The 107,558-nt window shown below is 63.9% G+C and carries 128 protein-coding genes and 3 pseudogenes (2 of these 131 cut by a window edge); 54 read left to right on the forward strand and 77 right to left on the reverse strand.

Annotated features, from left to right (window positions below; translation table 11 throughout):
• A protein-coding gene (locus RFM98_RS08455) for an RNA degradosome polyphosphate kinase (RefSeq protein ID WP_320308438.1) crosses the window boundary here: on the reverse strand, positions 1-313 show its 5' end (the start). 1,883 nt of this gene lie to the left of the window's left edge; 313 of the gene's 2,196 nt are visible here — the first part of the coding sequence; the start codon lies at positions 311-313; its stop codon lies off the left edge, out of view.
• A 251-nt stretch (positions 314-564) separates the two neighbouring features.
• Between RFM98_RS08455 and RFM98_RS08460 the strand changes: the two genes are divergently transcribed.
• The 4 genes from RFM98_RS08460 (at position 565) to RFM98_RS08475 (ending at position 2,737) form a co-directional block, all read left to right on the forward strand.
• Complete coding sequence (locus tag RFM98_RS08460) at positions 565-810, forward strand: zinc-finger domain-containing protein (protein ID WP_112097842.1); 246 nt, start codon at positions 565-567, stop codon at positions 808-810.
• A gap of 29 nt (positions 811-839) precedes the next feature.
• Entirely contained in the window at positions 840-2,072 is a 1,233-nt protein-coding gene (locus RFM98_RS08465; RefSeq protein ID WP_320308439.1) for an FAD-dependent monooxygenase, read from the forward strand.
• 64 nt (positions 2,073-2,136) lie between these two features.
• A complete protein-coding gene (locus RFM98_RS08470) occupies positions 2,137-2,436 on the forward strand; it encodes a BrnT family toxin (protein ID WP_320308440.1) in 300 nt (99 codons plus the stop codon).
• Positions 2,414-2,737 carry a BrnA antitoxin family protein gene (locus RFM98_RS08475; RefSeq protein WP_320308441.1) on the forward strand — a complete coding sequence of 108 codons (324 nt, stop codon included), beginning with the start codon at positions 2,414-2,416 and terminating at the stop codon, positions 2,735-2,737. The genes RFM98_RS08470 and RFM98_RS08475 overlap by 23 nt, the downstream gene beginning before the upstream one ends.
• Here the strand turns inward: RFM98_RS08475 and RFM98_RS08480 are convergent.
• The 5 genes from RFM98_RS08480 to RFM98_RS08500 all read right to left on the reverse strand — a co-directional run bounded on the left by RFM98_RS08480 (position 2,734) and on the right by RFM98_RS08500 (position 8,066).
• The gene (locus tag RFM98_RS08480) at positions 2,734-3,399 is read right to left on the reverse strand and encodes a TIGR02117 family protein (RefSeq protein ID WP_320308442.1); all 666 of its coding nucleotides are present in this window, start codon (positions 3,397-3,399) and stop codon (positions 2,734-2,736) included. The two genes, RFM98_RS08475 and RFM98_RS08480, sit on opposite strands and share 4 nt — an antisense overlap.
• A 348-nt stretch (positions 3,400-3,747) precedes the next feature.
• Entirely contained in the window at positions 3,748-4,497 is a 750-nt protein-coding gene (locus tag RFM98_RS08485) for an amino acid ABC transporter ATP-binding protein (protein ID WP_176477089.1), read from the reverse strand.
• A 128-nt stretch (positions 4,498-4,625) separates the two neighbouring features.
• Positions 4,626-5,783 carry an amino acid ABC transporter permease gene (locus tag RFM98_RS08490; RefSeq protein ID WP_320308443.1) on the reverse strand — a complete coding sequence of 386 codons (1,158 nt, stop codon included), beginning with the start codon at positions 5,781-5,783 and terminating at the stop codon, positions 4,626-4,628.
• Positions 5,784-5,787: 4 nt separating this feature from the next.
• Positions 5,788-6,975: an amino acid ABC transporter permease gene (locus RFM98_RS08495; protein WP_320308444.1), complete on the reverse strand. Its 1,188-nt coding sequence runs from the start codon at positions 6,973-6,975 to the stop codon at positions 5,788-5,790.
• Between the two features lie 62 nt (positions 6,976-7,037).
• On the reverse strand, positions 7,038-8,066 hold the full coding sequence (locus tag RFM98_RS08500; protein WP_320217267.1) for an amino acid ABC transporter substrate-binding protein: 1,029 nt from the start codon (positions 8,064-8,066) through the stop codon (positions 7,038-7,040).
• Between the two features lie 485 nt (positions 8,067-8,551).
• On the opposite strand from RFM98_RS08500, the gene RFM98_RS08505 reads away from it, so the two are divergent.
• The 4 genes from RFM98_RS08505 (at position 8,552) to RFM98_RS08520 (ending at position 11,495) form a co-directional block, all read left to right on the forward strand.
• Positions 8,552-9,724, forward strand: coding sequence for a cystathionine beta-lyase (locus RFM98_RS08505; protein ID WP_320308445.1), 1,173 nt, complete (start codon positions 8,552-8,554; stop codon positions 9,722-9,724).
• Positions 9,725-9,859: 135 nt separating this feature from the next.
• Entirely contained in the window at positions 9,860-10,558 is a 699-nt protein-coding gene (locus RFM98_RS08510) for an RNA polymerase sigma factor (RefSeq protein ID WP_320308446.1), read from the forward strand.
• Between the two features lie 107 nt (positions 10,559-10,665).
• Positions 10,666-11,190, forward strand: a complete 525-nt coding sequence (locus RFM98_RS08515) for a DUF4142 domain-containing protein (protein ID WP_320308447.1) — start codon at positions 10,666-10,668, stop codon at positions 11,188-11,190.
• Positions 11,187-11,495 carry a cupredoxin domain-containing protein gene (locus RFM98_RS08520; protein WP_320308448.1) on the forward strand — a complete coding sequence of 103 codons (309 nt, stop codon included), beginning with the start codon at positions 11,187-11,189 and terminating at the stop codon, positions 11,493-11,495. Before RFM98_RS08515 ends, RFM98_RS08520 begins: the two co-directional genes overlap by 4 nt.
• A gap of 48 nt (positions 11,496-11,543) precedes the next feature.
• On the opposite strand, the pseudogene RFM98_RS08525 reads toward RFM98_RS08520, so the two are convergent.
• Positions 11,544-11,633: pseudogene (locus RFM98_RS08525) on the reverse strand (CGNR zinc finger domain-containing protein); the annotation flags it as partial.
• Positions 11,634-11,792: 159 nt separating this feature from the next.
• Here RFM98_RS08525 and RFM98_RS08530 point away from each other — a divergent pair.
• On the forward strand, positions 11,793-12,878 hold the full coding sequence (locus RFM98_RS08530) for an HPP family protein (protein ID WP_320308449.1): 1,086 nt from the start codon (positions 11,793-11,795) through the stop codon (positions 12,876-12,878).
• Between the two features lie 247 nt (positions 12,879-13,125).
• Complete coding sequence (locus RFM98_RS08535) at positions 13,126-13,764, forward strand: TetR/AcrR family transcriptional regulator (RefSeq protein WP_320308450.1); 639 nt, start codon at positions 13,126-13,128, stop codon at positions 13,762-13,764.
• A 116-nt stretch (positions 13,765-13,880) separates the two neighbouring features.
• Here the strand turns inward: RFM98_RS08535 and RFM98_RS08540 are convergent, their stop codons facing one another.
• From RFM98_RS08540 to RFM98_RS08560, 5 genes are all read right to left on the reverse strand, one after another.
• Positions 13,881-14,867: a substrate-binding domain-containing protein gene (locus tag RFM98_RS08540; protein WP_320308451.1), complete on the reverse strand. Its 987-nt coding sequence runs from the start codon at positions 14,865-14,867 to the stop codon at positions 13,881-13,883.
• A 72-nt stretch (positions 14,868-14,939) separates the two neighbouring features.
• Complete coding sequence (locus RFM98_RS08545; RefSeq protein ID WP_320216177.1) at positions 14,940-16,010, reverse strand: ABC transporter permease; 1,071 nt, start codon at positions 16,008-16,010, stop codon at positions 14,940-14,942.
• Positions 16,010-17,527, reverse strand: coding sequence for a sugar ABC transporter ATP-binding protein (locus RFM98_RS08550; protein ID WP_320308452.1), 1,518 nt, complete (start codon positions 17,525-17,527; stop codon positions 16,010-16,012). Before RFM98_RS08550 ends, RFM98_RS08545 begins: the two co-directional genes overlap by 1 nt.
• Entirely contained in the window at positions 17,524-18,537 is a 1,014-nt protein-coding gene (locus RFM98_RS08555; RefSeq protein ID WP_320308453.1) for a LacI family DNA-binding transcriptional regulator, read from the reverse strand. Before RFM98_RS08555 ends, RFM98_RS08550 begins: the two co-directional genes overlap by 4 nt.
• 159 nt (positions 18,538-18,696) lie before the next feature.
• Positions 18,697-19,923, reverse strand: a complete 1,227-nt coding sequence (locus RFM98_RS08560) for an anion transporter (RefSeq protein ID WP_320308454.1) — start codon at positions 19,921-19,923, stop codon at positions 18,697-18,699.
• A gap of 634 nt (positions 19,924-20,557) precedes the next feature.
• Here RFM98_RS08560 and RFM98_RS08565 point away from each other — a divergent pair.
• Positions 20,558-22,423 carry a CHASE3 domain-containing protein gene (locus tag RFM98_RS08565; RefSeq protein WP_320308455.1) on the forward strand — a complete coding sequence of 622 codons (1,866 nt, stop codon included), beginning with the start codon at positions 20,558-20,560 and terminating at the stop codon, positions 22,421-22,423.
• A 23-nt stretch (positions 22,424-22,446) separates the two neighbouring features.
• Here the strand turns inward: RFM98_RS08565 and RFM98_RS08570 are convergent, their stop codons facing one another.
• Entirely contained in the window at positions 22,447-22,611 is a 165-nt protein-coding gene (locus RFM98_RS08570) for a DUF3309 family protein (protein ID WP_320216182.1), read from the reverse strand.
• A gap of 201 nt (positions 22,612-22,812) precedes the next feature.
• On the opposite strand from RFM98_RS08570, the gene RFM98_RS08575 reads away from it, so the two are divergent.
• From RFM98_RS08575 to RFM98_RS08590, 4 genes are all read left to right on the forward strand, one after another.
• Positions 22,813-22,980 carry a Thivi_2564 family membrane protein gene (locus RFM98_RS08575; protein WP_320216183.1) on the forward strand — a complete coding sequence of 56 codons (168 nt, stop codon included), beginning with the start codon at positions 22,813-22,815 and terminating at the stop codon, positions 22,978-22,980.
• A gap of 45 nt (positions 22,981-23,025) precedes the next feature.
• Entirely contained in the window at positions 23,026-23,316 is a 291-nt protein-coding gene (locus RFM98_RS08580; RefSeq protein ID WP_320308456.1) for a hypothetical protein, read from the forward strand.
• A 164-nt stretch (positions 23,317-23,480) separates the two neighbouring features.
• A complete protein-coding gene (locus RFM98_RS08585; RefSeq protein ID WP_320308457.1) occupies positions 23,481-23,924 on the forward strand; it encodes a GFA family protein in 444 nt (147 codons plus the stop codon).
• 573 nt (positions 23,925-24,497) lie between these two features.
• Positions 24,498-25,007 carry a hypothetical protein gene (locus RFM98_RS08590; RefSeq protein ID WP_320308458.1) on the forward strand — a complete coding sequence of 170 codons (510 nt, stop codon included), beginning with the start codon at positions 24,498-24,500 and terminating at the stop codon, positions 25,005-25,007.
• Between the two features lie 26 nt (positions 25,008-25,033).
• Here the strand turns inward: RFM98_RS08590 and RFM98_RS08595 are convergent, their stop codons facing one another.
• Positions 25,034-25,375, reverse strand: coding sequence for a hypothetical protein (locus RFM98_RS08595; RefSeq protein WP_320308459.1), 342 nt, complete (start codon positions 25,373-25,375; stop codon positions 25,034-25,036).
• Positions 25,376-25,463: 88 nt separating this feature from the next.
• Between RFM98_RS08595 and RFM98_RS08600 the strand changes: the two genes are divergently transcribed.
• Positions 25,464-25,658, forward strand: coding sequence for a hypothetical protein (locus RFM98_RS08600; protein ID WP_320216188.1), 195 nt, complete (start codon positions 25,464-25,466; stop codon positions 25,656-25,658).
• 305 nt (positions 25,659-25,963) lie between these two features.
• On the opposite strand, the gene msrA is transcribed toward RFM98_RS08600, so the two are convergent.
• The 5 genes from msrA to RFM98_RS08625 form a co-directional block, all read right to left on the reverse strand.
• Positions 25,964-26,485 carry a peptide-methionine (S)-S-oxide reductase MsrA gene (gene msrA, locus RFM98_RS08605; RefSeq protein WP_320308460.1) on the reverse strand — a complete coding sequence of 174 codons (522 nt, stop codon included), beginning with the start codon at positions 26,483-26,485 and terminating at the stop codon, positions 25,964-25,966.
• A 428-nt stretch (positions 26,486-26,913) separates the two neighbouring features.
• Positions 26,914-27,267: a hypothetical protein gene (locus RFM98_RS08610; RefSeq protein ID WP_320308461.1), complete on the reverse strand. Its 354-nt coding sequence runs from the start codon at positions 27,265-27,267 to the stop codon at positions 26,914-26,916.
• A 289-nt stretch (positions 27,268-27,556) separates the two neighbouring features.
• Entirely contained in the window at positions 27,557-28,243 is a 687-nt protein-coding gene (locus RFM98_RS08615; protein WP_320308462.1) for a terminase large subunit domain-containing protein, read from the reverse strand.
• The gene (locus RFM98_RS08620; RefSeq protein ID WP_320308463.1) at positions 28,191-28,601 is read right to left on the reverse strand and encodes a hypothetical protein; all 411 of its coding nucleotides are present in this window, start codon (positions 28,599-28,601) and stop codon (positions 28,191-28,193) included. Before RFM98_RS08620 ends, RFM98_RS08615 begins: the two co-directional genes overlap by 53 nt.
• Positions 28,594-28,950, reverse strand: coding sequence for a hypothetical protein (locus RFM98_RS08625; RefSeq protein WP_320308464.1), 357 nt, complete (start codon positions 28,948-28,950; stop codon positions 28,594-28,596). The genes RFM98_RS08620 and RFM98_RS08625 overlap by 8 nt, the downstream gene beginning before the upstream one ends.
• Positions 28,951-29,214: 264 nt before the next feature.
• On the opposite strand from RFM98_RS08625, the gene RFM98_RS08630 reads away from it, so the two are divergent.
• The gene (locus RFM98_RS08630; RefSeq protein WP_320308465.1) at positions 29,215-30,177 is read left to right on the forward strand and encodes an IS1595 family transposase; all 963 of its coding nucleotides are present in this window, start codon (positions 29,215-29,217) and stop codon (positions 30,175-30,177) included.
• Between the two features lie 248 nt (positions 30,178-30,425).
• Here RFM98_RS08630 and RFM98_RS08635 read toward each other — a convergent pair whose 3' ends face one another.
• From RFM98_RS08635 to RFM98_RS08645, 3 genes are read right to left on the reverse strand one after another with little or no spacing between them, the layout of a single operon-like run.
• Positions 30,426-30,896: a hypothetical protein gene (locus RFM98_RS08635; RefSeq protein WP_320308466.1), complete on the reverse strand. Its 471-nt coding sequence runs from the start codon at positions 30,894-30,896 to the stop codon at positions 30,426-30,428.
• The gene (locus RFM98_RS08640) at positions 30,893-31,279 is read right to left on the reverse strand and encodes a hypothetical protein (protein WP_320308467.1); all 387 of its coding nucleotides are present in this window, start codon (positions 31,277-31,279) and stop codon (positions 30,893-30,895) included. The genes RFM98_RS08635 and RFM98_RS08640 overlap by 4 nt, the downstream gene beginning before the upstream one ends.
• 54 nt (positions 31,280-31,333) lie before the next feature.
• Positions 31,334-31,489 carry a hypothetical protein gene (locus RFM98_RS08645; protein ID WP_320308468.1) on the reverse strand — a complete coding sequence of 52 codons (156 nt, stop codon included), beginning with the start codon at positions 31,487-31,489 and terminating at the stop codon, positions 31,334-31,336.
• A 621-nt stretch (positions 31,490-32,110) separates the two neighbouring features.
• On the opposite strand from RFM98_RS08645, the gene RFM98_RS08650 reads away from it, so the two are divergent.
• The 4 genes from RFM98_RS08650 (at position 32,111) to RFM98_RS08665 (ending at position 33,967) form a co-directional block, all read left to right on the forward strand.
• Positions 32,111-32,428, forward strand: coding sequence for a hypothetical protein (locus RFM98_RS08650; protein WP_320308469.1), 318 nt, complete (start codon positions 32,111-32,113; stop codon positions 32,426-32,428).
• Positions 32,429-32,595: 167 nt separating this feature from the next.
• Complete coding sequence (locus RFM98_RS08655) at positions 32,596-33,081, forward strand: hypothetical protein (RefSeq protein ID WP_320308470.1); 486 nt, start codon at positions 32,596-32,598, stop codon at positions 33,079-33,081.
• A gap of 251 nt (positions 33,082-33,332) precedes the next feature.
• Positions 33,333-33,587, forward strand: a complete 255-nt coding sequence (locus RFM98_RS08660) for a hypothetical protein (RefSeq protein WP_320308471.1) — start codon at positions 33,333-33,335, stop codon at positions 33,585-33,587.
• Positions 33,588-33,661: 74 nt separating this feature from the next.
• Positions 33,662-33,967, forward strand: coding sequence for a hypothetical protein (locus RFM98_RS08665; protein ID WP_320216197.1), 306 nt, complete (start codon positions 33,662-33,664; stop codon positions 33,965-33,967).
• Between the two features lie 95 nt (positions 33,968-34,062).
• Here RFM98_RS08665 and RFM98_RS08670 read toward each other — a convergent pair whose 3' ends face one another.
• Together RFM98_RS08670 and RFM98_RS08675 are read right to left on the reverse strand one after the other, a co-directional pair.
• Positions 34,063-34,485 carry a DoxX family protein gene (locus tag RFM98_RS08670; RefSeq protein WP_320308585.1) on the reverse strand — a complete coding sequence of 141 codons (423 nt, stop codon included), beginning with the start codon at positions 34,483-34,485 and terminating at the stop codon, positions 34,063-34,065.
• 133 nt (positions 34,486-34,618) lie between these two features.
• Positions 34,619-35,374 (reverse strand): tryptophan 2,3-dioxygenase family protein, encoded by a 756-nt coding sequence (locus RFM98_RS08675; RefSeq protein WP_320308472.1) that lies wholly within the window; start codon positions 35,372-35,374, stop codon positions 34,619-34,621.
• Between the two features lie 143 nt (positions 35,375-35,517).
• Here RFM98_RS08675 and RFM98_RS08680 point away from each other — a divergent pair, with 143 nt between their 5' ends.
• Both RFM98_RS08680 and RFM98_RS31360 read left to right on the forward strand, forming a co-directional pair.
• A complete protein-coding gene (locus RFM98_RS08680) occupies positions 35,518-35,988 on the forward strand; it encodes an Lrp/AsnC family transcriptional regulator (protein WP_320308473.1) in 471 nt (156 codons plus the stop codon).
• On the forward strand, positions 35,972-36,076 hold the full coding sequence (locus tag RFM98_RS31360; RefSeq protein ID WP_430682272.1) for a BrnA antitoxin family protein: 105 nt from the start codon (positions 35,972-35,974) through the stop codon (positions 36,074-36,076). Before RFM98_RS08680 ends, RFM98_RS31360 begins: the two co-directional genes overlap by 17 nt.
• Before the next feature lie 7 nt (positions 36,077-36,083).
• On the opposite strand, the gene RFM98_RS08685 is transcribed toward RFM98_RS31360, so the two are convergent.
• From RFM98_RS08685 to RFM98_RS08700, 4 genes are all read right to left on the reverse strand, one after another.
• Entirely contained in the window at positions 36,084-36,257 is a 174-nt protein-coding gene (locus RFM98_RS08685; protein ID WP_320308474.1) for a hypothetical protein, read from the reverse strand.
• 145 nt (positions 36,258-36,402) lie between these two features.
• On the reverse strand, positions 36,403-36,762 hold the full coding sequence (locus tag RFM98_RS08690; RefSeq protein WP_320308475.1) for an SPW repeat protein: 360 nt from the start codon (positions 36,760-36,762) through the stop codon (positions 36,403-36,405).
• A 124-nt stretch (positions 36,763-36,886) separates the two neighbouring features.
• Positions 36,887-37,960, reverse strand: coding sequence for a sensor histidine kinase (locus RFM98_RS08695; RefSeq protein WP_320308476.1), 1,074 nt, complete (start codon positions 37,958-37,960; stop codon positions 36,887-36,889).
• Positions 37,961-38,020: 60 nt separating this feature from the next.
• Entirely contained in the window at positions 38,021-38,266 is a 246-nt protein-coding gene (locus RFM98_RS08700; protein ID WP_320308477.1) for a hypothetical protein, read from the reverse strand.
• A 270-nt stretch (positions 38,267-38,536) separates the two neighbouring features.
• On the opposite strand from RFM98_RS08700, the gene RFM98_RS08705 reads away from it, so the two are divergent.
• Positions 38,537-38,869, forward strand: coding sequence for a hypothetical protein (locus tag RFM98_RS08705; protein WP_320308478.1), 333 nt, complete (start codon positions 38,537-38,539; stop codon positions 38,867-38,869).
• A 23-nt stretch (positions 38,870-38,892) separates the two neighbouring features.
• Here RFM98_RS08705 and RFM98_RS08710 read toward each other — a convergent pair whose 3' ends face one another.
• Positions 38,893-39,336: an HD domain-containing protein gene (locus RFM98_RS08710; protein ID WP_320308479.1), complete on the reverse strand. Its 444-nt coding sequence runs from the start codon at positions 39,334-39,336 to the stop codon at positions 38,893-38,895.
• Between the two features lie 640 nt (positions 39,337-39,976).
• Between RFM98_RS08710 and RFM98_RS08715 the strand changes: the two genes are divergently transcribed.
• Positions 39,977-40,180 carry a CsbD family protein gene (locus RFM98_RS08715; RefSeq protein WP_140835913.1) on the forward strand — a complete coding sequence of 68 codons (204 nt, stop codon included), beginning with the start codon at positions 39,977-39,979 and terminating at the stop codon, positions 40,178-40,180.
• Between the two features lie 59 nt (positions 40,181-40,239).
• On the opposite strand, the gene RFM98_RS08720 is transcribed toward RFM98_RS08715, so the two are convergent.
• The 4 genes from RFM98_RS08720 to RFM98_RS08735 form a co-directional block, all read right to left on the reverse strand.
• Complete coding sequence (locus RFM98_RS08720; RefSeq protein ID WP_320308480.1) at positions 40,240-41,490, reverse strand: trimethylamine methyltransferase family protein; 1,251 nt, start codon at positions 41,488-41,490, stop codon at positions 40,240-40,242.
• Between the two features lie 1,322 nt (positions 41,491-42,812).
• Complete coding sequence (locus tag RFM98_RS08725) at positions 42,813-43,007, reverse strand: hypothetical protein (RefSeq protein ID WP_320216212.1); 195 nt, start codon at positions 43,005-43,007, stop codon at positions 42,813-42,815.
• 107 nt (positions 43,008-43,114) lie between these two features.
• Positions 43,115-43,324, reverse strand: a complete 210-nt coding sequence (locus tag RFM98_RS08730) for a cold-shock protein (protein WP_320216213.1) — start codon at positions 43,322-43,324, stop codon at positions 43,115-43,117.
• A gap of 730 nt (positions 43,325-44,054) precedes the next feature.
• Entirely contained in the window at positions 44,055-44,348 is a 294-nt protein-coding gene (locus RFM98_RS08735) for a hypothetical protein (RefSeq protein WP_320308481.1), read from the reverse strand.
• A 192-nt stretch (positions 44,349-44,540) separates the two neighbouring features.
• On the opposite strand from RFM98_RS08735, the gene RFM98_RS08740 reads away from it, so the two are divergent.
• The 6 genes from RFM98_RS08740 (at position 44,541) to RFM98_RS08765 (ending at position 47,797) form a co-directional block, all read left to right on the forward strand.
• Positions 44,541-45,080: an inorganic diphosphatase gene (locus RFM98_RS08740; RefSeq protein ID WP_320308482.1), complete on the forward strand. Its 540-nt coding sequence runs from the start codon at positions 44,541-44,543 to the stop codon at positions 45,078-45,080.
• Positions 45,081-45,090: 10 nt separating this feature from the next.
• Positions 45,091-45,681, forward strand: coding sequence for a cysteine hydrolase family protein (locus tag RFM98_RS08745; protein WP_320308483.1), 591 nt, complete (start codon positions 45,091-45,093; stop codon positions 45,679-45,681).
• Between the two features lie 137 nt (positions 45,682-45,818).
• Complete coding sequence (locus RFM98_RS08750) at positions 45,819-46,331, forward strand: YciE/YciF ferroxidase family protein (protein WP_320308484.1); 513 nt, start codon at positions 45,819-45,821, stop codon at positions 46,329-46,331.
• 102 nt (positions 46,332-46,433) lie between these two features.
• Positions 46,434-46,799, forward strand: a complete 366-nt coding sequence (locus RFM98_RS08755; protein ID WP_320308485.1) for a low affinity iron permease family protein — start codon at positions 46,434-46,436, stop codon at positions 46,797-46,799.
• An 87-nt stretch (positions 46,800-46,886) separates the two neighbouring features.
• Positions 46,887-47,096 carry a hypothetical protein gene (locus RFM98_RS08760; protein ID WP_320216218.1) on the forward strand — a complete coding sequence of 70 codons (210 nt, stop codon included), beginning with the start codon at positions 46,887-46,889 and terminating at the stop codon, positions 47,094-47,096.
• A gap of 506 nt (positions 47,097-47,602) precedes the next feature.
• Positions 47,603-47,797, forward strand: a complete 195-nt coding sequence (locus RFM98_RS08765; protein WP_320308486.1) for a hypothetical protein — start codon at positions 47,603-47,605, stop codon at positions 47,795-47,797.
• A 99-nt stretch (positions 47,798-47,896) separates the two neighbouring features.
• Here RFM98_RS08765 and RFM98_RS08770 read toward each other — a convergent pair whose 3' ends face one another.
• The 5 genes from RFM98_RS08770 to RFM98_RS08790 form a co-directional block, all read right to left on the reverse strand.
• Entirely contained in the window at positions 47,897-48,805 is a 909-nt protein-coding gene (locus RFM98_RS08770; protein ID WP_320308487.1) for a hypothetical protein, read from the reverse strand.
• Positions 48,806-49,035: 230 nt separating this feature from the next.
• On the reverse strand, positions 49,036-50,097 hold the full coding sequence (locus tag RFM98_RS08775; protein ID WP_320308488.1) for a YihY/virulence factor BrkB family protein: 1,062 nt from the start codon (positions 50,095-50,097) through the stop codon (positions 49,036-49,038).
• 11 nt (positions 50,098-50,108) lie between these two features.
• The gene (locus tag RFM98_RS08780) at positions 50,109-50,339 is read right to left on the reverse strand and encodes a hypothetical protein (RefSeq protein ID WP_320308489.1); all 231 of its coding nucleotides are present in this window, start codon (positions 50,337-50,339) and stop codon (positions 50,109-50,111) included.
• A 323-nt stretch (positions 50,340-50,662) separates the two neighbouring features.
• Complete coding sequence (locus RFM98_RS08785; RefSeq protein WP_320308490.1) at positions 50,663-50,962, reverse strand: hypothetical protein; 300 nt, start codon at positions 50,960-50,962, stop codon at positions 50,663-50,665.
• Between the two features lie 17 nt (positions 50,963-50,979).
• Positions 50,980-51,999, reverse strand: a complete 1,020-nt coding sequence (locus RFM98_RS08790; protein ID WP_320308491.1) for an SDR family oxidoreductase — start codon at positions 51,997-51,999, stop codon at positions 50,980-50,982.
• A gap of 176 nt (positions 52,000-52,175) precedes the next feature.
• On the opposite strand from RFM98_RS08790, the gene RFM98_RS08795 reads away from it, so the two are divergent.
• Both RFM98_RS08795 and RFM98_RS08800 read left to right on the forward strand, forming a co-directional pair.
• The gene (locus tag RFM98_RS08795) at positions 52,176-52,352 is read left to right on the forward strand and encodes a hypothetical protein (RefSeq protein WP_320216225.1); all 177 of its coding nucleotides are present in this window, start codon (positions 52,176-52,178) and stop codon (positions 52,350-52,352) included.
• A 205-nt stretch (positions 52,353-52,557) separates the two neighbouring features.
• Positions 52,558-52,857: a DUF982 domain-containing protein gene (locus RFM98_RS08800; protein WP_320308492.1), complete on the forward strand. Its 300-nt coding sequence runs from the start codon at positions 52,558-52,560 to the stop codon at positions 52,855-52,857.
• Between the two features lie 131 nt (positions 52,858-52,988).
• Here RFM98_RS08800 and RFM98_RS08805 read toward each other — a convergent pair whose 3' ends face one another.
• The gene (locus RFM98_RS08805) at positions 52,989-53,708 is read right to left on the reverse strand and encodes a Crp/Fnr family transcriptional regulator (protein WP_320308493.1); all 720 of its coding nucleotides are present in this window, start codon (positions 53,706-53,708) and stop codon (positions 52,989-52,991) included.
• Positions 53,709-53,871: 163 nt separating this feature from the next.
• Here RFM98_RS08805 and RFM98_RS08810 point away from each other — a divergent pair, with 163 nt between their 5' ends.
• Positions 53,872-54,105 (forward strand): DUF6894 family protein, encoded by a 234-nt coding sequence (locus RFM98_RS08810; RefSeq protein ID WP_320308494.1) that lies wholly within the window; start codon positions 53,872-53,874, stop codon positions 54,103-54,105.
• A 31-nt stretch (positions 54,106-54,136) separates the two neighbouring features.
• The gene (locus RFM98_RS08815; protein ID WP_320308495.1) at positions 54,137-55,030 is read left to right on the forward strand and encodes an alpha/beta fold hydrolase; all 894 of its coding nucleotides are present in this window, start codon (positions 54,137-54,139) and stop codon (positions 55,028-55,030) included.
• A gap of 34 nt (positions 55,031-55,064) precedes the next feature.
• On the opposite strand, the gene RFM98_RS08820 is transcribed toward RFM98_RS08815, so the two are convergent.
• Complete coding sequence (locus tag RFM98_RS08820; protein WP_320308496.1) at positions 55,065-55,289, reverse strand: hypothetical protein; 225 nt, start codon at positions 55,287-55,289, stop codon at positions 55,065-55,067.
• Between the two features lie 381 nt (positions 55,290-55,670).
• Here RFM98_RS08820 and RFM98_RS08825 point away from each other — a divergent pair, with 381 nt between their 5' ends.
• Genes RFM98_RS08825 through RFM98_RS08840 form a run of 4 tightly spaced genes read left to right on the forward strand, consistent with a single transcriptional unit; the run spans position 55,671 to position 57,009 of the window.
• The gene (locus tag RFM98_RS08825) at positions 55,671-56,165 is read left to right on the forward strand and encodes a hypothetical protein (protein WP_320308497.1); all 495 of its coding nucleotides are present in this window, start codon (positions 55,671-55,673) and stop codon (positions 56,163-56,165) included.
• 24 nt (positions 56,166-56,189) lie between these two features.
• On the forward strand, positions 56,190-56,408 hold the full coding sequence (locus RFM98_RS08830) for a hypothetical protein (protein WP_320308498.1): 219 nt from the start codon (positions 56,190-56,192) through the stop codon (positions 56,406-56,408).
• Between the two features lie 50 nt (positions 56,409-56,458).
• Positions 56,459-56,656: a hypothetical protein gene (locus RFM98_RS08835; protein ID WP_320308499.1), complete on the forward strand. Its 198-nt coding sequence runs from the start codon at positions 56,459-56,461 to the stop codon at positions 56,654-56,656.
• A gap of 35 nt (positions 56,657-56,691) precedes the next feature.
• The gene (locus RFM98_RS08840; RefSeq protein WP_320308500.1) at positions 56,692-57,009 is read left to right on the forward strand and encodes a plasmid stabilization protein; all 318 of its coding nucleotides are present in this window, start codon (positions 56,692-56,694) and stop codon (positions 57,007-57,009) included.
• A gap of 160 nt (positions 57,010-57,169) precedes the next feature.
• On the opposite strand, the gene RFM98_RS08845 is transcribed toward RFM98_RS08840, so the two are convergent.
• Positions 57,170-57,628: an Lrp/AsnC family transcriptional regulator gene (locus RFM98_RS08845; RefSeq protein ID WP_320308501.1), complete on the reverse strand. Its 459-nt coding sequence runs from the start codon at positions 57,626-57,628 to the stop codon at positions 57,170-57,172.
• A 169-nt stretch (positions 57,629-57,797) separates the two neighbouring features.
• On the opposite strand from RFM98_RS08845, the gene RFM98_RS08850 reads away from it, so the two are divergent.
• Both RFM98_RS08850 and RFM98_RS08855 read left to right on the forward strand, forming a co-directional pair.
• Complete coding sequence (locus tag RFM98_RS08850) at positions 57,798-58,541, forward strand: AzlC family ABC transporter permease (RefSeq protein WP_320308502.1); 744 nt, start codon at positions 57,798-57,800, stop codon at positions 58,539-58,541.
• On the forward strand, positions 58,538-58,837 hold the full coding sequence (locus tag RFM98_RS08855; RefSeq protein WP_320308503.1) for an AzlD family protein: 300 nt from the start codon (positions 58,538-58,540) through the stop codon (positions 58,835-58,837). The genes RFM98_RS08850 and RFM98_RS08855 overlap by 4 nt, the downstream gene beginning before the upstream one ends.
• Before the next feature lie 6 nt (positions 58,838-58,843).
• Here RFM98_RS08855 and RFM98_RS08860 read toward each other — a convergent pair whose 3' ends face one another.
• The 5 genes and pseudogenes from RFM98_RS08860 to RFM98_RS08880 all read right to left on the reverse strand — a co-directional run bounded on the left by RFM98_RS08860 (position 58,844) and on the right by RFM98_RS08880 (position 63,230).
• Positions 58,844-59,359 (reverse strand): hypothetical protein, encoded by a 516-nt coding sequence (locus RFM98_RS08860; RefSeq protein ID WP_320308504.1) that lies wholly within the window; start codon positions 59,357-59,359, stop codon positions 58,844-58,846.
• Between the two features lie 174 nt (positions 59,360-59,533).
• A complete protein-coding gene (locus RFM98_RS08865; protein ID WP_320308505.1) occupies positions 59,534-59,914 on the reverse strand; it encodes a hypothetical protein in 381 nt (126 codons plus the stop codon).
• 86 nt (positions 59,915-60,000) lie between these two features.
• Positions 60,001-62,118 (reverse strand): EAL domain-containing protein, encoded by a 2,118-nt coding sequence (locus RFM98_RS08870; RefSeq protein WP_320308506.1) that lies wholly within the window; start codon positions 62,116-62,118, stop codon positions 60,001-60,003.
• A 132-nt stretch (positions 62,119-62,250) separates the two neighbouring features.
• Positions 62,251-62,782, reverse strand: a pseudogene (locus RFM98_RS08875) (hypothetical protein).
• Between the two features lie 121 nt (positions 62,783-62,903).
• The gene (locus RFM98_RS08880) at positions 62,904-63,230 is read right to left on the reverse strand and encodes a DUF1330 domain-containing protein (protein ID WP_320216242.1); all 327 of its coding nucleotides are present in this window, start codon (positions 63,228-63,230) and stop codon (positions 62,904-62,906) included.
• Between the two features lie 176 nt (positions 63,231-63,406).
• Between RFM98_RS08880 and RFM98_RS08885 the strand changes: the two genes are divergently transcribed.
• On the forward strand, positions 63,407-64,099 hold the full coding sequence (locus RFM98_RS08885) for a winged helix-turn-helix transcriptional regulator (RefSeq protein ID WP_320308507.1): 693 nt from the start codon (positions 63,407-63,409) through the stop codon (positions 64,097-64,099).
• A 48-nt stretch (positions 64,100-64,147) separates the two neighbouring features.
• Here RFM98_RS08885 and RFM98_RS08890 read toward each other — a convergent pair whose 3' ends face one another.
• The 6 genes from RFM98_RS08890 to RFM98_RS08915 all read right to left on the reverse strand — a co-directional run bounded on the left by RFM98_RS08890 (position 64,148) and on the right by RFM98_RS08915 (position 69,710).
• Positions 64,148-65,125 (reverse strand): branched-chain amino acid ABC transporter permease, encoded by a 978-nt coding sequence (locus RFM98_RS08890; protein ID WP_320308508.1) that lies wholly within the window; start codon positions 65,123-65,125, stop codon positions 64,148-64,150.
• A 1-nt stretch (position 65,126) separates the two neighbouring features.
• Complete coding sequence (locus RFM98_RS08895) at positions 65,127-66,014, reverse strand: branched-chain amino acid ABC transporter permease (protein ID WP_320308509.1); 888 nt, start codon at positions 66,012-66,014, stop codon at positions 65,127-65,129.
• A gap of 7 nt (positions 66,015-66,021) precedes the next feature.
• Positions 66,022-66,726, reverse strand: a complete 705-nt coding sequence (locus RFM98_RS08900) for an ABC transporter ATP-binding protein (protein WP_320308510.1) — start codon at positions 66,724-66,726, stop codon at positions 66,022-66,024.
• Positions 66,723-67,487, reverse strand: a complete 765-nt coding sequence (locus tag RFM98_RS08905; protein ID WP_320308586.1) for an ABC transporter ATP-binding protein — start codon at positions 67,485-67,487, stop codon at positions 66,723-66,725. The genes RFM98_RS08900 and RFM98_RS08905 overlap by 4 nt, the downstream gene beginning before the upstream one ends.
• Before the next feature lie 44 nt (positions 67,488-67,531).
• Positions 67,532-68,740, reverse strand: a complete 1,209-nt coding sequence (locus tag RFM98_RS08910; protein ID WP_320308511.1) for an ABC transporter substrate-binding protein — start codon at positions 68,738-68,740, stop codon at positions 67,532-67,534.
• A gap of 262 nt (positions 68,741-69,002) precedes the next feature.
• Positions 69,003-69,710, reverse strand: coding sequence for an SDR family NAD(P)-dependent oxidoreductase (locus tag RFM98_RS08915; RefSeq protein WP_320308512.1), 708 nt, complete (start codon positions 69,708-69,710; stop codon positions 69,003-69,005).
• A gap of 287 nt (positions 69,711-69,997) precedes the next feature.
• Between RFM98_RS08915 and RFM98_RS08920 the strand changes: the two genes are divergently transcribed.
• Positions 69,998-70,315 (forward strand): hypothetical protein, encoded by a 318-nt coding sequence (locus tag RFM98_RS08920; protein WP_320308513.1) that lies wholly within the window; start codon positions 69,998-70,000, stop codon positions 70,313-70,315.
• A 179-nt stretch (positions 70,316-70,494) separates the two neighbouring features.
• On the opposite strand, the gene RFM98_RS08925 is transcribed toward RFM98_RS08920, so the two are convergent.
• Positions 70,495-71,091 carry a YdeI/OmpD-associated family protein gene (locus tag RFM98_RS08925; protein WP_320308514.1) on the reverse strand — a complete coding sequence of 199 codons (597 nt, stop codon included), beginning with the start codon at positions 71,089-71,091 and terminating at the stop codon, positions 70,495-70,497.
• 459 nt (positions 71,092-71,550) lie between these two features.
• Between RFM98_RS08925 and RFM98_RS08930 the strand changes: the two genes are divergently transcribed.
• Entirely contained in the window at positions 71,551-72,279 is a 729-nt protein-coding gene (locus RFM98_RS08930; protein WP_320308515.1) for an SDR family oxidoreductase, read from the forward strand.
• Here RFM98_RS08930 and RFM98_RS08935 read toward each other — a convergent pair.
• On the reverse strand, positions 72,230-73,186 hold the full coding sequence (locus tag RFM98_RS08935; RefSeq protein ID WP_320308516.1) for a LysR family transcriptional regulator: 957 nt from the start codon (positions 73,184-73,186) through the stop codon (positions 72,230-72,232). The genes RFM98_RS08930 and RFM98_RS08935 overlap by 50 nt on opposite strands.
• Positions 73,187-73,199: 13 nt before the next feature.
• Positions 73,200-74,102 (reverse strand): S1C family serine protease, encoded by a 903-nt coding sequence (locus tag RFM98_RS08940; protein ID WP_320308517.1) that lies wholly within the window; start codon positions 74,100-74,102, stop codon positions 73,200-73,202.
• Positions 74,103-74,445: 343 nt separating this feature from the next.
• Here RFM98_RS08940 and yghU point away from each other — a divergent pair, with 343 nt between their 5' ends.
• Entirely contained in the window at positions 74,446-75,315 is an 870-nt protein-coding gene (yghU, locus tag RFM98_RS08945) for a glutathione-dependent disulfide-bond oxidoreductase (RefSeq protein WP_320308518.1), read from the forward strand.
• Between the two features lie 272 nt (positions 75,316-75,587).
• On the opposite strand, the gene RFM98_RS08950 is transcribed toward yghU, so the two are convergent.
• Positions 75,588-76,127, reverse strand: coding sequence for a YbhB/YbcL family Raf kinase inhibitor-like protein (locus tag RFM98_RS08950; protein ID WP_320308519.1), 540 nt, complete (start codon positions 76,125-76,127; stop codon positions 75,588-75,590).
• A 321-nt stretch (positions 76,128-76,448) separates the two neighbouring features.
• Positions 76,449-77,621 (reverse strand): aminotransferase-like domain-containing protein, encoded by a 1,173-nt coding sequence (locus tag RFM98_RS08955; RefSeq protein ID WP_320308587.1) that lies wholly within the window; start codon positions 77,619-77,621, stop codon positions 76,449-76,451.
• 331 nt (positions 77,622-77,952) lie between these two features.
• Here RFM98_RS08955 and RFM98_RS08960 point away from each other — a divergent pair, with 331 nt between their 5' ends.
• The 3 genes from RFM98_RS08960 (at position 77,953) to RFM98_RS08970 (ending at position 79,553) form a co-directional block, all read left to right on the forward strand.
• Positions 77,953-78,693: a sulfotransferase family protein gene (locus RFM98_RS08960; protein WP_320308520.1), complete on the forward strand. Its 741-nt coding sequence runs from the start codon at positions 77,953-77,955 to the stop codon at positions 78,691-78,693.
• A gap of 236 nt (positions 78,694-78,929) precedes the next feature.
• Complete coding sequence (locus tag RFM98_RS08965; RefSeq protein ID WP_320234324.1) at positions 78,930-79,244, forward strand: GYD domain-containing protein; 315 nt, start codon at positions 78,930-78,932, stop codon at positions 79,242-79,244.
• A 12-nt stretch (positions 79,245-79,256) separates the two neighbouring features.
• Positions 79,257-79,553, forward strand: coding sequence for an NIPSNAP family protein (locus RFM98_RS08970; protein WP_320308521.1), 297 nt, complete (start codon positions 79,257-79,259; stop codon positions 79,551-79,553).
• A 110-nt stretch (positions 79,554-79,663) separates the two neighbouring features.
• On the opposite strand, the gene RFM98_RS08975 is transcribed toward RFM98_RS08970, so the two are convergent.
• From RFM98_RS08975 to RFM98_RS09000, 6 genes are all read right to left on the reverse strand, one after another.
• Positions 79,664-79,819: a DUF1127 domain-containing protein gene (locus tag RFM98_RS08975; RefSeq protein ID WP_320308522.1), complete on the reverse strand. Its 156-nt coding sequence runs from the start codon at positions 79,817-79,819 to the stop codon at positions 79,664-79,666.
• A gap of 190 nt (positions 79,820-80,009) precedes the next feature.
• Entirely contained in the window at positions 80,010-81,323 is a 1,314-nt protein-coding gene (locus RFM98_RS08980) for a mechanosensitive ion channel family protein (protein WP_320308523.1), read from the reverse strand.
• Positions 81,324-81,413: 90 nt separating this feature from the next.
• Positions 81,414-81,596, reverse strand: a complete 183-nt coding sequence (locus RFM98_RS08985; protein ID WP_320216258.1) for a DUF2934 domain-containing protein — start codon at positions 81,594-81,596, stop codon at positions 81,414-81,416.
• 102 nt (positions 81,597-81,698) lie between these two features.
• Positions 81,699-82,895 (reverse strand): amidohydrolase family protein, encoded by a 1,197-nt coding sequence (locus RFM98_RS08990; protein ID WP_320308524.1) that lies wholly within the window; start codon positions 82,893-82,895, stop codon positions 81,699-81,701.
• Positions 82,896-83,356: 461 nt separating this feature from the next.
• Complete coding sequence (locus RFM98_RS08995; protein ID WP_320308525.1) at positions 83,357-83,812, reverse strand: GFA family protein; 456 nt, start codon at positions 83,810-83,812, stop codon at positions 83,357-83,359.
• A gap of 181 nt (positions 83,813-83,993) precedes the next feature.
• The gene (locus RFM98_RS09000) at positions 83,994-84,545 is read right to left on the reverse strand and encodes an isochorismatase family protein (RefSeq protein ID WP_320308526.1); all 552 of its coding nucleotides are present in this window, start codon (positions 84,543-84,545) and stop codon (positions 83,994-83,996) included.
• Positions 84,546-84,729: 184 nt separating this feature from the next.
• Between RFM98_RS09000 and RFM98_RS09005 the strand changes: the two genes are divergently transcribed.
• Both RFM98_RS09005 and RFM98_RS09010 read left to right on the forward strand, forming a co-directional pair.
• The gene (locus RFM98_RS09005) at positions 84,730-85,095 is read left to right on the forward strand and encodes a hypothetical protein (protein WP_320308527.1); all 366 of its coding nucleotides are present in this window, start codon (positions 84,730-84,732) and stop codon (positions 85,093-85,095) included.
• Between the two features lie 12 nt (positions 85,096-85,107).
• On the forward strand, positions 85,108-85,446 hold the full coding sequence (locus tag RFM98_RS09010; RefSeq protein WP_320308528.1) for a hypothetical protein: 339 nt from the start codon (positions 85,108-85,110) through the stop codon (positions 85,444-85,446).
• A gap of 32 nt (positions 85,447-85,478) precedes the next feature.
• Here RFM98_RS09010 and RFM98_RS09015 read toward each other — a convergent pair whose 3' ends face one another.
• Positions 85,479-86,507, reverse strand: coding sequence for an IS110 family RNA-guided transposase (locus RFM98_RS09015; protein WP_320308529.1), 1,029 nt, complete (start codon positions 86,505-86,507; stop codon positions 85,479-85,481).
• 305 nt (positions 86,508-86,812) lie between these two features.
• A pseudogene (locus RFM98_RS09020) lies at positions 86,813-87,721 on the reverse strand (LysR family transcriptional regulator).
• Between the two features lie 96 nt (positions 87,722-87,817).
• On the opposite strand from RFM98_RS09020, the gene RFM98_RS09025 reads away from it, so the two are divergent.
• The gene (locus RFM98_RS09025) at positions 87,818-89,065 is read left to right on the forward strand and encodes an MFS transporter (RefSeq protein WP_320308530.1); all 1,248 of its coding nucleotides are present in this window, start codon (positions 87,818-87,820) and stop codon (positions 89,063-89,065) included.
• 9 nt (positions 89,066-89,074) lie between these two features.
• On the opposite strand, the gene RFM98_RS09030 is transcribed toward RFM98_RS09025, so the two are convergent.
• Together RFM98_RS09030 and RFM98_RS09035 are read right to left on the reverse strand one after the other, a co-directional pair.
• Positions 89,075-89,896 (reverse strand): hypothetical protein, encoded by an 822-nt coding sequence (locus RFM98_RS09030; protein ID WP_320308531.1) that lies wholly within the window; start codon positions 89,894-89,896, stop codon positions 89,075-89,077.
• A gap of 104 nt (positions 89,897-90,000) precedes the next feature.
• Complete coding sequence (locus RFM98_RS09035) at positions 90,001-92,004, reverse strand: amidase (protein ID WP_320308532.1); 2,004 nt, start codon at positions 92,002-92,004, stop codon at positions 90,001-90,003.
• A 347-nt stretch (positions 92,005-92,351) separates the two neighbouring features.
• Between RFM98_RS09035 and RFM98_RS09040 the strand changes: the two genes are divergently transcribed.
• Positions 92,352-92,444 (forward strand): putative RiPP precursor, encoded by a 93-nt coding sequence (locus RFM98_RS09040; RefSeq protein WP_320308533.1) that lies wholly within the window; start codon positions 92,352-92,354, stop codon positions 92,442-92,444.
• A 132-nt stretch (positions 92,445-92,576) separates the two neighbouring features.
• Here the strand turns inward: RFM98_RS09040 and RFM98_RS09045 are convergent, their stop codons facing one another.
• From RFM98_RS09045 to RFM98_RS09090, 10 genes are all read right to left on the reverse strand, one after another.
• Positions 92,577-93,767 carry a hypothetical protein gene (locus tag RFM98_RS09045; RefSeq protein ID WP_320308534.1) on the reverse strand — a complete coding sequence of 397 codons (1,191 nt, stop codon included), beginning with the start codon at positions 93,765-93,767 and terminating at the stop codon, positions 92,577-92,579.
• 352 nt (positions 93,768-94,119) lie between these two features.
• Positions 94,120-94,893, reverse strand: coding sequence for an exodeoxyribonuclease III (gene xth / locus RFM98_RS09050; protein ID WP_320308535.1), 774 nt, complete (start codon positions 94,891-94,893; stop codon positions 94,120-94,122).
• Between the two features lie 173 nt (positions 94,894-95,066).
• Complete coding sequence (locus RFM98_RS09055) at positions 95,067-95,714, reverse strand: alpha/beta hydrolase family protein (protein ID WP_320308536.1); 648 nt, start codon at positions 95,712-95,714, stop codon at positions 95,067-95,069.
• A 210-nt stretch (positions 95,715-95,924) separates the two neighbouring features.
• Complete coding sequence (locus RFM98_RS09060) at positions 95,925-97,028, reverse strand: tetratricopeptide repeat protein (RefSeq protein WP_320308537.1); 1,104 nt, start codon at positions 97,026-97,028, stop codon at positions 95,925-95,927.
• A 17-nt stretch (positions 97,029-97,045) separates the two neighbouring features.
• Positions 97,046-97,954 carry a non-homologous end joining protein Ku gene (gene ku / locus RFM98_RS09065; RefSeq protein WP_320217421.1) on the reverse strand — a complete coding sequence of 303 codons (909 nt, stop codon included), beginning with the start codon at positions 97,952-97,954 and terminating at the stop codon, positions 97,046-97,048.
• A 284-nt stretch (positions 97,955-98,238) separates the two neighbouring features.
• Positions 98,239-100,743, reverse strand: coding sequence for a DNA ligase D (gene ligD / locus RFM98_RS09070; protein WP_320308538.1), 2,505 nt, complete (start codon positions 100,741-100,743; stop codon positions 98,239-98,241).
• A 243-nt stretch (positions 100,744-100,986) separates the two neighbouring features.
• Positions 100,987-101,211 (reverse strand): hypothetical protein, encoded by a 225-nt coding sequence (locus RFM98_RS09075; protein ID WP_320308539.1) that lies wholly within the window; start codon positions 101,209-101,211, stop codon positions 100,987-100,989.
• A 95-nt stretch (positions 101,212-101,306) separates the two neighbouring features.
• Positions 101,307-102,536 carry a GNAT family N-acetyltransferase gene (locus tag RFM98_RS09080; RefSeq protein ID WP_320308540.1) on the reverse strand — a complete coding sequence of 410 codons (1,230 nt, stop codon included), beginning with the start codon at positions 102,534-102,536 and terminating at the stop codon, positions 101,307-101,309.
• A 9-nt stretch (positions 102,537-102,545) separates the two neighbouring features.
• Complete coding sequence (locus tag RFM98_RS09085; protein WP_320308541.1) at positions 102,546-103,853, reverse strand: polysaccharide biosynthesis protein; 1,308 nt, start codon at positions 103,851-103,853, stop codon at positions 102,546-102,548.
• Positions 103,850-105,049: a glycosyltransferase family 4 protein gene (locus RFM98_RS09090; RefSeq protein ID WP_320308542.1), complete on the reverse strand. Its 1,200-nt coding sequence runs from the start codon at positions 105,047-105,049 to the stop codon at positions 103,850-103,852. The genes RFM98_RS09085 and RFM98_RS09090 overlap by 4 nt, the downstream gene beginning before the upstream one ends.
• 341 nt (positions 105,050-105,390) lie before the next feature.
• Here RFM98_RS09090 and RFM98_RS09095 point away from each other — a divergent pair, with 341 nt between their 5' ends.
• Together RFM98_RS09095 and RFM98_RS09100 are read left to right on the forward strand one after the other, a co-directional pair.
• On the forward strand, positions 105,391-106,578 hold the full coding sequence (locus RFM98_RS09095) for a DUF1972 domain-containing protein (RefSeq protein WP_320308543.1): 1,188 nt from the start codon (positions 105,391-105,393) through the stop codon (positions 106,576-106,578).
• On the forward strand, positions 106,575-107,558 hold the 5' portion of the coding sequence (locus RFM98_RS09100; protein WP_320308544.1) for a glycoside hydrolase family 5 protein. 291 nt of this gene lie beyond the right edge of the window; the window shows 984 of its 1,275 coding nt (coding positions 1-984); it begins with the start codon at positions 106,575-106,577; its stop codon lies off the right edge, out of view. The genes RFM98_RS09095 and RFM98_RS09100 overlap by 4 nt, the downstream gene beginning before the upstream one ends.

The raw sequence follows: 107,558 nt of genomic DNA on the forward strand, positions 1-107,558 counted from the left end.
CGCGCAGCAATTGCTCGAGCTGCTGCTCGGGGGTGCGACCGTCCGGGCTTTTCAGCGCGATGCCCTCGCGCACCTGGCCGGCAAGGCCGGCGACGCGGACCATGAAGAATTCATCGAGATTGGCGGCCGAGATCGACAGGAAGCGGACGCGTTCGAGCAGCGGATGATGCTCGTTCAGCGATTCCTCCAGCACGCGGCGGTTGAATTGCAGCCAGGAGAACTCGCGGTTGACGAAACGGTCGGGATTGCCGCCGTCCGGGCTTGCCGCCTCGACGGTGATGAATTCGCTCTGCACCGGTCTCAGTTCGTTCATGGTTTCCCGCTTTTGCCGCAACCGTTCGTAGGGAGCGCCGCATATTACCGTTCAACGACGCTCTAGCATTTGTTTGTGACGCATGATCGTCACGGAATCGCTCCGTGCCCAGCCTCTTGCGCTTAACCGGCTCAACTTATCCTCTGCCAGCCTTTTGCGACAGTTTGATTTCATCGATCTTGCAAACTGGCCTGTTATGCTCCAGATGCAGACTGGTCACACCCACTGGCCGAACCCAATTGGAGACGACGATGGCAGGCGGTAGCATCCCCCATTTCCAGAACGACGCGGGCCATCCGGTCATCGAGATCGGCGTCAGGGAATTCATGTGCACCGGCGCCAACCCGCCTTTCGACCATCCGCATGTGTTCCTCGACATGGGCGACGACAATGAAAAGGTCTGCCCCTACTGCTCGACGCTCTACCGTTATTCGCCGTCGCTGAAGGCGACGGAAACGCAGCCGGCCGGCTGCCTCTATGTCGATCAGGCCGCCTGACCCCGCATATCATGAATGACTGCTAGATCATGACTGAACAACGGTCCCGGCAAATCGTCATCGCCGGGGCTGGCATCGCCGGGCTGACGGCAGCGCTTGCGTTTTCGGCGCGCGGCTACCCGGTAAAACTGTTCGAGCAGGCAAAACAGCTCGAAGCGGCCGGCGCCGGCCTCCAGCTTTCACCCAACGCCACCCGCATCCTGCGCCGGCTCGGCGCGCTGGACCACCTGCTGCCCAATGCGATCGGGCCGGAAGCGGTGGTGCTGAAGGACGCGAGAAGCCTGCGCGAGCTCGCGCACGTGCCGCTTGGGATAGCTGGTGAAACTCGCTGGGGGGCACCCTATCTGGTCGCGCATCGCGCCGACCTGCAGGCGGCACTGATGGCCGCGGCGGCGCAACGCCCCGATATCGAGCTTATCACCGGCGCGCGGGTCACCGGCATCGCCGTCGACCCGCAAAGTGTTGCCGTGACGGTCGAGACCGATGGCAAGACCGCGGAGGTCGCAGGCGGCCTGCTGGTCGGAGCGGACGGTGTGTGGTCCTCGGTTCGAGCCGAGCTTGCCCGGACGGCCGGGTTTGCGACAAGCCGCTTCTCGGGCGAGCTGGCCTGGCGCGCGACGATTGCGGCCGACAGCGCGGCCGGCCAGGTTTTCAAGCAAATCGCCGCCGCCGACCGCGTCACCACCTTCCTGCATGCCGGCTTCCACATGGTCACCTATCCGGTGAGCAAGGGCAGCGCCTTCAACCTTGCGGCCTTCACCAAGGGCGAGCGCATCGCCGAAGGCTGGTCCGGCCATGTCGACCCGGCCATCCTTTCAGGCGCCATGCGCGGCACGGCGGCAACGTTGTCGAGGCTGGTGGCGCTCGCCGGTCCATGGACGGCTTTCCCAATCCACACGGTCGAGCAGCGCCGCTGGACGATGCCGGAGGGCATCGCGCTGATCGGCGACGCCGCGCACGCCATGACGCCGTTCGCAGCCCAGGGCGCGGCCATGGGGATTGAGGACGCCTCAATGCTTGCCAACATGATCGCCGACTTTCCCGGCGATCCGGCCCAGGGCCTTGCCATTTGGGAAAATCTTCGACGACCGCGCGTCCAAAGGGTGCTGAAACGCGGCGCGGTGAACCGGCTGGCCTGGCACGCCTGGGGACCGGTCGCGATCGCCCGCAACCTGGTGTTGGCGGCTCGGCCGGCGGAGAAGCTCGTGGCGGACCTGGATTGGCTCTATGGGTGGGAAGAGCCGAAGGTGGTGCGGCGGTAGCAGATCAAGGCAAGTCGCCTTGACGTAATGGCTATTTGTAGTTACATTTTTGCGGTTACACCATATGGAAGAATTGCGATTTGAATGGGATCCGGAAAAGGCTAGGTCAAATCTTGGCAAACACGGTGTGACGTTCGAGATCGCCGTTCGCGTTTTCGCTGATCCTTTCGCGCTGATGGAGCAGGACAGGGTCGAGAACGGCGAATACCGCTGGCAGACGACAGGCGCGGTTGATGGTGCACTCGTATTGTTGGTTGCCCACGCCGACCGAGAAGAGGACGGAATAGAAGTAGTCCGGATCATATCGGCGCGGCGGGCCACGAAAGCGGAGAGAAAACGTTATGAGCAAAACCGTTCGATATAAATTCGATCCGACAAATCCGCCACCGCTGACGGAAGCCCAGAAAGCTGAAATCGCAGCTCTAAAAGCGCGACCAGAAGACGACATCGATACCAGCGATATCCCGGAATTGACGGAAGAGTTTTGGCGAAAAGCTGTTCGAAATCCTTATTTCAAACCGATCAAGCAGCAGCTGACCCTGCGTCTTGATTCCGATCTCGTTGCCTGGTTCAAAGAACACACGCCGGAAGGTCGTGGCTATCAAAGTGCAATCAACAAGGCATTGCGCGAATATGTGGCCAAGCAGGACCGTAAGGCTAGCTAATTGTACAGCCTCAATGACCACCCCAGCGATACCGGCAGAGGGTTCCACAAGCCAGTGCGCAGGCCGGCAACACGCAAACCAGCCGCGGTCCAGGTGTTGCAGCCGACCAGCGCGTTGAAATGGCCCTTGGCCTCGTAGAAGCGGTCGAAGGTGGAATAGCCGCCGTTCTTGATCACCATCGGGCCGTCTGGGCCCTGCCGGAAACTCGCCGCGATATAATCGAGCAGCGCCGCAAAATGCGCCTCGTCGATGTCGAAACCTGCCACATCCGGATGCGGTTCCTTGATCGCGCCCGCGACATCGACGTGCATCACCGAGGCGTCCAGCGTCAGCGCCTTCAGCACCGGCGCCGCTTTCAGTTCCGACCAGGTCGGCGTCTCCAGATAGAAGGCTCGGCCGCCCCAGCCGAAGACGATGTAGCGCGCCTCCGGCGCATCGATGGGCAGCGCGGCATCGGCCAGGAAGGCGAAGCGCCGGCGCACGCCGTCATCGAGGGGAACCGCAATGTCGGTGTGGATCGGGTTCTTGAGCACCAGGATATGCCGCATCCCCTCGCCTCTCGCGGCGGCAGGCCAGAGCGGGCGCGGCACCAGCGTGCCGAGTGCGGCGGCAAGCACCAGCGCGACAACAAGCGCGACCAGATATCTTAGCGTTCTTCTCATCGGTCGCACCGGTTCCGGGCATTGCAGCCGAGCTAATGGTTTGTTTGAGACTTCAGCCAAAGTTTCCGCCTGAGGCGTCGGGCGATAAAGATGAAATCCGGCGCTCATCGCTGCTTCGAGATTAGCGGAAGCCGCTCGTGACTCGTCATCCTCGGGCTTGACCCGAGGATCCATGCCGTGACCTTCGATGTCGAATGCCGCGGCGCAGAATTCTATAACCGTTGCAACGCCTTAACGTCACGGCATGGATCCTAGGGTCTGCGCGCGTCGCTTCGCTCCTTGCTTCGCCCTAGGATGACGAGCACGTGAGCGCTTTCAAGCCGCCTGCGAGTAAACTGTTCCCCCGGCTCAGTGCAGGATCTGCGACAGGAACAGCTTGGTGCGCTCATGGCGCGGATGGTCGAAGAACTCGGCCGGCGTGTTCTGCTCGACAATCTGGCCCTGATCCATGAAGATCACGCGGTTGGCGACCTTGCGGGCAAAACCCATCTCGTGGGTGACGCACAGCATCGTCATGCCTTCCTCGGCCAGCCCCACCATCGTCTCCAGCACTTCCTTGATCATCTCCGGATCGAGCGCCGAGGTCGGCTCGTCGAACAGCATGATGCGCGGGTTCATGCACAGCGAACGGGCGATCGCGACGCGCTGCTGCTGACCGCCGGAGAGCTGGCCGGGGTACTTGTTGGCCTGCTCCGGGATCTTGACGCGCTTGAGGAAATGCATGGCGATTTCCTCGGCCTGCTTCTTCGGCATCTTGCGCACCCAGATCGGCGCCAGCGTGCAGTTCTCCAGTATGGTCAGATGCGGGAACAGGTTGAAGTGCTGGAACACCATGCCGACCTCGCGGCGCACCTCGTCGATCTTCTTCAGATCGTTGGTGAGCTCCTTGCCGTCGACGATGATCTTGCCCTTCTGGTGCTCCTCAAGCCGGTTGATGCAGCGGATCATGGTCGACTTGCCGGAGCCGGACGGACCGCAAATGACGATGCGCTCGCCGCGCATCACCTTGAGGTTGATGTCCTTCAATACGTGGAACTCGCCATACCATTTGTGCATGCCGACGATGTCGATGGCGACATCGGTGGTCGAGATGTGCATCTTGGCGGCGTTGACCTTGATCTCTTCCGCGCTGACGGCGTTTTCGGTGGCCATGGCAGGTTCCCCTTATCGTTGAATTTGATGCAGTCGTTATCCCAAAACCGCTACGCACTTTTGGGCGACATGCATCAGCGTTTGTAGCCGGTGTCGAGCCGGCGTTCGGTGTACATTGAATAGCGCGACATGCCGAAGCAGAACAGCCAGAATACGAAGGCGGCGAAGATCAGCCCGGATTTCGGGGTCTGCGGCGTCGCCCAGTTGGGATCGGCGAAGTTCTGCTTCACCACGCCCAGCAGGTCGAACATCGAGATGATGAGCACTAGGCTGGTATCCTTGAACATGCCGATGAAGGTGTTGACGATGCCCGGAATGACCAGCTTCAGCGCCTGCGGCAGCACGATCAGGCCCATCTTCTGCCAATAGCCGAGGCCGAGCGAGTCAGCGCCTTCATACTGGCCCTTCGGGATGGCCTGCAGGCCACCGCGGATCACCTCCGCCATATAGGCGGCGGCAAACAGCGAGACACCGATCAGAGCGCGCAGGTATTTGTCGAAACTGACACCCTCGGGGAGGAACAGCGGCAGCATGACGCTGGCGAAAAACAGCACGACGATCAATGGAATGCCGCGCACCGTCTCGATGAAGACGATGCTTAGCATTTTGATAATCGGCATCTTCGAACGCCGACCGAGCGCCAGGACCACGCCGAGCGGCAATGATACGGCGATGCCAACGAAGGAGAGGCTGAGCGTGACGAGGAGCCCACCCCAGCGCGGGGTCTCGACATGCGGCAGGCCGAACACTCCGCCGACCAACAGGAAGAAGGCGACGATCGGCAGCGCCGCAAAGAGCAGGATGGCGTTCAGCCCCTTGCGCGGCACGCGCGGGATGAGCATCGGCACCAGCAGCACCACGAACAGGATGGCGACCGCGATCGGCCGCCAGCGTTCTTCGACCGGATAGGTGCCGAACATGAACTGGCCGAACTTGGCGTTGACGAAGGCCCAGCAGGCGCCGGTCCAGCCGTCGGGCTGGATGCCGCCTTGCGCGGCGGTGGTGCAGACCGTGCGGTCCGGCCCGGTCCATTGAGCGTTGATGAAAGCCCAGTTGATGACCTGCGGCACGATCCAGAGCACGATGGCGATGCCGAGGACGGTGAGGATAATGTCGCCGACCGAGCCGATCAGGTTCTTGCGCACCCAGGCATAGGCGCCGCGTTCTGCGGCCGGAGCCGGCTGTGCCAGCGCCATCTCGGTGCGCACCCAGGACATGTCGTGCTCCTGCATGGCCCTACCTTTCCACCAGCGCCATTCGGGCGTTGACGACGTTCATGACGGCGGACGTCACGAGGCTCAGCACCAGATAGGCAATCATCATGATGAACACGCCCTCGACCGCCTGTCCCGTCTGGTTGAGAACCGTGCCGGCGGTGGCGGTGAGATCGGGATAGCCGATGGCGATCGCGAGCGAGGAGTTCTTTGTCAGATTGAGATATTGGCTGGTGAGCGGCGGGATGACGATGCGCATCGCCTGAGGCACCACGACGAGTCGCAGGATCGGGCCGGAGCGAAGGCCAAGTGCGGCCGCGGCCTCGGTCTGGCCCTTGCTGACGCCCCTGATGCCGGCGCGCACGATCTCGGCGATGAAGGCGGCCGTGTAGAACGAGAGTGCCAGAAGGAGCGACAGGAATTCCGGCTTGACCCAGAAGCCGCCGGTCAGGTTGAAGGTCGACTGTTTCGGGAAATCGAAGGTCAGCGGCATGCCGCCGAGCAGGAAGGCGAGCACCGGCAGGCCGACGATGAGAGCGACCGACGTCCAGAAAACCGGGAATTGCTGGCCGGTCGCCCTCTGCCGCTGTCGCGCCCTGTGGGCGACGAACCAGGCCATTGCAATGGCGAGCAGCAATGCGACGCCGATCAACCAGGAGCCGTCACCCCAAACAGCGCGCGGCAAATAGAAACCGCGCTGGTTGAGAAAGGAGCCGAAGGGCAGATGGATGCTCTCGCGCGGCGGCGGCAGCACGGCGAGCACGCCCGAATACCAGAAGAAGATGACCAGCAGCGGCGGGATGTTGCGGAAGATCTCGACATAGACCGTGCAGATCTTGCGGATCAGCCAGTTCTGCGACAGGCGGCCGATGCCGATGGTGAAGCCCACGATCGTGGCGAGCACGATGCCGGCGACGGCAACGATGATCGTGTTGAGCAGACCGACGACCAGTGCGCGGAAATAGGTCGAATCGGACGTGTAGGCGATCGGCGTGTCGGAGATGTCGAAGCCGGCCCTGCTCTTGAGGAAACCGAAGCCTGAAGCGATGTGCAGGCGCTGTAGGTTCTCGATGACGTTGTGGACGATCCACCAGATCGAGCTGAACAGGAGGATCACAACCAGCGTCTGAAAGAACAGGCCTCGTATTCTCGGGTCGTTGATGAAGGAGCCGCGGGTCGGCTCCTCGCGAATGATTTCCTGCGAAGCCATGGACCGTCCCCTGGAAAGAGAAACCGGGAGGCAGACGACCTACCTCCCGGATCACGTTTCAATCAGCGGATTGGCGGACCATATTGCAGGCCGCCCTTGGTCCAAAGCGCGTTGATGCCGCGCGCGATCTTGAGCGGGCTGCCCGAGCCGACATTGCGCTCGAACATTTCACCGTAATTGCCGACAGCCTTGACGATGTTGACAACAAAATCGTTGGAGAGGCCTAGATCGGCGCCGTATTTGCCATCGGGTTCGGTGCCCAGGATGCGCTGGATGTTGGGGTCGGCGGACGTCTTCATCTCATCGACATTGGCCTGCGTGATGCCGGCTTCCTCGGCGTTGAGCAGCGCGAAATACGTCCAGCGCGCGATATGCGCCCACTGGTCGTCGCCCTGGCGCACGGCCGGGCCGAGCGGCTCCTTGGAGATGATCTCGGGCAGCACGACATGGTCGGCCGGCGCGGAGAGCGTCAAGCGGATGCCATAGAGGCCGGACTGGTCGGTGGTGTAAGCGTCGCAACGGCCCGCGTCATAGGCGGCGTTGACCTCTTCCAGCTTCTCGAACACGACGGGGTTGTACTCCATCTTGTTCTTCTTGAAGTAGTCGGCGAGGTTGAGCTCGGTCGTGGTGCCGCTCTGCACGCAGACGGCGGCGCCCGAAAGCTGCAGCGCGGAGTTCACGCCCGGCAGCTTCTTGGCGTTGATCATGAAGCCCTGGCCGTCATAGTAGGTGATGCCGACAAAATCGAGGCCGAGCGCGCTGTCGCGGTTGCTGGTCCAGGTGGTGTTGCGCGACAGGATGTCGATTTCGCCCGACTGCAGGGCGGTGAAACGCTCCTTGGCGCTGAGCGGCGTGAACTTGACCTTGGAGCCGTCACCGAAGACGGCGGCCGCAACGGCGCGACAGAAGTCCGCGTCGATGCCTTTCCAGTCACCCTTGTCATCCGGCGCCGAGAAGCCGGCGAGGCCGGTCGAGACGCCGCACTGGATAAAGCCCTTCTGCTTCACGGTATCGAGCGTGCCGGCCGAAGCGGCGGACGCCATAAACCCGAGCGCGGCGGCGCCAAGGATGCCGATTGCAATGTGTTTCATGACCCACAGACCCTTTTCTGTTACTATAGGCGTCCTGCTGCCAGCCGACGCTTTGATCTTTTTTCGTTTGTGAATGCAGCTCCCACTAAGGCCCACTCCCGGACCCGCATCGGTTGCCGATGCGCTGCCTCCCATTCACGACGCGCATCGAAGGCGATTATTCCCGTGAGGTCAAGGGAAATGACCGAATTGCGACAGGTTTGAAAAGCAATTGCCGCAAATGCCTGAATTGCGGACAAGAGCACCATGAAACCGGCAGGCCGTGCGAACAAATCAGTCAAGTCGCGTCGTCGCCAAGCCATGGCTGGGCGGCAAAATCCGCTTCGGCAATAACGGTGCTTTATTGGGCGCGTACGCCCTTGGATTGGCCCAGCGGAAGGCCGGCTTTTGGCGGACCTGGCGCGGTTGCGCCGGCTTTGCCGCCGCTTTATGGCTGGTCTCCTGACATCATTCGACCCCTTACTTGAATTGGCTGGCGACGAACCATGGCTAAAGACGGCATCGAAATGGGCATCAACACGCGGCTTGCCCATTCCGGCAACAACCCCCGCGACTATTTCGGCTTCGTCAATCCGCCGGTCGTGCATGCCTCGACCGTGCTCTATCCCGACGCCGCGTCGATGGCCGCGCGCACGCAGAAATACACCTATGGCACACGCGGCACGCCGACGATGGATGCGCTGACGCTCGCCGTCGATGCGCTGGAAGGTTCGGCCGGCACCATCGCGGTGCCTTCGGGGCTGGCGGCGGTGACGGTGCCGCTCCTGACCTTCCTTGGCGCGGGCGATCACCTGTTGATCGTCGACAGCGTCTACCACCCGACGCGCCACTTCGCCGATACGATGCTGAAGCGGCTCGGCGTCGAGGTCGAATATTACGAGCCGCGCATCGGCGCCGGCATCCAATCGCTGATCAAGCCCAACACCAAGGTGGTGTTCACCGAATCACCGGGATCGAACACCTATGAGGTGCAGGACATCCCGGCGATCGCCAGGGCCGCGCGTGCCGCAGGCGCTATCGTCATGATGGACAACACCTGGGCGACGCCGCTCTATTTCAAGCCGCTCGACCATGGTGTCGACATCTCGATCCATGCGGCGACGAAGTATCCGGCCGGCCATTCGGACGTTCTGCTCGGCACGGTGTCGGCCAACGAGACCTATTGGAAGCAGCTCTACGAGGGCTTCTGCACGCTCGGCTGCTGTTCGGGACCCGACGATATCTACCAAGTGCTGCGCGGTCTGCGCACGATGGGGGTGCGGCTCGAGCACCACCGCAAGAGCGCGCTCGATATCGCGCGCTGGCTGGAGGTGCAGCCGGGCGTGGCACAGGTGCTGCATCCGGCGCTGGAAAGCCATCCCGACCATGCGCTCTGGAAGCGCGATTTCTGCGGCTCCAGCGGCATCTTTTCGATCGTGCTCAACGGCGGCGGGCAGAAAGCGCAGCATGCCTTCCTCGACGCGCTCAAGATCTTCGGCCTCGGCTATTCCTGGGGCGGCTATGAGAGCCTCGCCGTTCCGGTCTCTCTCGGCGACCGCACCATAGCCAAAGGCGCCTATGCCGGCTCGCTGATCCGCCTGCAGATCGGGCTGGAGGATGTCGAGGATCTCAAGGCCGACATCCTGCGTGGGCTCGCAGCGGCCGCGACCGCCGGATGACAGGCCGATCGGCAGGCGCCGGCGGCCGCAGACAAGCCTCGGCCGAAAGCGGTAGCATGGCTGTGCAACCAGCTCGGGAACCTTTTGTCGGCAGGCGCATCCAATCGCGGATGTAACAGTTGCCGGGAGATCGAGATGAGAAGGCCCGCTATTGAAGCCGCCGGGATCGGTGCGGCCGAGGCCGGCGACATGGCGTTGGTGCGCCGGGCTCTTGCGCGCGATCCGGAGGCGTTCCGCGCCATCATCAAGACGCACAACCAGCGGCTCTACCGCATCGCTCGCGGCGTGGTCCGCAACGACGCCGAGGCCGAGGACATCGTGCAGGAAGCCTATATGCGCGCCTTTGCCAGTCTCGGCGCCTTTCGCGGCGAGGCGTCGCTTTCCACCTGGCTGTCGCGCATCGTCATCAACGAAGCGCTCGGCCGGTTGCGCAAGCGCAAGCGCATCGTGACGATGCCCGAAAACCCGGAGGCGAAGATCATCCGGTTTCCCCTAAACCGAAACGACTCGAATCCAGGCGACGATCCGGAGCGGACGATGGCGCAGCGGCAGATCCTCGTGCTTGTCGAACGGGCAACCGACAGCCTTCCCGATGTCTACCGCAGCGTTTTCATCGCTCGCGTCATCGAGGGCCTGAGCATCGAGGAAACCGCCGACCTTCTGGGTGTGCGGCCCGAGACCGTGAAGACGCGACTGCACCGGGCGCGGGCGCTGGTGCGAAAGGCGCTCGACGACGAGATCGGCCCGGTGCTGCTCGACGCCTTCCCCTTCGCCGGCCGGCGCTGCGAGCGGCTGACCCAGGCGGTGATGAGAAGGCTGGGATTCGAGCACTAATTCCGGTCTCCTGGCCGTTCCCGGGAACGTTTCGCTCTTCCCGGCATCCAATGGCAGTCAACACCAGATGAAGCCCGGGGCCAGCGCCACCGGGCAAAGGAGATGCCATGTCTATGCGATCAACCGCCGCCCTCGCCGCCCTTTTCTTGGCGAGCGCCGCGCCGCTGGCGCAAGTCGCCGAAAAGCCCACCGACCCGCAGATCGCCCACATCGCCTATACGGCCGGCGCGATCGACATCGACGCGGCCAAGCTGGCGATTGAGAAGTCCAAGAACAAGGAGGTCGTCGACTTCGCCAAGGACATGGAGCGCGACCATGCGGCGGTGAACAAGCAGGCGCTCGACCTGGTGAAGAAGCTGAAGGTCACGCCCGAGGACAACGACACCAGCAAGGCGCTGGCCAAAGCCGCCAAGGAAGAGCACGCCAAGCTGGCGAAGCTCAAGGGGGCAGACTTCGACAAGGCCTATATCGAGAACGAAGTCGCCTATCACAAGCAGGTCGACACCGCGCTCGAAACCCTGCTCATCCCATCGGCCAGCAATGCCGAGCTGAAGAGCCTGCTGGAGACAGGCCTCAAGATTTTCCAGGGGCATGAGCAACATGCCGAACGTGTCGCCGGCATGTTGAAATGAGGTCGCTGCTTCTTGCCCCGGCGCTGGCGTTGGCGCTCGGCACATCGCCGGCGTTCGCGGCGACCATCGAGGTGACGATCGACAAGCTGGTCTTCTCGCCGGCAAGCGTCCGGGCCAAGGTCGGCGATACGATCGAGTGGACGAACAAGGATATTCTCGCCCACACCGCCACGGTCAAAGGCGGCTGGGATGTGATGATCCCGGCAAAGTCGAAAGGCAAGGTCACGCTGAAGGCCGCGGGAGCGGTCGACTATTTCTGCCGCTTCCATCCGAACATGAAGGGCCATGTCGAAGTGGCCCCATAGTCCGCCATCCGGAAAGCGAGGCGCGCCGCGCCTCGCTGGGCCCTGGTGATGGTCTTCCTTGTGCCGATGCCGGTGCGCGGCCTGTTTTGCCCGGTTGCCGCAGGCCGCCATGCTGCACCAGCGGCGCCTGTGCCCCCTGGGTATGATCGGCAGGCCGCTGGCGGCACGTGCTGCGCGGCTCGCCGCGCAATAATATTCTCTCTGGCTGCGAATATACGGATTGGTTTGGCTTCCAAATCCGAAGTTTCAGCGGCATTGCGAGCAGCGCAATTCCACCTATTCGATCCAGGGCCTGCCATGGCGTTTCGCCTTTTCGTTCCGATCCTTGCCGGCGCGACGCTTCGCGAACGGCTGCTTGCCTGCATCGGCGCGACCATCGGTATCGCGCTCACCGGCATGATCAGCGGGCTCGCCATGGGCAGCGGCCCGCTTGTGGCGATGCTGGTGGCGCCCATGGGCGCTTCCGCCGTGCTGCTCTTTGCCGTCCCGTCGAGCCCGCTGGCGCAGCCTTGGTCGATCATCGGCGGCAACACGATTTCGGCGCTGATCGGCGTGACGGTGGCGCATTTTGTGCACGACACGGTGATTGCCTCGGGCCTTGCAGTGGCGCTGGCGATCGCCGCCATGTCGTTCACGCGCTCACTGCATCCGCCGGGCGGCGCCGCGGCGCTTACCGGCGTGCTCGGCGGGCCGGCCGTTGCCGCCGCCGGCTTCCTGTTTCCCTTCGTGCCGGTGGCGCTGAACTCGATCATCCTGGTTACGCTCGGCTTCCTGTTTCACAAGCTATCGCGGCGCAGCTATCCCCATGTGCACGTGCCTGTCACCAATCGCCACGGCACAGCCGACCGGCCGCCGGCCGAGCGCGTCGGCTTCCGGCCCGAGGATGTCGATGCGGCGCTCTCCGCGCTCGACGAGACCTTCGACATCGACCGTGACGACCTGGAGCGCCTGCTGCGCCAGGTCGAGCTGCAGGCGATGGTGCGCTCGCAGCGCACGCTGCTGTGCCAGGACATCATGTCCCGCGACGTGATCTCGGTGCCGGAAACGGCGTCCGCCGACGAGGCGCGCAAACAGCTGATCGACCACAACATCCGCACCTTGCCGGTGGTCGACGCGGGCGGCCACCTCACCGGCGCGGTCGGTCTGCGCGAACTGACAAGAGCGACCGACACGGTGAAGGAGGTGATGTCGAAGGCCGGCACCGCCTCCCCCGACACGCCGGCGATGAGCCTGCTGCCGGTGCTGACCGACGGGCGCAGCCATGCGGTGGTGATCGTCGATGGCGGCCGGCATATTCTCGGGCTGATCACCCAGACCGATCTGCTGGCGGCCGCCACGCGCGTGCGGCCAACAGACGGGACGGGCCTTAAATCGGCAGCATAGGCTGCAGCCTGGAGAGGTGCGGGCGATCTGGCTCTTGCCGTCGCGACCATCATCGCTCCGTCCGTTACAGCCGCGTTTTCAGCGGCTGGTCCTGACCCGCCGACCCTACCGCGCCGCGGCCCGCCGGCCGGCGCCGCTCGACCCAGTCATTGAGCCCTTCGCGCAGATCGACCGTGGGGACCGGTTCGGCGGGATAAGGAGCAGGCATTCGATTGCTTGTATATTCACTAGTCGGTATACTTGACCAATGAGCGAAAAGCCCAATCCCACGCGAAAACGCCTCGTCGAGGCGGCGACCAAGCTCTTCTATGCGGAAGGCATCGGCCGCGTCAGCGTGGACGCCGTGGCCGAGAAAGCCGGGCTCACCAAGCGCACCCTCTACTACCATTTCAAGAGCAAGGACGACCTGATCGCGGCCTATCTCGAGGGCCGCGACCAGCCTAACCTCGAGCAGATGGCCGGCTGGTTCGAGGCGGCAAAAGGCGGCGCGGACAAAAAGGTCGAGGCGATCTTCACCAACCTGGCGCGGGTGGCGCGCCATCCCAAATGGAAGGGCTGCGGCTTCCTGCGCACGGCGGCAGAGCTCGCCGCGATGCCCGGACATCCGGCGGTGAAGGCTGGAGCGCGCCACAAAACCAATTTCGAAAAATGGCTGGCAGGCGCGCTTTCAGACCACGATGTCGGCGAGGCGAAGATGCTGGCGCGCGAGATCGTGCTTTTGATGGACGGCGCCTTTTCCAGCATGCTGATCCATCACAATCCAGACTACGTCGCCGCTGCCGGCCATGCCGCCGCAACGCTGGTGCGGGCGCGGATGGCGAACGCAGGCGCCCAGAGCAATTCCAGGAAAAATGCTCAACGGTTAGGCTCGGCGACATCGCCGTAGCCCTCGACCGGGACAAGACCTCGCTGTTGAGACTCCACGTCCAGTGGGTCTTCACCAAAACGAACAAGGCCCCTCCCAGGGCCTTGCCATCTCAATCTCCGAAGTTCAGGCGCCGGCTACTTCCCCATCATCGACTTGGCATTCTCCGCCGTGATCGCGGTGGTGTCCACCGTCACAGTCGGTTCCACCGACGTCGCGCAGTCGAGCAGGATCTTCTTGGACATCTCGATCGCTTCCTTGGCGCCGGTCGGATAGGTGAAGGTCGCCGCCCAGTCGCCCTTGGCCACCGCCTCGATACCGCCGGCCGGCCCAGGCAGGCCGTCGGTGCCGATGATCTTGACGTCCTTGCCGGCGCCCTTGGCGGCCAGCAGCGCGCCCGCCGCCATCATGTCGTTCGAGGCATAGAGCACCTTGATGTCGGGATGCGCCTGCAGCATTGCGGCAAAGGCGGTCTGGGCTTTATCCGGAACCCAGTCGGCCGCCTGTTCGGCGACGATCTGGATCTTGGCATTCCCCTTCACGCCTTCCTTGAATCCGTTCAAGCGCTCCACCGCCGGCGTCGAGCTCGGCAGGCCTTCCAGCACCGCCGCTTCGCCGCCATCGGGCAAAAGCTTCGAGGCCGTGTACTTGCCGGCTTCCTCGGCGATCTTGAAATTGTCGCCGCCGATGAAGGCGGTGTAGTCCTTGCCGGGGTCGCCGACTGTCTTGCGGTCGAGCTCGATCACCGGGATGCCGGCATCCATGGCGCGCTTCACGGCAGGCGTCAGGGGCGCTGCCTCGAAGGGCGAGATCAACAGGATATCGACCTTCTGGGTGATGAAGTTGTCGACCTGCGAGGTCTGCGTGTTGACGTTGCCGGCGCCGTCGGCGATCTGCAGGGTGAAGCCCGGCACTTCCTTGGCCGCCGCCGTCAGTTCGTCATTGACGTGCTGGCGATAGGGTTCGGCGTTGTTGGCCTGCGAAAAGCCGATGACGAACTGGCCGTCCTTGGCGCAGGCCTTCACCAGCGGCTCGGCTGCCTGAGCGCTCCCTGCGATGCACAGGCCGGCGCCCGCCAGCAACGCGACCCGAAGGGCGCGCGATCCTCTCAACGTGGTTTTCATACTCACTCTCCTCCTCGTCCGGCCGGGGTGCCGGACCTTGGTTGCAGTCTCACCTATGCCGCCGCCGGCCTCCTATCGACCCAATCCCTCGCGGCGGCGAACGAGGGATTGAAGCACTGCCGCGAGCACGATGATCGCGGCGGTCGCGAGCAGCTGCGTGGCGGGGGTGATGTTGTTGAGCTGAAGGATGTTGGCCAAGGCGCCGAGCATGATCGTGCCGGCGACGGTGCCGACCATGGAACCCGCGCCGCCGAACAGGCTGGTGCCGCCGATGACCACGGCGGCGATTGCGGTGAGCTCATAGCCCATGCCGTCATTGGCGCTGCCGAAGTTGAACTGACCGGCATGGACGATGCCGGCAAGCGCCGAGGCAAAACCGGTGATGGCGTAGACCGAAATCTTCACCATCGACACCGGAACGCCGGAAATGCGCGCGGCGCGCTCGTTGCCGCCGACGGCATAGACGTAGCGGCCGAAGCGCGTGGTGTTGAGCACCAGCGTGGCGATCGCGGCAAAAATAATGAAGACGATAGTCGCCACCGGCACGGTGTTGTCGAACAGGCGCTCGCCCAGCACCGCGAAGACAGGCGGCGCCAGGCCCGGCCCGTCGCCATAGGAGATGTTGATGTACTGGTTGCCGGAGACGATCAGCGCCAGACCTCGCGCCGCCTGCAGGCCGGCCAGGGTCACGATGAACGCCTCCAGCCGGAAGCGGGTGGAGATCGCGCCCTGGACGATGCCGAAGACGACGCCCATGGCGAGCACCGCCAAAATGGTCGGGATCAGCCCGAAGCCGCCGGAGATCATCATGGTGGCGGTGACCACGGCGGAGAGACCGAGCACCGCGCCGACCGAGAGATCGATGCCGGCGGTGATGATGACGAAGGTCATGCCAATGGCGATGATGCCGGTCTCCGATACGGCCCGCACGATGTTGGCGATGTTGTCGGGGTTGAGGAACAGGATTTCGCCATGGCGCCGCGGCGAGAAGATGACGCCGCCGATCGCCACCAGCACCAGGCCGATCAGGCTCTGGAAGCGCACGATGATGGCCAGCGGGTCGACGCCGTGCTTTTGCGCCGCAGCTGGCGCCGGGCTTGAAGCCGCCGGGTTGACCGCCACCGAAATCTTCTGGTCCGACATCAGGCCTCCCTGCCATTTGCCGCGGCAAGCACGGTGTGCTCGTCGACGCCGCCATTGAATTCCGCCACATTGCGCCCCCGGCGCAGCACCACGATCCGGTCGCAGAGACCGATCAGCTCCGGCATCTCGCTGGAGGCGACCAATATGCCCAGCCCCTGCGCCGCGAGCGCCCGCAGCCTGGCGTAGATCTCGCCCTTGGCGCCGACATCGACGCCGCGCGTTGGCTCGTCGAGCAGGAGCAGGCGTGGGTTGCCGAGGATCTCCTTGGCCAGCACCACCTTTTGCTGGTTGCCGCCGGAAAGCGCGCCGACCGCGATATCCGGGTTCTTCGGGCGGATGTCGAACTGGCTGAAGGATTGCGTCACGGCCTCCGCCTGGCGGCGTGGCGACATCAGGCCTGCCGGCGAGATGCGGCGGATGACCGACATCACCAGATTGAGGCCAACCGCCATCCGAAGCATCAGGCCGCTGCCGCGCCGGTCGTCGGTGACGAAGGCAATGCCCGCCTTGCGGGCGGCGTTGATGGATTCGAGTTTCACCGGCCGGCCGTCGACCGCCACCTCGCCCTGCCAGCGGCCGGCAAGGCCGGTGCCGTAGAGTGCCGAAAGCAGCTCGGTGCGCCCTGCCCCCATGATGCCGGCGAGGCCTACGATCTCGCCTTCCCTGACCTCGAGCGAGATGCCGCTCGGCGGCTGCCAGCCGGCGCTTTCGCGCGCAAGCGTGAAGCTGGCGTCCTTGAGGCTGAGCAGCGTCTTGCCGGCGCTCTTGGCACGCCCGGGATAAAGCTCGTCCAGCGGCCGCCCGACCAGCAGACGCACCAACTCGGCCTGCGGCGCGTGCGGTTCGCTAATGCCGGCGACGCGGCCGTCGCGCATCACCGTCACGCGATCGGCGATCTCAGGCACTTCCTCCAGTCGATGCGAGATGTAGACAATGCCGACGCCGGTCGCGGCCAGCTTGCGCATGATGTCGAACAGGCGCTCGACCTCGCCGACGGTGAGCGCCGCGGTCGGCTCATCCATGATCAGCACCCGCGAGGCATAGGACAGCGCCTTGACGATCGCCACCACCTGGCGCTGGCCGATCGAGAGGTCGGCCACGAGCCGCGCCGGATCGATGGCGAGCTCGATCGCTTCCAGTCGCTTCTTCGCCTCGCGGCGCATCGCCGGCACGTCGAGCATGCCGCCCGGCCGCATTAACTCGCGGCCGAGGAAGAGGTTCGCCGCGACGTCGAGCGAAGGCACAAGGTCGAGTTCCTGGAAGATGGTGGCAATGCCGGCGGCTTGGGCCTCGCGCGGATTGTTGAAGACCACCTGTTTGCCGTCGACCCGGATTTCGCCCTCGTCCGGCGTATAGACGCCCGACAGCAGGTTCATCAGCGTCGACTTGCCGGCGCCGTTCTCGCCGAGCAGCGCGTGGATCTCGCCTGCCTTGAGGTCGAAATCGACGCCGCGCAGCGCTTGCACGCCGCCGAAGCGTTTGACCGCGCCGGTTACGGAAAGCAGCGGCGCGCTCATGTCTGCCTCGTGTGGGCCGGCTTCGCGCAAGATTCACGCACCTGCAGCGTCGCCCGCAGCCGTACGGCATGGGGTGCCGCGTCGCTGGAAGCGATGCGGGCGCTGAGCTGCGCGGCGGCCTGGCGCCCGATCTCGGTGCAGGGCTGCTCGACCAATGTCAGACGCGGCTCGAAACAGTCGGCCCATTCGAAATCGTCGAAGCCGACCAGCGATAGGTCGCTCGGGATCGAAAGACCCTTTTCGCGGATGGCGCGGACTGCCCCGATCGTCGTCATGTTGTTGCCGGTGACAAGTGCGGTGGGCGGCGCGGGCAGCGAAAGGACCGCATGCGTCGATGCCGTGGCGCTCGCCGTGTCGACATTCTGCGGCGAGACATAGTGCGGCAGGCATTCAAGTCCATTGGCGGCGAGCGAGGCGCGAAAGGCCTCGATGCGCTCGCGTGTGGTGGCGAGTCCTGGCTGGCCGGCAATATAGCCGATGCGTCTGTGGCCAAAGGAAGCGACATGGTCGATCAGCGCGCGCATCGCCGTGTCGTTCTCGACGCCGATCTGGTCGAAGCGGTCGTCGGCGAAGCGGTCTATAAGCACACACGGCACTTGTTTGTCGGCGAGATACTCGATCGCCCGCAGCGGCGCGCCCGACGGCGCCAGGATGACGCCGTCGACGCGCCGCTGATGGAAGGCGCGCACGACCTGCAATTCGCGATCCGGGTCTTCCTGGGTGTCGGACAAGAACACCATCAGCCCGAGCCGTGCGCACTCGGCTTCGACGGCGCAGATGATGTCGGTGAAGTAAGGGTTGGAAATCGCGGAGATGGCGAGCCCGACGCTGTTGGTCGAGGCGACTTTGAGCGAGCGCGCCAATTCGTTGGGCTGGTAGCCCATGGCCGCGATGGCGTCGTTGATAAGCTGCGCCTTTTCGGGCGAGACGAAGCGGGTACGGTTGACGACATGCGAAACGGTCGAAACCGAGACGCCGGCCCGGCGCGCGACCTCAGCCATTGTCGGCATGACGACTCTTACGGAGTGCCCGCAAGCGCTCCTCCCTATCTCGCGTTTCCCGTCCGCTCTTCGTCGGATTTGGCCAAACCATAGAATCATCGAAACGTTTGCGCAATCGTTTCGATGACGGAGCGCGCCAGATTTTTAGCGCTGGCGAAAAGTCGACGATCAGGAAGTGAAAGCCAGCCAGGCGGTGCCGGCGAGAAGCGTCACCAGCGTCAGCGGCAGGCCAACCTTGAAGAAGGAGGAAAAGGAAAGCTCCTTGCCGGCCGCTTTCGCCTGCTCGGCGACGATCAGGTTGGCGACCGAGCCGAGCAGCGTGAAATTCCCGGCAAGCGTGGAGCTCATCGCCACGACCAGCCAGGCGCGCTCCGGGTTTTCCAGCCCGGGGATGAACGGGCGGAGCGCCAGCACCGCCGGCACATTGCTCATGATGTTGGAAAGCACGGCGGTGAAGCCAGAGAGCCGCCAGACGTCGTCGAGGCCGATGTTCTTCGCCCAGGCGATCATGTCGGGCGTGAGCAGCGTGCGCTCGGCGCCCGCCACCACCACGAACAGACCGGCGAACATGAAGAGCAGCGGGCCGTCGATCTCGCGATAGATGCGCCGCGGCTTGATTGCCCGGGTGACCAGCAGGAAGGCGCCGGCAATCAGCGCCGCCTTGGCGACGGGAACGCCGGCGAAGAAGGCGAACGCCAGCATCACGCAGACGATGGTGGCCTTCAGCACCTGTCCGGGCAGCATGCGGCCGCGATAGACCTCGGGGCTGAGTTCGGCGGGGCGGGAGAATTCGGCGCGGTAGACGATGCGCACGATGACGATGACGCAAAACAAGCTGAACAGCGCCACCGGCGCGAGCGCCAGCGCGAAAGCCGGATAGGAAATGCCGGACAGCGCGCCGATCACCATGTTCTGCGGATTGCCGGTTATAGTGGCGACGCTGCCGCAATTCGAGGCCGTGCAGGTGGCGATGAGGTAAGGCACCGGGTTGCGGTTGATGACGCGGGTGACATGGACGACGATCGGAGCCATCACCAGGCAGATCGCGTCATTGACCAGGAAGGCCGAGAGCACGCCGGTCAGCAGCGTCACCATCACCAAAAGCATGAAGGGTGCATGGGCGTGCTCGATGGCAAAGCCGCCGAGCGCGCGAAACGCGCCCGACACCTTGAGATGCGCGACCACGATCATCATGCCGAGCAGCAGCGTGATGGTGTCGAAATTGATGGCTTTGTAGGCATCCTCGATGCCGATCGCGCCGATAGCGATCATGGCGGCGCCGCCGAGCAGCGCGATGCCGGCGCGGTCGAGGCGCAGGCCCGGAATGCGACCGACGGCAACGCCGGCATAGGTGAGCACGAGGATGAAAAGCGCGCCCGCGCCGGTCCATGTCATTGCAAGAAGGTTCCCGTTGCCTGCCCCTGGCCGCCAGAATCTGCCGACGCATGGGGCGGCGTCACATTTAGCAAAGGCAGCGCAAAGGGGAAGCGGCCAAGCGCATGAAAGCGTCGTGACGCTTTCGTGGCTTTCACATTCATAAACCCTAATGTAAAGAATAGTGAAATAACATAAGTGACCGATAATCCAGGCGTTGGGGACTAAACGGATGAACACGGTCGTTGAAGCGGAACATCGCATCCCATCACGGGAGGAATTGATGCGTCCGCAGGAATGCTCCCGCTGTCAGGGGGCCAAGAAGGTTTTCGTTTGCGCGCGTTGGCTTAGCTCGAACGGCCATTGCTGCCCAGGAGGCACGCACCGGCTGAATTGTCCGGGACACAGCATCGTCTGCCTCGAATGCAGCGGGCGCGAGAGCTAGCGAGATTCGAGCAGCCGGTCGACCGCAAACGCCGCCGCGGCGATTTCGCCTGTTCTGGCATCGGCCGGGGCCGCTGTCATTAAAGTTTGACATAGCCAGGCATGCCGGGCTTGCTGCTATCATTGCCCTTATGGATCCGACTATTGCCTTGCGCCTTGCCGCCGCCTACCACTTGGCGAATTTCACGATTTCCTCAGGCCTGGCAAAGCAATGATCGTCCGACTGCGACGCGCCCTGCGATGGCAAGCGCTTCCGCTCCTTGCCGGCTTTGCCATTGTCGCGCTGATTATCGCGGCGCGCGCCATCCTCGCCGAAACACAGATTGCGGACCGCGACGCCAGCCGCGAAGCGATCGAGGCCCAGCAATTGCTCTCGAGCCTGCTCTCGCTCGTCCAGGACGCAGAGACCGGCCAGCGCGGCTATCTGCTGACCGGCGAGAAGAACTATCTCCTGCCGTACCAGCATGCCGTCGATGCGCTGCCGGCAATGCTTAAGCGTGTCGGTGAGATGTTTCCCGACGGCAGCGACAGGGCGCAACAGGTGGTCGGCATCAAGGACGCGCTTGCCCGCGAGCAGGCCGAGCTCGCAGAGACGATCCGGCTCTACGACACGGGCAACACCGCAAAAGCGCTGGACATCGTGCGCCGCGGCAGCGGCAAGCTGGACATGGACCAGATCCGCGCCAATATCGACGCGATCCGGCGCATCGACGGCGCGAGCCTCGCGGCCCGCGCCGAGCGCATGGAACAGATCGAAGGCTGGCTGCGCGCCGGCTCGTTCGCGGCACTGGTGGGCATCTCCCTGCTCGGCATCTACACGATCCGCCAATCCAGCCGCCGTTTCCAGGACGTGGCCGCCGCGCAGGACGCGCTGAGCGCCAAGAACGCGGCGCTGCTCGCCGAGATCGAGACGCGTGAAAAAGCGGAGTCGCAACTTCGCCAGGTGCAGAAGATGGAGGCGGTAGGCCAGCTCACTGGCGGCATAGCGCATGATTTCAACAACATGCTGGCCGTCATCACCAGCGCCATGAACCTCGCGCAGCGCAAGCTCGCTCGCGGAGAGCATGACGTGCAGAGCTTCGTCGAGGCGGCCACCGATGCCGCGGCGCGCGCCGCCAACCTCACGGCCAGGCTGCTTGCCTTTTCGAGACAGCAAACGCTGGCGCCGCAGATCGTCGACGCCAACCGCCTCGTCACCGGCATGTCGGATCTTCTGCGCCGCACGCTCGGCCATGCGATCGAGATCGAAACGGTGCTGGCGGGCGGACTTTGGAAAACGCATGCCGACCCGAGCCAGGTCGAGAATGCCATCATCAACCTGGCGGTCAACGCGCGCGACGCCATGGACGAAAAGGGCAAGCTCACCATCGAGACCGCCAATTGCCATCTCGACGAGGCCTATACGGCGGCGCATCCCGAAGTGAAGGCCGGCCAGTATGTCATGATCGCGGTGACCGACACCGGCGCGGGCATGCCGGCGGACATCATGGCCAAGGCTTTCGAGCCGTTCTTCACCACCAAGCCAGCGGCCAAAGGGACTGGGCTCGGGCTCAGCCAGGTGTTCGGCTTCGTCAAGCAATCCGGCGGACACGTCAAAATCTATTCGGAGCCCGGCGAAGGCACGACAATCAAGATCTATCTTGCCCGCTTCACCGGCCCGGAAGATGCGGCGACGCCGACAAGGGCAAGCGGCAGGAGCGATGTCCCGGCAACCGAAACCGTCCTGCTCGTCGAGGACGACGCCCGTGTGCGTGCTTCGACGGCCGCCGCGCTGCTGGAGCTCGGCTATACCGTCATCGAGGCGGCCGGCGGTGAAGAGGCGCTACAAAAACTCGGCGAGAACGCCGCCATCGCGCTGATGCTGACGGATATCGTCATGGCGGGCATGAATGGCCGGCAGCTCGCCGAACAGGCACGCAAGCATTCCCCTTCGCTGAAAGTGGTGTTCATGACCGGCTTCACCCGCAACGCGGTCGTGCACAACGGCGTGCTCGACCACGATGTGCACTTCGTCGCCAAGCCGTTCACGCTGGAACAACTGGCTGCGAAGCTCAGGGACGCGCTGGCGACACCCTGAAGCCTGCTCGCGCCTTGCACCTGTCAGATGCGACCGAGCAGCACCAGGATGATCACGATAACCAGGACAAGCCCGAGGCCGCCGCCGCCATAATAGCCGGTACCGTAGAAAGGTCCGCCGCCAAAGCCGCTGAAGCCGCCAAGCAGGGCAAGGATGAGAATGATGATGAGAATTGTGCCGAGGCCCATGGTTTCTTCCTCTTTGTGACTGTGCGATCCCGCGCTTTGTTATTGAGGAAGTGAACTCACAACCAGCGCGCATGTTCCCCCGATGTAGGCGGCCGGCTTCGGTTTTCCGACGGCACGGCAGGCGCGCCTGCGTGGAACCATTTCCCAGCCGGCAACGTTGGAGGCTGCCCATCCGGGCAATCCTGGCAAGGAGGCAGGCACATGGGCGCATCCGTTCTTATCGGCATTCTGATCACCTTCCTGGTGGTGATCCTGGTGCTCTACCTCGTGCAGCGCCTGCCGCTCGATGCCCGCGCGCGACAGATCGCGCAGATCATCGTCATCATCATCGGGATCATCTCGTTGCTGAAATATCTTACGGTGTTTTAGCCGCGCTCCGTATTCGACACCGGAAACTCCGAAGCCTGGTCCCTCATGAGAACCCTGTCGATCACACTCATTGCCGGCATGATTGCTTACGCTGCGAGCACTGCCCACGCCCGGCAGGATACGCGCGTCATGACCTGTGCCCAGGCCCAGACGCTCATCCAAAGCCATCACGCCGCGGTGCTGACCACCGGACCCGACACCTATGACCGCTTCGTGCGCCAGTTTGGCAATGAATGCGACTGGCCCGAAGTGCCGATATCGATCCCGGTTCCTACCCGCGATGGCGAATGCCGCCTCTATCGATGCGAGGAGCCGCCCTTCAATTTCCCCGATTGAACAGCGCCACGCACGCCCGTATCTATTTTGAAGCATGTCGTTCTCCCAAAACCGCCAGGCCCTTTTGGGCGACATGCATCGTGGCGCGGAACCGTTCCGACCCCGGGCGAATTGTAACGGACAGCGGCCTGGCCGCGCCGGATCGGGCTGCAGGAGGAACGGCCATGTCCAACGAGATCAAGCGCAGCGGCAGTTGCCTGTGTGGCGGCGTACAGTTTCAGGTGGCCGGCGAGCCGCTACGGGTCGGCCTTTGCCACTGCAAGGACTGCCGCAAGACAAGCGGATCGGCTTTCCACGCCTATGCGGTGTGGCCGCTTCGCGCATTCGAAGCCGCCGGCATCACCAGCACCTACGGCGCTCGCAGTTTTTGTCCCACCTGTGGAAGCCGTGTTCCGTTCATCGGCGAGGATGAGGCCGAGGTCACGATCGGCAGCCTGGACATTGCGCCAACAGAAGGGCTGCTGCCGAGTTACGAGTTGTGGATCGGACGTCGCGAGTCCTGGTTGCAGGCCGTGTCCGAAGCACGCCAGTTCGAGCACGATCGGATCGCCGATGATTCGGCCGCGGGCGGGGAAGTCGGCCAGGAGCCACAGCAAAGGTCGGCCTAGGTCGAGTTCTTTCCGGACTTAAGTCGGAACGACAATGACCTTCAGTCGAAGGGCGCCCTCCGGCATGTCCGGAAATAGGTGGCTGTCGATCGATCCGCGCGGACTTTTCTCGAAGTTTCGTCTCTTTCAACCACCGGTAGGTTTGCCGGCCAATCGGCTGCCGATAGCATTTGCAATGAGTCGTGATCTCCACGTTTTCAGTTGCCTGTGCCCATTGAGTTTTATCGGCTTCGCAAAATATAAGAATTTTTAGCCACGTCTCTTGCTGCAATACAACTTTTGGGATTGTTTTTCCTCCTTCCCGCAGTGTTATCACGCCAAAGACCAAGCTGCAGCGGGCAATACCAAAGTGAAAATTCTTTCGGCTCAAGAAATTTTTTAGACCATCATCTTTCTGCTTATGTCAAATATGACGCCCGAACTTGCCACAAGCAGCAGGCCTTATGATTTCGGACTTAGTACAAAAGGCCACCTTTGTTTCTTTCAATTTTTGCTACATAGTGTTGGCGAATCTTGAAGCCGGACGAGGCGGTTTTCATGACGTCGGGGCCTGAGCACGGCCGAAACATGCATATGCGGTATCCACCGATTGACGGGTTCTGGACCTGGGACATCAAGCGTGACCGTGTCTATGGCGACGCCAATCTTTCGGATTATTTCGGGCTGACACTCGACGAATTGTCGCACGGCGCATCACTGGAACGGTGCATGCAAAGCATCGACCGTGAGGATCGTCCAAGGGTTCGATTGGCTATCCGCAAGGCAATCGAGCGCAGGTCTGGCTTCAGGGAAGTCTACAAGGTCCGCTCGGAAAAGATGGGGCTTCGCAAGATCCTTGCCGTCGGTCAATGCTACGTTGACGATATGGGCGAGGCAGCACTCTATCCTGGCTGGTTCGTCGATCTGACGAAGGATGCCGCGAGCGAGGAACAGTCGCTGCGCGAGATCCACAATCACGTCGGTCAGGCCAAGGACATCGCGCGATCGATCGGACACGACATGTTGTCGTATCTTCTGGACAATATCGAGGAAGAGATCGAGCAGCGACTTGATGGAATGCTGGGGAGGCGAAGATCGTCCTGAAGCAGCTTTCGCCGATTGTTTGCGGGCTAGCCTCGCTTGCCGCGTCTGCCGACCTCGGCCGTGACCATGCGCGCGAAATGCGATTGGGGCGATCGGTGCTCGATAAGCTTGGCGCGCTCGAGGGCCGCATCGCCGTAAAATTCGATCAACACCCCGGCGGCCTGCGCAGCATCGGCCCTCAATCGGCCGAAATTGGCTTCCCCGCTCTCGAGCGAAGGCTCGCTCCTGGCAATCACGTCAAGCATAGCTTGCAACTTGTCGGGAGTGCTGCCCTCGTCTTCGTGCATGGTCGCTATCCGGTTGGGCGGGCAAAATATCGACATTTCCGCGCCATGTCCAACAGCTTCGTTGATCAGGCGTCCGTACAACCGCGTACAGCTTCACCGCGCGCACGATCACAACCTTCATACAAGCATAGTGAGCCAATCTTATCGCGCAGACTTTTGGGGGGCACCCATGGACCAGCCTAGCAAAATGGAAAACCTGCAGTTCGCGCAGGGGATCTTGCGAGAGCTTCGCCAGAAGGCGGAAGCCGATGGCGAAAAGCTCCTGACCTATCTTATCGACATGGCCTATCTCGAGGCCAGCGACCGTATCCGCGCCCACTGGATCGGCAGCCACGAACCCGAAGCCCGCCGCGCCAAGGGCTGAGCCGCCCAATGCATGTCGCCCAGAAGTGTACGGGACAACGACATGCATAAAAACAAGGACTTAAAGTGCGTCGCCTGAATCTGCTTCAGCGCAACGCACTTTAAGCAATTCCAGGACGAGCGCGTCACAGATTTCAGTGCGGAATTGTGTCAAAACAAATAGTTAGAGTGGTTCGTCGTTTCCGTGAACGATGAACCGATCCAGCCATCGGACTGCGCCGGAACGCAAAAAAAGCCCGCCATGCCTTTCGGCATGGCGGGCTTTTTTCAAGTAACGGGGCCATGTCCAACAGCCCCGCCGCAGGTCTATGACGCGGCAGCTTTTTGGCGGACCGGAAGCTTCCACCCGGGCCGCGCGAAATGGCAGGTGTAGCCGTTGGGATAGCGCTCGAGATAGTCCTGGTGCTCGGGCTCGGCTTCCCAGAAGGGGCCGACCGGAGCGAGCTCGGTGACGACCTTGCCGGGCCACAGGCCGGACGCGTCGACGTCGGCGATCGTGTCTTCGGCGATCCGCTTCTGCTCATCGCTGGTGTAGAAAATAGCCGAGCGATAGCTCGCGCCGACATCGTTGCCCTGGCGGTTCCTCGTCGTCGGATCGTGGATCTGGAAGAAGAATTCGAGCAGCGCGCGGAAACTGGTCCTGGCCGGGTCGAAGACGATCTCGATCGCTTCGGCGTGGGTGCCGTGGTTACGGTAGGTGGCGTTGGGAACGTCGCCGCCGCTGTAGCCGACTCGCGTTGAAACAACGCCGGGCAAGCGTCGGACCAGATCCTGCATGCCCCAGAAGCAGCCGCCGGCAAGCACCGCGCGCTCGGTGGAAGAAGCCATGTCACACCTCCTTTGGATTGCTCCATAGATAGGAGCTCTGGCCGGATTCTTCCAGCGGCTCGGGCACTGCCGGCAAGGCCCGGGGAATAGCTCTTCGCGATGACATCGATGTTTCGGGAAACGATCAGGAATCCGGCGTCTGTCTGAACCGCCGCACCACCACCTCAAACACGATGTCCGAGAGGCTGCAACGATCTCGGCGCGCTGCTCAGGCGAATAATGCCCGGCATCGTCGATGGTCATGGAGGTGACGTGTCGGGACATGGCAAACCTTTCCCTTCTCCCCCTGTGGGAGAAGGTGGATCGGCGCGCAGCGCCGAGACGGATGAGGGGTACTCCAGCGGAGCGGGACGCTGGCGTTCCCTGGAGCACCCCTCATCCGGCCGCTTCGCGGCCACTTCTCCCACAAGGGGAGAAGGGAAGTGCGCTCAGCCCTTGTAGCCTTCGTTGACGCAGTCGTTTTTCCAGGCCCAGTCGAAATCGGCCTGCGACATCGATTGCCCAAGGCCCGGTTCAACATAGGGGCCGGCGCCGTCGATATAGACGATGAAGCGCGCTTCCTTGGTGAAGATGCCGACCTTGGTTCTGATGACGCCGCAGGTCTGGCCGGTCGCGCTGTCGCCGGTGAGGTCGACATGCGAGAAGGTCGCCGCCGGATCGTTGATCAGGCCGCGCATCCTGGCTTCGGCCGAAGCGATCGCGTCAGCGCGCCAGTCGCCGCTGGAGCCGGTGCAGGCCGAAAGCAGCGCGCAGACAAGAAGCAGGTTCGGTACAGGCCGCATGTTGGCTCCAGATCGCGGCCGGAAGCTACTCGACCTTCGGTTGCAGCCAAAGCGGCATCGCAAATCATGGTTTCGGCGCGGTTTCAGATTGCAGGGAGCGCCGTCGACGAAGCTGCTGATCTCCCCCCTTGCGGGGAAGATGGCCCGCAGGCCAGAGGGGGTGTGAAGGATCGCCAGCCATGTCGGTCAGTTCCCTACGCTGTTCGAAGCATTGGACAGGTCGGCGGGACAGCACCCCCCTCTGCCCTGCCGGGCATCTCCCCCGCAAGGGGGGAGATTGATCCGTCACCTACGTCTTCCCGATCCTCTCCACCGCTTCCGCACTCAAAAACCTGAGCACCACATCGCTCATGCCGAGCAGCGGCGTGAAGGTGACGATGGTTATGCCATCGGTGGCATTCGTGCGGGTGAGGCCCTCCGAATAGATGTCGAGCGGCGGTTCCTCGTCGAACCAGACGCCGTGCAGCGTCTCGCCCTGCCATTTCTCGCGGCCCTTTTCGTAGGACTTGAAGGAGAGCACGCTTTCGCCGGCCTGGATGTCGCCGCCCCCGCCCCAGCGCACGACGACGCTATCCAATGCACCCGGCGCGCCGCGGCCCATCACTGTGTCGGCGATCGCGTCGGCGGGGATCATGCCGGTGCCCCATTCGCCCTGCTGCTGCGGCGGGCCGACGAGCACGCGCTGCGGGTTGTCGCGCGTGCCTTCGCCGGTAACGCCGGCGGCCCAGAGCCGCACCGGCTGATGAAACATTCTGCCCAGCCACCAGCCGGGATAGCGGCCGGTCAGGTGCATGGCCCATTCCGCGCCCCCTGCCCTGGTCTTGCCGAGCTGGTTACCGGCCATGAACAGGCGCTCGCGGTTCGTCGCCCCTGCCGCGTGAAATTCGGCCTGCCGTTCGTAAGGCGCGTAGGCCGCGAGGCGATTACGACGACGCCTGCGGTCCAGTTCCTCCAGCAGGGCCAGATAGGTCAGCATCTCCTTCGAGGAGCGGCCGGAGGTTCGCTTCGATGCGGTGGATGCGGATACGGATCTCCTCATCGCTCAACTGCTCGAGACTGTTTTGATTGGCATCGACACTTTGCGAAAAATCCTTGGGCAGCATCGTCAGCACGACCTTCAGATACTGTTCCGGTTTTTCCGCCCTGACCGCGGCAATGACGCCTGCGCCATGGGCGCGGAAGTCGGCGCGCAGCGCGGCCGCGAAGTCGTCGACAAGTGTTTTTCGCGGGCGCTTCGGGCGGGTGGACATCGAGACATCGACTTGAGGAGCGGTCGGCTTTCGCCCTGGCTTCGACCGCTTCGCGCCGCCGCGGCGCCTGCTTTCGTCAGCCATGGGCCGCCGCGTCCGATGGCGCGGCTTTTGCCGACTTGCGGACCTTGCGCACGGGTTTCCTGCGGGGCTTGGCGCGGGCCGGCTTGGCGGGCCCGGCAACCGTGGCCGGCGCGGCCATTGCCTTTAGCTTCGCGGTGGCGGCGCGGGCTGCCGACGGGCCGAGACCCGGCCGCGGAAAGCCGAAACCGGCGACGGCATCGACAGGGCCGCCACGCACCATGCCGATGCGCACGCCCGGCGCGACCTGCTCGACATTATGGCGTGGCAAGCTCGCGCCCTCGAACTCGCCGATGGCGCTGACGATCTCGGCGCCGTCATCGGCGATGATGATGGTGGCGTAGCGTGGCATGCGGGCCTCGGTGTTGCAGATAGAATGGATAGGCAGCGCACCTTCGCGCCCCCTCTGTCCTGCGACCTTTCAGGGCAGCGTGTGCGCTGGCGACTAAAAAACAAAACCCGCCGGGCGGCGGGTCGTTAGCGCAAATCAGCACCATGAACAAAATAGTAGCATGGCTGCCCTCACCGGGCAATAGCTTATAGGAAAATTTCCCTAATTATATACGTGACAAAGTATGCGGACTTTGCTACAAAGGATGGCAGGGAGCGCATAGCCATGAAACTCGACAGCCCAATCTTCCAAGACGCCGAAGCAGCCCGCATTCACCTTGAGGCGCAGCGCTGGCCGCTTGGCCCAAATTGCCCGCATTGCGGTAATGCTCGCGCCGACCGCATTACCAAGATGGAAGGCAAGGCTCATCGTCCCGGCTTGTACAACTGCATGGAATGCCGCGAACAGTTTACCGTCACTGTCGGCACCGTGTTCGAGCGCTCCAAGATCGCCTTGAACAAGTGGCTTCTGGCGACGTTCCTCATGTCTTCGTCCAAGAAAGGCATGTCCGCTCACCAGCTCCACCGCATGCTTGGCGTTACCTACAAGACGGCCTGGTTCATGGCGCACCGCATTCGTGAAGCGATGGCCGAAGACGTGAAGTCGGCCGGGCCGCTTGGTGGCGAAGGCAAAACCATCGAAGCCGACGAAACTTACATCGGAAAGCGCGACGTTCCATACATGTCACCGCAGCGCAAAGGCCGTCCGTTCCTCAAGTCTGGCGGCGCTGCGCAGAAGCGTACCGTTGTCGCTCTTGTCGAGCGCGGCGGTTCCGTCCGTTCCTTCCATGTCGAGCACGCGACCAAGGACATCGTGCGCGATATCCTGGTCCGCAATGCCGATCGTAAATCGACGCTCTACACCGACGAGAGCCGTCTCTACACCACGACCGGCGACGAGTACGCCAAGCATGAGACAGTCAACCATTCGGCCAAGGAATACGCGCGCGGCGAAGTCCACACCAACACGATTGAGAACGTCTTTTCGGTCTTCAAGCGCGGCATGGTCGGCGTCTACCAGCATTGCGGCGAAGCCCATTTGCACCGCTACTTGGCCGAGTTCGATTTCCGTTACAATCGCCGCGCTGCGCTCCAGATCACCGACAACGAGCGCCATGACCAGTTGCTCGCCAAGATCGAAGGCAAGCGCCTGACCTATCGGCGGATTGGTGAAGCCAGTATCGCCTAAGCAAAAAGCGCGAAGGCTTAGGGAGCAGGAAAAACAGTAGCCTTGATCGCGGCAAATACCAACAAGACCATTCCTATGGCAACTGCCGCTGTGCAGATGTAGCCAGTTGAGCGGACAAATTCGGGCGGGAATTGGCTCGCATAGGTGCCCCCGTGAATGCCGCTCAAAAATAGAAGGGTTTGCGGTACCGCCTTCGCGTGCTTAGCAAACTCAACTAGACCGTCCCCTACAGACGCCGCCAAGGCCGATTATCCTTTTCGAGCAATTGCCCCAACGATCCAAAATAGCAGCAACCCTGCCGGAAACAAAACTCCAAAATCGCGGAAAGCAGGTATCAAAGCAGCCACAAACCCAATAGCTATCAGGAACGCTGCAAAGAATGCAGCCAGTTTCATTCCGATGCCATAGTTTACAATTGCAGCTGTCGCCATCGGCTTGCTAGCCTCTGTTACGGTCTTCTTGATACGGGCAACTTCGAACACAAGCCGACGCGTAGACGTTGTATCCTGCGATATAGCGTATGCTACAGCCGCTTGTTTGGATCTGAACTTTTTGACAACCACTCCGCCGCTCGGGTTGTCCTTAACGATTCGAAAGGCACTTTTCGAAACGTCTCGGTATGGAGTCGCCCTACTACTAGCAGTGTCGGATGGCGTAAATGGTACCGACCATTCACCGGATGCGGCATTCTCAGATTCTTCATCGTCGAAAAGAATCATTTGGAGACGCCTACCGACGCTACGGTTTTTTCCCACTCCTCGTCAGAAATTCCTAGCGATTTGCGTAGAACTTCCAACTTTTCGGCCATCCAAATATGAAATGCGAGAGCACTGTTTAAATCCATTACAACATCAGCTTCCATTTCTCGAACGATGCCGGGTTTGGATTCGATGATTTCTTCCTGCCCAGGTTGCCCGTTGATCACTTCGAAAGCTGTTCTAAGTGGAATGGCTGACCGCTCCGAGAAGAAACCGCAGTGAATAGCAGCGCGCGGAGTAACACCTCCGAACACCCCGTCAGCGTGAATCACGCGGAAAAAATTGCTTTTGTGGTAATAAGCTTCAATGCGAACCGGCTTTGAATCGCTGGACGTATCGGCCATTGATCTTTACTCAGGTAAGATTTTGCACCGGTAAAACATGGCTAGCGCCGCTTTTCAAGCCGATTCTCGCTTGTTTGGCTTGCTTTTAGGGCGCTTAGGAGAATCAGGCTTAACACCCACTCTCACAGCGCGTGGCGTCTTCAGCATCCGCTTCAGCGTCTCGTTGAAGCGCTTTTCGTGTGTCTTTTCGGTCTGTTTCTCGCTGGCCATTGCCAGTTATCCCCAGAAAATGTGCGAAACCAGCGGTTTGCCGCTTGGAGCCCTTGTCGAAACCACCGAATCAGCCCGGAATTCACCACTCCAGCGCGATGGAGGGGAGTGAGCGGCCCACGAAGCTCTCACACTCCCGCCCACCGGGCGTCGCTGGTGGCGTACCCGCTACGGGTGCCTTCCTACCCGAACCATCCGGGTAGGTCGTAGTGGGGGTGTGGGGCTGGTGCCCCGGCGCGCTGATTTCCGACCACCGCATATCGGGTTCGATCCCCGACACCTCCACCGGCATAAGGTGTAACCGAATCGGTTACATCCGGTAAACAAGTTTACGCATAGGCGGGACAAATTGTCCCCTGTCTCGTCGGTCGCCGGCCTGTCGCCCAATTTCATAGCCGAATCGGCCTTACTTTGTCACGTATATAATTAGGAAAATTTCCCTATCTTTCTCACCGCCACCGCGGCGAGACGCCACGCACGCCACAGCCATAGATTGAACCATCGGACAAAAGCCGGGCGAAATTTTTGTCGGAACCGACCGCAGTGCGGTGGGTTCCACCCTTAGTCGCAACGCGACAGACCCTGCAAGAGACGAACCGTCTCGCAACAGAGGAGAAGATCATGCTTACGAGGATTCTTGCAGCTTCGGCCCTGACGATCGGCCTCGCCACGGCGGCGATGGCCCAGACAGCGAACTCGACCGACGGCGCGGGCGGCAGCGGCCAGACCATCACCGTCGATCCGAGGACGCCGGCCACCCCACCGGCTGACCAGGCAGCGCCCGATACCGGGACGACCGGCAGCATCACCGGCGGCGATATGAACTCCAACGCCGACAAGAACTGCCCGAACAGTCCGCAGGGCGCGCAGGGCGACGCCAATAATACCGCGGCCAGCACGGTGCAGCCGAACGTCAACGACAATAGTTGCGGCAAGTAGTTGTAACTCGTCCAATCGTTTCGTCGCGCAACGGCCGCGGGTTTTCCCGCGGCCGTTGTTTTGTGAACACGCCCGTCACTCGGCCTCAAACCTGCTCAGCCGCTTAAGCATTTCGGGCGGGAACCATGCAGCTTCCCGGCCGTTGCAAGGGGCAAAAGGAGAAACCCATGGCAGACAACGAAAGCACCACCAGCAACGCGGCCAATGGAACCGGCAAGCCGGCAACCAACGCGGCTCGCACCCGCAGCGCTGCGTCGCGCAGCAGCGCGCGCACTTCCAAGGCATCCGACGGCGCTATGAAGAAGCAGATAGCGGAACTGAAGCGCGACGTGAACCGGCTCAATCGCGCATTGTCCGACCAAGCCGAGGCGGCGAATGACTGGTACCAGAGCGCGGCCGACCGTGCCTCGAATCTCTACTCCGGCGCCTCCGACCGCGCTTCCAACCTTTATAGCGGCGCGTCGGACCGCGCCTCCCGCGCGGCCAGGCAGTTGCGCAGCCAGGCGCAGAGCGTGTCGGAAACCGTGCAGCAGAACCCCGGCACCTTCTCCACGGCCATGCTGATCGGCGGCCTGGTCGGCGTGCTGGCCGGCATGGCGATCGCCAGAAACTCCGACCCCGATCCGGACTGGCTTCGCCGCTGGCACCGGTAGGATTTCCGTCCCCGGCCGCACCGGCCGGGGTCGTTCACGGTGGTAAGCGGAGGCTGCCTTGCGGCGGCCGGGCGGAAGGAAGGCCGGGCCGTTTGCGCCCGGCCTTCCCTTTTCAAGGCCGCGCCTTTTCTTTCAAGGTTGTGCCGTCCCCGCCCTGTTGGTGTGGCCGGTTGTCCCGGGCTGGTCATTACCCGGGGCTTATGGGATCATTCCGCAAGGGAATCGCGGAGAGCGGCATGGACAGACCTGCCATGGCATCCGTTTTTCGGATGCGGCATGTGCCTGCAAGCATTTCGGGCGTTCGCAGCCTTGGCCGAGGCCAGGCCGATCCGATCTTCCATTCGAGACCGCTCGGCGAGGCGATCCGCTTCATCGCCCAGGCCGAGGGCCAGTACGACCTCAGCGCCGCCGCCATCTCCTATGGCGACCGCCAGACGCCGCCGCTCGGCAGCCGTGAGATCAGGCAGCTCTGGAGCGAATATGGCGAGCGGTGGATGGAGGCGTAACCCGCCCAGGCTCCCCGCCCGGATCGGAAACGGCCCTCATGCGTTCTTGAGACGAGGTCAATGGGAGGAACGCCATGAATGTCGCCAATCTTCAGCTCGAAGGCCTGCTGATGGCCGTCGCCGCAATCAACCATGTGCTCGTCAAGAAAGGCGTGCTGAGCGTGGAGGAGATCGACATCGCGCTGCGCAAGGCGGAGGCCAGCGAAACCAACGAGGAGCGCTCGGGCGGCATGTCGGCGTCGAGCCGCGACGCCGTCAATTTTCCGATCCGGCTCCTGGAACTCGCCAACCAGTGCCAGCCCGAGGCGGACATCCCGTCCTTCTCGAAACTGGCGCGCATGGTCGGGCAGATGAAGGAGCCGTATAACGACCAGATGTGAGTGATGATGGCAGGCGGCTTGCCTGGAGCCGGCGCTGCCCCTCATCCGCCCCTTCGGGGCACCTTCTCCCCGTGAACGGAGAGAAGGAAAAAGCTTCACGCCCTGCCCGGCCACCCCTGCTTGAAGGCAAGCACGCTGCCCGGGCCGTGCACGGCGGCGTAGAGCAGGCCGGCGGCGAAAGGGAAATGCGACATGAAGGCGCCGAACTCGTCCTGATTGGCGGCCCAGTGCGACGGGCCGTGGAAGGCAAAGCCGAGGAAGACGACATAGACCGCGCCGATCAGCGCCGCCGGGGTCAGGAAAGCGCCGGTGAGGAAGGCGATCACCAACAGCGTTTCGAGGATCGCCGCGCACCAGGCCAGAAACAGCGGAAACGGGAAGCCTGCGGCGGCGATGTAGCCGGCGGTGGCGCCCATATCCATGAGCTTGAAAGCCACCCCCATCGCGAACATGGCGGCGAAGATCAGCCGGGCGATGAGAATGGCAACGGTCTGCCAGGTCGATTGCGTTTCCACGATTATCCCTCCGGATTGCTTCTGTTGATGCTCCAAGGACGGGCGAAGGGATGCGGTTCCGACAGGGGTGAGGAAATTTGTTTCGGCGGAGGCTTGGCACCTTTCCTTCTCCCCTTGTTGTGGGAGAAGGTGAGCCCTACCCCACCTTCACCTGTGGCGGATGGCTGATTGAATCGCGCACGGTGCCGTATTCGGCGCCCCAGCGGTCGGTCATGTCGCAGCGAATGTCCCAGAGCTCGGGAAAGAAGCGGTGGCGGGCGCCGCCTTCGAGGATCTCCACCGGCCTGCCCTTCAGCGACCTCGCGCCCAGGCCGATCGAGCGGTGGATGAGATAAAGGTGGTTGGCGCGGAATTTCTGGAACAGCTCGTCGAACTCGATCAGCGCCTCGGCCACGACATAGGAATCGCCGTGGTCGTAATGTTCGTCATAGATATCCGCTACGGTCAGCCCGCGGCCGTCGAGATAGGCATGCTTGAAGGCCCGCCAAAGATCCGGCGGCAGGCGCAGCAACAGCTTGAAGCCCGGCGATTCCTGGCCGCTGCCATTGCCGAGCTGCAGGCGGATCTGCTGGTATTCCTTGGGCGACATGGTTTCCAGGAGATCGAGCTGCGCCGTCATCATGCGCATCAGCCGGTGCACGCGGCCCATCAGCGTGACGATGCGGTGCGTGTCATGTTTTTCCAGGTAATCGAGCACGTCGACCAGCGTATAGGCGATGAGCTTCATCCAGAGCTCCTCGACCTGATGCACGATCTGGAACTGCAACTCGTCGGCATTCACCATCTCGGAGAGCGGCTTCTGGCAGGCGAGCAGCCGATCGCATTTTAGATAGACGCCGTAGTCGCGCATTTCGGGCGCCTCGATGCGGGCGTGGTAGTCCGTCTTGTCCATGGCTCATCTCCTCGCGCGGGCATGGTTTTCAACCTTTCGACAAGGATAGCGCTTGCGGCTTGAACATTGTTCCTTTCTGTTATCCAAATGGCATTAAATGAGGGACGACTATCAGCCTTCTTTGCCAAATTGGAGAACGAACGATGCTGGATGCTCTCGACCGCAGAATAGTGGCCGCGCTCGAGCGCGACGCGCGGGTCTCCTTCGCCGAGCTGGCCGCGGAAGTCGGCTTGAGCAAGACGCCGTGCTGGAAGCGGGTGAAGGCGCTGGAGGAGGCCGGAATCATCCGTGGATATTCGACCCGCATCGACCCGGCCAGGATCGGCTTCGGCATCGAGGCCTTTATCCAGGTGTCGATCGACTTCGAGGTGTCGGACGCCTTCGAGGCGGCGGTGAAGAAGCATCCGCTGATCCGCCGCTGCTATGCCACCACGGGCGAAGCCGATTATCTCCTGCAGATCGTCACCGTCGATATGATGGCGCTCGACCGGATGCTGCGCGAGGAACTCAGTCGCTTGCCCGGCGTGCGCCGCACCGTCACCTCGATGGCCATGCGCGAGATCAAGGGCGACATCTCGTTTGCCGAGGCGGCGGGGCGTGCGCTGCGCGGGTAGGTATGCGCGCCAGAAAGGGCCAGGCTGGCAGACGCGGATGAATGACGACCTGCGCAAGGCGGCGAAGCTGAAGCGCTCCCTTCACTGAACTGCGATCAGGTCTGGTCGGACTGACGGGTCTGTTGAGCCGGGTCCGCATCGGCGGGCTCGGCCACCCGCGCCGCCTCTTCCTTCTCCGCATCGGCCTTGCGCTTGGGGCACTCCTCGAAATCATGATCGCGGCCGCCGCAATAGGAGCAGCATTTGGCGGGAGTGTCGGGGTGGAGCATCGGGGCCATTCCTGAGAATGCACCAAATCGTTTCCGGTTGCAGCAATTGCGTGAACACGCCGCAATCGCCGTTCAGCCCCGTGCCCAGATGTCAAAGTCGAAAGGAGCTCGCCGCTTGCGCGGCGGGCTCCCGGTCTTTCACCGCTTACGCATGCGCGTGCGGGTGGCGAACGTCCCAGACGGCCCAGGCCGACGCCGCGATCACGAGCACGCCGAGGATGACGTGCGTGAGCATTACGTTCCTGTCAGCCGCGAATTGCAGCAGCCAGGGCGAGACGATCAGCCAAAGCCCGAGGACGAGATTTACCCATTCCTCCCATTCAGCGAACATCGAAAGCGTCGCCAAGGCCAGAGCACCGAGCAGAACGCCGACAATCCAGGCGTTCCACGCGGGCACCATTGCCGCGGTGAATCCGATGACCCAGGGAGAGATGAACAGGCAGATCGCGAGAACCAGGGTAACCCAGTCCTTGCTCTTCCGTTCTTCCATCAGTTTGCTTGCCATGACAACCTCCATCGATGAAGCTTGACCAAAGCAACTGCATTTGGCGTGCAATCAGGCACGCTCTGTTACTTGATGTAATACATTTTTACGGACCTGCAAGGGAGGAGCCGGCCGCGCGGGCGCCTTACCCATTGAAATCGCTTCCGTCCTCGGCGCCGAGCTGCGGCACGACGATTGCCTCGAGCGGCGCGTCGAGCTCCCATTTCACGCTGCCGGGCGAGCGTTCGAGGCTGGAAGAACCGCTCAGCGACTGCGGCGCCACCCGCTGCAGCACCACTGTGCCAAAACCCTTGCGCTCGCCAAAACCCTTGCGCTCGGTCATCTTCTGTTGAGCTCCGACGGCTGGCGCACTGGATGTCTCGTGCCAGAGAAGACGAAAGCGCCGCTGCGCATCCGGGCCGGCCTCGACCTTCCAGGTGATTTCGATACGGCCGCCCTCGGCCGCCAACGCGCCATATTTGGAGGAGTTGGTGCCGAGCTCATGGAAGGCCATGCCGAGATTCTGCACGGCATTCGACTGCAGCGTCAGCAGCGGCCCGGAAAGCGAGATGCGCTCCTCATGGCCGAAGGGCTTAAGATGCTCCTGGACGAGATCGAACAGGCTGGCGCCGGCCCATTCCGAGGTGACCAGAAGGTCGTGCGAGCGTGACAGCGCCATGATACGGGCGCGGATCAGTTCCTCGAACTCGCCTGGGTCGGTCGAGCGCTTGCTGGTTTCCCTGACCATCGACAGGATCACCGCGAACTGGTTCTTCACGCGGTGGTTGACCTCGCGCATCAAGAGCCGGATGCGGCGCTCGCTTTCCTTGGCAGCGCTGATGTCGCGGGCGATCTTGGAGGCGCCGACGATCTCGCCGGCGCTGTTCTTGATCGGCGATATGGTCAGCGAAACGGCGACCAGCGATCCGTCCTTGCGCCTTCGGGCGGTCTCGAAGCTGGGGATTCGCTCCCCCGCGCGGATCTTGGCGATGATCTCAACTTCCTCGTCCTGCATATGCTCGGGGATCAGCATCAGGATCGGCTGGCCTATGGCCTCCTCGGCGCTGTAGCCAAACATGCGCTCGGCCGCGCGATTCCAATCGGTGATGATGCTGTTCAGATCCTTGCCGATGATGGCGTCATAGGAAGAGTCGACGATTGCCGCGAGGCGCGCGTCGGCATTCGCGTTCTGTCGAAAGGTCCCCCCGGAACTGGCCATGGACATTAATTAGGGCCGACGCAAATCAGGGCAACGTGTCGAGGGTCGGATCGCATCTGCTCACGGCTTCGAGTTGCTGGAGCCAGCGTCGGCCTTCTTGGCCGGCGATATGATGCCGAAATCCTGTGACTTCACGCCAGCGTCGGCGGTTAGAAAGCCATCCGACGCAAGCCCGCGGCGCAACAATTCGCGCACCGCGGCCGAGCGGCTCGGCATTCGCCTCTCGAAACGCCAGTTTTCCAACGCCCCCAACTCCTCGTCGGTAAGCATGATTTGCAGCCTTTGCGGCCTTTCCAGCTCAGCCAAGCCCGCCTCCCTCAGACAACCAGCGCCACGAATGAGTAAGTGTCTCAATATGAGTAAAAGTAGGGTTTACCTCATAGGGCGTCAAGAATGCTTAAGCTCTGAAAGGTGGCTCAAGCTAACGATACCAAGGATATCTCGAAACCACATTTGTCGTACTATGCTAACTCATTGATTTATTTAAGTCTTTTAACATTTGTGTGTTGTCATTCGTAAATCCCGGGCGCATGGTGGCTGGCAGAGGGATAACCTCCAAGAAAGGAGGCATTTCCAATGTTACGAGGATTTTCCAATCGGCTGCGCGATGATGCCCACTGCAAGGTCCAGGAGGCCCTGCGGATCAACGGCATCATCAACATCATTAGGCTGTCGGAAGAGATCAGGCTCAGGAACCTTGCCGAGAATATCGCCCGTGAGGACATTGAAAACCTGGTGATGGAGGTCTCGCAGCTCTACGGAGCCCCCATCGAGTTCGACGATCATGCCCTGACGGCACTCGACCTGCCCGAGGTCCTGGGCCCCGACAACCGCAACGACCTCGAAAAGGCGCTGCGGCAACGCTCGCCGCCCGACGTGCCGGTCGATCTGCTGCAACTCGAAAAATAGCCGGCGCGGCCGACGATTTTGCCTCAAAGCGCATGTGGGCTTCGAAAGGACCGGTCAGCCCTGGTGGCCAGCTCGCCCAGAATGCCGAGCCCCGTTTCATACCGGTTCGGATCGACACCAGCCTGATGCGCCTGCCAGAGATTGTCGCGCAGATCGGCTATCTTCACCGGCAAGGCAAGCTCGTTCGAGGCGGCGCGCCAGAGGAAGCCCTCCTCACTCTCGTCCATCCGCCTCGTCAGCGCGTCGACCGCCGCCACCACCACCAGGCCGAAGCCGGCGCCATGCAGGCGGTCGAGGCTCCAACCCTCGCCTTTCTCGACAACATCATGCAGGTAGGCGACGGTCTTTTCGTCCAGCGTTTCGACCGAATCGGCGACACGTCTCAGATGTTCGATGTAGGGCCGCCCCGTCTTGTCCTTCTGACCGCGATGGGCATCAGCGGCAATCTGTGCTGCTTCGTGAAGCATGATCCCTTCCGATCTCGTCGCAATAAAGCCCGCCCCGGCGAGGGACGGCCGAAGCGGGCTAGCTCGGGGTTGAACCCCGGTCTGACGGCGCGCCTTTCGCGGGGGAGCGGGGCTGCGCGCCACTCCTGCCTTCAAGAACACCGGCATTGGGAGAATGTTCCCGTCGCCCCGGGATTTTTGAGGACGCAGCACCGACAGGTTCAGCTAAAAAAGAAGCCCGGCCGCAAGCCGGGCAGAGAGGTCTTGGGAACATTCAAGCCGACCGGAGGGTCACTCGTTCAGCACCGGCTAATTTGACGGGTCATCATGACGGGCAAATGAAGCCTCGCCAGGCCATCGGGCCCAATGCATGTCGCCCAGAAGTGTACGCGGTTCTGGGACAACGACATGCATAAAACAAGGACTTAAAGCGCGTCGCCTGAATCCGTTTCCGCGCGACGCGCTTTAGAGCAATTCCAGGAAAAGTGTGAGCGGTTTTCCGTCCGGAATTGCGCCGAAACAAGGAGGTAGGGCGGTTCGCCGTTTCCGTGAAACGGCGAAACGCATTCGACCGACATCGCCCGCCGGAGAAAAGCTTTTCGGCAGGAACCTCGCGACCGCGTTGCCGTTAGCCCTGCATATCCAAACAGGAGGTCCGGCAATGGATTGGAACCGCGTCGAAGGCAATTGGAAGCAGATGAAGGGCAAGGTCAAGGAACAGTGGGGCAAGCTCACCGACGACGACCTCGACCGCATCGCGGGCAAACGTGACCAGCTCGAAGGCAAGATCCAGGAACGCTACGGCTTGGAGAAGGATCGCGTGCGCCGCGACATCGACGACTGGTACAGCATGCAACGCTGGTAGCGATTGCTCCCGAAAACGATGGGCGTTGCCGCGCGGCAGCGCCCATTTTCGTGAGCCGGTCAAGGCCGCTCAAGGCGGCCGCGTATCTCCCTCTCGATCCGCCGATCGAGCGGTGTGGGCGGCTCGGCCGGCATGCCGTGGCCGAGTTCCGCCAGCGCCTCGGCGTCGCGGCGGAATTTTGCGAGCGACACCGTGCGGCCCTGCTCCAGCCAGCCGGCGGCATGGAGGATGAAATGCGCGCCCGAGGCCAATGCCGCCGAAACCACCCTGCCCCCTTCGGCGCCGGATTGCGCATCGTCGATCTTGGCCGAGGTGATGGCGCCATCGCCCCGCACGGGCACACCGAGCCGCCTGCCGAGCCCGGCGGCGTGGAACTGGACGAGCTGCGAGGCCGGATCGCCAAAGTTCGGAAGCATCCGGCGCATGTCGAACGGATAACCAAGGATACCCATCACCGCCGGCGCGCCCGGACGCCAGAGCTGCGCCAGCGCAAGGCCGGCCAGCACCTCGGCATAACCCTGGATAAGCGCGCCGGCCACGGTGACGGGCGCCGTCGCGCCCATCATCATGTAGGACGAGACCATGCTCGCCTCGCCCTTCAGCGCGATCGCCCGCAGGCACTTCAACGGGTTCGGCCAATAGGTGAGCGGCGGCGTGGCGTTGATCAGGTGGACGAGATTGCATTCGCCGGCAAGCGCCGGCCTGCCGACCGCGGCGGCGGTCAGGTCGATCACCGCCCCGGCGGCCGCCGGCGAAGCGATGCTGCCCATGAACGGTTTGTCGGAATGGATGAGATGCGCAAGCAGCATCTCGAGCGGTCGCCCGTCCTCGGCGACGTCCTCCATGACGCAGATCACCTGCCCTGTGTTGGACAAGCCAGGGGCGGCATGCGCGGCGGCGACGAGCTCGCCATAGATCTGCCGGCCGCCGGCCACTCTCGTTGCGTCGTCGAGCACGACATTGGGCGCGCCGTAGATCGGCGCGAAGACGGGCGCCGCGCCCGCGCCGACCGTCGTGTCCCGCGCCGGGTTCCTGCCGCGCAGCAGGAATTTCGCCGGCGCATGCCGGCGCACGATGCGCCGCAATTCAGCCCCGTCCAGCCGCACGATATCGCCGGCTGCCAAGCCACCCGCCTGCTTCAGCATGTCGAGGGTTTCCGGATCGTCCAGGAAGCGGATGCCGGTTTCCTCGAGCACCCTGTCGGCCGCCTTCTCGATCGCCTCCAGCCCGGCCTCGTCGCGCTCGGGACGATAGCCCGACGCGATGAAGTCCGCCGCCTCGCGATGTTCAGGGGCTGATGAAGCAGACATGCAATCCCTCGGCCGGCGCAACAGGTTCGATGGCGCCGGCATGCCGGATTATCCGGATTCGGCTTGCCGTCGCGACGCTCCTGGCGCGCCACCTTGCGTCGCTTCCAGAAAGGAACGGCATGGCTCTTGTCGATGGAGATCTTCCGACGGCCGTCGCCATGACGGACCTCCAGGATGGCGCAGCTCAATTGCGGGTTTGTTTATTTTTCGGTCAGGCGCTCTCACTATCGGCCTTGACGTGAAAAGCCTGGCAGTACTCGTCGATGACCGCAGTGAGAAGGGTCAGGTCCTCGGGGTCGAGAACAGGGAAAAGGCCATTGCTCTCCTCCGTCTGAAACGGGCGACAGCGTGGTCTTCTCTTCCAAGCGCCCGCTGGCCTTGTCTGCTGCAAACGACGTCGAGAACCCTAGCTCCCGGCAGCCAGGAGGTAACAATCACGATTGCTCGCCGGAACAAGTCCAAGCGCATCGTGTTTCGCAGTGGTCAGGATGTGCGTGAAAAATGGCCCAGGATCGACGTCATAAGGAAGTGCTTGCCGGTTTGCTGAGACGGCATTTTTCCAATGAGACAATGAGGCGGCATTTACGCACGTGGCCGCTTTTCCGGATAGACCGTCAACTTTCCGAGCGCCTTCGAAGCCTGCTCGACAAGCTGGCGCGAACGAACGGCGGCGGCGGTCCTCCCAACGATCGCAAAAATCATTGACAGCCTGGGCTCAAGCCGATCGCCAAGAGAGGGGGAAGTTCCGTTACGACTTCGGTCCGGGGCACGCGAGACCGTGGGCCCATGCCCGGAACGTAAGTCATTCGCTCCCGTTGGTCGAAAGCGAGAGGCGCAACAAGCGCATCGTCGTCAACAGGTAACTTCGAAATGGACTCCGCCGAAGACGGCGCGAGCGTGCTCCGATATTGGGAGAGAAGACATGAACAACATCATCTGGCTCGTGGGAGCAATCGTCATTGTCCTTGCCATACTCAGCTTCCTCGGCTTCCGGTGACGCCCGAAACATCCGGCTGGACGGCCGCTGCTCTTGCGGCCTGCCAGAAGTAGCGCGCGGCGCTGGCTCTTCGCCCTGGCTCCCGGCGTTCTGTTACACCATGCGTTGAGAACCGAGATGGCGAACGAATCGAAGCGCGACCGGCTCGCCCGATGGGCATTGGCCATCCCCAGGCATGAGCTCGAATTCATCATGAAGATCGGCAAAATCAGCCGGCCGGCAGCAATTGCCTTGATCGACAGACATGACGGCGACCGCTCTGAGGTCTACGCGGATCTGGCCCGACAGAGGGCGGCAAAATTGAAAGCTTAGATGGACTGGCCGCTCACTTGCCAGCCGCCTTCCTCTTGGCTTTCTTCGGCACTTCCTCCACCGGCTCGCGCGCCAGCCTCGCGGCTCGAAGCCGGGCGGTCTTCGCGATCCTGGCCGCCGCGTCGCTGTCGATGATCGCGCGCGCGGTTTTCGTGGTGGCCTCGCTCTTGGCGTCGCCTTTCGGCTTGAACACATTCGTCTCAGCCATCTGCTACCTCGCTATGCAAAATGAAAAAGGCCGGGCGAGCCCGACCTTCCCTCAAAACCTCGGCACCAATGCCGGTACATCCATGGTCAAAGGCGCCGACGCATGGTTTAGGCGGCCTGGAGGTTCTCCGCGGCGCTCTTGCCGCTGCGGGCATCCTTGACGACGTCAAAGCTGACCTTCTGGCCTTCCACGAGAGAACGCAACCCAGCGCGCTCCACAGCGGAAATGTGAACGAATACGTCCGGCTGGCCATTACCTTGCTCGATAAAGCCAAAACCCTTGGTGGCGTTGAAAAACTTCACTGTTCCAGTAATCATAACGATTTCCTTTCAAATCGACACAAATTACCGCCGCTTGGCGGAACGCCAAACGTCACGGTTTTCGAAATTGAGAGGGAAGATCGTCAGGGCGCAAAGCGCTGAAACAACGTTCGTTCAACAAGATCGACGTTCGTAGATATAGCGTTAAATTTGGTTCGCGACAAGACGGCCTGGATATATTTGCGAAACAGGCCTTTCCCGGCAATCACAAAAATCGCGTTGTCGCACGGCCGAGGGAGGATGCGCTGTGTGCCCCGGCATCTTCGAATCCAGAAGGTTGTAGGCCGCGGAAGCTGGATGACCCAGTCGCCGGGAAGCGCTGCCCCGGCTAAACAAATGTTGATGAGGGTCGGTGGCCGCGATGCCAAGGTGACGGTCACCGTGGCACCGATGTCACATCCCTTGCTTACCTCATGTCTTTATTAGCCATTGCTTATTTCATGCAGAACAGCCGCCCCCGGCCTATCGCGTCAACTTTGCTGATCGTCGCTGGTGCCTCGATGGCCGCTCCCTTCCCGCTCGGGCAGAGTGTAGGCGCTGTCAAAGTGTAGGCGCTGTCAAATCGAGCGGGCTTTGAAGTATCGCCCGGCGAGAGCCCTCGCTCAAAACCCGGCGCTCAAAACCCGGCTTCATGCGACGCAATGCTTGAAGCATGCATATCGGCCCGGCGCGTCGACAACAAAAAACGGCGGCCGAGACAGCCGCCGTTCCTTGTCGATCACCGGCGTCAGTTCGCGCCGCCGAGTTCCTTGGTCATCTTGCAGAAATCGTCGTGTTCCTTGGCGATGGTTTCGTCACCGCAGTCCTTCTTGATCGACGCGCGGTCTTCCTCGGTCATGGCCATCCAGGCCTTCTTGAACTCATCGCCGGATCTCATCGTCTTCATCCCGGCATCGGTGAAGAAGGGCGCCATCTTTTGCGGGTCGTCCAAGGCCGAGGTGCCTTTGGCGGTGCCGGCCATGGCTGCGCCAGCGGTAAGGGACAACGCGATAGCACTCATGCAAAGCATTTTGGTATTCATTTGTCTGCTCCCTGCCATGGTTAGAAATAATTGCTTTTGAGAAGCGTGCTTCCTGGCAAAAAGTTCCAGGCGAAATGAAAATAAGCCTCGCAAAACGTCCCGACGTCGCCCTAGCGAACGGCCATCGGACGGTCGGGAACATTCGCGCCGCTGCAAGGTTCTCTTGCCAAGCGTGACTGCGAGAGCTTGGCCATGGCGGACTATCTGAGACTCCCGGCAACCTGCCGCAATCTGTTTCGTGTGATCGTTGAAACGCCGCGCGGGTCCGCGGCAAAGCTGGCCTATGAGCCAAAGACCGGCGTGTTTGAATATTCCCGGCCTCTTCCTGTCGGGAACACCTATCCCTACGATTGGGGTTTCGTGCCTTCGACGTTGGGCGACGACGGCGATCCGCTCGACGGGCTGGTCATCCACCAGGCGGCTGCGGCGCCAGGCGTCGTCATCAAGTGCGACCTGCTGGGCGCACTGAGGGTGAAGCAGCGTGATCCCGACGGCACGAAGGTTCGCAACGACAGGTATATCTTCTGCCCTCACAAGGAAGACGCGCCGGATGAGCCAGTGGTTGCTTCCGATGTTCCACATGATCTTCGCCGGGAAATAGAACAATTCTTCCTTTCGTCGGTGCTGGGCACCGGCAAGAAAATCAAGCTGAAGGGCTGGCAGAACGCTGCCGAGGCCAAGCTTTCGCTGACGAAGGGGATGAAATCCTTCAAGCGAAAATTTGCCGACTAGTGAATGGCGGATGCCTGTCTCCAGCCCCATTCCTCCAAACGCCGTGCATATCTGTGTCGACATGCAGCGCATGCCTCCCGGACCGTGGGCGGTCGAGTGGTTTCCCCAGACTCTGCCCAAAGTCCTTCGGCTCACCGAAAGGTCGCCGGCGCGAACCATCTTCACCCGCTTCATTCCGGCGCTACGGGCAGGAGAGGGTCAAGGCCAGTGGCGCGGGTATTATGAACACTGGGCAGAAATGACACTCGAAAAAGCAGGGATGGAGATCATCGAGCTGGCGCCGGAGTTGAAGGATTTCGTTCCGCCCGCCCGACAGTTCGACAAACCTGTCTATTCGCCCTGGTTCGGAGGCAGGTTGAGGCGCGCGCTCACCGCGGAGGATGTCGACACCATTGTCGTCAGCGGAGGCGAGGCCGACATGTGCGTTCTGGCGACGCTCCTTGGAGCCATCGATTTCGGCTTTCGGACGGTCCTCGCCGAGGACGCGATTTGCAGCACCTCCGACGAAGCCTACGACAGTATCGTGAGGCTGTTCACCAAAAGATATTCGCACCATGTCGAAGTCGCTCCAGTGGACGAAATTCTGGAGTCCTGGGTTTAGTCGAAGTGCCAGAAGATCAGCGCAGACCTCGTCAATAACAAATGATCGTTCACGGCCCTCGCCGCCAAAAAATCTGTTCGGAACAACTTGCGGACGGCGGTGTTGACAACGATCCAACCCCACCAGGAGATGCGCACATGGCGACGACGAAGGCGGCCTCGAAGAAAGGCCTCAACGAACTTTTCCACGACACGCTGAAAGACATCTATTTCGCCGAAAAGAAGATTCTCGCCACACTGCCCAAGATGGCAAAGGCCGCGCAGAGCGGTGACCTGAAAACGGCCTTCGAGAAGCATCGCGTCCAGACCGAGGAGCATGTCGCGCGGCTCGAAGAAGTGTTCGAGGTGATCGACAAGAAGCCCGTCGGCAAGACCTGCGCCGCCATCATGGGCATCACCGAGGAAGGCGCCGAGATCATGGAGGAGTACAAGGGCTCGCCCTCGCTCGACGCCGGTCTGCTGGCCGCGGCCCAGGCGGTCGAGCATTATGAAATCTCACGCTACGGCACGCTTCGGACATGGGCTTCCGAACTCGGCTTGACCGAGGCAGTCAACCTGCTCGACAAGACATTGGGCGAGGAAAAGGAAACGGACGCGGCGCTCACCGAGCTCGCCGAATCCGCCGTCAATATAGCGGCCGAGGCCGCATAGCGGCGATCAGCGGACGGCCGGATCGTCCCTCGATCCGGCATCCGCCGAGCCCTGGCAGCTTGCCGGGGCTCGGTGCTGTCACTCCCCCTTGAGTCCCATCCCATGGAAAAGGCATTCGATCGCGTGGCGACCGCCGTCGCTCATGCCACCGGCAGGCCGTGGACCTTCGCTCTTTGCCTGGGCTCGGTTCTGCTGTGGGGAGCAACCGGTCCGGTCTTCCATTATTCGGAGACCTGGCAACTCGTCATCAACACCGGCACCACGATCGTCACCTTCCTGATGGTGTTTCTGATCCAGAACACGCAGAACCGCGACGGCGCCGCCATCCAGGCCAAGCTCGACGAGCTGATCCGCTCGGGCCATGCCAAGAATGATTTCATCGGCATCGAGCATCTCACCGAGGCCGAGGTCGACGAGTTCCGCGCCCGCTGCGCGGCAGCCAAGACCAGCAAGGCGGCTAACGCCTGAGCTGCAGCCACCGGCCATCCGGAGGGGACATTTGCGCGAATGGAACCTCGGTCAGGATTGATTGTTCAATCTCGAAGGCGGACCAGCATGACCAGATCGTCGCTTCATCTGCTCAAGGGCGCAGGCTATCTGATCTCCACGGTGAGCGTGACCCTGCTGGCGATCGTCAGCTGGGACAGCGCATCGAAAAGCCCGCTGCTGACGGCCTGTCTGCTCGGCGGAGCCGCCACCTCGATCATCGGCATGTTCTGCCGCTGGCTCACCTACGAAATCGAGAAACGGCAGGAAGAGCGGTAGGGCGCCAAGCTCGGCGAAGCCGTCGCACGGCGCTTGCCGGCGGAAGCGGAGCGTGCCCCTGGTCAGCGGGTAGGACGCCGTCGCCGGATCCGGGCGCGGTCCTATAAAAAGCCGGCGAACTAAACCGCCTGTTGGCTCGAGTCCAAGCGGCGCCGTATATCCTCCGGTGCCGTTACGCCTTCGTTAAACAGGCCCATGATGCGCGCTGCCAACCGTTTGCGCGCTTCGTCGTCTCCAGAGACGCCCATCTCTTTCGCGTATTCTTCCAAGAGTTTTCCGAGCGAGGCCAGTTGTTCGGGGTCGGCAACACCCCATAGAGTCCTCAACATATCGCGTTGCCTCTCACAGAGTGGGCGAAAGCGTGGTGAACTCTTCCAAGCGCGTCCGTACCCGTTGCAGATCGGACGACCCCACAACCATACGCCTGAATCATGTCACCTACGAGTCAATTCGCCGATAGGAACAGAAGTCAGATAGGCCCGTTTGGCTTGAACGAGGCAGTTCCAATGGCTAACAAAGAGCATGGGCCACCCAGCGGGACCGACGAGGAGTATTTCGTTCGACGCTTGCTGGACGAGACCGGCATAACCGAAGCGCAGGCTCGCGAGCTTATCGCCTTGCTCGGCTACGAGTGGACCTCTCTTCTGAGAGAGGCTCACATTCTCGTCGCCAAAAAAAGTTCAGCTCAAATTTCAAACTGAGACCCGACCGGTCAGCGTTATCCATTGACAACAAAAACGCCCGCCGGCGAAGCCAGCGGGCGAGTTTGACGATGCATGCCGAAGGCAGCCGAGGCTTCGTCAGCCGCGAACGAAAAGCGCCTCGTCTTCGTCGCGCTGTCTGCCGCCGAGCGCTCCGGCAACGCTGGCAATGAATGCCCCCACGATCATCGACAGGGCGCCGACGAGCGCGAAGGTGGCACTTGCCTTTCTGGCCGTGTCGGCGGCGGCCTTCGCCTTGTTCTTGGCGTCTTCGATGCCGGCAAGCACGGTATCGACCCGCTTGCCGGCGTCGGCCTGTGAAAGCCCGGTCCGGGAGGCTACCAGCTTCGCAAGATAGGCCTTGTCGTCGGCCGAGACTTCGCCCTTGGCGGCGCTCGCCACCAGAATGCGCGTTGCCTGCGCCGTCGTGCCGGCGTCATTCTGCCCAGCCGGGGCGACGGCGCCACTGTCGGCGGGGCGGAAGAGTTGATCGACGAAATAGCCCAGGCTGTTGTTGTCGGTTGCGCCGCCGGCGCCATTCGCGGCCGCCGACGAAGCACCTGCGGCCGCACCGGCGGCGACGTTGGACGCCGCCTGCACACCCGCGCCGATGGTTGCGGACAAGGCGGAGCCGAACACGCCGGCAACCAGCAGCGTCGCCAGCGCCCAGGCCAGGAAGCCGTGCGCGGTATCGCGAAAGTAGACTTCGTTGTCGTGGATGCCGACCCATTTCGTCCGCAGCCGGCCGGTCAAGTAACCGCCCAGCCCGGCCGAAAGCCATTGCACGACGATCAGCCAGACGGCGGCCGAAACCGCGAAAGTGGTGACCGAAGCGGCGCCGGTCCAGGGCGAAACCATGGTTAGCCCCAGCCCGGAGCCGATCAGCATCAGGACCACTGTCAGCGTCGCCGCAGCGAAGGCGCCGGCGATGATCGGACCCCAACTCACGGCGGAAGACGAAGATTCGGTAGTGCCGGAAAGCTCGACGTCAGTTACTGCGGGATTCATCACACATCTCCTACCGCGCGAACAGCATAAGCAGGATGATGATCGGGATTGGAACCCCCAGCAGCCAAAGCAATATACCGCGTCCCATAGTAACCTCCTGTTGCTCTCGAGACGAAATACCAATTCGCAGAACTGGCTTTCGTTCCAACGGTTTAATGATGAAGATCGAGGGCTGCCCGCGGCTTTGGAGCCTGCTGATTTCTTGCGGGAATCTACCTCGATGGATGGCTTCAGCCTCTTGGGCGCAAGACCCGCGTGACAAGCAGCGTGATCAGGCTGGAGATCACAATCCATATGCCGATCTCGCCGGCGAAGGCCGGTGGCCGAGGCGCCGCCGTGCCACCACCGCCAGCGTTGGCCGGCATTGTCGCTTCGGGTCTGGCCGCTGCCCCGGCGTGGGGCGACGCAGCCCGCTGGTTTGCGTCAGCCACGACCGCCGCGAGGTCGCGCCGGCTGCCTCGCCGCACCGAATAGGCGCGCGTGATCTCGGCGCCGAAGAGAAAAATCTGTGCCGAATAATAGACCCAGACCAGCACCACCATCAGCGCGCCTGCCGCGCCATAGGAGGTGGCGATGGCGCTGGTGCCGATGTACCAGCCGATCAGCGACTTGCCGATGGTGAACAGCAGCGCCGTGACCACCGCTCCGATCCCGACATCGCGCCATTTGAGCCTGCGGTCCGGCAGGACTTTGTAGATCGCCGCGAAAAGCAACGCTATCAGCACGAAGGAGACGACCGTGTTGACAGCACTGACGATGAATTCTCCGAACGGCAGGCTGCGGTTGATCAACTCGCCGAGCGCGGCGATCGCCGTGCTCGCCGCGAGCGACACCAGGAGCAGGAAGCCGAGCGCGGCCACGAGACCGAGGCTCGCCGCCCTCGCCCGCACCAGCCGCGACAGCGACACGCCGTCGGGCGTCACCTTCCAGATCTTATTGAGCGACTGCTGCATCTCGCCGAATACGCCGGACGCGGTGACGAAGAGCGTTACCAGCCCGATGAGGGTGGCCAAGGTGCCCGACCAGCGGTGCGAAGCGGTTTCGATCGTGGCCTTCAGCAGATCGGCGCTCTGCGAACCCATGACGCCGGATATCTCGGCCGACAGCGCCAGCTGGGCGGCATCGTTGCCGATGACGATGCCGGCGATCGCGACAACGATCAACAGGATCGGCGCCAGCGAGGTGGTGGCGTAGAAGGCCATCGCCGCGCCGTGGCTCAGCGCATTGTCGTTGACATAGCCGGTGACGCTCTCCTTCAGCAGTATCCAGCCTTCGTCGACCCAGCCGGGCATCTTCGCCTCACCTATTTTGGACGCGGATCCTCGAGCCAGCGCCGATGGCGGGGGAACGCCCCTGCCCGCCGCTTCTCGACCGCTTCGGCCAGGGTAAGTGCTGCATTCGTCACTTCGGCCCGGATGTCCTTGTCGGCGTCGAGCTCGTAGCGCTGCTTGATTTCGCTCTCGCCGAGACGCCGGCTCGGCATGCCCTTGCGCGGTTCGGTTTTGCCTTTGGTGGATTGCGTCTGCTTTGCCATTTGCTGTCCCGCGCCGGATACGGAGCGGGCCGGGTGGGACAAGAGCTCGACTGCCTTTTCGTTGGCCAGGGCGTGAAGCCGGAGAAACCAGCCCTGTTCTCTTTGCCACCAGGTCCGGCTGACGCGGCCCGCAAATGACAATTCGGCGCAAGACGGTTGGTTCCGGTTGAGAAAAAGGCCCGCCCGGTGCGCAGAGACAGGGTGGCAAGCGTCGGGCCGTGGGAGCCCCAGGGCCGCGGGTCCGAAGGCGTGGTGACCCGCCACCCAAAACCCCAACCGGCCAGGACGGGGTGAGTTCCGGCTGGAGCTTGCCGGCCGACCGCTTACTGCGGCGTCTGCGGCGGTACCTCGCCCGGCTTGATCACAGGCATCTCGCTGCCGGTCGGCGGCGGCGCCATCGCGTTCTGGTCACCGGTCGGTGGTGGCTTCAGCACGCCGCCGCAATTGGTGAGCTGCTTCGACAGTTCATCGGTCTCGGCCTGCTGCTTTTGCTGCTGGTCATTGGCGTCGGGCTTGGCCTGGCAGTTCTGCGCCTGCAGGTCTTTCGGCTGGGCGGCCGTCTGAGCCGTCGCCGGCAGTGCCGGGATCAGCGTGAGGGCTGCGATGAGAAGAGCTTTCTTCATGGGATCCTCCTGATGTCTCAGTAACCCCCGATGATCGGCAGGATCTCGCCGGTGATGTAGCTGGAGCATTGCGGCGAGGCCAGGAACACATAGGCCGGCGCGATCTCCTCCGGCTGTGCCGGCCGCTTCATCGGCGTCTTGGCGCCGAATTGCGAAACGTCTTGCGCCTGCTTCTCGGACGGGTTGAGCGGCGTCCAGACAGGCCCGGGCGCCACCGCGTTGACACGGATGCCCTTGCCGACAAGGTTGCCGGAGAGCGCGCGGGTGAAGGCATGGATGCCGCCCTTGGTCATCGAATAATCGACCAGTTCCTTCGACCCTTCGATGCCCGTGACCGAGCCGGTGTTGATGATCGCCGAGCCCGGTTTCATGTGCGGCACGGCTTCCTGCGCCATGTGGAAATAGCCGTAGAGATTGGTCTTCAGCGTGGTGTCGAAATGCTCCTCGGTGAGGTCGGAGAAGTCGGCCGAGTGAACCTGGAAGGCGGCGTTGTTGACCAGCACGTCCAGTCTGCCGAATGCCTTGACCGTCTGCTCGACCGCCTTGCGGCAGAAGGCGCGCTTGGCGACGTCGCCGCGCAGCGTTATGCAGCGCCGCCCCTCGGCCTCGACAGCCTGCCTGGTCACCTTGGCGTCGCGATCCTCGCTGAGATAGACGATGGCGACATCGGCGCCTTCGCGGGCGAAGAGAACGGCCACGGCGCGGCCAATGCCGGAATCGCCGCCGGTGACCAGCGCGACCTTGTCCTTGAGCTTGCCGGAACCTTGCCAGAACGGCGCGTCATAAAGCGGCGCCGGGTCGAGCGCCCATTCCTCACCTGGCTTGGGGTGGTGCTGCTTCGGGAAAGGCGGGGTCGGGTATCGACGCGCACCGGCCTGCATGGCGCCCGGCGATTTCGGCTTCACCTTGCGGCGATCGGCGGCATCGACCTTGCGCTGGACAGCCCGCTGTCTGCGCGCCGTCTTGTGCGTGTCTGTTTTCTTGCCAGCGTCTGGCTCCTGGGCCGTGTCGGTTTTCGTTCGGCTGCTGGTCGGCATGGTGGTCTCCTTTCACAAGACAACGCATGTCGGCTCAAAAGGTTGGGGTCGGCAAAGGCCGGGACTAGTTTGTCGCGCCTCGCCATGGCGGCTTGGAGATACATCAAAGTTAAATGCGGCCGCCGCCCGGCAGTGCTACCGCTTCCGTATTGGGGGGACTCTCGAGGAGGAGTCCCATGGACATTCGAATTTTTGTCGGCGGCCTTTCGGCCGCATTGCTGCGCCGGCGCGCCGCCATGCCACCGATCCCTGTCAGGGTGGTCCGTGCTTCGCTGGCCGACGTGCCGCTCAGGCCGCGCCCGCGCCCGCCGCATCGACCGGCGCCGCCTGTCCGGCCCGCGAGCAATATGTAGCCTCGGAATTTAGCCTTCGACGGGCCGGCCGGATGCAACCGTCCGGCGCAGTCATCGTTTATGGCCATCCTCAGTTTACGGTGAAACATGAAATCCTTGCCTATGAACAACCCGGTCCTTGTCCTCGCCGCCGCCATGCTCACGGCCGCGCCCTTTGTCGGCCTTGCCTGGCGCACGCGCGAATGGTTCGGATGGTGAAAGTCCGATGAGCCGTTTCCTGCCGCTCACCATCCGCTTCGTCAACGGCGGCACGATGGTGGTCACCACGGTCGCCGAAGCCAAGACGGCGCTGGCCGGAACCTGGAAGAACAAGGAGGCGGCGGATTACCTCGAAGCGGTCCGACTGGTGGACGACGCAATCGCGGGCATCTGCCGGCCGGCGATCGCCTTTGCCGCCTTCAAGAAGGCCGCCGCGCAGCAGGGCTTGCTGAAGCCAGCCCGGCCAAGTGCCGCGCTCACCATGCTGGACGAATTGTGGTCGCGCTTCAAGGCGCCGCCCGGCTAATCCATGTCGCGCAAGAGTGACCTCGGTTTTGCGAAAACCACATGCATCAAGCAACGCCCTAAAGCGCGTCGCGTGAATCCGTTTCGACGCGAAGCGCTTTAGGCACGCAAGTCCCATCTGTCCTGGCCGACCTATCTCGGCTCACGTGTCATGCTGAGATAGGTCGGATCGAACTCGGCGATCACGACCAGCCGCTCCCAATCGAGGACCGTGATCATATGGCCGGTCCAGTTGATGACGTTCATGCGGCGCAGCGTGCCGATCACCCGGTTCATATGGACGACGGAGAGGCCGAGCACGTCGGCTAGCTCGGCCTGCGACAGCGGCAGGTGGAAGCTCATCTCTTGGGTCTTCTTCACCACCTGCAGCCTGACGAACAGCTCGCATATCAGATGCGCGAGATGCGATATCTTGGAGCGGCGGCCCATGGCCACGATCCATTCGCGGTGGATGGCGCCGTCGACCAGCGTGTCCAGCCACAAAAGCCGGGTGAGATGCGGCGCCTGCTCGGTGATCGTCTTCAGCTTGCTATGCTCCGCACCCAACACATGGCAGGGCGAGAGCGCGACGATGCCGTGATCCATCGTCTTCAGCAGGAAGGCGTGCAGGTCGACAAAATCGCCCGCGACCTGGAGCGAGGTGAACTGGCGCCCACCGTCCTCCAGCACCTTGTAACGGGCGGCGAGCCCGTCGACGATCAGCGTGCTGTAGATCGGCCGCGTGCCTTCCGTGACGATATCCTCGCCGGCGGCGACATATCTTTCCAGTGACATGGCGCGGGCGAGCAGCGCCTTCTCTTCCTCCGACAGGGCGTCGTGCTGGCCGAGGTTGAGATAGAGCGATTCCAGCATCCGGCATCCTCCATTCGCAACAGCTAACGCCGCAGGCCGGGGCTGGTTGCAGGCGGCATGCGGCAAGGGCCGGCGCGCCACGGATTTCCCCTCGGGATCAACTGCCTGGAACCATGATCGCGGCCACGGATTGAACCTGCGAACCGCCTGGAACATTTCACCGATGGAACGCTACTATTTTGATCTCTATAATTCCGAGTATTGCCAGGTTGACGACCAGGGACAGCTTTTTGCCGATCGCCAGCGCGCCGGCCTGGAGGCGTTGCGCATCCTGCAGGACATTGCCCGCGATGAGGCACCGGGAGCCGAGCAGTTGAAGATCACAGTGAAGCTGCGCGACGCGAAGAAGGTGCAGATCTTCGAGGCGTCGCTGATACTGGACTCGGCCTGGACCTGAAACCCCAGCGTGCTATCCGCCGGAGGCAAGTATGTTCGCAGATTTTGAGGCATTGGAGATCGACACCGGCAAAGCAAGGATTTTCGCCCGCCGCGCCGGCAGCGGGCCCGGCCTGCTCCTGCTGCATGGCTTTCCGCAGACGCATCTGATGTGGCGCGACGTGGCGCCAAGCCTGGCGCGGGATTTCACCGTCGTCTGCGCCGATCTGCGCGGCTATGGGCAAAGCTCCTGCCCGCCATCGGCCGCCGACCATGCGCCCTACGCCAAGCGCGCCATGGCCGCCGACCTGGTGGTGCTGATGGAGATGCTCGGCTTCGAGCGCTTCATGGTCGCCGGCCATGATCGCGGCGGGCGCGTCGCCTACCGGCTGGCGCTCGACCATCCGGACCGCGTGGAAAAGCTGGCCGTGCTCGACATCATTCCCACCGCCGATGCCTGGGATCGCGCCGATGCGAGGCTGGCGCTCGGCTACTGGCCGTGGTCGCTGCTGGCGCAACCCGAGCCGCTGCCGGAGACGATGCTGGCGGCCGCCGCCGACAGTGTCGTCGACAATGCGCTTTCCGGCTGGGGGTCCGCCCCCGAGGTGTTCTCGCCCGGCATTCGGCAGGCTTATGTGGATGCGCTGCGCGACCCCGTGCACATCCACGCCATCTGCGAGGAATATCGCGCGGCGGCTTCCCTCGACCGCGAGCATGACCAAGCCGACAGGGAAGCTGGCCGGCGCATCGCCTGCCCGGTGCTGGCGCTATGGAGCGAGCATGGGGCGCTGGCCGAATGGTACGTCCAGGAGGGCGGCCCCTCGGCCCTGTGGCGAAACTGGGCGGACGATGTCAGCAGCGGCGCCTTGCCGGGCGGTCACTTCTTTCCGGAGGAGTCGCCAATCGAAACGGCGGCCACGCTCGACGCATTCTTTTCCGGAAGATAGGAACCTTTCTTTCCAGGAAAAGGCGCCGTCCGACTCACACAAGCATCAGCCAAACAATCGGCAAGGCCGCCAGGCCGATTGCCATGGCAATGAGCGTGGCATGGCCGAGACGCTCGGCGCGCCTGGCAATGTCGGCGACCTCATCCTCGCTGTTGATGGCATCGAGGAAGGAAAGGTCGGCAAGGGTGGCGCGGTCGTTGTCATTGGCAGGCAGGCTTTCGGCGTCCTGCCGGACGGGCTTTGCAGAGATATAGGTCAAAACGTCGTCTCGCTCCGAAGCCGGCTGCGCGGCCTTCTTGTTGTTGGATATTGGTGCCCGCCAAAATTGCGCGGGTGGCGATTGGCGGGCACCAGCATGGCCGGCGATGGAGGGGGCTTTTCTCGTCGGCCGCTCACCAATTCGCAGAAATCACATTGGTTGCACAAGCCAGCCCAATGCGTTGGACGGGTCGGACTTCAGTCTGACCCGCGTCACGAAAATGTTTCGGCAGGACCGTCGGCTGCCGGCGCCTGCTTCGCGAACGCTGTTTCCCTGCCGGCTCCCATCCGCGATGGAACCTCTTCCCCGCCCCCCAGTTCAGCTTAGGACCGGTCGCCCAAAGGGCAGCCATGGCCGCAGGATATTCCAATGGAGGCATCAATGTCCTTGCATACACTTCATCCCGAACGGGTAGATGAGGCCCGCATGCAGGCCTATTCGGCTTTCGCCCCTGCCCTCATCAACGCGCTGATGCAGCGGCTGGCGAAATGCCAGGGTATGAAAGAGCTGGGCGAGGTCGAGAAGTCGCTTGTCCGGCTGGTGGAGGATTCCGATCTCGCGGGACCGCATGGCGAAGCGATGAAGGAATTCGCCATCGAGCTCGTCGTGTCGACGCTGCGCAACGTGCGTGAGCATCCCGACGCCAAGCACGATCTGGAAGAGATCGACGGCCGTCGCACCGAAGGCCGTTCGGAGAATCCGGACACGCTGGAAGAACAGTTGCAGTCCGGCCTCGAGGACAGTTTTCCGGCAAGCGATCCGCCGGCCGTGGTCTCGACCGCGATCACCGGCGGCGCCAAGGACATTGTCGGCACTGACGAGGTGTTGCGCCGCAAGAAGGAAGCGCGGCGCAAGGAGCCGGACACGGCAGGCTGATAGAAAAATCGAAGGAGATCTGCGATGACCCGGGCAAACGACAAGATCCCACACCGGCCGGGCGCTGCTCATGCGCCGGCGACCGACACCTTGCCGACCAAGGGCGGCGACGATCCAGACGTGCGGTTCCTGGCGGAGAACACCGATCTGTCGCCGAAGCAGGCGCGGGAGCTGATCCGCGAGCACGGACATGATCGCGGCAAGCTGCTCGAGATCGCGCGAACCATGAAGGCGGAGGGCTGACCGCCTTCCAAGTTGATGGAGGGCAATGACCCTCCGGAAGCGAGGTTGAGATGAGCAATTCACCGAAAACCGGACGCCCTGGAACCTCCGATCAATGGCCGCGCTGGGAAGGCCCGAAGGCAAACAAGCCGCGCGGCTACCTGCCGGCCAAGGACGATCCCGACAAAAACCGCGACGCGGCCGGCGAAAACAACAAGGATCCGGAACGGTCCGATCTTGGCGACGTCGCAAAGCAGAAGAAATCCTGAGGACAATTTCATTCAGCGCAACAAGGAGCAAGATAATGCCACGTGGCGACAAATCGAAATACACCGACAAGCAGGAACGCAAGGCCGACCACATCGCGGAAGGTTACGAGAAGCGCGGCGTTTCCGAAAAGGAAGCCGAGCGGCGCGCCTGGGCGACCGTCAACAAGGACGACGCCGGCGGCAAGAAGGAAGGCGGCTCGGGCCGCGGCAAGCACACCGGCAACCCCGCCGCGCACAAGGGCGGCAGGATGGGCGGCAAGGCGTCGGGCGAGCGATCCGCGGCCGAGCGCTCGGCCTCGGCGAGGAAAGCTGCGGCGACGCGCAAGCGGAATGCGGAGCACGCGCATCATTGAAGCCTTCCCCTTCTCCCCTTGTGGGAGAAGGTGGATCGGCGCGCAGCGCCGAGACGGATGAGGGGTGCTCCAGCGGAGTGAAACGTCGGCATTTCCTGGAGCACCCCTCATCCGGCCGCTTCGCGGCCACCTTCTCCCACAAGGGGGAGAAGGGAGAAACCTACAGCGGCATCTCAGACGTCTGCTTGATCGTCTGGCTGGGCACATCCGTCTTGACGTTCTGCACGCCCTTGATGCGGCTCAGATGCTCCGATTGGAAGCGGCGGTAGTCGTCGATGCCGGCAGCCACGATCCGCACCATGGCGTCGCAGTCGCCCAGCATCAGATAGCATTCCATCACTTCGGGGAATTTCGCCACCTCGGCGGCGAAATGCTCGATCGTGTCCTCGTCCTGCTGCTTCAGCCAGATGCGGGTGAAGAAGGTCTGGGCGCGGCCGATCTTGGCCGGGTTGAGGACGGCGACATAGCGGTCGATGACGCCGGCCTCCTCCAGCAGCTTGACGCGCCTCAGGCAAGGCGACGGCGACAGGCCGACTTCCCTGGCCAGATCGTTGTTGGCCATGCGCCCGTCGCGCTGCAAGGCGCGCAGGATGCGTCTGTCGATCTCATCCAGCTTCATGGTTCCAGATTCCAATCTTTTGCCTGACCACGCTACCCAATGCCAAATCGTGGCAGAAACGACGCATCTTCGCAACCCGATTGCCGAGCGTTTCGGCTATTGTCCAGCGACCGATAACCCACAACCGACCGGGAGAACGGCGGCCGCGAGGCCAGCCGAAGGCAAGGCCATGAGCATTTTCGAGATCGCCCTCGCCGAGGGCAAGGGCGCCAATGGGCGCGGTGCGGAGTTCCGGCGCGGGCTTGCCGCCTCGACGCCGGTGCTGCTCGGCATCATCCCCTATGCGCTGGTGCTTGGCGCACAGGCCGCGCAGAAAGGCCTGAGCGTGGTGGAGGTGCCGCTGATGACCGGCCTCAATTTCGCCGGCGGCTCGGAATTCGCCGCAATCCAGCTCTGGACCTCGCCGCCGCATATCCTTCTGATCGCCGCCATTACGCTGCTGGTCAACAGTCGGCATTTCCTGATGGGCGCGGCACTTGCGCCGTTCATCAACCACCTGCCGAAGCGGCAGGTTTTTCCGGCGCTGTTCCTGATGTGCGACGAGAGCTGGGCCGTGGGCCTGGCCGATGCGCGGCGCCGCGCCGCCACCGGCATGCGGCCGGCCTTCAGCCTGGCCTATTATCTGGGCGCCGCCCTGCCCTTCTACCTCGCCTGGGTCGCATTCACGACCTGCGGCGCAGCGCTCGGCCCGGTGCTTGGCGACGTCGAGAAATACGGTTTTGCGATGGCCTTCCCGGCCGTCTTCCTGGTGCTGCTGAGCGGCATGTGGAAGGGCTTTGCCGCGGCGCGGCCCTGGCTGGTCAGCCTGGTCGTGGCGGCGCTCACTTATCTCATCGTCCCTGGCGCCTGGTACGTGGCGGCCGGCGCGCTTTCCGGACTGGTTGCCGCGTGGTTTCTGGCAGGTGGGAAATGATCGATCCGACGACCGTGCTCGCCATCCTGGCGATGGCTGGCGTGACCTATCTGACCCGCATCGGCGGCTATGTGGTGCTGAGGAACCGCACGCTCAGCCCGCGCGCCACGGCGGTGATGGAAGCCGCGCCCGGCTGCGTCCTGATCTCGGTAATCGCGCCGGACTTCGTCTCCAAGAACCCGGCGGACCTCGCCGCCCTGGCCATCACGCTGCTTGCCGCGACCAGGCTGTCGATGCTGCCGACCGTGGTGATCGGGGTGGCTTCGGCCGGCGTGTTGCGGTGGCTGATGGGTTAGCCGGCCTCAGCCGCCGTAGAGCCCGAGCTCGTCCGGACGGATCGAGGCGGCGTCGCCTTCGCCGTGCCCGCCCGCGTTCTGTTTCAACGTGGCATCCAGCCTGTGGTTGTCGCTGCCTTGCGGATCGGCGACCGCGTTGACGAGCGTATCGAGGGGAACGCCAAGCTGGTCCAGGCCAAGCTGCCTTTCGATCTTGGGGACCGCCGACGGCGATTGCCGTTTCAACGCTTCGACGGCGTTCTTGATCGCCGAACCATAGGAAGACACCGAATCGTAATCAGTCTGATCGACGCCAAACTCCTTGCCCGCGCGCTGCATCAGCCGGACCTTCGTCGCCGTGATGTTGAGGCTGTCGAGACTGAACATGGATGCCGAGATCGCGGGCTCCGCCGGCATGAGCGGCGAAGCAGCGGGACCGGAGGCGCTGTCGATGGTCGCGACGAGATTGTCCGCCGGCCTAGCCATTGGCGGCAGACGTTGCTGCTGCAGGATTACAAGAGCGGTGTTGAGCGTCGAAGACATCGCCGGGTCTCGCGAGCGCCCGTCCGTCATGGATCGGACGCCGGACAGTCGAGCCAAGACGTCATGTCCGAGCACAGCGTTTCACAGGCAATAAGCCCAGTGTCCTAAGAGTTCGATAGAACGATGGTTCACCTTTTAACGATGAGCCGCGTCGTCTTCGCTCAATCCCGAAGCTCAGTCGTCGCCGCCGCCATCATGGCTGCCGCTGTCGCCGCCACTATCATGGCCGCCGCTGTCGCCGCCTCCGTCGTGGCTGCCATCGTCCCCGCCTTCGTGGTCGCCGTCGTGATCGTCGCCCTGATGATCGCCATCTTCGCCTTGGTCGCCTTCATGCGAACCGGAAGCGGCGCCGTCACCCTTATGCCCGGCCTCGTCATTCTCGGCGGCCTCATGGTCGTCGCCGACGCTGGATGTATTGACCTGATCGTCATCATCGCCGGCCGTGGACGCCGCCGCCACCCCGCCGCCGTTATCCGAGCCTGCATGGGATGGCTGCGTGGCGAAGATGCCGAGCAGGCCGATTGCGGTTGCCGCAAGCAAGGGAAGGGTTTTCATCCAGGCGCTCCCATTTTGTGAGCTCGGATCATCATCGCACCCGATTACGGCGCCCTTAAGCGAGTAACTGCAATTTTAGCAACCGCTTATTTTACGCCCAGCCTGGCATGCGGCCGTTTCGGCGACACAGTGCCGCCGACGGCTCTCGCCACGATCGCCTCCAGCGGCTCGGGCCGGTGCAGGAAATAGCCCTGGCCATAGGCGACGCCCATGCCCATGAGAATCTCCAGCGCGCCTTTCTCCTCGACTTTCTCCGCCACCACCTCAGCGCCCATCGAGCGGGCGATGCCGGTGATCGCCGAGACGATCTCGCGGTCGAAGCGGCTGTCGGCGATGTGCTCGACGAAGGAGCCGTCGATCTTGATGGCGTCGATGGGGAAGCGCCGCAGATACTCGAACGAGCTCATGCCGGCGCCGAAATCGTCGAGGCTGACGCGGCACTGGCGCTGCCTGGCCTTGCGCACGAACTCCGCCGCGGCGTCGAAATTGGTGACGGCGGCGGTCTCGGTGATCTCGAAGCCGATGGTCGACGGCGGCGCGCCGCTTTCGGCGATGGCCTCGTCGACGAAATCCCAGAGCTGCGGATCGGAAAGCGTCTGCGCCGACAGGTTGAAGTCGAGCGAGATGGCGCCCGCGCGCATCGCATCGCCGTGGCGCGTCAGCGCGGTGCGGATGATCCAGCGGTCGAGCCGGGCGGCAAGGCCGAAGCGTTCGGCGACCGGCATGAAGTCGCCGGGCGGGATCATCTTGCCGTTGCGGCCTTCGAGCCTGGCCAGCACCTCGACATGGCGGCTGTCTTCCCATGGCTGGCAGAGCTTGTGGATTTCCTGGCCGTAAAGCTTCAGCCGGCCGTCCTCCATCGCGTCGACCAGGTCGGCGGCAAGCCGCGCGGCGTTGAGGCCACTGGAGCCGGCAACCGACTCCGGCGAGAACACGGCGAAACGGTCGCGGCCGCCAGCCTTGGCGGCGTAGCAGGCATCGTCGGCGCAGGCGAGCGCGTCGGCCACGCTCATGTTGCGGTCGCGCACGAAGGCGATGCCGATGCTGGCGGCAAGCCGACGCGAGGTGACGGCCGAGCCGAGATCGGCATCGCGCACCGCGGCAAGCACGGCACGGGCAAGATGCTCGGCACAGGCGTCATTGCAGTTCGGCACCATCAGCGCGAATTCGTCGCCGCCGAGCCGCGCCGCATGCGCCGACGCTGGCAGGCTGGCCAGGATGCCCGCCGCGACGCTCTTCAGCGCCAAGTCGCCGGCGGCATGGCCGGCATAGTCGTTAAGCGCCTTGAAGTAGTCGAGGTCGACATAAAACACCGCAAGCGGCAGGCGCTCGGCCATGGCGATGTTCTCGGCAAGCAGCCGGTCGAAGGCCGAGCGGTTGAGCAGCCCGGTCAGGGCGTCGTGACGCGCGGCAAAGGCAAGCCCCTCGGCACGCATCTTCTCCTCGGTGATGTCACGCACGGTGCCCAGCACCTGGCCGGCCGAGCCGACATCGGCGACGAAGCGCACCAGCGATTCGAGATGGCGGACCTGGCCGTCGCGCCGGATGATGCGGTATTGCGAGGCCACGACATCGTTGGAGCCGGTAGGCAGCAGGTGAGCGCGCTCGGTGGCTTCCTTGTCGTCGGGATGCAGGAAGGTATGCCAGAGGTCGGCGGGGACCTCATCCTTGTCGGCAACGAGGCCGAATATCTCGCGGCTGCGTGCGTCCCAATAGCTTTTGCTGGTGCCAATGTCGTGGTGCCAGATGCCGGTCCCGCTGGCGGCGAGCGCCAGGCGGAAGCGGATATTGACCTGTTCGAGCGCCGCCTCGGCCTCTTTCTGCCGGGTGATGTCGGTCTGCACGCCCATCAGCTTGAGCGGCTTGCCGTCGGCGTCCCATTCGACAATGCCGCCGCGGTCGAGCACCCAGACCCAATGACCGTCCTTGTGGCGCAGCCTGAGCTCTGTCTCGATGGATTCGACGAGGCCGGCGATATGGCGGTCGCCGCTTTCCTGCGCGCGCTGGCGGTCGTCGGGATGGGTGAGCTTCAGCCAAAGATCGGACGTGTTGGCGAGTTCGCCGGCCTCATAGCCGAGCATCTTCGACCAGGTCGGCGAATAGTAGCAATCGCCGGTCGACAGATTCCAGTCCCACAGGCCCAGATGAGCGCGGTCGAGCGCCAGTGCCCAGAACTTGCCGTTGCGTTTATCGTCGTCCGCCATTCTTTGTTCTTGCCGTCCCGTCCCGGCAATACTGCACGAAAGCAGAGAAGAAAGGGTTACCGGGTGGAGCCGGCGGGGTGAGCATGTCCGATGGAATGGCCAGGCGGCATGGCGCCGCCTGGCGGTCCCTTCCTACTGGCTCGGCGCCATCGCGTGCTCGCACGAGACTTTCGGGTTCATGTCGGCGAAGGTGCCGGTCGGGTTGCCCTTCCAGGCCCAGACATGCAGCTCATAGAACTCGCCCAGACCGTAGCGGTTGGGCGCGCTGTTGAAGTTGAACAGCTGGCCATCGAGCGATGCCGGACCCTTCGAGGTGATGTATTCGACCGCCACGAGCTTCAATGTGCCGTCCGCCATCGGCTCGTACATCACGGCTTCGGGACGGCCGATATCGATCTTGTCGTCCTTCAGATACTGGCCGTTGACGTAGTGGATGCCCATGGCGCCGCCGGTGATGCCGCTGGCGCAAGGGATGGGGCGCATAACCCTCGGCCGTCGCGGCCTTGACGTCGAGAAACCGGCTGTTGGCCGCTCGTACCTTGCCGGCCAGCGGGCTGGCGCCAGGCACGGAGGGAGTCGCCTCCTGGTGTGCTTGAGCGAGGGTTGTGCAGGCCGACAGCAGTGCAGCGGCCATGAGAAGCCTGTTCCAAAAATCTGGTGTCATGTTCGTTCCATTCTTCCTGAGAAAGCCCGGCTGGCCGGCCGCCGGAAATACGGCGGCGCGGCAGGCAAGCGCCGGGGCTGTTTGTGCATGATGATCCCGGGTTCGATGCGGCTGCCGCCGCTCATCCCTTCGGCAGGTATGAAATCGTTCCGGCCAGATCGGTGTTGTCGATCAGTTGGAAACGGCTGTCGCTGCCACCCTGACGGGCCGTCACGAAGGGGGCGTAGGCCGGATCGTTGGTGAAGGCGCGGGCCGCCGCTTCCGACGGGAACGCCATCAATGCGATCAGCGTGGTGTCGAGCGGCTTACCCTCGAGCGTCCTCACATTGCCGCTGCGCGCCAGATATTTGCCGCCATGCTTGTGAACGAGGTCGTGCACCGAAGCGGCGTAGTCGGGTATCCATTTCGGGTCTTTCACCTTGATGTCTGCGATAAGGTAAGCGGTCATGGGTAGTCTCCTGGTTGCGGCGCATGGGGATATCCCGTGCATCCGGCCATGGACTCGCATGGCAGTGCCCACGCCAACCAGTCCGCGATCTGTACCGGGCCGGTACAGTTTCTGTACTCGCGGCTTCATTCATGAAGCGCTAATGTTCGCTCCTGCTGCGAGGGAGGGACCCGGTCATGGCTCAGCACGGATACAAGCAGTTCTGCCCGCTATCGATGGCCGCCGAGGTGCTGTGCACCCGCTGGACGATGGTGCTGATGCGTGAGCTGGTGGCGGGCTCGACCCGCTTCAACGACCTGCGACGCGGCGTGCCGAAGATGTCGCCAACCCTTCTGTCGCAACGGCTCAAGGAACTGGAACTGGCCGGGATCGTCGAGCGCAGGGAAGTCCCCGGCGAGAAGGGCATCTTCGACTATCGGCTGACCGAGGCGGGCCGCGATTTGCGCCCCGTGGTCGAGGCGATGGGGTTTTGGGGACAGAAATGGGTTGAGTCGCGGCTGTCGCTGAAGAATCTCGATCCGTCGCTGCTGATGTGGGACATGCGGCGCAACCTGAACCCCTCGCCGCTGCCCGAAGGACGGACCGTGATACAATTTCTGTATCAGGATCTCCCGGCGTCGAAACGCTCGTGGTGGCTGGTCGTGGAGAAGCATGGCGAGGTCGATCTGTGCTGGTACGACCCGGGCTTCGAGGTCGACCTCTACGTCTCGACCGACCTGCACACGATGACGGCGATCTGGATGGGGCTGCTCACCGTCGAGAAGGCCGGCGCGAAGGTCGCGTTGACCGGCGACAAGGCCATCGGCAGGAAGATGCAGACCTGGCTCGGCCTGAGCCCGTTCGCGGTGGAACCCAAGCGCGCGGCGTAGCGCTGTTGACGACAGGCGGCGCCGGCGGCCACCACCTTCGCCAGCAACTCAGCCTTCCCCGCCTCGCGCCCGTCCCAGCCATCGCGCATAGATCTCGCCGACGATCCCGCGCCGGAAGACCAGCACGCAGATCATGAAGATCAGGCCGGTGGCGATGGTCACCGGGAAGCCGGACGTCGCGAGCGTGTTTTCGAGCCCGACGACCAGGCCCGCGCCGACCGCCGGGCCGACCATGGTGCCGATGCCGCCGAGCAGCGTCATCAGGATCACCTCGCCCGACATCTGCCAGGTGACGTCGGTGAGCGTGGCGAACTGGAAGACGATCGCCTTGGTCGCGCCGGCAAAGCCGGCAAGAGCCGCCGACATGACGAAGGCGGAGAGCTTGTAGCGGTCGACGGAATAGCCCAGCGAAATGGCGCGGTTCTCGTTCTCGCGGATGGAGCGCAGGATCATGCCGAAGGGCGAGTTGACGATGCGCCAGATGGCGAAGACGCCGATCAGGAAGACGGCAAGCACGAAGAAGTACATGTTCATCGGCTGGTTGAGGTCGACGACGCCGAAGAGATGGCCGCGCGGAACGCCCTGGATGCCGTCCTCGCCCTCGGTGAAGGGCGCCTGGACGCAGAAGAAGTAGAACATCTGCGCCAGCGCCAGCGTGATCATCGAGAAATAGATGCCCTGTCGGCGGATGGCGAGGAAGCCCATCACGAGACCCATTCCCGCGGCGCCCGCAGTACCGAGCAGGATGCCGGCCTCGGGCGGCCAGCCCCAGGCTTTCACGGCATAGGCGCAGAAATAGGCAGCGCCGCCGAAGAAGGCGGCGTGGCCGAAGGAAAGCAGGCCGGTGTAGCCGAGCAAAAGGTTGAAGGCGCAGGCAAACAGCGCGAAGCACAGCATTTTCATGACGAAGATCGGGTAGATGACGAAGGGCGCGGCGATCAGCGCCACGATGCCCAGCGCCACCAGCGCTCGTTCCAGCCTGACGGAGGCAGCGGCGCGTTCCTGGTGAAGGGTCGCCTCGCTCATCTCAGGCGTCCCTTCCGAACAGGCCGGCCGGCCGCAGCAAAAGCACGATCGCCATGATGACGAAGACGACGAGGTTCGAGGCTTCCGGATAAAACACCTTGGTCAGGCCCTCGGCGAGGCCGAGCATATAGCCGGTGACGATGGCGCCAAGGATCGAGCCCATGCCGCCGACCACGACGACGGCAAAGACGACGATGATGAGGTCCGAGCCCATCAGCGGGCTGACCTGATAGACCGGCGCGGCGAGAATGCCGGCGAGACCCGCAAGCGCCGCGCCCAGCCCGTAGGTGAGCGTGAGCAGCAACGGCACGTTGACGCCGAAGGCCTGCACCAGCTCCGGGTTTTCTGTGGCGGCACGGAGATAGGAGCCGAGCCTGGTCTTCTCGATCAGCAGCCAGGTGCCGATGCAGACGACGAGCGAGGCGACAACCACCCAGCCGCGATAATTGGGCAGGAACATGAAGCCGAGATTGGTGCCGCCGGCAAGCAGCGCAGGCACCGCGTATGGATTGCCGGAAACGCCGTAATAATAGCGGAACACGCCTTCGATGACCAAGGCGAGGCCGAAGGTGAAGAGCAGGCCGTAAAGCGGGTCGAGACGGTAGAGCCGCGACAGGGCAAGGCGCTCGACCACCATGCCGAACAGGCCGACGATAAGCGGCACCAGGACCAGCGCCGGCCAGTAGCCAATACCCGAATGCACCAGCAGCAGATAGCCGATGAAGGCGCCGAGCATATAGAGCGCGCCATGGGCGAAGTTGATGATGCGCAGCAGGCCGAAGATGACGGCGAGGCCAAGGCTGAGCATGGCATAGAACGAGCCGTTGATGAGACCCACCAAGAGCTGACCGAGCAAGGCCTGGATGGGGATGCCGAAGACCGTCAACATGGCGTCATCATACCCCCAGCACCTCGTGCAGCTTGTCGGTGTGCGCTGAAAGCTGGCCGACGGCAAAACCTTCCACCACCTTGCCGTGGTCCATCAGGTAGAAGCGGTCGGCGATGCGGGAGGCGAAGCGGAAATTCTGCTCGACCAGCAGGATGGTCATGCCGCGCTTCTTCAGCGTCGCCAGCAACTCGCCGATGCGCTGCACGATGACCGGCGCGAGGCCCTCGGTCGGCTCGTCGAGCAAAAGCATCTCGACGCCGGTCCTGAGGATCCGAGCGATCGCCAGCATCTGTTGCTCGCCGCCGGAGAGTTTCGTGCCCTGGCTGTTGCGGCGTTCCTTGAGGTTGGGGAAGAGCTCGAAGATCTCCTCCACGCTCATGCCGCCCTTGGCGACGACCGGAGGCAGGATCAGGTTCTCGTCGACGGTCAGCGTCGCGAAGATGCCGCGCTCCTCCGGCACGAAGCCGATGCCCTGATGCGCGACGCGGTGCAGCGGCAGGCGGATCAGATCCTTGCCGTTGAAGGTGACGGAGCCGGTGCGCTTGCCGAGCAGCCCCATGACGGCGCGCAGCGTCGTCGTCTTGCCGACGCCGTTGCGGCCAAGCAGCGTGACGGTCTCGCCGCGGAAGACGTCGAGATCGACGCCATGCAGCGCATGGCCCTCGCCATACCAGGCGTGGAGATCGCGCACGGCAAGCAGCGGCTCACTCATGCCCGGCCCTCATCGTGCTCCGTCCCCATGTAAGCGACGCGCACGCGCTCGTCCTGGCTGACGGTGGCGTAATCGCCGGTGGCGAGTACCTGGCCGCGCTGCATGACGGTGATCCAATCGCAGAGATCGGCGACGACGGTGAGGTTGTGCTCGACCATCAGCACGGCGCGGTCCTTGGCCAGCGAGCGGATGATGCCGGAGATCATGCCGACATCCTCATGCCCCATGCCGGCCATCGGCTCGTCGAGCAGAAGCACCTTCGGGTCGAGCGCCAGCGTGGTGGCGATCTCCAGCACGCGCTTGCGGCCATAGGAGAGATCGCCGGCGAGACGATGCGCGGCATCATCGAGGCCGACGATGGCGAGCAGCTCGCGCGCCCTCGGCGTCAACGCGTCCAGCGCGGAGACCGGGCGCCAGAACTGGTAGCCCAGCCCGCCCGGGCGCTGAAGTGCCACGCGCACATTGTCGAGCACGGAGAGGTGCGGAAAGATCGCCGATATCTGGAATGAGCGGACGAGGCCCATGCGCGCCACCTTCGCCGGCGGCGTGCGGGTGATGTCGGTGCCGAGCAATTCGATCCTGCCGCTGGTCGGCTGCAGGAATTTGGTCAAGAGGTTGAAGATCGTGGTCTTGCCGGCGCCGTTCGGGCCGATGAGGGCATGGATCCTGGCGTGATGGACGTCGAGGTCGACATCCTTCACCGCGACGAAGCCGGCGAAATCGCGCCTGAGGCCGCGGGCGGAAAGCACCACCCGCGGCATCTGTTCTTTTCCGTCCGGACGGGCGGCGGTGGCGGTGTCGAGCGTCACTTGGTGACGAGCGGGCAGCCGCTTTCCTCGGCCTTCATGAAGGCTTTGTCGCCCGGAATGGTCGCCAGGTAGTTGTAGTAGTCCCAGTCCTTCTTGCTCTCCTCAGGCTTCTTGACCTGGTAGAGATACATGTCGTGCACCATCGAGCCGTCGGCCTGCACCTTGCCGTTGGCGGTGAAGACGTCGTTGACCGGCATTTCATGCAGTTGCTTGGCCACCGCTTCGGTCTCGTCGGTGCCGGCCTTGTCGATGGCTTTCAGATACTGCGTCACCGCCGAATACGTGCCGGCCTGGATCATGTTGGGCATGCGGTTGGTGCGCTTGAAGAATTTTTGGGCGAAGTCGCGGCTCTTGTCGTCACGGTCCCAGTAATAGCCTTCGGTCAGCACCACGCCCTGCGCCGCCTGCAGGCCGAGGCCGTGCACTTCGGCCAGCGTGAAGAGGAGCGCGGCCAACCGCTGGCCACCGGCAACGATGCCGAACTCGGCGGCCTGCTTGATCGAGTTCGAGGTGTCGAGGCCGGCATTGGCAAGCCCGACGATCTTGGCGCCGGAGGACTGCGCCTGCAAAAGGAAGGAGGAATAGTCGGTGGAGCCGAGCGGATAGCGCACCTCGCCCAGCACCTTGCCGCCGCTCGCCTCGACCAGCTTGGCGGTCTGGTCCTTCAGCGAATAGCCGAAGGCGTAGTCGACGGTGATGAAATACCAGCTGTCGCCGCCCTGCTTGACGAGTTCGCCGCCGGTCCCGACCGCCTGGGAGTGCGTATCATAGGCCCAGTGGAAGCCATAGGGCGAGCATTGCTTGCCGGTGAGATCGGTGGAGGCGGCGCCGGTGACGATGTCGATCTTCTTCTTTTCCTTGGAAAGCCCCTGGACCGCCAAAGCCACCGAAGACGTCGTGAGCTCCATGATCGCGTCGACCTGCTCGGTGTCGTACCACTGGCGCGCGATGTTGGAGGCGATGTCGGCCTTGTTCTGGTGGTCGGCGCTGACGATCTCGATCGGCGCGCCCTGCACCTTGCCGCCGAAATCCTCGACCGCCATCTTGGCTGCCTCGACCGACCATTTGCCGCCGAAATCGGCGTAGACGCCCGACTGGTCGTTGAGGATGCCGATCTTGACCTTTCCGTCGGAAATTTCGCCAGCCGCCGCCGGCATTGCGGATGCCGCAATGAGCGCGGCCGAGACGAGATAGGATGCTTTCACTGGTGGTTCCTCCCTTGTGGTCAGCCACGGGAAACGCGGCGGACCTCGCAATGGTTCAACAGTTTCGTCCGGAACTTGGATCTGGGCCTGATCCCGCTGCCATTCCTCCTCTTGCGGGACCGGACCGCCAGGTGCCTGGGATGCGTGCAAGGCGAACCTAGCATCACATTTCGGCGGCAGAGAATGCTATTTTCGTAGCATGGAGGATGGGCCGTCAGGTGATGACTGGCTTACGAATCCGATTCCAATTCTCGGTGTCGCATCACCACGGCAGTCGCTTGCCGTCGCGGAAAAAGCCGCCGGTCGGACCGTCGTCCGGCAAGGTCGCGGCCCAGACGATGCCCGCCGCGCCTTGCGCCACGGGACGGCCGCCGGGGCCGCCCATGTCGGTCGCGACCCAGCCGGGGCAGATCGAGTTGACCAGCACACCGGCGCTGTGGAGCTCGGCTGCCAGGATGCAAGTCAGCGCGTTGAGCGTCGCCTTGCTGGTCGAGTAAGCCGGCGCGCCGGCGCCCATCGAGGCGAGCGAGCCGCCTTCCGACGAGACGTTGACCAGCCGGCCGTGGCCGGAGGCGCCAAGCAGCGGCGCGAAGGCGACAGCGGCGCGCCAGGCACCGAAGACATTGGTCTCGAAAGCCTCGCGGATCACCGTCCAGTCGGGCTCGAGCGCCCGCGCCGAGGGCTCGTAGTGGATCGCGGCATTGTTGACCAACACGTCGAGCCGGCCGAACCGGCGCCCGACCTCGGCCGCCGCATGCGCGGCTGCTTCGGGCGCGGCGACATCCAATGCGATCGCCTCGACGTTGCCGCCAAGCCCCTTCGCCGAAGCCTCACCCTTGGCGGGGTCGCGCACGCCGATGAGCACGGTGAAACCGAGTTCTGCGAGTTGGCGGGCCGTCTCCAGGCCGATGCCACGGTTGCCGCCGGTGACGAGCGCCACCTTGCCGGAATGATTTGCCTTGCCGGTCATTGCTCCTGCTCCTTCGGTTCCCTGTATCGACTGCAGGATCGCATCGATCGCACCGTCTGATTAGGGTGAAGAGTTCGCAATCATTATGCAGCGGCGTGCATGAATGGGCGCCGAGCGTACCAAAACGACTGGGCGACGGTGTCGAGCGTGGCCCCAGACGCAATCCGGAAACAAGATTCAACAGTCGGGAAAAACTCGCGAAAAGACCGGCTGTCATAAACGGCACCGGAGCAGCCGAACGATTGCGGCGCGCGACAACCCGATAGATCTTCGAAAGGAATGCCGATATGAAAAAGACCCTTCTTTCCGCACTTGGCCTTGCCGTCACGCTCGCTTTTGCGGTGCCGGCGCTCGGCACCACCGAAGCCAACGCCGCCGCGACCACGACGGCCGCGACCACCACGACCACGGCTCCGGCCGCGGCTACCGAGACGGCGAAGCCGGCCGCCAATGGCCCGCACAAGAAGAATAAGAAGCATCACCGTTATCACGCCAAGAAGCATCACGTGGCGAAGCACCACAAGCATCACGCCAAGAAGCATCACGTGAAGAAGCACCACGTGAAGAAGCATACCCACATGAAGTACGCCAAGAAGGCCGCATAAGACGCGCCGCCGGCTTTTTGCTTTTCAGCGATTGGCCAAAGATTTCATGACCGGATGGTCCCGGGCCGCTTCAACAGGGTTCGGGATCATCGCTTCCCGGAAACGCCGTCCTTCGGGGCGGCGTTTTTGTTTTCGGGCATCATGTCCGCTGACGCGGTCCTTCGGTTGCGGATCACGCCCTACTTCTTCTGCGGGTGGATCGTCTCGCCGCGCTTCAGCATCGCCACCAGATCGGCGATCTTCTTCCTGCGCCCCGCCTCGGTCTTCATGTTGTGGGTGCGGAAGGCGAGCGCGAAGCGGTTCTGGGCGGAGAGCTTTTCCAGCATCGCTTTCGCCTTGGGTTCAGCATCGATCGCGGCCTGCAGGTCGGGCGGGATGGTCATCTCCTTCGAGCCGCCATAGGCATGGTCCCAGCGGCCGTCCGCCTTGGCCGCGTCGACCTCGCGCAGGCCATGCCTGGTCATGCGACCCTCCTCGATCAGCCGCGCGACATTGTCGACGTTGATCTTGCTCCAGATGCTCTTCTTGCCGCGCGGCGTGTAGCGCTGCAGGAAGCTCCTGTCGTCGAACGACTTGCGCACCGCGTCGATCCAGCCGAAGCAAAGCACGACGTCGATCGCTTCCTTCGGCGTGATCGAGGCCAGCCCCGAGCCCACCTTGTGGACCTTGATCCAGACCTCGCTTTCGCCGGCGTGGTTGTCGGCCAACCAGGCATAGAAGCTGTCGGCATCGGGGAATTCCCGGACCTTGTCGGGATCGACCTTGATCGGGGCCATTGTCACCTCGCCTTCGTCGTCACCAGTGTGGATGATTCCACGGCGTTTGTAGCGACGGCTGGTGCCAGTTTCTGTCAGCAGGTGCCAAAGCCGCTTGACCCGGCGGATCTCTCATTTACGAGTTGAAGCGCCAACAAAAGCAAGTTCTCTTGTTTTCCCAATGGCTTGGGCAGATCCACACTTCTGTTGACTTCCACAGATCTGAAGTGCCAGAGGGAGCATGTCGATCGGTTGTTCCGGCTCGACCACAACTCTCGGCTCGACTCTCTCGAAGAGGCGTTCAAAGCGCTCGGCCATCCGCTGCGCTTTGACATGGAGTTCCACAAGGCCGCCTGACTTTCGCAACGAAGGGTCGGCGACCGCTGATCTGCCATCGGACCTTCCGATACCACTATCGGTTTCTTCCGTTTCCGCTCCGCGCGCCGGCCTGCCACATGACCGTCCATGCAAAGGAAAGGCATGGACATGGATAAGCAGAAAATCCTGATCGTCGGCGGCAGTTCCGGCATGGGGCTGGCGCTAGCCGGGCGCTGCCTCGAGGAAGGCGCGAGCGTCATCATCGCCGGGCGCGGCGAAGCGAAGTTGAGCGCGGCGCGCGACGGGCTTGGCCGCCCTGACGCGCTCAAAACGGCGGTGGTCGACATCAGCCGCGAGGATGAGGTCGCAGCGCTGTTTCAGCGCATCGGCAGGCTCGACCATATCGTCAGCACCGCCGCCGCGATCGAAGGCGCCTACCGGCTGTTACCGGAAATCGAGCTTTCGGCCGCGCAGCGGGTAGTGGAAAGCAAGTTCTACGGGCCGCTGCTGCTGGCCAAGCATGGCGCGCCGAAACTGCCGCCGAGCGGTTCGCTGACCTTCGTCTCCGGCATTGCCGCCTATCGACCGACGGCGCGCGGCTCGGTGGTCGCCGCGGTCAACGCGGCGCTGGAAGGGCTGGTGCGGGCTTTGGCCGTCGAGTTGGCGCCGATCCGCGTCAACGCCGTCTCGCCCGGCTGGGTCGACACGCCGATCTGGGCGTTCGTCGCGGGCGAGAAAAAGGACGAGACGCTTGCCGCGATGGCGAAACGCCTGCCGGCGGGACGAGTCGGACAGCCGCAGGATATCGCCGATGCAATTCGCTTCCTGATCGGCAACGGCTTTACGACGGGAGAGACGCTGCATGTCGAGGGCGGGCACCGGCTGGTCTGACCGGCGCGAAGGCCTCATTGGCAGCAGCAAGCAGCGCCTTCAACGCCGGTGGCTGGATGCGGCGGCGCCGCCAGGTCATCACCACGTCCGCAGAGCGGACCGGCCCGGGCCAGGCAAGCTCGGCCACCTCGCCGCGATCGATCGCGGCGGCGACCGCCAGCCGCGGCACCAGGCCAAAGCCGGCGCCGGCCGCCACCAGTCCGGCGATGGCGTCGATGCTGCCGGCTTCGGCGGCGAGGCTGGGTTTGTCGAGGCCTGCCTCGGCAAACGCCTCGTCGACCATGGCGCGGTAGACGCAGCCGGCCTCGGTGGCGACGAAATGCTTTTCGGCCAGCGTCGCCAGATCGACATCCGCCCGGTTGTCGCCGGGCGGGGCGATCAGCGCCAATGGTTCGACCGCGACAACGCGCCTGGCAAGGCGCCGGTCCGGCGCGCCGGCATCGAGATCAAGCTCAAGGGGCCGCGCGAAGCAGAAGGCGACGTCGATCTCGCCCTCACCCAGCCGGCGCAGCAACTCACCGCTGCCGGCGATCCTGAGCTTGATGTCTATGCCGGGGTGATCCGCGCGGAAATCGGCGAGCCATAGAGCCAGCCTTGCCGAGGCAATCGTCTCCAGCGCGCCGATCGCCAGGCTGCCCGCCGTCTCGGCCCTGCTGGCATCGACGGCGGCCCTCGCGTCATCGGCGAGCGCCAGCAGTTCCTCGGCATAGGGTTTCAGCGCCTCGCCCGCCAGCGTCAGATCGAGCCCCTCCCGCGAGCGGGTGAAGAGGCTGGCGCCCAGTTCGGCCTCCAGCACCTGGATCTGGTCGCTGACGCTCGACTGCGCGAGATTGACCTCCTGCGCCGCGCGGGTGACGTTGCGCGTTCGCACGACCGCCAGAAAGGTCTTCAGCAGCCTGGGATGCATCGGCGCTTCAAGGCTACTGCAGCTGCGGTTTCTTCAGGAAGGAATTGCGGTCGGCGGATTTGACGCGCAGCCAGGTCTCGCGGCCGTCGCGCACCACGCGCAGCGGAATCTCGGCGCCGGCCGGGTTCTGCCAGAGCTTGCGGTAGAAATCGGCCAGACCGTCAACTTCGCCGTCGCGCACATCGGAAATGATGTCGCCCTGGCGCAGGCCCGCCTCTGCCGCGGGACCGCCTTCGGCCACGCTCATCACCACCACCATGCCGTTCGACTCGGCCGAGAAGGCGCCGAGCCACGGACGCGGCGCCTTCGCCGCCTGGCCGCGCTTGATGAGATCGTCGAGGATCGGCCGCAAAAGATCGATCGGCACGACCATGTTGATGTCGGCCACCTCGCCGGCGCGGCTCATCTGCAGGCGCAGCGAGCCGACGCCGAGCAGCCTGCCGTCGCGATCGAACAGGCCCGCCCCGCCCCAGGACGGATGCGCGGGCGCAATGAAGATCGCCTCGTCGATCAGATATTCCCAGTAGCCGGCGAATTCCTGCTTGGTGACGATGTGGGCGTCGACCTGCTGGCCGATGCCGTCGGCGAGCGTCACGGCGTCGCCGATATTGGCCTTGCCGGCATTGCCGAGTTGGACTGCCGGCAGATTGAGCGGCGAAAGCGCCTGCACCAGGCCGAAACCGGTCTCCTGGTCATAGGCCAACGCGTGTGCCGCGACCACGCGGCCGTCCTGGTCGGTCAGCCACACTTCCTCGGCCTCGGTGATGAGATAGCCAATGGTGAGCACCAAGCCGTTGTCGCGGATCACCACGCCGCTGCCTTCGCGGCGCGTGCCCAGCGCATTGGCGGTGAAAGCGTCGTCCGGAACCGTGGCGCGCACGGCAACGACGGAGCGCGAAATTTTCTCGATGGTCATCGATCCATCCTGCATAGCGGGTGTTTTTCTATAAGTATGGCCAAAGGCGCGCGGTGCAAGGGCGGATTGCCCTTCTCCGCTTGGGGGAGAAGGTGTCGCCTAAGGCGACGGATGAGGGGGCTCCAGGGAACACCAGCGTCTCACTCCGCTGGAGCACCCCTCATCCGTCTCGGCGCTACGCGCCGATCCACCTTCTCCCGCAAGGGGAGGAGGCGAAGGCGCTGGCCCAAGCACTAGTTCAACAGAAATTGAACTTTTTTCTTTGACCTGCGCGCCGCCGTACCTAATTTTACCGGCAACCGGCCGTCGCCGCTGTTCACCCAACCCTGCAGGGCCCACAACGATGAACCAATACATCCCGCCGAAAGTCTGGACCTGGAACAAGCCGAATGGCGGTGAGTTCGCCTCGATCAACCGGCCGATCGCGGGTCCCACGCATGACAAGAAGCTGCCGGTCGGCAAGCATCCGCTGCAGCTTTATTCGCTGGCCACGCCCAACGGCCAGAAGGTGACGATCATGCTGGAGGAGCTTCTGGCGCTCGGCCACAAGGGCGCCGAATACGACGCCTGGCTGATCAAGATCGGCGACGGCGACCAGTTCGGCTCGGGCTTCGTCGAGGTCAACCCGAACTCGAAGATCCCGGCGCTGATGGACCGCAGCGAGCCGAAGCCGGTGCGCGTGTTCGAATCCGGCTCGATCCTTACCTATCTCGCCGAAAAATTCGGCGAATTCCTGCCCACCGAGCGCGCGGCGCGGGCAGAGACTTTCTCATGGCTGTTCTGGCAGATGGGTTCGGCGCCCTATCTCGGCGGCGGTTTCGGCCATTTCTACGCCTATGCGCCGGAAAAGATCGAATACGCCATCGATCGCTTCGCCATGGAGACCAAGCGGCAGATGGACGTGCTCGATCGCCGGCTGGCGGAGAGCGAATATCTCGCAGGACCGGACTACACGATCGCCGACATGGCGGTGTGGCCCTGGTATGGCGGTCTCGCCAAGGGCCGCAGCTACAACGACGCCGCGCGGTTCCTCTCGGTGCATGAATACAAGAACGTGCAGCGGTGGGCCGACGCGATCGACGCGAGGCCGGCGGTAAGCCGCGGACGCATGGTCAACCGCATGTCCGGCGATCCGGCCTTCCAGCTGCGTGAGCGCCACGACGCCAGCGATTTCGAGACGAAGACGCAGGATAAGCTGCAGGCGGCGGAGTGAGTTGCTGATCTCGCCCTTGTGGGTGAGATGGCCGGCAGGCCAGCGCCTCTCGCCCGCCTTCTAGTCCTCCGGCTCCGCTGACATTTCGTCATCCTCGGGCTTGACCCGAGGATCCATGCCGTGACGCGCGCCGAAGGGCGCAACGGAGCAGAATTATTAACCGTTTCAATGCCTTAGCGTCACGGCATGGATCCTAGGGTCTGCGCGCGTCGCTTCGCTCCTTGCTCCGCCCTAGGATGACGAAGGCGAACGTCGCTGGGAGATCAACTCCGCTACCTCCCATAGGTATACGTCACCGTCGCCTCGCCGAGCGCCGAGCTCTTGGCGGCGACGGAGACCATCTCGGGCAACGGGCTGGCCGGTATGCGCAGGGTCTTTTCGCTGAGCGCATAGAGCGTGAAGACATAGTGATGCTGGCCGCTGCCCGGCGGCGGGCACGGGCCGAAATAGCCGGCGCGACCGACGCCGCCCTCGCCCAGCACCGACCCCTTGGGCATGCGCTTGCCGCCCTGCGCGCCGGCGCCTTCGCGCAGCCCCTTGGCGCTCGCCGGGATGTTCCAGGCAAGCCAGTGCCAGAACCCCTTGCCGCCATTGGCGTCAGTGTCGAACATGGTCAGCGCGTAGCTTTTGGTGCCGGCCGGCGGATCCTTCCAGGCGAGCGCGATCGAGACGCTCTGTCCGCCGCAGCCGGCCTTGTCGCCGAGATATTTCGCATCCCATTTGCCGTCGGAGACCGACGGGCTGGAAATTTCGAAGGCCTGCGCCTGGGTGGCGAAGGCGACGAGGGCAAGCATGCCGAGGCGCAAACTCATCCTATCCTCCCTGAACAACGCAGCGTAGCGCAAAAGCTGCCCGAAAAAGGGCAGCCGACGTCCTGGCCTGCTCGGACAACGAAAAAGCCCCGCCGGTGAAGGCCGTCGGGGCTCTTTCGTTCGGACCATGAAGGCGGGACCCCACGGTCGGGTCGATCCAGGGGGTGTTGGATCGGCCGCGACACCAGCCGAGGGACCGGCCGCGCGGACAATCACGCCTGCGCACTACCAATCACGCCTGCGCGAGTGGGTGGTGACAGCCGGCAATGCAATTGCCGATCTCCCCCCGCAAGGGGGAGATTGGCGCTCAAGCGCCGCGCCCTACCCCCGCAGCAGCTTGGCCAGCCTCGGCACGCCCTCACCCACGGCGCGGTCGTTGGCGAGCGTGAACGACATGCGCAGCGTGTTGCGGCCGGTGCCGTCGGCGTGAAACGCGTTGCCCGGGACGAAGGCGACGCGCGCCTCCTTCACCGAACGCGCCAAAAGCTCGGTTGCGTCGGCGCCTTCCGGCAGCGTCAGCCAGACGAACATGCCGCCGTCCGGGCGGCTCCAGGAAATGCCGTCGGGCATGTCGGCTTCGAGCGCGCCGAGCAACGCGTCGCGGCGCTTGCGGTAGGCGCCGATCAGCTTTTCCACCTGGGCGTCGAAGATGGTTTCGGCGACGCGGTGCATGACCATCTGGTTGATCGACGGGCTGTGCAGGTCGGACGCCTGCTTCATCAGCACCAGCTTTTCCACGACATGGCGCGGCGCGCAGACCCAACCGACGCGCATGCCGGGCGACAGGATTTTCGAGAAGGACCCGCAATAGAGCGTGCGCGCCTTGTCGATGCCGCCGGAGCGGGCGCAGTCGAGCGCCAGGATCGGCGGCACGCCCTCGCCGTCATAACGCAGCGCCCGATAGGCGGCGTCCTCGATGACGGCGATGTCGAGCTCGCCGGCAAGGTCGAGCACCGCCTCGCGCTGCCTGGCGTCCAGCGTGTTGCCGGTCGGGTTGGCGAAGTCCGGCACCAGATAGGCGAACTTGACCCGGCCCCCGCCATTAGCAGCGGCAGCGGCGCGGTAAGCCTCCGGCGTCATGTTGCCGCCGGCGGTATTGAGCCGGTCATAGCGCGGCTCGTAGGCGTTGAAGGCCTGCAGCGCGCCGAGATAGGTCGGCCAGGTGACCAAAGCCGTGTCGCCCGGCGACAGGAACAGCTTGCCGAGATAATCCAGCGCCTGCTGCGAGCCGGAGGTGATGAAGATGTTGCCCTCGTCGCATTGAACGCCGAGCTTGCCCATCTGTCCGGCCAGCCATTTGCGCAGCGGCAGGAAACCCTCGCTGACCTGGTACTGCAGCGCAGCACCCGCCTCGGCGCCGCCGAGCACGGCCTGGTAGGCATCGCCGATGGCCTCAGCCGGAAACAGCGACGGGTCGGGAATGCCCCCGGCGAAGGAGATGATGTCCGGCTGGTCGAGCAGTTTCAACAGCTCGCGGATTTCCGAAGCCTTCATGCGCGAGGAGCGCGAGGCCAGAAGGTTCAACAGGGTCAAGGCGCGCCTCCCGAGCGGCAAATCGGCATTTAGGTCAACTTTACTGACCTATTATCAGGCTTTTTGGCAAAGTTGAATAGCCCAGCCGCGAAAACGCGCACAGGCCACGCCTGACATAGCTCCGATCGTGGGTGGCGGACCAGAAGGGGACCGCCACCCTGGCCAGCCGGCCCATTCAAATATTTTAGCGACTGCGAATGGAATTCCGTTGCGCGAAAGCGCGAGCGGATGCAACCTCATTCCAGAAGACCGGCCAAAAGAAGAATACCGGCCCGGAATTTGGGAGGGGGCAGTGACGCTCGAACTGATCGGCGCCGGGTTCGGCCGCACCGGCACATGGTCGACTTTCGCCGCGCTGAACAGGCTCGGCTTTCCGAGCTACCACATGCAGGAAGTCATCATCAACAAGGCCAACAAGGGTCATCTCGATTTCTGGCGCAAGGTGGCCAATAGCCCGCCCGGCATGCAGCAGGACTGGAACCGGGTCTTCGCCAATTACCGGGCGACCGTCGACAATCCGGGCTGCTGCGTGTGGCGTGAGCTGATGGCCGCCTATCCGGAAGCCAAGGTGCTTCTGACGCTGCATCCGCGCGGTGCCGAAGCCTGGTATGACAGCACCATCGACACGATCTACTTCACCGAGAATGTCTGGCAGTTCAGGGTGCTGGAATGGCTGACGCCGTTTGGCCGCAAGTTCGGCGACATGTCGCGCAAGCTGGTCTGGGGCAGAACGTTGAAGGGCGTGATGAACGACCGCGACAAGGCGGTGGCGCGCTACAATTCCTATATCGACGAGGTGAAGGCGGCGGTGCCGCCCGAGAAGCTGCTTGTGTTCAAGGTCAGCGACGGCTGGGCGCCGCTCTGCGATTTCCTCGGCGTCCCGCTGCCCAACGAGCCCTTCCCCAACCTCAACGACCGCGCCAGCATCAAGAAGATCATCAACGGCATGATCATGGGGTCCTATCTGATGCTGGCCGGCGTGGCGGCCGCGATCGTGCTGGCGCTCGGCGGACTATGGTGGTGGCTGGGGTAACGGCAGCCACTCGCGACGGTCGATAAATCGGCAAGGCTCCGGTGCTCCGGCGCGTGGCGGGATTGTCGTCATATTAGAATAGGCGCATATTGTAGTAACCCGAAGCCATGCTCCGGCTGAACCGCCCGCTTGCCGTATTGCCCAGGCGGTCCGCAGACCAGGTCAAATGTCAGAGAAAGCCAGCCGATCCGCGCTGCTCAAGCAGCCGGCGGTCGTGATATCTGGAGGAGGATCCCATGAAGGTTACCATACTGGCGACTTACGAACCCCATGCCGCCAAAGGACTGATGCAAGGATCGAACCGGGAAGCCGCAATCAAGGCGCTCTTTGAAAGTGTGGGCGGCAAGATGAGCAGCCTGATGTTTACGCGCGGCATCTATGACGTCATCGTCAATGGCGAGGTGCCGGATCAGATTGCCGGGATGGGCATGACGCTCGCGGTGCGGGCAAGTGGTTCGGTGAGCGACCTCGTCGTTCTCGAAGAGCTCGACATGAAGTCAGTGATCGCGGCCGCCAACAAGGCCGCCGGCGCCTACAAACCTGCCGGCTGACAGGAGGACGCCATGACCGCCTACAACGTAGTCCGCTTTCGCACCAAGCCAGGCAAGGAAAAGGCCTTCGTCGAGGCACATGAGAAGATCTCGCTGAACGCCAAGGGCTTTCGCAAGGGCGCCCTTATCAAGATCGGCGAGCGCACATTCTGCATGGTCGGCGAATGGAGCGACATGGACAGTCTCGCCGCGGCGCGCCCGATGATGATCGGCGTTCTCGACACGTTTCGCGAGATGCTTGAAGATCTCGGCGGCGATCTCGGCGTGACGGATCCGGTGTCTGGAACAGTCGTTGCGGAAATAGGCTGAAGGCGCTGCCGTTTGGCGCTGGCCGGGCCGCCTTGCGCGCCCGGCCAGCGCCGTTGGCATGAAGCTCCGCGACATGCCGCCCGCGCTGGTGCGGCGCCTCCGCCTTCGCCTCAGAACGGCAACCGGATCTCGTCGTCCTGAGGGGCCTGCGGCCAGCCGATGTCCTTGCGGATCTCCGGCGGCAGCTGGTTGAGCTCGCGCGTCGTGCGGCGGCGCTTGCTGGCCTGCGCGAAGGCAGCGCGGATTCGGTTGAGACTTTTGAACATGGAAACCCCCTTAAATCGGCGGCGGAAAACCGGTGCCGCTTCTTCCCGACGCCGCTTTTGCGATGCGTCTGTAACCGGTGGATTGCGCGCGAACGGTGAAATGCTTCACGAAGCCGGAGCGACTTGAAACATATGCATGCAAACTATTTTATGGGATTTACAGGCGCGTGGCGGCGATCCCGCCGCCGTTTCAACGTGCCGCCCAGTTGCCTTTCAGCCCGGTCGGCCCGGCCTCCCTCACGATGACCTCGCGGTGCGGATAGGGGATGCCTATGCCGTTCTTTTTGAACGTATCCCACAGCGCCAGCAGCACCTTGCCGCGCACATTGGTCAAGCCCTGCTGCGGATCGCGTATCCAGAAGCGCAGGACGAAGTTGAGCGAGGAGTCGCCGAACCCCGTCAGCCAGCAGACCGGCCGCCGGTCGGCTTCGACCCGGCCGACGCTGATTGCAGCCTCTATCGCCAGGTCGCTGACTTTATGCGGGTCGGCGTCGTAGGAGACGCCAAAGTCCACGTCGAGCCGCACGAGATTGTCGCTGAACGACCAGTTGATGACCCTTTGGGTGATGAAGTCCTCGTTCGGGATGAGATATTCGCGGCCGTCGCGCGTGATTACCGAGACGAAGCGCCCCCGCAATTCACGTATCCAGCCGAATGTGCCTTCGAGCGAGATGGTGTCGCCCGGTTTGATCGACTTGTCGAGCAGGATGATTATGCCGGAGACGAAGTTCGAAACGACCTTTTGCAGCCCGAAGGCGAGGCCAACGCCGATCGCGCCGGAGAAAACCGTCAGCGCCGTCAGGTCGACGCCGACGGCGGAGAGCACGACAGCGCCGGCAACCAGCACGAGGCCGATCTTTGCCACCTTGCCCACGAGGACGCGGATCGAGGGTGTCAAATCCTCCGAGATGCGGACGCGCTCGTCAACGTAGTTGCCGATGACCACCGCAAGCCAGACCGTGGCGACCAGCAGCACCGCCGCCTTGAGCAGCATCAGAGCCGAAAATCGGATCGCACCCAAGGGGATCGCCAGGCTGTCCAGGAAGGCCGCGGTCTCGTCACTGATGCCCAGGATGACAAGCGCCGCATAGATCCAGATCAGCCAGCCGAGCAGACGAGCGGCGAGGCGATTGTGGAGGACGCGCGACAGCACCGACGCGACAAGCCAGGCAAGCGACAGGGAAAGCACAACATGGAGGAGGTACAGGTGGCTTGGCCACACGAAAGCGCGCATGAAATTGAGCGCGGCAAGCAGGAACACGGCGAAGAGGATCCACTCGGTCCGCCGTAACAAGGCGATCACGACCCGCAGCAGTCCGGGGTGCCCCTTGATCTGGCGAGCCCAGTCCTCGATGAGCGGCTCGACGCTCCGGCCCGCGAGCCTTGCCGCGACGAACAGCGCGAGGATAATGGCGAGCTGATAGAGGAGCCACGGCGTGGCGGCATAGTCGAGCCATCCGCTGGACCAGACCAGCGCTCGGCTCATGGCGTCGCGAACATCCATTGCCACACGCCCATCATGAACGGGCTAAAGAACTTGAACCCGCTTCTCCACGGCCCGTTTCAAGGCCACGCATTTATGGCGATCCGGCGGCTATGCGCCGCCCGAGCCGGCGCGTCGGCGTTTGTCCGACGAACCCTTGCGTTGATCCTCTGCGTCGATCTCGTCCATCGCCTGTTCCCAAAAGCGCAAGTCGGCGCCCTCGGGTTTTCCTTCCTTTTCCCAAAGCTCATAGGCACGCTGGCGGATACGGTCTTCCCTGCTCTGGTCAGCCATGGAAATCTCCCGATCTCTGTTCCACCAGAAGGAACGTCGGCGTCGGCGAAACGATCCATGCGAAGGCCCGGCGGTGGCCAATTTTCTCGGCGCGACCCCGCCTCACCCGATCATTGCGCCATCCCTGGCAATGGCGGTGCCCGCCCGATAGACCGTGCGTTCCTTCGGCACCGCCACCACCGCTTCCGGAACATGCTCGGCTTTGAGCGCCACAAAGTCGGCCTTGGCGCCTACCGCAATGCCGTAGCCTTCCAAGCCCAGCGCCTTCGCGCCGGCATGGCTCACCACGTCATAGGCGGCTTCCAGCTCCCGATCCTCGTAGAAGCCGGAGCGGTAGCCGATCATGTTGGCGCGGTTCAGCATGTCGCCATCGCCATAGGGCCACCAGGAATCGCGGATGTTGTCGGAGCCGGCGAAGACGGTGACGCCCGCCTTGCGCAGCGCCGCCACCGGCGGGAAAGGATGATCGCCGGGCGCATTGGTCATGATGGCGACGCCGGCGGCGGCGATCCTCTCGCCAGCCCTGGCCAGCGCGTCGGCGGAAATGTCGCCCAGCGCGTAGGCGTGGCTGACGGCGACTTTTCCCCGCATACCCAATGCCGTCGTTCGGGCGACTATCTCCTCGATCTCGAACAGGCCGAGCGTGCCGCCGTCATGCAGGTGGATGTCGACGCCGACGCCGCGCTTTTCGGCAAGGCCGAAGACCACATCAAGGTGCCCGTTCACGTCGCGGTCGAAGCTCGCCGGGTCGAGTCCGCCGATAAGATCGCAGCCGAGCTTCAGCGCTTCGTCGAGCAGCTCCGCGGTGCCGGGCGAGGACAGGATGCCGCTTTGCGGAAAGGCGACGAGCTGGATGTCGATCAGATCGCGATACTTTTCTCGTACGGCCAGGATCGTCTCGACATGCTTCAGCCCGACCGCGGTATCGACCATGACATGGCTGCGCATGGCGAGGCTGCCATGGCCGACGCAGAGCTCGAGCTGGCTTTTCGCGCGCTCTTCCATCGGCGCGGCCCGCTCGAGGTTGCGCATCTGGAAAACGACGCGCTCGCGCACATCAAAACCGTTGGTGCAGGGAATATGCGGACGCCAGGCATCGCCATAGAAGGAGGTATCGAGATGGATATGGCCCTCGACGAAGGCCGGCAGCACGAGCTCGCCGGCGAGGTCGACGGCGCCGGCCGGCGGCGTGGCGGCATTGGCGGCCGGAGCGACGGCACTGAAGCGGCCGCCGGCGACGGCGAGGTCAGCGACCGTGCCGTCGGCAAGTCTGGCGTTGAGAAAATGAGTCTGGTTCACGATGCAATCCGTTGAAAAGGAAAGCGTCAGTCGTTGCCGGTCGAGCGGACGAGGTCAATGCGGCAAGGGATAGAAAGTGTTTCGCCTTTCCCTTCTCCCCTTGTGGGGGAAGGTGGATCGGCGCGCAGCGCCTAGACGGATGAGGGGTGTTGGAAGGAATGAGGCGCCAGTGAATCCGTGCGGTCACATCTGGGCAAGCGGTGTTGCCAAGCTGGAACACCCCTCATCCGACCGAGCTTCGCTCGGCCACCTTCTCCAGCAAGGGGAGAAGGAAAGAGCCCGCAATATACCGTTTTCGCGGAAGTTTCAGCGGGCGGCAAATATGCCATGATGAAGTCTGCGGTATGAGGCCGCCGTGGTCGACGCGGACGCCCAAGCACATCCCCAACAATGCGCCCCCAACGGACGCGTCGACCATGAACGGAAATGCCAACGGCGACCTTGGCCTAGGGTTGCCGTTTTTATCCCTGCGCCCCGGCGTATTCGGCGACCAGCGGCTCATATTCCTCGAAGGCAGGCAGCGCCGCGTAGCTGTGCACGGCCGATGTCGCCGCCCAAGGCAATTTCTCAGCCGTCCAGGTCTCGATGAAGGGCGTGAACCAGGCATGGTCGTCGAGCATGGTCGGGCGCAGATTGACGAACCAGTCGATCCCTTCCGGCCGCGTGAATATCCAGGTCATGCAATAGCCGCAGAAATAATGTTTCGAGGCGCCATGCAGGCCGCCGATCACCGGCTCGCCGCTGGTCACCTCGAAACCTTCCGAAGGGATCGCCGCGCTCAGTGAATAGGCGCTGGACGACATCCGCTGGCAGCCGGTGCAATGGCAGGCCGTGGTGAGCAAGGGTCTTGCCGAAATCTTCAGGCGCACGCGGCCGCAGCCGCAGCCACCTTCGGAGGGAAGAGTAAGGGTGGGCAAAGACGGGCTCCTTGGGTTGGGTTATCCCTTCTCCCGTTCTTGTGGCAGAAGGTGTCGCCGAAGGCGACGGATGAGGGGGGCTCCAGGGAATGCCAGCGTCTCACGCCGCTGGAACACCCCTCATCCGTCTCGGCGCGACGCGCCGATCCACCTTCTCCCACAAGGGGAGAAGGAGAAGCGCTCAGCCTCCGGCCAGCTCCGCCGTCGTCGCCATCCGCACGCCCTGCCCCGCGAATGCCTCGTTGTGGCGGGCGATGATGTCGGGCGCCTTTTCCTTCAGCGAATCCAGCGTCGAATGCGCGTCGGAGACCACGGTGACGCCGAGGCCTTCGGCAAAGGCGCCCTTCACTGTGGCGGCGACGCAGAAATCGGTCTGGGCGCCGATGAGCACGACGTCGCCAGCGCCCTGCCCCGCCACCCATTCGGCCAGGTCGGGGTTGGAGAAGGCATTACCGACCTTCTTGCCGAAGGTCGGCTCGTCAGCGGCCTGGCCGAGCGGCGGCCATACCGGCCAGCCGGAAGCGCCCGGCGCCAGCGGATCGCCCTCCGGCCCGTCATGGCGCACGAAGGCCACCTTGCGGCCGGAATGCCGCGCCCAGTCGATCAGCCTGCGCGCGCGTTCGGCGATGGCGTCGGCGTCATGGATCGGCGGATCGAAGCGGCCGTCGAACATGCCGGTCTGTAGGTCGATGACGATAAGCGGCGCGGCGGGGGATGGGGCAGTGTCTGGCATGGCGGCGAAGATAGCGTGGGTGCGGAGTGGGTCAAGAACGAGGTACAACCGGCAAACGATCGACGAATGAAGATTAACAATCAGGAGTTGAAATACGAACGAGATGCAACTATGATTACCGGGCAAGGGGTGAAGATGATGGAACAACACACCGTGTTCCTGATTGGAGCAGGCACAGTCGGCGATGACGAGCAGGCCGTTTTTACGCTGCATGATGCGGGGGGCAAAATGCCGGCTCACCTGCAGTTATCGGGACAAGGTTATCCAGGCTGAAGAGGACGACTATTTCGAAGCGCTGTTCCAGATTCGCCTGCGTCTTGAATTGGATGGGTTGCTGCCTTTCTGCTACGGCGCCAGCGGGAGAGTCTACCCGGAAGGAACGGTGATCGAGATGAGCCGGGGACTAATCGCCTGTAAAATGAAGATGGGGCAGCAGCCGAAAGAGACCGATCTGGTCAACATCTTTGCCGACGGCCACGATGTTGCGCCTGCCTTTCCACGAATGCAACAGGAATGCTGGGACGCCTGGCTCGCCTCATTGCCTTCCTGACGAGAAGCATCGATGCAGCAACTCACGGAAATATTACATATGGCTGCCGCTGATCCTGATTGGCCTTTTGACGATCCGCAAAACGTGGCCGTTTTCACGGTACACCAAATAATCAGGGGCGAGCACATTGTAGATTACGTTGCTCACGATGACGACGATGGCGCTTGGCAGTTTTTGAACCGAGCTGTCGATTTCAAGATGGCCGACGCCATGCTTGTCGGCCTGTCTGAGATGGTGAAATTCGATAGCTCGCTTCGTGAACTCTGGGACCTTCCTTATGGCTGGTGCGCTTGGAGGGAAGGCAAGGGCCAACCGTGGCACCGCGCTAGGAAAGAATCCGAGGAGGAATGATGGCTGGCAGGCGTCAGGCCCAGAGTTCGTCATCAACTCTGAGGAATGGCGGCGTCTCTGAGCCTAGCGTTTAGGGTGACGACGATCTTTCGCATGACCGCGGCGATGGCCACCATTGGCTTTTTGCCGTTGGCGCGAAGGCGTTTGTAGAAGGCTGCGAACTCGCCCCTTCCGGCGGCGGCGTGCAACGCGGGCATGTAGAGCATGCTCCTGATCTCTGGTCGTCCGCCACGGATTTTGCGGTAGCCGTGTTTTTGGCCGCTGTCGTTTGGATGAGGCGCGAGCCCTGCAAGGGCTGCAGCCTTTCGGCGTGTCATGGTGCCCAGTTCAGGCAGGAGGGCGAGCAGCTTGGCCGCCACGATCGGGCCGAGACTGTCCATAGCCGTGCAGACGGCTGCCCGGTGCTTGAGGGTGGTGCTGTTGGCGATCAGCTCGCGCATCTGGGCATCGACAATTTGGATCTGACGCTCGACGACTTTGATTATGGCCTTGAAGGAGGCGACGAGGTGGAGCCTGCCTGGTGCTTTGGCGCGGTTCTTCTCCGCGACTTTCATGGTGATGAGTTCCTGGCGGCGGCGCACCAAGTCGCGCAAGGACACCTCGTCGGCGTCCGGAGCCTGCCAAAGGGTCAGCTTCTCCCAGCGGTCACGGCCATAGGCGCGAAGCATGCCGGCATCGATGGCGTCGCTCTTGCCGTGGGTGCCGAAGGAGCGGATGAAGCTCTTGACCTTGAGCGTGTCGGCACGATGGCAGGCGATGCCGGCGCGCAGGCACTCCTCAAGCAGCAAGCCTTCATGACCGCCGGTCGGCTCGCACACGACAAGGTCTATGTGTTTGTAGCTCTTGAGGAAGGCGCGGATCACCTTGCGCTGATTGGCGATGGTGCGGGTGGTGGTGCCGTCGCAGACGGTGACGGTGTCCTTGGCGATGTCGAAGCCGAGGCACATTTGCGGTTGTTGGTGCAGGAAGGCCATGCTGGTGGTATCCTTAAAAGGCTTCGGATTGTTTGCGGGCGTGGCGCGAGCCAGCGGCCAATCAACTCTCCAAGCGATGGCGGACAAAGACGGCAGGGACCATGATGACGTCGGGTGCTACCCGATCCCAGGGACGGTCGCCTGCCGCCGGGACTGCCGGCTGTGATGGGCCGCAGTCCCGGCCGCCAAACTACCCGATCCTTCTCAAACAATCCTAGGGCGGAGCAAGGAGCGAAGCGACGCGAGCAGACCCTGGCATCCATACCGTGACGCTAAGGCGTTGTAACGTTTACAGAATTTCGCACCGCCGCACCCTAGGCTTAAGGTTACGGCATGGATCCTCGGGTCAAGCCCGAGGATGACGAACGCAAGTGGCGTCGCTCTCCAGCCCCTCACGACATCAGCGGCATCGGGCCCTTCAGCGCCTGCGCCAGCGCGTCACGAAAAACCGCGATCGGGCGCGCCAGCCTTCCGGCCGGCGGACGATGGAGCAGCCAGCAGCGCACCTGCGGCTTGAAGCCCGGGCAGTCGACCACCTCGACGGCGTCGCGCCACTGGCTGCCCGACAGCGCGCCCGGCGTGACGACGCCGATGCCGTGGCCGCGCGCCACCAGCGACATCCTGAGATCGGCGCCCTGCGCCTCGACGCCGACATGGAAGGGCAGCCGCGCCACCTCGAAACGATGGCGGATGAAGGCGCGGAAGCCACAGCCGGTTTCGTTGAGCACCCATGGGTAGCGCGCAAGGTCGTTGAGCTCGGCCGGCTTCGGCACGCCGAGGCCGGGCGCGGCCACCAGGAGCACCGCCTGCACGCCGAGATCGTCGCCGACGAGTTCCGGCGGCGGCGCGACACCCTCGGCGAGGCAAACGGCGACCGCGTCGATCTAGCTGCGCAGCACCTGCTCGACCAGGCGCGGCGACAGGCTGGAGGTGATCTTCAGCGTCAGTTGCGGGAAGGCCGCGCGCAAGCTGTCGAGCGGCCCGGACAGCGCGCTGGTCGAGAGATAAGGCATGATGCCGAGGCGGAACTCGCCCCTCACCTCGCCGGCAGGCGAGACGCCCGCCTTCAGATCCTCCAGCGAGCGCAGCACGCGGCGGCCATACTCATAGGCCTCGCGGCCCGATGCAGTGGGTTTGAGCGGCTTCGACTGGCGGTCGAGCAAGGGCGTCGCCAGCCGCTCCTCGAGATTCTGCACCCGGCGCGTCACGCCGGGCTGGGTGAGATTGAGCCTGGCCGACGCGCCGACGATGGAGCCGGTTTCGACCACGGCGACGAAGGCCTCGAGGTCATGAATATTCATGCGTAGCTCGCATAATCATTATCAGATCATTTCAATTGTAGCATTATGATCGTTCCGAATAAAGTCCTCGCGGAATATGCGGACAGCGAGGCTACAATGAACGGAACAGACAATGCCCGGATCGTGACGGCCGACTTCGCCGGACGGCCGCCGCATACCGGCGGCGGCGCTATTACCCGGTCCCAGACGCTGCTGTTCGCCGCCTCGGTCGGCATTATCATCACCAACCTTTTCGCGCCGCAGACGCTGGTCGGGCTGATCGGCCCGTCGCTCGGCGTTGCGGCATCGGAAAGCGGCCTGGTCTCGATGGCCACGCTGCTCGGCTATGCCGCCGGGCTGTTCTTCCTGGTGCCGCTTTCCGACCTCATCGAGAACCGTGTGCTGGTGCTGCGCATGCTGTGCGCCGCCGTGCTCGCCGCGGCGGTCGCCTCATTCGCGCCGTCCGCCGCCTCGCTGCTTGCCGTCCTGTTCGTGCTGGGCGCCGCTTGTTCCTGCATCCAGGTGTTGGTGCCGGTCGCGGCCTCGATGGCGCCGCCGGGACAGGACGGACGCGTCATCGGCGACGTGATGAGCGGGCTGATGATCGGCATCCTGTTGTCGCGTCCGATCGCGAGCCTCGTCGCCGACGCCTTCGGCTGGCGCGCCTTCTACGGCATCAGCGCCGCGGCACTGGCGCTGCTCGCCATCCTGCTCGGCCTCACCCTGCCGAGACGGCGACCGCTGGCGCATGCGAGCTATGCGGGGCTCATCGCCTCGCTGGTCGGACTTCTGGGCCAGGAGCCGGTGTTGCGCCGCCGCGCCTTCACGGCGAGCCTGGTGATGGCGGCCTTCAGCGTGTTCTGGACGGCCGTGGCGCTGCGCCTCTCGGCTCCGCCCTTCGATCTCGGCCAGAAAGGCATCGCGCTGTTCGCGCTGGTCGGCGCCGGGGGTGCCGCGGTGACGCCGATCTTCGGCCGCGCCGGCGACCGCGGTTTTACGCGCCCGGCAACGATCCTCTGCCATCTCGCGCTGGTCGTGGCGCTCGGCCTCGCCGCGTGGGCGGGTGCTGCCAAGCCCGACGGAGCATGGCTGCCGCTTGTCCTCATGGGCGTCAGCGCCGTGCTGCTCGATGTCGGCGTCACCGGCGACCAGACGCTGGGCCGCCGCGCCGTCAACTTGCTGCAGCCGAAGGCGCGCGGCCGCATCAACGGGCTGTTCGTCGGCATCTTCTTCATCGGCGGCGCGGTCGGCTCGCTGCTGGCCGGCATTGCCTGGGCCTGGGGCGGCTGGAATGCGGTGTGCGCGGCAGGGGCCGCGTTCGGGTTCACAGCCCTGGTGGTCGACATGGTGGGCCGCCCGGAATAACCGGCGCCCTCAGGCATTCCTCGGATCGGCCACGCATTGCGGGATCGCGCGGGTGGCGGCGATCAGCCTGCCGCGCATTTCCGAAGGCCGGCGCAAATTCTGCCAGTAGGCGCCGATGCCCTTCATTTCATTGCCCGTATCGCCGCCGAGCGCGCCGTCGGCGCCGACCAGCATCGTCACGACCTTGACGCCGCAGGCAAGGTTGCGGTCGGGGTCGGTGATGTCGACCTCCGACTTGAAGCCGCAATGGTATCTCTGCTCGTCCGACAGCGACAATTGCAGCAGGCCGATCGAATACTGATCCTGGTCCGCTTCCCAATAGGCGGCCGCGCTGTTGTTGACGGATTCCGCGCTGACCAGGTCGGCGAGCAGCGTGCGCCAGAACACGGCACGGCCGCTGCGGTCCTGGCGCAGATAGCCCGGGCAGAAAACCCCTATATCGGAAGGCTCGAGACCGCTCAGCGGCTTTTCGGCATCGATCAGGTATGCCAGCTTGCGCGTCACCGTCTTGTGGTCGACCATCTTTGCCACCGCGCCCTGCCCCGCAAGGCAGTTTTTCGCGAAGGCCTGCGCCTCCGGCTGGGTAGTGTGCCCGTGGGATTTCCATTGCGCGGTGCAGGACTTCTCGGATGCGACAACGGGCGCCGCCGCCGGTGGGGCAACTGGTGAGGCAGCCGCCAGTTTGTCAGGCTTGGACGCGGCGGCTTTCGGCTTGGCAGCCTGCGGCACGGCGCTTTCGATGACCTTGGGGTTGGCGCAGCCCTCCACCAGCAGGGCAAGTCCCATCAATGCCACGACCGCGCGGATCAGCTTGAACCGAAGTCCAGCCAAAAAACGGACTGACCCGCCAACGTGCAATGACCCCTCCCGAGCAGTAGACAGGTACAGACCAGCCCGGCCTCGTATGGTCACTCTGCCAGATCGGCCGTGGCCTGTCACCCGATCCCGCCGGTGATTATGAAGGTTCCCTTACAGCGCCCATCGGGCAACCGCGCGATGGCCGTGACGATCGAGCCGTAGGCGCCGCGCCAGACGCTGTGGAAGCCCTGGTGCGTCGAGGCCGGCACGACCACCCGGCCGGTGTATCGGTTACCGCTCGCTTGCATCAGGACGGGCTCGCCATTGACGTGAAGCTTGACGGCGGCCGGCTCGCCCGCGCCGACTTCCAGCACGATCGCGATCTCGTCGGTGTCGCCGAAATGCGTTGTCTGTCCGGTGAGCGCCAGCGTGAGCGGCGCGTCTCCTGCCGCAGCACTCTTGCCCTCGAACACATCATCGGCCAGCGCCGGCGTGCGCGGCGGGACGGTGCGGCGTTGCGTGGCGCGTTCGTAGTCGCCGGCAATCGTCAGCAGCGCCACGTCTTCGTAAGCCTTGCCGGCGAAGGTAAGGCCAACCGGCATGCCGATATCGGCCATGGTGCCCATCGGCACCGTCACCGTCGGGATGCCGAGGTGGCGCCAGACGAGATTGCCGTTGGCGACCCAGGTGCCGTTGCGCCAGGCAAGCGCGGCCGAGGCCTCGTTGATGTCGGCATCGGCCGGGCCGACGTCGGCGACCGCGGGCAGCACCACGGCATCGAGGCGGTTGGCATCGAGCCAGTCCTCGAAATCGACGCGGCGCGTGGCCTCGAGGCCCTTCAGTCCCGCCTCTATGGTCGGAATATCCGCGAGCGGCGTCACGCCCTTCCTTGCCCGCTCGACATATTGCGCCAGATCGAAATCGGCGTCCCCATAACGGTCGGGCAGCGTGCCCGGCGGCTGCGGGAAGATTTTCGGGCCGTCGACCGACGCGAGGTCGGGGATAGCGGGATCGGCATTGGCGCGCAGGAAATCGTCCCACGACCAGATGGACAGGTCCCAGATCTCGCGCCCGGCGAATTCCTGCGGCACCAGCCCGCGGTCGACCATCGACAGCGCGCCGGGACGGTCGCGCTCGTAGTTGGAGACGACAGGGAAATCGACCTCGACCACCTCGGCGCCGAGCGCTTCGAGGTCGCGCGCCGCCTGCCGCCACAGCTCCAGCACCGAAGCGCGCGTCGCGATCGGGCGGTCCGCGCCTTCATCCTTGCCGATATACATTTTCGGCACGCCGAGGCGTTTTCCCTTCAGCGCGCCCTGCACGGCAAGCGCCGTATAGCTCGCCGGCCGCAGCGCCAAGGCTTTCGGGATATCCACCCAGGGCTGCACGCGCCAGAAATCCCCGCGTGTCTCGTCATCGTCGGCGACGATGATTTCGAGCAGCTCCAGCATGTCGGGAACGGTGCGTGTATGCGGCACCACCACATCCATGGTCGGCACCAGCGGCCAGTTGCCACGCGCCGAGATGACGCCGCGCGAGGGCGTGTATGCGACCAGCGCATTGTTGGAGGCCGGCGCGCGCCCGGACGACCAGGTTTCTTCGCCCAACCCGAAGGCGGCGAAGGACGCGGCGGTCGCCGTGCCCGAACCGTTGGATGAGCCGGAGGCGAAGGCGGCAGTGAGGAAATCCTTGTTGTACGGACTCTCGGCACGGCCGTAGACGCCGCGCTGCATGCCGCCATTGGCCATCGGCGGCATGTTGGTAAGGCCGATCAGCACCGCGCCCGCGGCGCGCAACCGGGCGATGGTGAAGGCGTCGTCGTTTGCCGTCAGATGCTCGAAGGCCGGCGAGCCGGCGGCGACCGTCAGGCCCTTCGCCTTATAGCTATCCTTGGCGGTGTAGGGGATGCCGTCGAGCGGCCCGACGACCCTGCCCTCGCGACGGCGACGGTCGGAGGCCTCGGCCTCCTCGAACATGTTCGGATTGAGGATGGGCACGGCGTTGAGCGCGATGCCGTGGCGGTCGTAGTGGGCGATGCGCCTGAGATACGCGGCGGTGAGCTCGACGCTGGTGACGGTGCCGTCTGCCAGCGCGCGGCGCAGGTCGGCGATCGAGGCTTCGACGAGGTGAAGGCTGGGCATGATTCGTCCTTGCGCTCGTGATCGGTTGCATCGACCCAAGGCCGCGTTCCGTCACACCCCCCTCTGCCCTGCCGGGCATCTCCCCCGCAAGGGGGGAGATTGATGTCGCAATCGCTTCGCCAAATCGCCAGCGTTGCAGGGACGGCGGCGAGGCCGAAACTGCCGACTCCCCCTTGCGGGGAGATGCCCGGCAGGCCAGAGGGGTGCTGTCCCGCCCGCCTATCCGTGAACAAATCGCCGCCGTCGTCCTGTTCCGGCGCGCCAGCAAAGCACGGCCTGCTCAGCCGTTTGCTTGACAGAAACCGCTTATATGAGATTATCCGCCAATGTTTTACGAGGGCAATCACATGAAGAAGACTTACGAAAAGCCGGTTTTCGTTCGCAAGGGCAAGCTTTCGACGGTTGTGGCGGGTGTTTCCCTTGCCAACGGCGCCATCTGATAGGGCTACCCAAAATTGATCTCTCAAAAATCTCCGCCACGGCGGGGATTGTCTTGTGATTCAGCTCTTGGGCTTTGACCAAGATTCCTGACGGTTATCTGGCCAGCCGCTGTGTCGGCCGCTCCGGCGACATCAGAGCGCCACCACCAGATCGTCGAGCACGGCCTGCCAATGGCGCATCGTGGAGATACGCACCCGCGTCGCCGCCTTCAGCATCGGCGCATAGTGGACCGGCGCCAGCGCCGACAGCACGATCTCATTCCTGGCGATCAGGTCTTCCCCCAGCCAGCTTTCGACCAGCGCGACCTCGCCTTCCGACGTAAGCCAGGCCGCGGTCAGCATCACCGAATGGAAACCGAAAGGCGCGGCGCGGCCGAACTCGGCCGGATGGCCGCTGCTGGTATAGGCGATGTAGGCGCCCGACACATTGCCGTTGACATAGCCCTCGCTGTTTGCGGTGTGGTCATGCGCCATGGCATTGAGATTGCGCCAGTCGAGCCCGGCATGGCCTGACGGCACCTTGCACAGGCCGCGCGGGGTTATGTCGTCGAAGCCGATGGCCTTGAGCGCCGCGTCGGGCGCGAGCGCGCCGGGCGAAAGCAGGCCGAGATCGACCGGATAGGCCGACAGCCTGAGTCGCCGGTCGAGCCCGGAGCCGGCGATGGCGATTTCATCGGCATCGATGCCCAGCGGAAAGCGGAAGGCCGCGTCCGCAGGCAAGGCGCGGCTTTCGAGCAACTGGCCCTTGCCCATGACCGACAGAGTGGCCCCCGTCCCCGCCGGCGTGCTGCCGCTCACCGTCCGCCGCGGCGCCAGACCGACCGGCTTCGGCAGGCCCTCGCCGGCGAGGCCAACCATGGAGCCCGGCGCTTCCAGCATGCGCACCGGCTGATCCTCGTTGGCGCTGCTGGCGCGCCAGCCGGGCGGCACCGAGACCGCGAAACGATAGACCCCAGGCCGCTGGATCGCCGCGCTGCGCCGTTTCGACGACATCGGGAAATTGGCGAAGCCGGCGGCGTTGCTGCGCGCCGAGGCAAGGAAAGTACCGCGCTCGTCATAGAGCCGCACCACGATGCCGGCCATCGGCCGGTCGGCCTCGCCATAGGTGCCGTCGCCGTCGGCATCCAGGTAGACGAAAGACGAGAAGTTGAGCTTGCCGGATGTCGGGCCCCACTTGGCGCGGGGCGCATAGTCGCCGGCCGGATTCGGGTTGCCGCGCGCCTTGCGGCGCTTCCGGCGCCGACGGAGCGCGATCGCGATGAGGGCGATGGCGCCGGCAAGGACGAAGGTGGAGATGAGAACGACGAGGGCAATGTCAGCCATGGCGGGGAGGCGATGGCTGGAGACATGCGTTCAAGATCACGGGCATGATGTTGTAACCCCCTTGAATATATTTCAACCTAGCCTGCGTCATCTTTCCTGCACAGCTGCAGTTGGCGAGAAGCGGGCGATGGCGGCGGGACAGCACCCCCCTCTGTCCTACCGGACATCTCCCCCGCAAGGGGGGAGATCAGATGTCGCCATCGCTGCCGCCAATCGCCGACGTTGCAGGATGAGCGCGGCGCCGAGGCGCTTAATCTCCCCCCTTGCGGGGGAGATGTCCGGCAGGACAGAGGGGGGTGGGCGGGAACTCGGTCAAGCCGATTGAGGTGCTTAAGACACGCCGCGCCCCTCCTCACCCCAATTCCACCCAGACCGGCGCGTGGTCGCTGGGGTTTTCCCCTCCCCGCACCTCGCGGTCGATGCCCGCCGCTTTCAGTTTTCGCGCCAGCTTCTTCGACAGCAATATGTGGTCGAGCCGCAATCCCGCGTCGCGCGGCCAGCGGTTCCGGCGGTAGTCCCAGAAGGTGTAAAGCTTCTCCTCGTTGGGAAAAACCTTGCGCAGCGCGTCGGTCCAGCCCTGCCCGATCAGCGCGGCGAAGGCGGCGCGGCTTTGCGGTTGCACCAGCGCGTTGTCGTCATAGGAGCGGGTCTCATAGATGTCGCGCGGTTCGGGCACGATGTTGAAGTCGCCGGCGAGCACGACAGGCAGGCCTGTGTCGAGGAGCTGGCCTGCATGCGCGGCGAAGCGCTCGTGCCAGGCGAGCTTGTAGTCGAATTTCGGCCCCGGTTGCGGGTTGCCGTTCGGCGCGTAGAGGCAGGCGATGACGACGCCGTCGACCGCCGCCTCGATGTAGCGCGCCTGGCGGTCGGCATCGTCGCCGGGCAGCGCATCCCTGGTCAGGACGGGTTCGGCGCCGCGAGCCAGTATGGCGACGCCGTTCCAGGTAGGCTCGCCCTTCCACACCGCGCCATAGCCCGCGTTCGCAAGCCTGGTCAGCGGAAACTGCGTGTCGCGGGACTTCAGCTCCTGCAGGCAGACGACGTCGGGCTTGGCGCGGGCGAGCCAGGCCAGCAGGTTTTCCAGCCGGCTGTTGATGTTGTTGATGTTGAAGGTGGCGAGCTTCATTTGCCGAAGACACGCCTCGCTTCGTCATCCTCGCGCTTGACCCGAGGATCCATGCCGTGACGGCCGCCGTGGAAAGCGGCGGAGCAGAATTCTGAACCGGAGCAGCGCTTTAGCGTCACGGCATGGATCCTAGGGTCTGCGCGCGTCGCTTCGCTCCTTGCTTCGCCCTAGGATCACGAGCTCGAGGCCGGCGCGAATTTAGCGTCGATCGTCTCCGCCACCGTCTTCAGATGATCGGCCGTCGAAAAGCCCGAGATCGCCTTGCGCGGTTTCAAATCGTGATCGCCATCCTCGAGCCAGACCACCTCGATGGCATTGGAAAGCCCGTAGGTCGCGACTTCCTCCTTGGTGCCGAACTCGTCGCGCGTGCCCTGGAAGATCAGCGTCGGGGTCTTCAGATCGGCCAGATGCTTCGTCCGCAACTGCTCGGGCTTGCCCGGCGGATGGAACGGATAGGCGAGGCAAACCAGGCCGGCGATCTCGCCTTTTTCAAACATCTCATCGGCGACCATCGAGGCGACGCGGCCGCCCATCGACTTGCCGCCGATGATCAGCTTGCCGGTCACGCCCTTGGCGCGCAGATCGGCGATCGCCTTGACATATTCCGGGTTCACCGTCTCGGCGCGCGGCGGCGGCTTGCGGTGGCCGTAGCGGCGCGCGGCCATGTAGTGGAATTCGAAGCGCGCGACCTGGAAACCGGCCGCGGCGAGAGCCTTCGCGGTGGCGGCCATCGAGGCGGAATCCATCGGCGCGCCGGCGCCGTGGGCAAGCAGGATGGTGACGGGAGCGGTGTCGGGGCCGTCGAAGAGGAAGTGGGTCATGGGTGCTCCAACTTCCCCTTCTCCCCTTGTGGGAGAAGGTGGCCGAGCGAAGCTCGGACGGATGAGGGGTGCTCCAGCCTGGCGGGCACGTTCATCGATGTACCGGTACGCGACAAGATCACCAGCGCCTCATTCCTTCCAACACCCCTCATCCGTCTCGGCGCTGGCGCGCCGATCCACCTTCTCCCACAAGGGGAGAAGGCTAGGCGCTCACCCCGCCGTGCGCGCCATATGCAAATCCACGAACTGTATCCCCTTTTGCGCAGTTCGCGCCCATTCGGACTCCGCGTCCAATTCCAGGTAGCGCACCCACAGTCGCCTAGCGTCCGCCAGATTGCCCGCATCGAACTCCAGCCGCGCGAGGTTGAACACCGGGTCGGCATAGGTCTTGTCGAGCGCGATCGCCTTCTGCAGATGCCGCCTTGCCGACGCCACCTTGCCCTCGTCGCCCATCAGCCCGGCGAGGTTGAACCAGGCTTCGACGAAGCCCGGATCGAGTTTTATCGCACGCGCATAATCGTGCGCTGCCTCCGCCACGCGGCCGGCGCCACGCAGGCAGTTGGCGCGGTTGAAGGCTGCGATGGCGTCTTTCGGGTCGATCGCCAGGCAGCGCTGGTAGAGCGCGGCCGCATCGTCGTGGCGCCCCTCCTCTTCCGCTATCTCCGCCTCGGCGAACAGATCCTCCAGCGTGTCGTCTTCCAGGCTGCCGAGGTCGAACAGCAATTGGCCGTCGAGCTCGCTTCTGCCTTCGTCAAGATAGATCGCATCGGGGCGGCCATGTTGCGAGCCGAGGTTGAGCGACTTGGCGGTGAGCGAGGCGACCGGGCCGGAACGATGGACGGAACGGGCGATTGCGCCCCAGGAGGCGCCGCTGGCGATCAGCCCGGCATATTTGCGCGCCAGGATCAGGTCACGGAAGGAATAGGGTTCGCCGTCATGCTCGAAGGCGTCGAACAGCGACAGCATGTCGAGATCGGCACCGGCAAGCCGCGACTGGTCGATGAGCGACTGCCTGGAGAGAGACGATGCGTCCGGCGCCTTCATCAGCCCGAGCAGGCGCAGGAAACCATTCTCGCTGATCAGCGCGCGACCGGCTTCGCGCTCGGCCTTCGCGCGGCGCTCGATATCGGCATCGCCGGTTTTCGTCATTCCGGCCTTGGCGAGAAGCGCGCGGCCGAACACGACATCGGTGGTGCGGCGGGTGACGCCGCGCCTCAGCTCCGCATGGCGGCGCTCGACCTCGCGCACGGCGAGCCGCAGCGGAAAGGCGGCCAGCGCGCCGACGACGCCGAAGACGGCCCCGGGAACGATCACTGGCCCCGCATTTCCCGTCACTTCTTGCTCTTGCCGACGGCCTTCAACAGGTTCGCCTTCAGCGGGTTCTCAGGCGCGCCGCCGGCAGCCGCCTTCCTGGCGGGCTTGGCTGGCGCTTCCTCGGCCTTGCTCTTCGACTTGGCCGGGGGCTTCGCCTGCTGCGAGAGGCTCGCCTTCAGCGCGTCCATCAGGTTGATGACGTTGCCGCGCTCGGGCGCGGCCGCGATGATAGGCTTGTGCCCCTTGAGCTTCTCGCGGATCATCGCCATCAGCGCCACCTCGTAGCGATCCTCATAGTTCTTCGGATCGAAGTGGGTTTCTTTCTGCTTGATGAGCGCCTCGGCGAGCTGCAGCATTTCGGGATCCGGCTTGGCATCCGGGATGTTGCCGAAATATTCATTGGTGCCGCGCACTTCGTTGGGGTTCCTCAAGGTGCAGACGAACATGCCGTTCTCGCGCGCGCCGATCGTCACGACACGCTCGCGGCTGGAGAGCACCAGGCGGGCGATGGCGAGCTTGCCGGATTTGCGCATGGCTTCCCGCAGCACCGCGAAGGTCTCCTCCGCCATCGCGCCGTCGGGCGCCAGATAATAGGGCGCGTCCTGGTAGATGACATCGACCTCGCCCTCGTCGACGAAGGCCTCGATGTTCATCGTGTGGTTGGATTCGATCCTCACCGCATCGAGGTCGGCGTCATCGATGATGATGTACTGCTTGTCCTCGTATTCGTAGCCGCGCACCAAGTCCGAGCGCTCGACAAGGCCGAGCTCGGGATCGACCGGCTTCATATTGATGCGGTTGTGGGTCTTCTTGTGCAGCTGATTGAACGAGATCCGCTCGCTCGCGCTGGTGGCCGGATAGAGCCGGACCGGACAGCTGACGAGGCTGAGCTTGAGGTAACCTTTCCAACTTGCCCTGGGCGCCATGACGAACTCCTACGCGGCCATGCACTGACAAAACTCTTGCAGCGCTTCGTCCGGAGGACGATTGAGGCTGCGGAAATCCTACACCGACCTTTGATCGTAGCGGTAAAACCCTAGCGAAGTGTTTTCGGGCGATTGGGCGGAAGGATAGTTCAAATTGTAGCAAGCGTCGATGGAGATGGCGCTGAGATGCTAGCGATAGGCTGAAGGCCTCGACATTTCGTCATTCAAGGGCGAAGCAAGGAGCGAAGCGACGCGCGCAGACCCTAAAATGACGACGCCGAGGGCTACCGCTCCGTCTCCACAACCGGCAGATCCCTTGCCGCCTCATCGATCTCGGCCCAGGGATCGCCCGACGTCTCGAGCAGTCCCGGCAGCGAGGCGTAGTTCAGGTCCTGCGGCGCGTCGATCGTCTCCAGGTCGGTCCAGCTTACCGGCGTCGAGGCCGGCAGATTGGTGCGGGCGCGCAGCGAATAAGGCGCCGCGGAGGTGTGGCCGCGGGCGTTGCGGTGGAAGTCGATGAAGATGCGCTTCTTGCGGTTTTCCTTGCCCATGGTGGTGGTGAAGGTGTCGGGCGCGGTCGAAGCGAGGAAAGTTGAAATGGCGCTCGAGGCTTGGTGCAGTTTCTTCCAGTTCTGCTTGCGCGTCACCGGGACCGTAATGTGGATGCCCTTGCCGCCCGACGTCTTGGCGAAGGGCACCAGGCCGAGGCTTTCCAGCCCGCCCTTGATGTGAACGGCAGCCTCCACCACCTCGCGCCAGGAAATCCCCTCGCCCGGGTCGAGGTCGAAGACGATCTGGTCGGGCTTGTCGAGTTTTGACCGGTGCGTGCCCCAGGTGTGGAACTCGACGACGCCGAACTGCGCCAGCGCCAGATAGCCCTTGGCGTCCTCGACCGAGAGATAGGTTTTTGTCTCGCCTTCCGAATTGGTGGACTCGAACACCGCCACCGAAGGCGGCATGCCGGTGAAGGCGTGGCGCTGGAAGAAGCAGTCCTGCGGCTTGCCGGTCGGGCAGCGCACCAGCGACACCGGGCGGCCGATGATGTGCGGCAGCATGAAATCGCCGACCAGCGCGTAATAGACGGCGATGTCGAGCTTGGTCGGCCCGGTCTTGCCGAACAGGCGGCGCTCCGGGTTGGTGACCCAGATGGTGGCGAGATCGGATTCGGCGATCAGCCGCTTGCGCTTGACCGCCACCGGCGTGGTGAGCCCACCGACATCGCGCAAGCCGCGAAAGACGCCGTGGCGCAGCGAATTGTCTGCCGTGCGGTTGGCGTAGTGGACGCGGGCCGACAGCAGCGGCTTCACCCAATGCATCTCGCGCATGATCTCGCGCGGCACGCCTTCGGGCGGCGTGGCGCCGGCGGTCAGCCGCTCCAGCCGGGCAAGCAGGTCGGCCGCCATGTCGCGGTCGAAGCCGGTGCCGACCTTGCCGCGATAATGCAGCTCGCCGTCGACGAACTCGGCCATGCCCAGTGCGGCCAGCCCTTCCGCCCGATCGGAGACGGTGTAACCGGCGATGACAAAATCGTCTTTCTCGAGCGCCTTCACCTTGGTCCAGCTCTTGGTGCGGCCGCTCTGGTAGAGGGCGTCGGCGCGTTTGGAGACGACGCCTTCCAGTCCGAGTTCCGTCGCCTGCTCGTAGAGCCCGCGCCCATCGCCCTCGACATGGTCGCTGTACTGGATGGCAGCGTTGGCGGCCTGGCCGGCGAGCAGCTCAGCGAGCAGCGCCTTGCGCTTTTGCAGCGGCGCCTTGCGCAGGTCCCAGCCGTCGAGGTGGAGCAGGTCGAAGGCGTAGAAATGCAGCTTCGAGCCGGCGCCCTCGGCCAACGCGTCCTGCAGCAGCGCGAAGCGCGAGATGCCCTTGTCGTCGAGCACCATGATCTCGCCGTCGATGATCGCCTGGCTGACCGGCAGCCGCGCAAAGGCCTGCGGGAGATCGCCGTAGCGCTTGGTCCAGTCGATGCCGCCGCGGGTGATCAGCCGCACCTCGCCGTCCACGACATGCGCCATGGTGCGGTAGCCATCGAATTTGATCTCGTGCAGCCAGAGCTCGCCCGTATCCTCTGCAAGGCTCGTGCCGCCCGGCGGCTTCGGCACCTGCGTGGCAAGCTGCGGCTCGATGCGGGTGGGCGGGGCGCCCTTGACGGCGCCGGGCAGCGCGCCCGGCTTCAGCGAGCCGGCTTTCGGCGGCAGGCGCTCGCGCCTCTTCGGCGGCGCCACCAGTTCCTCGATGCGGCGGCCGGACTTCACGCTTTCGGGCCGCGCTTCCAGGATGTCGAGCTTGGTGTCGGAGGCGAGGTCGCGCTCCTTGAACAACAGCCAGTTCTTCTTGTTCTCGTCCTCGCCGGGTTTCGGCTTCAGGCGCGTCAGCATCCAGCCGCCATTCAGCTTCTCACCGGCCAGCCGGAACTTGAAGGCGCCGGTGCCAAGACTTTTCTCGACATCCTCCATCGGCGCCCAGGTGCCGGTGTCCCAGACGATCATCGGCCCGCCGCCATATTCGCCCTCGGGGATCACGCCCTCGAAGTCGATATATTCGATCGGATGATCCTCGGTTTCGACGGCGAGGCGCTTGTCGGCCGGATTGAGCGAGGGGCCGCGCGGGACGGCCCAGCTCTTCAGCACGCCGCCGACTTCGAGGCGCAGGTCATAGTGGTCGGCGGTGGCGTGATGCTTGTGGACGACGAAGCGATTGCCGGCACCGAGTTCCCGGCCGCCAGCGGGCTCGGGCGTGCGGGAGAATTCGCGCTTGGCGCGGTAGGGAGTGAGTTTGGCCGGGGGGGGCATCAGCGCCCGAAGCCAGTGGCGGCCAACGGCAAAAGCCGAGTTCCTTCGCGCCCCCCTCTGTCCTGCCGGACATCTCCCCCTCCAGGGGGGAGATTGGCAGTTCGAGCGCCGGCGCTCCCCTTACAACCTCGGCGATCGGCGAAAGCGGCGGCGACAACTGATCTCCCCCCTAGAGGGGGAGATGTCCGGCAGGACAGAGGGGGGCGCTGTCCCGCCTGCCTCTCAGTCGTCATGCTCAGGTGCTCAATCGTCAATCGCCGGCGTCAGTTCCAGCTCGGCGGGCGTCAGCCCTTGCCTGAGCTGGCTCAGCCGGAACTCGTCGACCCAATAGGCCTCGCCGTCGACCAGCACGCGGGCGCTGTAGGTGCCGCCGGAAAAACGCTGCGCGGTGATATAGACCTTGTGGCGGTCGAGCGCGGTCTTGACCGCGGCGCGGCGGGAATTTTCTCTGGCGACGGGACTGGCCATGGCCTCACTCGAACACGCTGCCGCTGGAAATGCGGCTGACCATAAGCATGGCGGAGAGCGTAATGTGAGTCAATTTGCCGGGCTCGGGTTGCTGCTCACCGCCCCGCCCGCAGCCGCCGCCAGCGCTGCATCGTTTCCTGCGCGACCTTGAACAGGCGCGGGTTGTCGCGCACGAAGGCAACGCCTTGGCCGCGGTACTTTATGGCGCCGCTAGCAGTCACCCCCTTCAGCGTGATGCCATAGCAAAGTTCGGACAGAACAGACTTCACCGCGCCCATATGTTCCTTGTAGCTCTGGTTGCCAACCGACAGGTCGAAGTAATCGAACCCCTGCCCGCGTCCCCATCTGATCAGCTCGCCCATGATGCAAAGTCCCGGCGAAACGTTGGGCACCACACCCTGGTCGATCGCGACCAGCAGCGCATGCAAGGTGCCCAAATGGACCGCCAGGTACTGGACCGCGACCATGACGTCGCCGGCGCGCAGGCCGAAGATCCGCACCGAACCGTCCGTCAGGCCGCGATGCGCGGCGTCGCGGTAGAAATCGACGACTGGCTGCCGCGCGAGGAGATCGAACCGGCCGAGCTGGCGAAAGCGGCTGAGCCGCATCTCGACCAGCTTGCCGAAGATGGAGTCTACGAGGGCCGGCGTGTCGGCCTCCACCAGGGCCAGGCCGCCATTGCGATCGAGCCGGCGCAAGTCCTTGTTGAGCGCCTTGACGAAGGACGGGCGACAGATGCGCTTGACGACGGTTTCGGCGTCGCCGTCCATGGCGATGCCGTAGTGGGAGTGGATGGAATCGCGCGCCGGCGAAAGCAGCGCCAGGGGATTGGCGACGCCGCCGATCTCCTTCGGGATACCGGTGATGTGGATGCGATCGGCCGGCGGCAGCACGGAAAGAACCGCCGCCCACGCGGCCTCGGCGGATTGCCTGGTCCAGGGGGTCGTGTCGGCGAGCAAGGGTGCTGCATAGTCGCACACCCCGCAGCTCAGCCACTCGATCACCCAATGGTGGAACGCGCGGCGCCGCATCAGCGGCAAAAGCATGACCGGTTCGCCTGTCGCGGCGTCCCGCAGCTCGACGACGGCAAGTTCGGCTTTTGCGGGCACAAGCCGTTCGACGATGCCTTCGGCCCAGGCGAAATGCTGGTGGCCGGTGCACACGCCCTTCGTTTCGAGATGCAGCCAGAGCGGCTTGACGGCTTCGAGGCTCGTGTGCAGCCTCGCCACGTAAGCGCCGCTGGCGGCGCCGGCGGCGTGCGCTGCGGCCTCATCGTCGGCCAAGCCGGTCGTCATCGCGGCCATCGGCATTGCCTGGCTTGCCACATCATTCTCCTATCGTCTCTGCGCGGCCAGCGTGGCCGCGCGGCGCCAGGCGCCGATCACGGTGCGGCGCTGCTCGTTCGGGTGCTTGAGGTTCCACATGCGGTTGGCCGCGAAATACCATGAGGCCACCAGCACGAAGGTTTCGGAAACCGCGGCGCCGGCCAGCGACCATGTCGGCGGCGCGATGGCCAGCAGGATCCCGATGGTCGTCAATCCGACAATCGCGCCGGCCATGGTGATGAAGGCGACGATGCGGAAATCGCCGAGGATCTCGAGCACCACGCGCGGCATGACATAGGCCATGATCGGCACGAAGTTGGCGATGGCGAAAAGCCCGATCAGCCCGACCGAGGCATGCTGCAGCGCCTGGGATTTGATCATCGGCAGGATGAACAGGATGCCGCAGCCATAGACCAGGCTGCCACCTCCCATGACGAGCGCCCAGATTTTGGCCTGCGTCCACACGCGGTCGAACTCCTTGTTGCGCGCCAGCTTTGCCAGTTCCGGCTGCGTCATGTTCGCGAAGGCAAGGCTGGAGATGCGCAGCGGCGCAAACAGCACCAGCACCGCCGCCAGCGGCGCGTAGGCGGCAGGTCCGGCAATACCCGCGACCAGCAGCGCCAGGCACTGCCCCTGGATGTTGGTGGTGGTGGCGCTGAACCCCGACCAGCGGAGCTGCGGCCAGAGCTTTGCGTAGCGCCGCCAGGTCGGCGCGCGCAAGGAGATACGCAGCCTGCGGCGGGCCAGCTTCACCAGCACGGCGATTCCGACCACATTGGCCGCGGCAAGCGCATAGAAGGTGGCCTGAAGCGCGTCGGCGAAGAACCAGATCGCCGCCCCAGCGAGCACCGTGCCCGCGACGGTGAACACGGCATCGCTGATGGAGACGACGAGTTGCATGCGCCGCGCGAAGAAGGCCGTGCGCATATGGCTGCGCAGCGACCAGGCGCAGACGAAGCAGGCGGCGCCGATGCCGCTCGGGTCGCCCAGGAGGCGCATCAGCAGCCCCGTGCCCAGCCCCATCAGCAGCGCCACCACCAGCGCCGCCGATCCGAAGGTCACGTCATGGGCGTCGACACCGGCGCTGTTGGTGCTCTTGCTCATCCATATTGTGGCGGGAACGGCGGTGAGCGAGCGAATATAGGACAGGCCGACGCCGCCCATCACCATGGCCAGCGCGAAGAGGCCGTAACCTTCCGCCGACAAAAGATGCAGCAGCGCGATGTTGAGGGCAAAATGGAAGCCGCTCTGCATCGCCTCGCCACCGATCATCAGCATCAGGCGCCGCACCAGATGGGCCGGGAAAGCGAACTTCACGGGCTCGTCTCCGCCTCGCGGGCGACACGCGCCCACCGCGACCGCGGCGTTGCCGCCTTCAGCTTGTCGGCCACGATCGCCACGATCGCGGCGGCGGCGATCGGTTCGCTGAAGACCGCCTCGTAGCGCGCCCGGCCGGCGGCGGCGAAGCCGCGCCACAGATCCGGCCGCAGGATTATCTCGCCGAGCTTGCCGGCAAGGGCCGCGGCGTTGCCCGGCGGCACATGCCAGCCGGTCTCGCCGTCGGCCACCACTTCCACCAGCCCGCCGATCGCCGACACCAGCGGTGGCCGGCCCCAACCCATCGCCTCGATGGCGACGCGGCCTAGCGATTCCGGACGGCGCGACGGCACCGCCACGATGTCCGCCCAGCGGTAATGGTCGGCGGGGTCGAAGACGAAAGGCAGCACCTCGACATGCCCGGTCAGCCCCATGCGCTCGACCAGCCCGGCCAATGCCTGCTCGCGCTCGACGCTTTCGAAGGCGCCGCCGACGAGGCGGACCTCGACGCGATCGCGCAGAGCGGCTTCCAGCGACGCAACCGCTTCGAGCAGCACCTCCTGCCCCTTGATGCGGTTGACGCGGCCAAGCAGCAGGACCTTGAGCGGACGGCTGCCGTCATAGGTCATCGGCAGTGCCGCGGCGGGACCGGCGACGCCGTTATAGACGACATGCGTGCGCCGCCCTTTGGCATCGAGCACCGGCGGATCGCCGAAAGTGGCGCGCGTGGCGCGCGAGTTGAAGATGAGGTCCGCGCGGCTCCATCGCATCAGGGCGACAAGCACCTTGCGCAGGACGCCTTCCGGAATCTCGTGGATGTGCAGCAGCGCCTTGCGCGGCCTCAAGCGCGCGGCCAGCGCATAGTCGGCGATGATCGAGGTGTTGATATAGGTCAGGTCGTTGTCGCGCATGCGCCGCCAGGCCCGCCAGAGCGCCGCCGGCAGCCGCGCCATCTCGACGGTGGCGAGCTTGAGCATCGCCTGGCGCCTGAGCACCCAGAGCGGTTCGAACACGATGCGGCTGGCATGCGGCTTCAGGATATCGACGATCGGCCCCTCGCGCGGCAGCACGACCTCGATCTCGGCGGCCGGAAACGCGGCGCGCAGCGCAGCCACGCTCTCCGCGAAGCTGCGGTCAGAGCCATAGAGCTCGTAGCCCTGATGAACGCAGGCAATGCGCATTGCTATCTTTTCCACCTTGCACCCCGAGCCCGCTCTGCACCGGACCCTTCAAGCGCGGAAGGAACTTCATGCCAAATCCGCACGCCGCCCTAGCCAGCGGTGGCCACTGCAGGCCCGGGAGCAAGGATCATGCCGGGTCCGAATTGCCCGACTGCGGCCCAGGAAACCCAACCGTGCCCCGTATCGACACAAATACTTCTCGAAAGTTGACCGATAGTGAAGCAAGCCGGGCGTTCTGAAGAGAAATTTTACAACTTCATGCGAGTGTTCGTCCCGGGGGTGCCCTGGCACGGAAGTTGCCAGGTGTGTCATTGACATAACAACAACCATGACCGAGCCCCGGGGAATCCCTTATTTTGAAACCGGAACGACCTTCCATCCTGATCGAAAAGCCTTCGATCCTGATCCTGGGGACACGCGGCATTCCCGCCTCCCATGGCGGTTTCGAGACCTTCGCCGAGCGCCTGGCGCTTTTCCTGGCCGGACGCGGCTGGAAGGTCGGCGTCTACTGCCAGAACGAGGTCGAGCGCATCAGTCAAAGGGTGACGATCGGCAGCTGGCGCGGCATCGAACTGATCACCATCGAGGTCGCCTCCAAGGGTCCGCGTGGGACGCTGGAGTTCGACTGGCAATGCGTGCTCGACGCCGCCAGGCGGCCGGGCGTGTGCCTGGTGCTCGGCTATAATGGCGCGGTGTTCCTGACCTGGCTCAGGCTCATGCGGCGCAAGATCATCACCAATATGGACGGCATCGAGTGGCGGCGGCCGAAATGGGGACCGGCGGCGCGCAGCTGGTTCTGGCTCAACGAATGGATCGGCGCCTGGCTCTCGCACCGCCTCGTCGCCGATCACCCGGCGATCGCCGACCATCTGGCGACAAGGCGGCCGCGCAGCGCGATCGCCACCATTGCCTATGGCGCGGACCCGGTGACCTCGGCGCCGGAGGAGCCCGTTCGCGCGCTGGGGCTAGAGCCCGGCAAATATCTGGTCTCGATCGCGCGGATCGAGCCCGACAACAACATCCTGCCGATCATCGAAGCCTTCCGCCGGCGCGATCGCGGCGACATGAAGCTGGTGGTGCTGGGCACGCTCAACGACGACATTCCTTACCACCGCGCCGTGCGCGAGGCGGCGGGTTCCGTGGTGATCATGCCTGGCGCGATCTACGACCAGGCGGTGGTGAAGGCGCTGCGCTACCACGCGCGCGCCTATATGCACGGGCACACGGTGGGCGGCACCAACCCCTCGCTGGTCGAGGCGCTGGCCGCCGGCAACATGGTGATCGCGCATGACAACCGCTACAACCGCTGGGTCGCCGGCGAGGCGGCGATCTATTTCAGCGATGCCGACAGCCTGAGCCAGCGGATCGACGAGGCGCTGGCCGACGACGCGCTGGTGGCGCGCTGCGGCAAGGCGGCGCGGGCACGAGCCCGCGAGGCCTTTCGCTGGGAAGACGTGCTCACCGCCTATGAGAAGGAAGCGCTGCGGCAGCTCGGCGTCACCGCTGACATGCCGGCGCAAGCCGACCGCGCCCGCCACGCATGACCGGCTGGTCGCGCCGCCGGATCCTCGGCGCGGCGCTGGTCGCGGCGACAGTACCTCTGGTGAGTGCGGTTCCGCCGCTCGCATCCTCGGCGCGTGCCGCCGCCGGCGAGTGGCCTTTCAGGCGCGGCGTCAACGCCTGGCCGTGGTTTGCGCTGACGCGCGAATTTCCCGCACCCCGCACCGACTACGGCTGGCCGCCTTTCCAGTCGCAGCGGCCGGTGCCGACACCGGCCGACCTTGCCCGGCTGCGCGCCAGCGGCCTCGATTTCATCCGCCTGCCGGTCGATCCGGGCCCATTCCTTGCCGCCGATGCGGGCCAGCGCGCCGACCTCATGGCGATGCTGAGCGCGGCGGTCGAAGCAGCTCGAGCCGCCGATCTCGGCGTCATCGTCAACGTGCAGGCCAACGGCGCCACGCATTACTGGAATCCCGACCGTATGGTTTCCAGCACCAGCGCGCCGGAATTCCCGCGCTACCAGGTCTTCGTCGGCGAAGTGGCCGGCATGCTGGCGGACATGGCGCCCGGCAAGGTCGCGCTGGAGCCGGTCAACGAGCCGCCGCAGGACTGCTCCTCCGACGCCTGGCCCAAGGTGCAAGCGGCGTTGCTGACCGCCGCGCGGGGTTCGGCGCAAGACCTGAAGCTGCTGGTCACCGGCGGCTGCGGCTCGATGGTGAGCGGCCTGACCGCGCTCGACCCGGCGCCGCTGGCGGCCTTCGAGCCGATCCTGTTCACCTTCCATTTCTACGAGCCCTATCTGTTCAGCCATCAGGGCGCGCCGTGGATGCGCGAGCCGGTCTACCGCGCACTGAACAATGTGCCGTGGCCGGCCTCGGCCGGCACGATCGAGAAGACGCTGGCCTCGGTGAGGGCGAGGATGGCGCAGGATAAGGAAAGGTCCGACGAGGCTAAGCGCGCCGCCTATGCCGAGACCGAGCGCGTGCTGAAAGTCTATTTCGACGCTGAGCCCGACCGCCGGTTC

It is taken from the genome of Mesorhizobium australafricanum (assembly GCF_033977265.1).
Lineage (GTDB): Bacteria > Pseudomonadota > Alphaproteobacteria > Rhizobiales > Rhizobiaceae > Mesorhizobium > Mesorhizobium australafricanum.

Coding starts and splice junctions, on each gene's coding strand:
- RFM98_RS08660 (WP_320308471.1), top strand. CDS start 33,333: ATGGCATCCGTTTTTCGGATGCGGCATGTGCCTGCAAGCATTTCGGGC.
- RFM98_RS08980 (WP_320308523.1), bottom strand. CDS start 81,323: ATGGATGTTCGCGACGCCATGAGCCGAGCGCTGGTCTGGTCCAGCGGA.
- RFM98_RS08685 (WP_320308474.1), bottom strand. CDS start 36,257: ATGCTCCACCCCGACACTCCCGCCAAATGCTGCTCCTATTGCGGCGGC.
- RFM98_RS08720 (WP_320308480.1), bottom strand. CDS start 41,490: ATGTCTGCTTCATCAGCCCCTGAACATCGCGAGGCGGCGGACTTCATC.
- RFM98_RS08890 (WP_320308508.1), bottom strand. CDS start 65,125: ATGAGCGAGGCGACCCTTCACCAGGAACGCGCCGCTGCCTCCGTCAGG.
- ku (WP_320217421.1), bottom strand. CDS start 97,954: ATGGCGCCCAGGGCAAGTTGGAAAGGTTACCTCAAGCTCAGCCTCGTC.
- RFM98_RS08935 (WP_320308516.1), bottom strand. CDS start 73,186: ATGCATCCCAGGCTGCTGAAGACCTTTCTGGCGGTCGTGCGAACGCGC.
- RFM98_RS08725 (WP_320216212.1), bottom strand. CDS start 43,007: ATGGCTGAGACGAATGTGTTCAAGCCGAAAGGCGACGCCAAGAGCGAG.
- RFM98_RS08930 (WP_320308515.1), top strand. CDS start 71,551: ATGGACATGGATAAGCAGAAAATCCTGATCGTCGGCGGCAGTTCCGGC.
- RFM98_RS08830 (WP_320308498.1), top strand. CDS start 56,190: ATGACCCGGGCAAACGACAAGATCCCACACCGGCCGGGCGCTGCTCAT.
- msrA (WP_320308460.1), bottom strand. CDS start 26,485: ATGGCTTCTTCCACCGAGCGCGCGGTGCTTGCCGGCGGCTGCTTCTGG.
- RFM98_RS08715 (WP_140835913.1), top strand. CDS start 39,977: ATGGATTGGAACCGCGTCGAAGGCAATTGGAAGCAGATGAAGGGCAAG.
- RFM98_RS08510 (WP_320308446.1), top strand. CDS start 9,860: ATGAGAAGGCCCGCTATTGAAGCCGCCGGGATCGGTGCGGCCGAGGCC.
- RFM98_RS08575 (WP_320216183.1), top strand. CDS start 22,813: ATGGGCGCATCCGTTCTTATCGGCATTCTGATCACCTTCCTGGTGGTG.
- RFM98_RS09005 (WP_320308527.1), top strand. CDS start 84,730: ATGACGAGCAGGCCGTTTTTACGCTGCATGATGCGGGGGGCAAAATGC.
- RFM98_RS08515 (WP_320308447.1), top strand. CDS start 10,666: ATGTCTATGCGATCAACCGCCGCCCTCGCCGCCCTTTTCTTGGCGAGC.
- RFM98_RS08970 (WP_320308521.1), top strand. CDS start 79,257: ATGACCGCCTACAACGTAGTCCGCTTTCGCACCAAGCCAGGCAAGGAA.
- RFM98_RS08800 (WP_320308492.1), top strand. CDS start 52,558: ATGAGCCGTTTCCTGCCGCTCACCATCCGCTTCGTCAACGGCGGCACG.
- RFM98_RS08635 (WP_320308466.1), bottom strand. CDS start 30,896: ATGATTCTTTTCGACGATGAAGAATCTGAGAATGCCGCATCCGGTGAA.
- RFM98_RS08475 (WP_320308441.1), top strand. CDS start 2,414: ATGAGCAAAACCGTTCGATATAAATTCGATCCGACAAATCCGCCACCG.
- RFM98_RS08795 (WP_320216225.1), top strand. CDS start 52,176: ATGGACATTCGAATTTTTGTCGGCGGCCTTTCGGCCGCATTGCTGCGC.
- RFM98_RS08500 (WP_320217267.1), bottom strand. CDS start 8,066: ATGAAACACATTGCAATCGGCATCCTTGGCGCCGCCGCGCTCGGGTTT.
- RFM98_RS08480 (WP_320308442.1), bottom strand. CDS start 3,399: ATGAGAAGAACGCTAAGATATCTGGTCGCGCTTGTTGTCGCGCTGGTG.
- RFM98_RS08905 (WP_320308586.1), bottom strand. CDS start 67,487: ATGCCGCGGGTGGTGCTTTCCGCCCGCGGCCTCAGGCGCGATTTCGCC.
- RFM98_RS08645 (WP_320308468.1), bottom strand. CDS start 31,489: ATGGCCAGCGAGAAACAGACCGAAAAGACACACGAAAAGCGCTTCAAC.
- RFM98_RS08790 (WP_320308491.1), bottom strand. CDS start 51,999: ATGCCGACCAGCAGCCGAACGAAAACCGACACGGCCCAGGAGCCAGAC.
- RFM98_RS08825 (WP_320308497.1), top strand. CDS start 55,671: ATGTCCTTGCATACACTTCATCCCGAACGGGTAGATGAGGCCCGCATG.
- RFM98_RS08625 (WP_320308464.1), bottom strand. CDS start 28,950: ATGCCACGCTACGCCACCATCATCATCGCCGATGACGGCGCCGAGATC.
- RFM98_RS08565 (WP_320308455.1), top strand. CDS start 20,558: ATGATCGTCCGACTGCGACGCGCCCTGCGATGGCAAGCGCTTCCGCTC.
- RFM98_RS08520 (WP_320308448.1), top strand. CDS start 11,187: ATGAGGTCGCTGCTTCTTGCCCCGGCGCTGGCGTTGGCGCTCGGCACA.
- RFM98_RS09035 (WP_320308532.1), bottom strand. CDS start 92,004: ATGCCCAGCCTTCACCTCGTCGAAGCCTCGATCGCCGACCTGCGCCGC.
- RFM98_RS08770 (WP_320308487.1), bottom strand. CDS start 48,805: ATGAATCCCGCAGTAACTGACGTCGAGCTTTCCGGCACTACCGAATCT.
- RFM98_RS08740 (WP_320308482.1), top strand. CDS start 44,541: ATGGCGGACTATCTGAGACTCCCGGCAACCTGCCGCAATCTGTTTCGT.
- RFM98_RS08695 (WP_320308476.1), bottom strand. CDS start 37,960: ATGGCCAGTTCCGGGGGGACCTTTCGACAGAACGCGAATGCCGACGCG.
- RFM98_RS08755 (WP_320308485.1), top strand. CDS start 46,434: ATGGAAAAGGCATTCGATCGCGTGGCGACCGCCGTCGCTCATGCCACC.
- RFM98_RS08920 (WP_320308513.1), top strand. CDS start 69,998: ATGAAAAAGACCCTTCTTTCCGCACTTGGCCTTGCCGTCACGCTCGCT.
- RFM98_RS08545 (WP_320216177.1), bottom strand. CDS start 16,010: ATGTCGGACCAGAAGATTTCGGTGGCGGTCAACCCGGCGGCTTCAAGC.
- RFM98_RS08985 (WP_320216258.1), bottom strand. CDS start 81,596: ATGGCTGACCAGAGCAGGGAAGACCGTATCCGCCAGCGTGCCTATGAG.
- RFM98_RS08530 (WP_320308449.1), top strand. CDS start 11,793: ATGGCGTTTCGCCTTTTCGTTCCGATCCTTGCCGGCGCGACGCTTCGC.
- RFM98_RS08870 (WP_320308506.1), bottom strand. CDS start 62,118: ATGGCGGACGACGATAAACGCAACGGCAAGTTCTGGGCACTGGCGCTC.
- RFM98_RS08680 (WP_320308473.1), top strand. CDS start 35,518: ATGCTGGATGCTCTCGACCGCAGAATAGTGGCCGCGCTCGAGCGCGAC.
- RFM98_RS08835 (WP_320308499.1), top strand. CDS start 56,459: ATGAGCAATTCACCGAAAACCGGACGCCCTGGAACCTCCGATCAATGG.
- RFM98_RS08880 (WP_320216242.1), bottom strand. CDS start 63,230: ATGACCGCTTACCTTATCGCAGACATCAAGGTGAAAGACCCGAAATGG.
- RFM98_RS08730 (WP_320216213.1), bottom strand. CDS start 43,324: ATGATTACTGGAACAGTGAAGTTTTTCAACGCCACCAAGGGTTTTGGC.
- ligD (WP_320308538.1), bottom strand. CDS start 100,743: ATGCCCCCCCCGGCCAAACTCACTCCCTACCGCGCCAAGCGCGAATTC.
- RFM98_RS08860 (WP_320308504.1), bottom strand. CDS start 59,359: ATGTCTTCGACGCTCAACACCGCTCTTGTAATCCTGCAGCAGCAACGT.
- RFM98_RS09075 (WP_320308539.1), bottom strand. CDS start 101,211: ATGGCCAGTCCCGTCGCCAGAGAAAATTCCCGCCGCGCCGCGGTCAAG.
- RFM98_RS08765 (WP_320308486.1), top strand. CDS start 47,603: ATGGCTAACAAAGAGCATGGGCCACCCAGCGGGACCGACGAGGAGTAT.
- RFM98_RS08630 (WP_320308465.1), top strand. CDS start 29,215: ATGAAACTCGACAGCCCAATCTTCCAAGACGCCGAAGCAGCCCGCATT.
- RFM98_RS08655 (WP_320308470.1), top strand. CDS start 32,596: ATGGCAGACAACGAAAGCACCACCAGCAACGCGGCCAATGGAACCGGC.
- RFM98_RS08925 (WP_320308514.1), bottom strand. CDS start 71,091: ATGGCCCCGATCAAGGTCGATCCCGACAAGGTCCGGGAATTCCCCGAT.
- RFM98_RS08975 (WP_320308522.1), bottom strand. CDS start 79,819: ATGTTCAAAAGTCTCAACCGAATCCGCGCTGCCTTCGCGCAGGCCAGC.
- RFM98_RS08815 (WP_320308495.1), top strand. CDS start 54,137: ATGTTCGCAGATTTTGAGGCATTGGAGATCGACACCGGCAAAGCAAGG.
- RFM98_RS08710 (WP_320308479.1), bottom strand. CDS start 39,336: ATGCTTCACGAAGCAGCACAGATTGCCGCTGATGCCCATCGCGGTCAG.
- RFM98_RS08470 (WP_320308440.1), top strand. CDS start 2,137: ATGGAAGAATTGCGATTTGAATGGGATCCGGAAAAGGCTAGGTCAAAT.
- RFM98_RS08855 (WP_320308503.1), top strand. CDS start 58,538: ATGATCGATCCGACGACCGTGCTCGCCATCCTGGCGATGGCTGGCGTG.
- RFM98_RS08750 (WP_320308484.1), top strand. CDS start 45,819: ATGGCGACGACGAAGGCGGCCTCGAAGAAAGGCCTCAACGAACTTTTC.
- RFM98_RS08745 (WP_320308483.1), top strand. CDS start 45,091: ATGCCTGTCTCCAGCCCCATTCCTCCAAACGCCGTGCATATCTGTGTC.
- RFM98_RS09045 (WP_320308534.1), bottom strand. CDS start 93,767: ATGGCTGACATTGCCCTCGTCGTTCTCATCTCCACCTTCGTCCTTGCC.
- RFM98_RS08495 (WP_320308444.1), bottom strand. CDS start 6,975: ATGGCTTCGCAGGAAATCATTCGCGAGGAGCCGACCCGCGGCTCCTTC.
- RFM98_RS08885 (WP_320308507.1), top strand. CDS start 63,407: ATGGCTCAGCACGGATACAAGCAGTTCTGCCCGCTATCGATGGCCGCC.
- RFM98_RS08615 (WP_320308462.1), bottom strand. CDS start 28,243: ATGCTGACCTATCTGGCCCTGCTGGAGGAACTGGACCGCAGGCGTCGT.
- RFM98_RS08465 (WP_320308439.1), top strand. CDS start 840: ATGACTGAACAACGGTCCCGGCAAATCGTCATCGCCGGGGCTGGCATC.
- RFM98_RS09000 (WP_320308526.1), bottom strand. CDS start 84,545: ATGCCAGACACTGCCCCATCCCCCGCCGCGCCGCTTATCGTCATCGAC.
- RFM98_RS08895 (WP_320308509.1), bottom strand. CDS start 66,014: ATGTTGACGGTCTTCGGCATCCCCATCCAGGCCTTGCTCGGTCAGCTC.
- RFM98_RS09055 (WP_320308536.1), bottom strand. CDS start 95,714: ATGACCCACTTCCTCTTCGACGGCCCCGACACCGCTCCCGTCACCATC.
- RFM98_RS08760 (WP_320216218.1), top strand. CDS start 46,887: ATGACCAGATCGTCGCTTCATCTGCTCAAGGGCGCAGGCTATCTGATC.
- RFM98_RS08675 (WP_320308472.1), bottom strand. CDS start 35,374: ATGGACAAGACGGACTACCACGCCCGCATCGAGGCGCCCGAAATGCGC.
- RFM98_RS08585 (WP_320308457.1), top strand. CDS start 23,481: ATGTCCAACGAGATCAAGCGCAGCGGCAGTTGCCTGTGTGGCGGCGTA.
- RFM98_RS08845 (WP_320308501.1), bottom strand. CDS start 57,628: ATGAAGCTGGATGAGATCGACAGACGCATCCTGCGCGCCTTGCAGCGC.
- RFM98_RS08620 (WP_320308463.1), bottom strand. CDS start 28,601: ATGGCTGACGAAAGCAGGCGCCGCGGCGGCGCGAAGCGGTCGAAGCCA.
- RFM98_RS08850 (WP_320308502.1), top strand. CDS start 57,798: ATGAGCATTTTCGAGATCGCCCTCGCCGAGGGCAAGGGCGCCAATGGG.
- RFM98_RS09025 (WP_320308530.1), top strand. CDS start 87,818: ATGAACGGAACAGACAATGCCCGGATCGTGACGGCCGACTTCGCCGGA.
- RFM98_RS08570 (WP_320216182.1), bottom strand. CDS start 22,611: ATGGGCCTCGGCACAATTCTCATCATCATTCTCATCCTTGCCCTGCTT.
- RFM98_RS08540 (WP_320308451.1), bottom strand. CDS start 14,867: ATGAAAACCACGTTGAGAGGATCGCGCGCCCTTCGGGTCGCGTTGCTG.
- RFM98_RS08535 (WP_320308450.1), top strand. CDS start 13,126: ATGAGCGAAAAGCCCAATCCCACGCGAAAACGCCTCGTCGAGGCGGCG.
- RFM98_RS08600 (WP_320216188.1), top strand. CDS start 25,464: ATGGACCAGCCTAGCAAAATGGAAAACCTGCAGTTCGCGCAGGGGATC.
- RFM98_RS08640 (WP_320308467.1), bottom strand. CDS start 31,279: ATGGCCGATACGTCCAGCGATTCAAAGCCGGTTCGCATTGAAGCTTAT.
- RFM98_RS08555 (WP_320308453.1), bottom strand. CDS start 18,537: ATGCCGACAATGGCTGAGGTCGCGCGCCGGGCCGGCGTCTCGGTTTCG.
- RFM98_RS08550 (WP_320308452.1), bottom strand. CDS start 17,527: ATGAGCGCGCCGCTGCTTTCCGTAACCGGCGCGGTCAAACGCTTCGGC.
- RFM98_RS08580 (WP_320308456.1), top strand. CDS start 23,026: ATGAGAACCCTGTCGATCACACTCATTGCCGGCATGATTGCTTACGCT.
- RFM98_RS08785 (WP_320308490.1), bottom strand. CDS start 50,962: ATGAAGAAAGCTCTTCTCATCGCAGCCCTCACGCTGATCCCGGCACTG.
- RFM98_RS08950 (WP_320308519.1), bottom strand. CDS start 76,127: ATGAGTTTGCGCCTCGGCATGCTTGCCCTCGTCGCCTTCGCCACCCAG.
- RFM98_RS08590 (WP_320308458.1), top strand. CDS start 24,498: ATGCGGTATCCACCGATTGACGGGTTCTGGACCTGGGACATCAAGCGT.
- RFM98_RS08610 (WP_320308461.1), bottom strand. CDS start 27,267: ATGCGGCCTGTACCGAACCTGCTTCTTGTCTGCGCGCTGCTTTCGGCC.
- RFM98_RS08940 (WP_320308517.1), bottom strand. CDS start 74,102: ATGACCATCGAGAAAATTTCGCGCTCCGTCGTTGCCGTGCGCGCCACG.
- RFM98_RS08780 (WP_320308489.1), bottom strand. CDS start 50,339: ATGGCAAAGCAGACGCAATCCACCAAAGGCAAAACCGAACCGCGCAAG.
- RFM98_RS08775 (WP_320308488.1), bottom strand. CDS start 50,097: ATGCCCGGCTGGGTCGACGAAGGCTGGATACTGCTGAAGGAGAGCGTC.
- RFM98_RS08735 (WP_320308481.1), bottom strand. CDS start 44,348: ATGAATACCAAAATGCTTTGCATGAGTGCTATCGCGTTGTCCCTTACC.
- RFM98_RS08810 (WP_320308494.1), top strand. CDS start 53,872: ATGGAACGCTACTATTTTGATCTCTATAATTCCGAGTATTGCCAGGTT.
- RFM98_RS08900 (WP_320308510.1), bottom strand. CDS start 66,726: ATGAGTGAGCCGCTGCTTGCCGTGCGCGATCTCCACGCCTGGTATGGC.
- RFM98_RS08665 (WP_320216197.1), top strand. CDS start 33,662: ATGAATGTCGCCAATCTTCAGCTCGAAGGCCTGCTGATGGCCGTCGCC.
- RFM98_RS08805 (WP_320308493.1), bottom strand. CDS start 53,708: ATGCTGGAATCGCTCTATCTCAACCTCGGCCAGCACGACGCCCTGTCG.
- RFM98_RS08690 (WP_320308475.1), bottom strand. CDS start 36,762: ATGGCAAGCAAACTGATGGAAGAACGGAAGAGCAAGGACTGGGTTACC.
- RFM98_RS08955 (WP_320308587.1), bottom strand. CDS start 77,621: ATGAAGGCTTCGGAAATCCGCGAGCTGTTGAAACTGCTCGACCAGCCG.
- RFM98_RS09010 (WP_320308528.1), top strand. CDS start 85,108: ATGCAGCAACTCACGGAAATATTACATATGGCTGCCGCTGATCCTGAT.
- RFM98_RS09040 (WP_320308533.1), top strand. CDS start 92,352: ATGAAGAAGACTTACGAAAAGCCGGTTTTCGTTCGCAAGGGCAAGCTT.
- RFM98_RS08650 (WP_320308469.1), top strand. CDS start 32,111: ATGCTTACGAGGATTCTTGCAGCTTCGGCCCTGACGATCGGCCTCGCC.
- RFM98_RS08485 (WP_176477089.1), bottom strand. CDS start 4,497: ATGCACATCTCGACCACCGATGTCGCCATCGACATCGTCGGCATGCAC.
- RFM98_RS08865 (WP_320308505.1), bottom strand. CDS start 59,914: ATGAAAACCCTTCCCTTGCTTGCGGCAACCGCAATCGGCCTGCTCGGC.
- RFM98_RS08490 (WP_320308443.1), bottom strand. CDS start 5,783: ATGCAGGAGCACGACATGTCCTGGGTGCGCACCGAGATGGCGCTGGCA.
- RFM98_RS08915 (WP_320308512.1), bottom strand. CDS start 69,710: ATGACCGGCAAGGCAAATCATTCCGGCAAGGTGGCGCTCGTCACCGGC.
- RFM98_RS08965 (WP_320234324.1), top strand. CDS start 78,930: ATGAAGGTTACCATACTGGCGACTTACGAACCCCATGCCGCCAAAGGA.
- RFM98_RS08460 (WP_112097842.1), top strand. CDS start 565: ATGGCAGGCGGTAGCATCCCCCATTTCCAGAACGACGCGGGCCATCCG.
- RFM98_RS08840 (WP_320308500.1), top strand. CDS start 56,692: ATGCCACGTGGCGACAAATCGAAATACACCGACAAGCAGGAACGCAAG.
- yghU (WP_320308518.1), top strand. CDS start 74,446: ATGAACCAATACATCCCGCCGAAAGTCTGGACCTGGAACAAGCCGAAT.
- RFM98_RS08505 (WP_320308445.1), top strand. CDS start 8,552: ATGGCTAAAGACGGCATCGAAATGGGCATCAACACGCGGCTTGCCCAT.
- RFM98_RS08705 (WP_320308478.1), top strand. CDS start 38,537: ATGTTACGAGGATTTTCCAATCGGCTGCGCGATGATGCCCACTGCAAG.
- RFM98_RS08560 (WP_320308454.1), bottom strand. CDS start 19,923: ATGACATGGACCGGCGCGGGCGCGCTTTTCATCCTCGTGCTCACCTAT.
- xth (WP_320308535.1), bottom strand. CDS start 94,893: ATGAAGCTCGCCACCTTCAACATCAACAACATCAACAGCCGGCTGGAA.